99 protein-coding genes and 3 pseudogenes (2 of these 102 running past the window's edge) are annotated in these 113,304 nt (G+C 70.9%); 46 read left to right on the forward strand and 56 right to left on the reverse strand.

Annotation, left to right across the window (positions count from 1 at the left end; translation table 11 throughout):
* From ACZ7LU_RS02530 to ACZ7LU_RS02545, 4 genes are all read right to left on the reverse strand, one after another.
* Positions 1–19 carry the start of a hemerythrin domain-containing protein gene (locus tag ACZ7LU_RS02530; RefSeq protein ID WP_468561187.1) on the reverse strand. It extends 476 nt beyond the left edge of the window, so the window shows 19 of its 495 coding nt (coding positions 1–19); the start codon lies at positions 17–19; the stop codon falls past the left edge of the window.
* On the reverse strand, positions 19–978 hold the full coding sequence (locus ACZ7LU_RS02535) for a YihY/virulence factor BrkB family protein (RefSeq protein ID WP_471915437.1): 960 nt from the start codon (positions 976–978) through the stop codon (positions 19–21). Before ACZ7LU_RS02535 ends, ACZ7LU_RS02530 begins: the two co-directional genes overlap by 1 nt.
* Positions 979–1,254: 276 nt before the next feature.
* The gene (locus tag ACZ7LU_RS02540) at positions 1,255–2,142 is read right to left on the reverse strand and encodes a DUF72 domain-containing protein (RefSeq protein ID WP_468085423.1); all 888 of its coding nucleotides are present in this window, start codon (positions 2,140–2,142) and stop codon (positions 1,255–1,257) included.
* Between the two features lie 61 nt (positions 2,143–2,203).
* Positions 2,204–3,550, reverse strand: coding sequence for a phosphatase PAP2 family protein (locus tag ACZ7LU_RS02545; RefSeq protein ID WP_468561381.1), 1,347 nt, complete (start codon positions 3,548–3,550; stop codon positions 2,204–2,206).
* Between the two features lie 173 nt (positions 3,551–3,723).
* Here ACZ7LU_RS02545 and ACZ7LU_RS02550 point away from each other — a divergent pair, with 173 nt between their 5' ends.
* The 3 genes from ACZ7LU_RS02550 to ACZ7LU_RS02560 all read left to right on the forward strand — a co-directional run bounded on the left by ACZ7LU_RS02550 (position 3,724) and on the right by ACZ7LU_RS02560 (position 6,116).
* Positions 3,724–4,176, forward strand: a complete 453-nt coding sequence (locus tag ACZ7LU_RS02550; RefSeq protein ID WP_398309455.1) for an SRPBCC family protein — start codon at positions 3,724–3,726, stop codon at positions 4,174–4,176.
* A gap of 144 nt (positions 4,177–4,320) precedes the next feature.
* Entirely contained in the window at positions 4,321–5,139 is an 819-nt protein-coding gene (locus ACZ7LU_RS02555; RefSeq protein WP_468561189.1) for a MerR family transcriptional regulator, read from the forward strand.
* 44 nt (positions 5,140–5,183) lie between these two features.
* Entirely contained in the window at positions 5,184–6,116 is a 933-nt protein-coding gene (locus tag ACZ7LU_RS02560; RefSeq protein WP_471915438.1) for a cysteine peptidase family C39 domain-containing protein, read from the forward strand.
* Here ACZ7LU_RS02560 and ACZ7LU_RS02565 read toward each other — a convergent pair.
* The 3 genes from ACZ7LU_RS02565 to ACZ7LU_RS02575 all read right to left on the reverse strand — a co-directional run bounded on the left by ACZ7LU_RS02565 (position 6,110) and on the right by ACZ7LU_RS02575 (position 11,657).
* Complete coding sequence (locus ACZ7LU_RS02565) at positions 6,110–8,332, reverse strand: ATP-binding protein (protein WP_471915439.1); 2,223 nt, start codon at positions 8,330–8,332, stop codon at positions 6,110–6,112. The two genes, ACZ7LU_RS02560 and ACZ7LU_RS02565, sit on opposite strands and share 7 nt — an antisense overlap.
* A 471-nt stretch (positions 8,333–8,803) precedes the next feature.
* Positions 8,804–9,448, reverse strand: coding sequence for a fasciclin domain-containing protein (locus tag ACZ7LU_RS02570; RefSeq protein ID WP_471915440.1), 645 nt, complete (start codon positions 9,446–9,448; stop codon positions 8,804–8,806).
* A gap of 76 nt (positions 9,449–9,524) precedes the next feature.
* Positions 9,525–11,657, reverse strand: coding sequence for a molybdopterin-dependent oxidoreductase (locus tag ACZ7LU_RS02575; protein WP_471915441.1), 2,133 nt, complete (start codon positions 11,655–11,657; stop codon positions 9,525–9,527).
* Positions 11,658–11,817: 160 nt separating this feature from the next.
* Here ACZ7LU_RS02575 and ACZ7LU_RS02580 point away from each other — a divergent pair, with 160 nt between their 5' ends.
* Positions 11,818–13,251 (forward strand): NAD(P)/FAD-dependent oxidoreductase, encoded by a 1,434-nt coding sequence (locus ACZ7LU_RS02580; protein WP_471915442.1) that lies wholly within the window; start codon positions 11,818–11,820, stop codon positions 13,249–13,251.
* An 18-nt stretch (positions 13,252–13,269) separates the two neighbouring features.
* On the opposite strand, the gene ACZ7LU_RS02585 is transcribed toward ACZ7LU_RS02580, so the two are convergent.
* The gene (locus tag ACZ7LU_RS02585; protein WP_471915443.1) at positions 13,270–14,070 is read right to left on the reverse strand and encodes an anti-sigma factor; all 801 of its coding nucleotides are present in this window, start codon (positions 14,068–14,070) and stop codon (positions 13,270–13,272) included.
* The gene (locus ACZ7LU_RS02590; protein WP_471915444.1) at positions 14,067–14,651 is read right to left on the reverse strand and encodes a sigma-70 family RNA polymerase sigma factor; all 585 of its coding nucleotides are present in this window, start codon (positions 14,649–14,651) and stop codon (positions 14,067–14,069) included. The genes ACZ7LU_RS02585 and ACZ7LU_RS02590 overlap by 4 nt, the downstream gene beginning before the upstream one ends.
* Positions 14,652–15,011: 360 nt before the next feature.
* Between ACZ7LU_RS02590 and ACZ7LU_RS02595 the strand changes: the two genes are divergently transcribed.
* A complete protein-coding gene (locus ACZ7LU_RS02595; protein ID WP_471915445.1) occupies positions 15,012–15,794 on the forward strand; it encodes a hypothetical protein in 783 nt (260 codons plus the stop codon).
* A 144-nt stretch (positions 15,795–15,938) separates the two neighbouring features.
* Positions 15,939–16,229 (forward strand): putative quinol monooxygenase, encoded by a 291-nt coding sequence (locus ACZ7LU_RS02600; RefSeq protein ID WP_398309424.1) that lies wholly within the window; start codon positions 15,939–15,941, stop codon positions 16,227–16,229.
* Positions 16,230–16,274: 45 nt separating this feature from the next.
* On the opposite strand, the pseudogene ACZ7LU_RS02605 reads toward ACZ7LU_RS02600, so the two are convergent.
* Positions 16,275–16,355 (reverse strand): annotated as a pseudogene (locus ACZ7LU_RS02605) (CorA family divalent cation transporter); the annotation flags it as partial.
* Between the two features lie 166 nt (positions 16,356–16,521).
* Here ACZ7LU_RS02605 and ACZ7LU_RS02610 point away from each other — a divergent pair.
* From ACZ7LU_RS02610 to ACZ7LU_RS02625, 4 genes and pseudogenes are all read left to right on the forward strand, one after another.
* A complete protein-coding gene (locus ACZ7LU_RS02610) occupies positions 16,522–19,212 on the forward strand; it encodes an ATP/GTP-binding protein (protein ID WP_471915446.1) in 2,691 nt (896 codons plus the stop codon).
* Positions 19,213–19,604: 392 nt separating this feature from the next.
* On the forward strand, positions 19,605–19,832 hold the full coding sequence (locus tag ACZ7LU_RS02615) for a hypothetical protein (protein ID WP_471915447.1): 228 nt from the start codon (positions 19,605–19,607) through the stop codon (positions 19,830–19,832).
* A gap of 576 nt (positions 19,833–20,408) precedes the next feature.
* Positions 20,409–21,350: a hypothetical protein gene (locus ACZ7LU_RS02620; RefSeq protein WP_471915448.1), complete on the forward strand. Its 942-nt coding sequence runs from the start codon at positions 20,409–20,411 to the stop codon at positions 21,348–21,350.
* 50 nt (positions 21,351–21,400) lie between these two features.
* A pseudogene (locus ACZ7LU_RS02625) lies at positions 21,401–21,571 on the forward strand (ISKra4 family transposase); the annotation flags it as partial.
* 66 nt (positions 21,572–21,637) lie between these two features.
* On the opposite strand, the gene ACZ7LU_RS02630 reads toward ACZ7LU_RS02625, so the two are convergent.
* The gene (locus tag ACZ7LU_RS02630; protein ID WP_471915449.1) at positions 21,638–22,807 is read right to left on the reverse strand and encodes a magnesium and cobalt transport protein CorA; all 1,170 of its coding nucleotides are present in this window, start codon (positions 22,805–22,807) and stop codon (positions 21,638–21,640) included.
* 168 nt (positions 22,808–22,975) lie between these two features.
* Here ACZ7LU_RS02630 and ACZ7LU_RS02635 point away from each other — a divergent pair, with 168 nt between their 5' ends.
* Entirely contained in the window at positions 22,976–24,148 is a 1,173-nt protein-coding gene (locus tag ACZ7LU_RS02635; RefSeq protein ID WP_471915450.1) for a winged helix DNA-binding domain-containing protein, read from the forward strand.
* Positions 24,149–24,216: 68 nt separating this feature from the next.
* Here the strand turns inward: ACZ7LU_RS02635 and ACZ7LU_RS02640 are convergent, their stop codons facing one another.
* Complete coding sequence (locus ACZ7LU_RS02640) at positions 24,217–25,077, reverse strand: helix-turn-helix transcriptional regulator (RefSeq protein WP_468085699.1); 861 nt, start codon at positions 25,075–25,077, stop codon at positions 24,217–24,219.
* A 150-nt stretch (positions 25,078–25,227) separates the two neighbouring features.
* Here ACZ7LU_RS02640 and ACZ7LU_RS02645 point away from each other — a divergent pair, with 150 nt between their 5' ends.
* Positions 25,228–26,910, forward strand: a complete 1,683-nt coding sequence (locus ACZ7LU_RS02645; protein ID WP_471915451.1) for an AMP-binding protein — start codon at positions 25,228–25,230, stop codon at positions 26,908–26,910.
* Positions 26,907–28,562 (forward strand): AMP-binding protein, encoded by a 1,656-nt coding sequence (locus ACZ7LU_RS02650; RefSeq protein WP_471915452.1) that lies wholly within the window; start codon positions 26,907–26,909, stop codon positions 28,560–28,562. Before ACZ7LU_RS02645 ends, ACZ7LU_RS02650 begins: the two co-directional genes overlap by 4 nt.
* Here ACZ7LU_RS02650 and ACZ7LU_RS02655 read toward each other — a convergent pair.
* A complete protein-coding gene (locus ACZ7LU_RS02655) occupies positions 28,516–29,106 on the reverse strand; it encodes a GNAT family N-acetyltransferase (protein WP_471915453.1) in 591 nt (196 codons plus the stop codon). The genes ACZ7LU_RS02650 and ACZ7LU_RS02655 overlap by 47 nt on opposite strands.
* 261 nt (positions 29,107–29,367) lie before the next feature.
* Here ACZ7LU_RS02655 and ACZ7LU_RS02660 point away from each other — a divergent pair, with 261 nt between their 5' ends.
* The gene (locus tag ACZ7LU_RS02660; protein ID WP_471916459.1) at positions 29,368–30,570 is read left to right on the forward strand and encodes an MFS transporter; all 1,203 of its coding nucleotides are present in this window, start codon (positions 29,368–29,370) and stop codon (positions 30,568–30,570) included.
* On the opposite strand, the gene ACZ7LU_RS02665 is transcribed toward ACZ7LU_RS02660, so the two are convergent.
* Positions 30,530–31,279 carry a hypothetical protein gene (locus ACZ7LU_RS02665; protein WP_471915454.1) on the reverse strand — a complete coding sequence of 250 codons (750 nt, stop codon included), beginning with the start codon at positions 31,277–31,279 and terminating at the stop codon, positions 30,530–30,532. The two genes, ACZ7LU_RS02660 and ACZ7LU_RS02665, sit on opposite strands and share 41 nt — an antisense overlap.
* Before the next feature lie 257 nt (positions 31,280–31,536).
* Here ACZ7LU_RS02665 and gcl point away from each other — a divergent pair, with 257 nt between their 5' ends.
* On the forward strand, positions 31,537–33,324 hold the full coding sequence (gene gcl, locus ACZ7LU_RS02670) for a glyoxylate carboligase (RefSeq protein WP_398309706.1): 1,788 nt from the start codon (positions 31,537–31,539) through the stop codon (positions 33,322–33,324).
* Positions 33,325–33,403: 79 nt separating this feature from the next.
* Here the strand turns inward: gcl and ACZ7LU_RS02675 are convergent, their stop codons facing one another.
* From ACZ7LU_RS02675 to ACZ7LU_RS02690, 4 genes are all read right to left on the reverse strand, one after another.
* A complete protein-coding gene (locus tag ACZ7LU_RS02675; protein WP_471915455.1) occupies positions 33,404–34,552 on the reverse strand; it encodes an FAD-dependent oxidoreductase in 1,149 nt (382 codons plus the stop codon).
* 503 nt (positions 34,553–35,055) lie between these two features.
* On the reverse strand, positions 35,056–36,513 hold the full coding sequence (locus tag ACZ7LU_RS02680; RefSeq protein WP_471915456.1) for a catalase: 1,458 nt from the start codon (positions 36,511–36,513) through the stop codon (positions 35,056–35,058).
* A gap of 175 nt (positions 36,514–36,688) precedes the next feature.
* Positions 36,689–37,579 carry a 2-hydroxy-3-oxopropionate reductase gene (locus ACZ7LU_RS02685; RefSeq protein ID WP_468561223.1) on the reverse strand — a complete coding sequence of 297 codons (891 nt, stop codon included), beginning with the start codon at positions 37,577–37,579 and terminating at the stop codon, positions 36,689–36,691.
* Between the two features lie 54 nt (positions 37,580–37,633).
* Positions 37,634–38,473 carry a TIM barrel protein gene (locus ACZ7LU_RS02690; protein ID WP_471915457.1) on the reverse strand — a complete coding sequence of 280 codons (840 nt, stop codon included), beginning with the start codon at positions 38,471–38,473 and terminating at the stop codon, positions 37,634–37,636.
* A gap of 126 nt (positions 38,474–38,599) precedes the next feature.
* On the opposite strand from ACZ7LU_RS02690, the gene ACZ7LU_RS02695 reads away from it, so the two are divergent.
* The 8 genes from ACZ7LU_RS02695 to ACZ7LU_RS02730 all read left to right on the forward strand — a co-directional run bounded on the left by ACZ7LU_RS02695 (position 38,600) and on the right by ACZ7LU_RS02730 (position 45,883).
* Positions 38,600–38,878 carry a YkoF family thiamine-binding protein gene (locus ACZ7LU_RS02695; RefSeq protein ID WP_362989050.1) on the forward strand — a complete coding sequence of 93 codons (279 nt, stop codon included), beginning with the start codon at positions 38,600–38,602 and terminating at the stop codon, positions 38,876–38,878.
* Positions 38,875–39,252: a helix-turn-helix domain-containing protein gene (locus ACZ7LU_RS02700; protein WP_398309385.1), complete on the forward strand. Its 378-nt coding sequence runs from the start codon at positions 38,875–38,877 to the stop codon at positions 39,250–39,252. Before ACZ7LU_RS02695 ends, ACZ7LU_RS02700 begins: the two co-directional genes overlap by 4 nt.
* A gap of 156 nt (positions 39,253–39,408) precedes the next feature.
* Positions 39,409–39,921 carry a 2-oxo-4-hydroxy-4-carboxy-5-ureidoimidazoline decarboxylase gene (gene uraD, locus ACZ7LU_RS02705; RefSeq protein ID WP_398309382.1) on the forward strand — a complete coding sequence of 171 codons (513 nt, stop codon included), beginning with the start codon at positions 39,409–39,411 and terminating at the stop codon, positions 39,919–39,921.
* Positions 39,918–40,325, forward strand: coding sequence for a hydroxyisourate hydrolase (uraH, locus tag ACZ7LU_RS02710; protein WP_468312226.1), 408 nt, complete (start codon positions 39,918–39,920; stop codon positions 40,323–40,325). The genes uraD and uraH overlap by 4 nt, the downstream gene beginning before the upstream one ends.
* A 5-nt stretch (positions 40,326–40,330) precedes the next feature.
* Positions 40,331–41,263 (forward strand): factor-independent urate hydroxylase, encoded by a 933-nt coding sequence (pucL, locus tag ACZ7LU_RS02715; protein WP_398309376.1) that lies wholly within the window; start codon positions 40,331–40,333, stop codon positions 41,261–41,263.
* Positions 41,264–41,330: 67 nt separating this feature from the next.
* Positions 41,331–42,758, forward strand: a complete 1,428-nt coding sequence (locus tag ACZ7LU_RS02720; RefSeq protein WP_471915458.1) for a nucleobase:cation symporter-2 family protein — start codon at positions 41,331–41,333, stop codon at positions 42,756–42,758.
* Positions 42,759–42,802: 44 nt separating this feature from the next.
* On the forward strand, positions 42,803–44,188 hold the full coding sequence (locus ACZ7LU_RS02725) for an 8-oxoguanine deaminase (protein ID WP_468085453.1): 1,386 nt from the start codon (positions 42,803–42,805) through the stop codon (positions 44,186–44,188).
* 345 nt (positions 44,189–44,533) lie between these two features.
* Positions 44,534–45,883 carry a nucleobase:cation symporter-2 family protein gene (locus ACZ7LU_RS02730; RefSeq protein ID WP_398309703.1) on the forward strand — a complete coding sequence of 450 codons (1,350 nt, stop codon included), beginning with the start codon at positions 44,534–44,536 and terminating at the stop codon, positions 45,881–45,883.
* A gap of 85 nt (positions 45,884–45,968) precedes the next feature.
* On the opposite strand, the gene ACZ7LU_RS02735 is transcribed toward ACZ7LU_RS02730, so the two are convergent.
* Entirely contained in the window at positions 45,969–46,907 is a 939-nt protein-coding gene (locus ACZ7LU_RS02735; RefSeq protein WP_471915459.1) for a scabin-related ADP-ribosyltransferase, read from the reverse strand.
* Between the two features lie 191 nt (positions 46,908–47,098).
* Between ACZ7LU_RS02735 and ACZ7LU_RS02740 the strand changes: the two genes are divergently transcribed.
* Entirely contained in the window at positions 47,099–48,313 is a 1,215-nt protein-coding gene (locus ACZ7LU_RS02740) for an MFS transporter (RefSeq protein ID WP_471915460.1), read from the forward strand.
* On the opposite strand, the gene ACZ7LU_RS02745 is transcribed toward ACZ7LU_RS02740, so the two are convergent.
* Both ACZ7LU_RS02745 and ACZ7LU_RS02750 read right to left on the reverse strand, forming a co-directional pair.
* Positions 48,285–49,232, reverse strand: coding sequence for a hypothetical protein (locus tag ACZ7LU_RS02745; RefSeq protein WP_471915461.1), 948 nt, complete (start codon positions 49,230–49,232; stop codon positions 48,285–48,287). The two genes, ACZ7LU_RS02740 and ACZ7LU_RS02745, sit on opposite strands and share 29 nt — an antisense overlap.
* A 162-nt stretch (positions 49,233–49,394) precedes the next feature.
* A complete protein-coding gene (locus ACZ7LU_RS02750) occupies positions 49,395–50,240 on the reverse strand; it encodes a chitosanase (RefSeq protein ID WP_468712976.1) in 846 nt (281 codons plus the stop codon).
* Positions 50,241–50,489: 249 nt separating this feature from the next.
* Here ACZ7LU_RS02750 and ACZ7LU_RS02755 point away from each other — a divergent pair, with 249 nt between their 5' ends.
* Positions 50,490–51,137 (forward strand): DUF4360 domain-containing protein, encoded by a 648-nt coding sequence (locus ACZ7LU_RS02755; RefSeq protein ID WP_398309359.1) that lies wholly within the window; start codon positions 50,490–50,492, stop codon positions 51,135–51,137.
* Positions 51,138–51,296: 159 nt separating this feature from the next.
* Here ACZ7LU_RS02755 and ACZ7LU_RS02760 read toward each other — a convergent pair whose 3' ends face one another.
* Positions 51,297–53,516, reverse strand: a complete 2,220-nt coding sequence (locus ACZ7LU_RS02760) for an alpha-N-acetylglucosaminidase (RefSeq protein ID WP_471916460.1) — start codon at positions 53,514–53,516, stop codon at positions 51,297–51,299.
* 430 nt (positions 53,517–53,946) lie between these two features.
* Between ACZ7LU_RS02760 and proP the strand changes: the two genes are divergently transcribed.
* Together proP and ACZ7LU_RS02770 are read left to right on the forward strand one after the other, a co-directional pair.
* Positions 53,947–55,416: a glycine betaine/L-proline transporter ProP gene (gene proP / locus ACZ7LU_RS02765; RefSeq protein ID WP_471915462.1), complete on the forward strand. Its 1,470-nt coding sequence runs from the start codon at positions 53,947–53,949 to the stop codon at positions 55,414–55,416.
* 217 nt (positions 55,417–55,633) lie between these two features.
* Positions 55,634–56,941, forward strand: coding sequence for a phytase (locus tag ACZ7LU_RS02770; protein ID WP_471916461.1), 1,308 nt, complete (start codon positions 55,634–55,636; stop codon positions 56,939–56,941).
* A 97-nt stretch (positions 56,942–57,038) separates the two neighbouring features.
* Here the strand turns inward: ACZ7LU_RS02770 and ACZ7LU_RS02775 are convergent, their stop codons facing one another.
* From ACZ7LU_RS02775 to ACZ7LU_RS02785, 3 genes are all read right to left on the reverse strand, one after another.
* Entirely contained in the window at positions 57,039–57,638 is a 600-nt protein-coding gene (locus ACZ7LU_RS02775) for a hypothetical protein (protein ID WP_468312242.1), read from the reverse strand.
* A 130-nt stretch (positions 57,639–57,768) separates the two neighbouring features.
* Positions 57,769–58,059: a DUF397 domain-containing protein gene (locus tag ACZ7LU_RS02780; RefSeq protein ID WP_468561235.1), complete on the reverse strand. Its 291-nt coding sequence runs from the start codon at positions 58,057–58,059 to the stop codon at positions 57,769–57,771.
* The gene (locus tag ACZ7LU_RS02785) at positions 58,056–58,898 is read right to left on the reverse strand and encodes a helix-turn-helix domain-containing protein (protein WP_471915463.1); all 843 of its coding nucleotides are present in this window, start codon (positions 58,896–58,898) and stop codon (positions 58,056–58,058) included. The genes ACZ7LU_RS02780 and ACZ7LU_RS02785 overlap by 4 nt, the downstream gene beginning before the upstream one ends.
* Positions 58,899–59,046: 148 nt before the next feature.
* Between ACZ7LU_RS02785 and ACZ7LU_RS02790 the strand changes: the two genes are divergently transcribed.
* Positions 59,047–59,574 (forward strand): ATP-binding protein, encoded by a 528-nt coding sequence (locus ACZ7LU_RS02790; protein ID WP_471915464.1) that lies wholly within the window; start codon positions 59,047–59,049, stop codon positions 59,572–59,574.
* Here ACZ7LU_RS02790 and ACZ7LU_RS02795 read toward each other — a convergent pair.
* Positions 59,469–60,836, reverse strand: a complete 1,368-nt coding sequence (locus tag ACZ7LU_RS02795) for an MFS transporter (protein ID WP_471916462.1) — start codon at positions 60,834–60,836, stop codon at positions 59,469–59,471. The genes ACZ7LU_RS02790 and ACZ7LU_RS02795 overlap by 106 nt on opposite strands.
* Positions 60,837–61,062: 226 nt before the next feature.
* Here ACZ7LU_RS02795 and ACZ7LU_RS02800 point away from each other — a divergent pair, with 226 nt between their 5' ends.
* A complete protein-coding gene (locus tag ACZ7LU_RS02800) occupies positions 61,063–61,452 on the forward strand; it encodes a winged helix-turn-helix transcriptional regulator (protein ID WP_468085473.1) in 390 nt (129 codons plus the stop codon).
* A gap of 6 nt (positions 61,453–61,458) precedes the next feature.
* Here the strand turns inward: ACZ7LU_RS02800 and ACZ7LU_RS02805 are convergent, their stop codons facing one another.
* Complete coding sequence (locus ACZ7LU_RS02805) at positions 61,459–62,454, reverse strand: GbsR/MarR family transcriptional regulator (RefSeq protein ID WP_471915465.1); 996 nt, start codon at positions 62,452–62,454, stop codon at positions 61,459–61,461.
* 200 nt (positions 62,455–62,654) lie between these two features.
* Between ACZ7LU_RS02805 and ACZ7LU_RS02810 the strand changes: the two genes are divergently transcribed.
* From ACZ7LU_RS02810 to ACZ7LU_RS02825, 4 genes are all read left to right on the forward strand, one after another.
* Positions 62,655–63,776 carry a serine hydrolase domain-containing protein gene (locus tag ACZ7LU_RS02810; RefSeq protein WP_471915466.1) on the forward strand — a complete coding sequence of 374 codons (1,122 nt, stop codon included), beginning with the start codon at positions 62,655–62,657 and terminating at the stop codon, positions 63,774–63,776.
* 101 nt (positions 63,777–63,877) lie between these two features.
* Complete coding sequence (locus tag ACZ7LU_RS02815; RefSeq protein WP_468712963.1) at positions 63,878–64,192, forward strand: hypothetical protein; 315 nt, start codon at positions 63,878–63,880, stop codon at positions 64,190–64,192.
* Positions 64,193–64,198: 6 nt separating this feature from the next.
* Complete coding sequence (locus tag ACZ7LU_RS02820) at positions 64,199–68,614, forward strand: DUF6531 domain-containing protein (RefSeq protein ID WP_471915467.1); 4,416 nt, start codon at positions 64,199–64,201, stop codon at positions 68,612–68,614.
* A gap of 176 nt (positions 68,615–68,790) precedes the next feature.
* Complete coding sequence (locus tag ACZ7LU_RS02825; RefSeq protein WP_471915468.1) at positions 68,791–69,237, forward strand: hypothetical protein; 447 nt, start codon at positions 68,791–68,793, stop codon at positions 69,235–69,237.
* Between the two features lie 338 nt (positions 69,238–69,575).
* On the opposite strand, the gene ACZ7LU_RS02830 is transcribed toward ACZ7LU_RS02825, so the two are convergent.
* Both ACZ7LU_RS02830 and ACZ7LU_RS02835 read right to left on the reverse strand, forming a co-directional pair.
* The gene (locus tag ACZ7LU_RS02830) at positions 69,576–70,388 is read right to left on the reverse strand and encodes an SAM-dependent methyltransferase (protein ID WP_471915469.1); all 813 of its coding nucleotides are present in this window, start codon (positions 70,386–70,388) and stop codon (positions 69,576–69,578) included.
* Between the two features lie 68 nt (positions 70,389–70,456).
* Positions 70,457–71,218 carry a DNA-binding response regulator gene (locus ACZ7LU_RS02835; protein ID WP_471915470.1) on the reverse strand — a complete coding sequence of 254 codons (762 nt, stop codon included), beginning with the start codon at positions 71,216–71,218 and terminating at the stop codon, positions 70,457–70,459.
* 97 nt (positions 71,219–71,315) lie between these two features.
* On the opposite strand from ACZ7LU_RS02835, the gene ACZ7LU_RS02840 reads away from it, so the two are divergent.
* Complete coding sequence (locus ACZ7LU_RS02840) at positions 71,316–72,203, forward strand: aldo/keto reductase (RefSeq protein ID WP_471915471.1); 888 nt, start codon at positions 71,316–71,318, stop codon at positions 72,201–72,203.
* Between the two features lie 11 nt (positions 72,204–72,214).
* On the opposite strand, the gene ACZ7LU_RS02845 is transcribed toward ACZ7LU_RS02840, so the two are convergent.
* From ACZ7LU_RS02845 to ACZ7LU_RS02890, 10 genes are all read right to left on the reverse strand, one after another.
* On the reverse strand, positions 72,215–73,036 hold the full coding sequence (locus ACZ7LU_RS02845; protein ID WP_468312268.1) for an endonuclease I family protein: 822 nt from the start codon (positions 73,034–73,036) through the stop codon (positions 72,215–72,217).
* 265 nt (positions 73,037–73,301) lie between these two features.
* A complete protein-coding gene (locus tag ACZ7LU_RS02850) occupies positions 73,302–73,724 on the reverse strand; it encodes an acyl-CoA thioesterase (RefSeq protein WP_468085489.1) in 423 nt (140 codons plus the stop codon).
* Between the two features lie 81 nt (positions 73,725–73,805).
* On the reverse strand, positions 73,806–74,465 hold the full coding sequence (locus ACZ7LU_RS02855; RefSeq protein ID WP_471915472.1) for a hypothetical protein: 660 nt from the start codon (positions 74,463–74,465) through the stop codon (positions 73,806–73,808).
* 75 nt (positions 74,466–74,540) lie between these two features.
* Entirely contained in the window at positions 74,541–75,464 is a 924-nt protein-coding gene (locus ACZ7LU_RS02860) for a TIGR03619 family F420-dependent LLM class oxidoreductase (RefSeq protein WP_471915473.1), read from the reverse strand.
* Positions 75,465–75,512: 48 nt separating this feature from the next.
* The gene (locus ACZ7LU_RS02865) at positions 75,513–76,118 is read right to left on the reverse strand and encodes a histidine phosphatase family protein (protein ID WP_468085495.1); all 606 of its coding nucleotides are present in this window, start codon (positions 76,116–76,118) and stop codon (positions 75,513–75,515) included.
* A gap of 144 nt (positions 76,119–76,262) precedes the next feature.
* On the reverse strand, positions 76,263–77,054 hold the full coding sequence (locus tag ACZ7LU_RS02870; RefSeq protein ID WP_471915474.1) for a hypothetical protein: 792 nt from the start codon (positions 77,052–77,054) through the stop codon (positions 76,263–76,265).
* Positions 77,054–78,349: a VWA domain-containing protein gene (locus tag ACZ7LU_RS02875; protein ID WP_470982403.1), complete on the reverse strand. Its 1,296-nt coding sequence runs from the start codon at positions 78,347–78,349 to the stop codon at positions 77,054–77,056. The genes ACZ7LU_RS02870 and ACZ7LU_RS02875 overlap by 1 nt, the downstream gene beginning before the upstream one ends.
* Positions 78,350–78,414: 65 nt before the next feature.
* Positions 78,415–79,647: an FAD-dependent monooxygenase gene (locus tag ACZ7LU_RS02880; protein ID WP_471916463.1), complete on the reverse strand. Its 1,233-nt coding sequence runs from the start codon at positions 79,645–79,647 to the stop codon at positions 78,415–78,417.
* 35 nt (positions 79,648–79,682) lie between these two features.
* Positions 79,683–80,288 (reverse strand): peptidase, encoded by a 606-nt coding sequence (locus tag ACZ7LU_RS02885; RefSeq protein WP_471915475.1) that lies wholly within the window; start codon positions 80,286–80,288, stop codon positions 79,683–79,685.
* A gap of 17 nt (positions 80,289–80,305) precedes the next feature.
* A complete protein-coding gene (locus ACZ7LU_RS02890; RefSeq protein WP_398309288.1) occupies positions 80,306–81,517 on the reverse strand; it encodes a pyridoxal phosphate-dependent aminotransferase in 1,212 nt (403 codons plus the stop codon).
* A gap of 84 nt (positions 81,518–81,601) precedes the next feature.
* Between ACZ7LU_RS02890 and ACZ7LU_RS02895 the strand changes: the two genes are divergently transcribed.
* Positions 81,602–82,276: a winged helix-turn-helix transcriptional regulator gene (locus tag ACZ7LU_RS02895; RefSeq protein ID WP_471915476.1), complete on the forward strand. Its 675-nt coding sequence runs from the start codon at positions 81,602–81,604 to the stop codon at positions 82,274–82,276.
* 66 nt (positions 82,277–82,342) lie between these two features.
* On the opposite strand, the gene ACZ7LU_RS02900 is transcribed toward ACZ7LU_RS02895, so the two are convergent.
* The 5 genes from ACZ7LU_RS02900 to ACZ7LU_RS02920 all read right to left on the reverse strand — a co-directional run bounded on the left by ACZ7LU_RS02900 (position 82,343) and on the right by ACZ7LU_RS02920 (position 88,671).
* Positions 82,343–83,863, reverse strand: coding sequence for a UDP-N-acetylmuramoyl-L-alanyl-D-glutamate--2,6-diaminopimelate ligase (locus ACZ7LU_RS02900; protein WP_471915477.1), 1,521 nt, complete (start codon positions 83,861–83,863; stop codon positions 82,343–82,345).
* A 286-nt stretch (positions 83,864–84,149) separates the two neighbouring features.
* Positions 84,150–85,040 (reverse strand): NAD-dependent protein deacetylase, encoded by an 891-nt coding sequence (locus tag ACZ7LU_RS02905; RefSeq protein ID WP_471915478.1) that lies wholly within the window; start codon positions 85,038–85,040, stop codon positions 84,150–84,152.
* 297 nt (positions 85,041–85,337) lie between these two features.
* Positions 85,338–86,564, reverse strand: a complete 1,227-nt coding sequence (locus tag ACZ7LU_RS02910) for a hypothetical protein (RefSeq protein WP_471915479.1) — start codon at positions 86,562–86,564, stop codon at positions 85,338–85,340.
* A gap of 153 nt (positions 86,565–86,717) precedes the next feature.
* On the reverse strand, positions 86,718–86,960 hold the full coding sequence (locus ACZ7LU_RS02915) for a hypothetical protein (protein WP_471915480.1): 243 nt from the start codon (positions 86,958–86,960) through the stop codon (positions 86,718–86,720).
* 340 nt (positions 86,961–87,300) lie between these two features.
* On the reverse strand, positions 87,301–88,671 hold the full coding sequence (locus ACZ7LU_RS02920) for an RCC1 domain-containing protein (protein ID WP_471915481.1): 1,371 nt from the start codon (positions 88,669–88,671) through the stop codon (positions 87,301–87,303).
* A gap of 340 nt (positions 88,672–89,011) precedes the next feature.
* Here ACZ7LU_RS02920 and ACZ7LU_RS02925 point away from each other — a divergent pair, with 340 nt between their 5' ends.
* The 7 genes from ACZ7LU_RS02925 to thpD all read left to right on the forward strand — a co-directional run bounded on the left by ACZ7LU_RS02925 (position 89,012) and on the right by thpD (position 95,958).
* Positions 89,012–89,608, forward strand: a complete 597-nt coding sequence (locus tag ACZ7LU_RS02925; protein ID WP_471915482.1) for a hypothetical protein — start codon at positions 89,012–89,014, stop codon at positions 89,606–89,608.
* Positions 89,609–89,660: 52 nt separating this feature from the next.
* Positions 89,661–91,097 carry a hypothetical protein gene (locus ACZ7LU_RS02930; RefSeq protein ID WP_471915483.1) on the forward strand — a complete coding sequence of 479 codons (1,437 nt, stop codon included), beginning with the start codon at positions 89,661–89,663 and terminating at the stop codon, positions 91,095–91,097.
* A 59-nt stretch (positions 91,098–91,156) separates the two neighbouring features.
* Positions 91,157–92,278, forward strand: a complete 1,122-nt coding sequence (locus ACZ7LU_RS02935; RefSeq protein ID WP_468085519.1) for a hypothetical protein — start codon at positions 91,157–91,159, stop codon at positions 92,276–92,278.
* 353 nt (positions 92,279–92,631) lie between these two features.
* A complete protein-coding gene (locus ACZ7LU_RS02940) occupies positions 92,632–93,333 on the forward strand; it encodes a glutamate ABC transporter substrate-binding protein (RefSeq protein ID WP_468561273.1) in 702 nt (233 codons plus the stop codon).
* A gap of 74 nt (positions 93,334–93,407) precedes the next feature.
* On the forward strand, positions 93,408–94,055 hold the full coding sequence (locus ACZ7LU_RS02945) for an amino acid ABC transporter permease (protein WP_398309259.1): 648 nt from the start codon (positions 93,408–93,410) through the stop codon (positions 94,053–94,055).
* Positions 94,052–94,999: an amino acid ABC transporter permease gene (locus ACZ7LU_RS02950; RefSeq protein ID WP_471915484.1), complete on the forward strand. Its 948-nt coding sequence runs from the start codon at positions 94,052–94,054 to the stop codon at positions 94,997–94,999. Before ACZ7LU_RS02945 ends, ACZ7LU_RS02950 begins: the two co-directional genes overlap by 4 nt.
* A 29-nt stretch (positions 95,000–95,028) precedes the next feature.
* A complete protein-coding gene (gene thpD, locus ACZ7LU_RS02955; protein WP_471915485.1) occupies positions 95,029–95,958 on the forward strand; it encodes an ectoine hydroxylase in 930 nt (309 codons plus the stop codon).
* Here thpD and ACZ7LU_RS02960 read toward each other — a convergent pair.
* The 7 genes and pseudogenes from ACZ7LU_RS02960 to ACZ7LU_RS02990 form a co-directional block, all read right to left on the reverse strand.
* Positions 95,918–97,039 (reverse strand): hypothetical protein, encoded by a 1,122-nt coding sequence (locus tag ACZ7LU_RS02960; protein WP_471915486.1) that lies wholly within the window; start codon positions 97,037–97,039, stop codon positions 95,918–95,920. The genes thpD and ACZ7LU_RS02960 overlap by 41 nt on opposite strands.
* Positions 97,040–97,095: 56 nt before the next feature.
* Positions 97,096–98,013 (reverse strand): methyltransferase domain-containing protein, encoded by a 918-nt coding sequence (locus ACZ7LU_RS02965; protein ID WP_471915487.1) that lies wholly within the window; start codon positions 98,011–98,013, stop codon positions 97,096–97,098.
* Positions 98,014–98,083: 70 nt separating this feature from the next.
* Entirely contained in the window at positions 98,084–99,052 is a 969-nt protein-coding gene (locus tag ACZ7LU_RS02970; RefSeq protein WP_471915488.1) for an ornithine carbamoyltransferase, read from the reverse strand.
* A gap of 9 nt (positions 99,053–99,061) precedes the next feature.
* The gene (locus tag ACZ7LU_RS02975; protein ID WP_468085534.1) at positions 99,062–100,099 is read right to left on the reverse strand and encodes an ornithine cyclodeaminase family protein; all 1,038 of its coding nucleotides are present in this window, start codon (positions 100,097–100,099) and stop codon (positions 99,062–99,064) included.
* Positions 100,100–100,139: 40 nt separating this feature from the next.
* A complete protein-coding gene (locus tag ACZ7LU_RS02980; protein WP_468085536.1) occupies positions 100,140–101,060 on the reverse strand; it encodes a diiron oxygenase in 921 nt (306 codons plus the stop codon).
* Complete coding sequence (locus ACZ7LU_RS02985) at positions 101,057–102,163, reverse strand: pyridoxal-phosphate dependent enzyme (protein ID WP_471915489.1); 1,107 nt, start codon at positions 102,161–102,163, stop codon at positions 101,057–101,059. The genes ACZ7LU_RS02980 and ACZ7LU_RS02985 overlap by 4 nt, the downstream gene beginning before the upstream one ends.
* 397 nt (positions 102,164–102,560) lie before the next feature.
* A pseudogene (locus tag ACZ7LU_RS02990) lies at positions 102,561–103,814 on the reverse strand (MFS transporter); the annotation flags it as partial.
* Between the two features lie 413 nt (positions 103,815–104,227).
* On the opposite strand from ACZ7LU_RS02990, the gene ACZ7LU_RS02995 reads away from it, so the two are divergent.
* Complete coding sequence (locus ACZ7LU_RS02995; RefSeq protein WP_468085542.1) at positions 104,228–105,286, forward strand: NHL domain-containing protein; 1,059 nt, start codon at positions 104,228–104,230, stop codon at positions 105,284–105,286.
* Between the two features lie 185 nt (positions 105,287–105,471).
* Here the strand turns inward: ACZ7LU_RS02995 and ACZ7LU_RS03000 are convergent, their stop codons facing one another.
* Together ACZ7LU_RS03000 and ACZ7LU_RS03005 are read right to left on the reverse strand one after the other, a co-directional pair.
* Entirely contained in the window at positions 105,472–105,996 is a 525-nt protein-coding gene (locus tag ACZ7LU_RS03000) for a GNAT family N-acetyltransferase (protein ID WP_468085544.1), read from the reverse strand.
* Positions 105,993–107,189: a M20 metallopeptidase family protein gene (locus ACZ7LU_RS03005; RefSeq protein WP_471915490.1), complete on the reverse strand. Its 1,197-nt coding sequence runs from the start codon at positions 107,187–107,189 to the stop codon at positions 105,993–105,995. Before ACZ7LU_RS03005 ends, ACZ7LU_RS03000 begins: the two co-directional genes overlap by 4 nt.
* A 290-nt stretch (positions 107,190–107,479) precedes the next feature.
* On the opposite strand from ACZ7LU_RS03005, the gene ACZ7LU_RS03010 reads away from it, so the two are divergent.
* Positions 107,480–108,436, forward strand: a complete 957-nt coding sequence (locus ACZ7LU_RS03010; protein ID WP_468312336.1) for a polysaccharide deacetylase family protein — start codon at positions 107,480–107,482, stop codon at positions 108,434–108,436.
* Here ACZ7LU_RS03010 and ACZ7LU_RS03015 read toward each other — a convergent pair.
* Positions 108,429–109,445: an HAD-IIA family hydrolase gene (locus tag ACZ7LU_RS03015; RefSeq protein ID WP_471915491.1), complete on the reverse strand. Its 1,017-nt coding sequence runs from the start codon at positions 109,443–109,445 to the stop codon at positions 108,429–108,431. The genes ACZ7LU_RS03010 and ACZ7LU_RS03015 overlap by 8 nt on opposite strands.
* A gap of 127 nt (positions 109,446–109,572) precedes the next feature.
* On the opposite strand from ACZ7LU_RS03015, the gene ACZ7LU_RS03020 reads away from it, so the two are divergent.
* Positions 109,573–110,478, forward strand: coding sequence for a HipA family kinase (locus tag ACZ7LU_RS03020; protein ID WP_470982553.1), 906 nt, complete (start codon positions 109,573–109,575; stop codon positions 110,476–110,478).
* A 101-nt stretch (positions 110,479–110,579) separates the two neighbouring features.
* Here ACZ7LU_RS03020 and aceB read toward each other — a convergent pair whose 3' ends face one another.
* Positions 110,580–112,199, reverse strand: a complete 1,620-nt coding sequence (aceB, locus tag ACZ7LU_RS03025; RefSeq protein ID WP_468085552.1) for a malate synthase A — start codon at positions 112,197–112,199, stop codon at positions 110,580–110,582.
* Positions 112,200–112,425: 226 nt separating this feature from the next.
* Positions 112,426–113,067, reverse strand: a complete 642-nt coding sequence (locus tag ACZ7LU_RS03030) for a nucleotidyltransferase family protein (RefSeq protein ID WP_471915492.1) — start codon at positions 113,065–113,067, stop codon at positions 112,426–112,428.
* 183 nt (positions 113,068–113,250) lie between these two features.
* Here ACZ7LU_RS03030 and ACZ7LU_RS03035 point away from each other — a divergent pair, with 183 nt between their 5' ends.
* On the forward strand, positions 113,251–113,304 hold the beginning of the coding sequence (locus ACZ7LU_RS03035; RefSeq protein ID WP_398309691.1) for a DUF5955 family protein. The gene runs 240 nt beyond the window's last position; only the first 54 of its 294 coding nucleotides appear in the window; it begins with the start codon at positions 113,251–113,253; its stop codon lies off the right edge, out of view.

The following is a 113,304-nucleotide window of genomic DNA, read 5'->3' on the forward strand; positions in this document are numbered from 1 at the left end:
CGTCCTGAGATGGGGACATCAGTGCCTGCCTCTCTGGTCCGTTCTGGCTCCGATACCCGGAGCGGGCAACCTGATGCGTGGTGTGCGCGAGGGGAGTGACATGTCTCCCCGGGGGGACCGTGCGCGTTCCACCTCCACCGTGAACTGTGCGCCGGCGAGCAGGGCGAGGTTGGAGACCCACAGCCACACGAGGAAGACGACGACGCCCGCGAGGGATCCGTACAGCTTGCCGTAGGTCCCGAAGACGGTCGCGTACAGCGTGAACAGGCCCGAAGAGAGCAGCCAGAGCAGGGCGGACAGCATTCCGCCGGGCAGGATGTGGCGCCAGCCGCGGGCGGCGGGCGGCGCGTTGCGGAACAGGACGAGGACGAGTGCCAGCACCAGACAGACCAGCGCGGGCCACTTCAGGACGGCCCACGCCGTCTGCCCCGCGTTCCCGAGGCCGATGCGCCGCCCCACACCCTCCGCGATCCCGCCCGTGAGGACGAGCAGCAGCGCGCTGGCGACCAGCAGGGCGAGCAGCGTCAGCGCGGTCATGAGGACCCGGTGCGCCTTCCGCAAGGTGGGCCGGCAGTCCTCGACCCCGTGCATCGCGTGCAGCGCCCGGCGGAACACGGCCGCGTAACTGGAGGCTGACCACAGCGCGCTGACCGCACCGGCGATCACCACCGTGAGCGCCGCGGAGCGCGCCTCCGCCATCTCGCTGAGCGCCGAGTTCAGGGAACGGCCCGACTCCGCGGGCGCCCAGTCGGTGACCTCGGCGATGAGCTCCTGGGTGGTGGCGGGGCTGACGAGACTGATGAGGCTGACGGTGACGAGCAGCGCGGGAAGCACCGCGAGTATCGCGTAGTACGTCAACGCCGCCGCCCAGTCCGACACGTCGTCGTTCCACATCGACACGGGCGTGCGGCGGAGCGCGGTGCGTCGCAGGGGCCACGTCGAGGGGGCGGCGGGGCGGGCGGGCGGTGAACTGTCCATGAGGGCCGCTCTTTCTCGCGTCTCGGCGGCGCGGGTGCCGCCTTCCTTCCCTTGCCCTTGTTCGGACACGCGGCGCGGGGCGGTGTGACGCGGGGACGCGTCGCCCCGGGGCGGAAAACAGAAGCCCCGGACCCATGTGTGCGGAGTCCGGGGCTTGTCCTGAGCGCTGGGCAGGCCTTGCACCTGCATTTCCCCGCAGGAAGCGGGGCGTCTTTCCTTGGACGACCAACGCCTGTCCCTCGACCGGAAGTCCGGCCCGAGGAGGCGATATTGATCTTATCGCATGGCAGCGGGTGCTGCGTACGCGTCGGCCCCGAGCAGGCGCGTCATCGCCTCGGCGGCCCGCACGGCCGCGTCGGCACAGCAGTTGTTGAACAGGACGTGGACCTCTTCGGCCCGCTCGGCGAGGGCGTGCAACCGGGGCAGCCACTCGGCGAGTTCGTCGTCGGAGTACGCGTACCGGAAGCGGTCCTCCTTGCTGCCGCGCCCCCACGCGGCACTGCGGCCGTGGAAGCGCACGACGGCCAGCCGGGAGCGCGTGACCGGCGCGTACGGCGGCAGGGCGGACGGCAGCGACTGGTTCATGTCGACGGCGACCGCCGCCATGCCGTGGTCCGCCAGGAGCGCCCGGGTGGCCTCGGCGTTCTCCCCGCGCCACCAGTCGGGATGCCGGAACTCCACCGCCACCGGCCAGCCCCGCGTCCGGCGCGCCGTCGCCGCGATGAACTCCTCGGCGCGCTCGCCGGGCCGCAGCCACGGAGGGAACTGGAACAGCACACTGCCCAGCCGCCCGGCGCTCCGCAACGGCTCGATCCCGGCGGTGAACCGCGCCCAGGCCTCCGCGAGGGCCTCCTCGCTCCGGTTGTCGGCGGGCAGTTCGGCCGGCCAGTCGGCGGGCAGCGTCACCCGGGACGTCGGGTGCCCGGTGAGCAGCGAGAACGCCTTCACGTCGAACGTGAAGCCGTCCGGCGTCCGCTCCACCCACAGCCGGCTGTTGCGTTCGCGGGGCAGCGCGTAGTAGGTCGAGTCGACCTCGACGACGGGGAACCGCTCGGCGTAGTACCGCAACCGCCCCGCGGCGTCCCGCTGCCCGCGCGGGTACCAGCCGCTGCGCACCAGCGCCGGATCGGTCCAGGAACAAGTGCCCACAAGGATGTTGCTCATAGAGGCCCGGTACCCACGTGCGAGGTGCTGACGCGGAGTGACCCGCTGCCGACCGTCCGGCTCACACCGGTTCGGGCGCGGCTTCGGATGCCGGTTCGGATGTCGGTTCGGTAGCCTGCCGGGGTTCCGCCTGCCGCGGCAGTGGCACCGGCGCAGGCTGGGCGTCCCACCGGCGGGTGGTCCGTACGTAGGCGTAGATCACCGAGGCCATCGCCAGCATGACCAGTGGCCCGGCCAGCCATGGGTGTTCGGCCATCTCCATCGGCAGGTACCGGTACGACACGAGGAGCGCGGTGAAGACCGCGGTGCCGTGGGCGACCAGCCGGATTCCGGACCGGTCCCAGCCGCGGTCGTACGCGCGGAGGGCTCCCTCGACGGTGAGGGCGAACACCACGCCGGCCACGAGGTCGACGCCGTAGTGGTAGCCGAAGCCGAGCGTCGCGCTGAGCGTGGCGACCAGCCAGAAGGTCCCGGCGTACCGCAGCAGGCGCGGGCCCTTGCGGGAGTGGATGAAGATCGCGGTCGCCCACGCCGTGTGCAGGCTCGGCATGCAGTTGCGCGGCGTGATCCCGTCGTACGGCACCGGGTGCGGGGCGGTGAGGGTCGGTGGCGTGTGCGGCCACAGGTTGGCCACCGCCCACTCCACGCCGCCGGTGCCGGAGGTGCCGGGACCGTAGGCGAAGATCGGCCCGACCACCGGGAAGATCATGTAGATGCCCGGGCCGAGGAGGCCGATCACCAGGAAGGTGCGCACCAGGTGGTGGCGCGGGAAGCGGCGCTCGGCCACGACGTTGCGCAGCTGGTAGAGGGCGGCGACGACCGCGGCCACCGCGAGCTGGGCGTAGACGAGGTCGAGTACGTGGGCGACCGGGCCCGAGGCCTCCAGGATCCGGCCGGCCAGCCACGACGGGTTGCCCAGGGCGTGGTCGGCGGTCGCCACATAGGGGTCGAGCACGGTCGGGTGGGTCTTCGCCGTGATGAGCAGCCAGGTGTCACCGGTCTTGCGGCCGGCCACCAGGAGCAGGCCGAGGCCGACGCCCTTGAGCAGCAGGACGCGTTCCTCGCCGGTACGGCGGGTGATCGCGAAGGCGGCGCAGCCCAGCATCGCCCACAGCGCGCCGTTGCCGAAGAACTGGCCCTCGGGCACCTCGGCGTCGACCGCCCAGCGCACCAGCACGAAGATGACGTCGATGCCGATCGCGGCACCGGCCGCGATGAACCGCTGCCGCCAGGTGAGCACCACCATCATCAGCGCGAGACCGCCGTACAGCGGTCCCGGCTTCGGCGGGAACAGCACCTCCCGCGCCTGGTTGGTGATTGGTCCAGGGACACCGCCGTAGCGTCGGGCGGCGATCTCCAGCGCGATGAGGAACGCGACGGCCACCGCCCCCGCCGCGGCCCACAGGATCGTGCGCGGCCGGCGCGATGCGGCGAACACGGTCCCGCGGTCTATTCGTGAAAACACTCACGAACTATAGCCATGGCCGTTCTCCGCGAACGGGCCGGGAGTGAAGGCGCGGGACCTGGGCACTCGGCCGGTGCACGAGGAACGAGGAACGACGTCGAAGAAAGGTGACATCCGTGTCGCAGGTCGAAGAGTCCGTGGAAGTCAACGTGCCGGTCCGTGCGGCGTACAACCAGTGGACCCAGTTCGAGACGTTCCCCGAGTTCATGCAGGGTGTGCAGCGGATCGAACAGCGCACCGACAAGCTCACCCACTGGGTGACGAAGATCGACGGCGTGGAGCGCGAGTTCGACGCGAAGATCACCGAGCAGATCCCGGACGAGCGGGTGGCGTGGACCACGGTGGACGGCCAGGCCCGGCAGGCCGGCGTCGTCACCTTCCACCGCCTGGACGACTCACGCACCAAGGTCATGCTGCAGATGCACTACGACCCCGAGGGCCTGGCCGAGACGGTCGGCGACAAGCTCGGCTTCGTCAAGCGGCAGGTCAGCGGTGACCTGGGGCGGTTCAAGGAGTTCATCGAGCGGCGTGACGGCGCGGAGACCGGCGCCTGGCGCGGCCAGGTCTGACCGCCCGCCCTCGGCAACGCAAGACGAAGGCCCGGACCGGCTGGTCCGGGCCTTCGCCGTGCCGGGCCCCGATGACCACCCGGCCGGGCGCGTGACCTCGTGCTTGACTCTCCCACCGTGTCAGGGCCTGCACTGGGAGACGTGATGTTCACCATCGGAGACTTCGCCAGACACGGCCGCGTGTCGGTACGCATGCTGCGCCACTACGACGCCGTCGGGCTGCTGCGCCCGGCCCACGTCGACCCGTCAAGCGGCTACCGCTACTACCGGGCCGCCCAGTTCGCGCGGCTCAACCGCGTCATCGCCCTCAAGGACCTCGGCTTCACCCTGGACCAGGTCCGCTCGATCCTCGACGAGGACGTCAGCACCGAGGAGCTCCGCGGCATGCTGCGGCTGCGCAGGGCCGAGCTGGAATCCGCCGCCGCCGAGGCCGCGGCGCGGATGACCCGGGTCGAGGCGAGGCTCCGGACGATCGAAAGCGAGGGCACCATGCCTACCGACGACATCGTCGTCACCTCCCTCCCCGCGGTCCGGGTGGCCGAGCTGACCGCCACCGCGGCGAGCTACGCGCCCCAGGACATCGGGCCGGTCGTCGGCCCGCTCTTCGCCGAGCTGTGCCGTCGGCTCGACGCCGCCGGAGCCACCCCGGCCGGGCCCGGCATCGCCCGCTACGAGGAAGCGTCCGGCGAGGACCAGATCACGGTGCGGGCCGCGATACCGGTCGCCGAAGGAACGGACGCGGGCGATCTGCCGGTGGTCGAGGTGCCGGGCATCCCGCTGGCCGCCACGGTCATCCACCACGGGCCGATGGACGGCGTCCTGTCCACCGCGCACGCGCTGGACCAGTGGATCGCCGCGCACGGCTACCGTCCCGTCGGGCTCACCCGCGAGGTCTCCCTGGACTGCCCCGACGACACCGACGCCTGGGTCACGGAGCTCCAGCAGCCCATCACCGCCCTCTGACGGCCGACGAGACGACACGAGGACACGACGACACGACGACACCCATGACGTACTACGTGGGCTCCGGCCCGTACTGCTACGCCCACTCCCTGGCCATGGTGCTCGGGGAGACGGCCCCTGCGCCCGCCGTCATCGAGGTGCTGACCGGTTCGCCGTTCGGCTTCCAGCTGAGCGCCGACAGGCTGCCGCTGTTCGACCCCTACGGCTGGGACCCCGACCTGGGTCTGGACGCGGCCGTCTCCCTGCTCGGCCTCCGCTGCGAGCGGACCGCCGGGGGCACGGCCGAGGAGGCCGGGGAGCGGCTGCGCGCGGCGGCGGCCCGGGGACCCGTCCTGGTCGGCCCCGTCGACATGGGGCTGCTGCTCCACCAGCCGGGCACACCCACCAGCGAGGTCGGCGCCGACCACTACGTCGTCGTGCTGGAGGCCGACGACGGCACAGTCCTCTTCCACGACCCGCACGGCCACCCCTACGCGACGCTGCCGGTGGCGGACTTCCTCGCCGCGTGGGAGGCGAAGACGATCGACTACATCGACGCCCCCTACGTCATGCGGACGAGCTTCGTCCGGGAGCGGCAGGTCACGCCGGAAGAGGCGCTGCGGCGTTCCCTGCCGGACGCTCGGCGCTGGCTGGCGGGCCGCGACGACCTGCCCGTGCCGCCGGGAACGCTCGGCGGGGCCGCCGGCCTGGCGGCCCTGGCCGCCCGCGCGGACGGCGGACTCGACGCGGCGACGCGCGGCTTCATGGCCCACTTCGCCGTCCGCCTCGGCGCCCGCCGCGTCGCCGACGCCGCCCACTGCCTGGAGTCCCTGGGACTCGCCGCCGCGGCGGCGGTCGCGACCGAGCAGTCCCGGCTGATCGGCAGCCTCCAGCACCCCCTGGTCACCGGCGACGACCCCACCCTGGCCGACCGCCTGCGCCGCCTCGCCCCGACGTACGAACGACTGCGTACGGCACTCCCGGCCGGCGCTCACTGACCCTGCCGAGGGTCGGGCGCCGCCTCCGCGTCGGGGGTCAGCGGGTCGGGGGCGTCCTGAGGCGTGCGGTAGCCGTTCTGGAAGACGGCGGTGTAGACGTCGTCGCCCAGGGCCCGGCGGGCCTGCTCCTCGCAGGTCCGCCGGGTGGCGATCCATTCGGAGACTCCGAGCTGCGGCACGCCGAGGGTGTCCCACGTCCGCTGGGCGAGGCCGAGCAGGTGGGCGGTCCGCCGGGCATCGCCGGACGCGGCCGCGGCGGCGGCGAGGACGTCCAGGGCGACGGCCATCCCGAGCGAGTCGTCGAGGCGGCGCTTGGTGAGCCATGAGGCCCGCCCGTGTTCGAAGGCGGCCGCCACCCGGCCGCGGACCAGTTCGGCGCGTGCGCACATGTAGTCGACGAAGGCGCGTGACCACTGCTCGCCGTGCCGGTCGCAGTCGGCCCGCAGGTGTTCCAGCACGGCGACGGCCTCGTCGACCCGGCCTTCAAGGAGGTACGCCATGCTGCGGATACAGCCGGCCGACTGGGTGGGCTGGGCCATCGGCGTGCACCGGTGCCGGTCGAGGACCGCCTGGGACAGGATGGCGGCGCGTGCGTGGTCGCCGACCAGCATCGCCGCGATCGAGGCGAGGGTGTCGGCGCGGTCGGCCGCCGCGGCGCTGCCGAACCGGGCGGCCATGTCGGCGATTTCGGGGACGCGCGCCGTGATCGCCGCCGGATCTCCCAGCGTGGCGAACACCATGCCCTCGGCCCACAGCGCCTTGCCGCGCTCCGGACTCGGCGCGCGGTCCGCGGCGAGGGCCTGCGCCAGGTAGTACTGGCCCTCCCTCGGGAACCCGCAGGCGTGCCAGAAGAACCAGAGGTTCCCGGCCAGCTCCAGTGCGGCGTGTCCGTCCGGCCGCAGGAGGCTCAGGTCCAGGGCGGCGCGCAGGTTGGTGTACTCCGCGGCCGTCCGCGTGTACCAGGTGAGCTGCTCCGGGCCGAGCCACTCTGCGTCCGCCCGCCGGGCGAACGCGCGGTAGTGGGCCAGGTGCCGCCGGCGCAGGGGCTCCTCCTCGCCCAGTTCGCGCAGCCAGTACGCGCCGTACTCCCGTACGGTGTCCAGCATCCGGAACCGCTCCGAACCCTCCGGCCCCGGCAGCCAGTTGACGACGGAGTCGTCCACGAGCACGTCGAGCAGCCCCGGGATGTCGTCCTCGGGCAGGTGCTCGTCGGCGCAGACCGCCACGGCCGCGTCGGCGTCGAAGGACCCGGCGAAGACCGAGAGCCGTGCCCACAGCAGCCGTTCGGCCGGTGTGCACAGCTCATGGCTCCAGCCGATGGTGGTGCGCAGCGCGCGGTGCCAGGGCGGTACTTCCGCGCCGGGGCGCGGCCGGGGGGCCGGGGCAGGACCGTCTTCCGGTACCCCGTCTTCCGGTACCCCGTCTTCCGGAACCCTGCCTTCCGGAATCTCGCCTTCCGGAACCCCGTCGTACTCCTGGTCGTACTCCTGCAGGAGGTCGAAGCGGTCCGGCAGCCGCTTCACCAGCTCGTCGACGGGCAGCCTGTCCAGTCGGGCCGCGGCGAGTTCGATGGCCAGGGGCAGCCCTTCGAGGAGCTGCGACAGGCGTACGACATCCGACGCGTCGGCGGCGGACACGGTGAAGCCGGGCACCGTCTCGGCGGCCCGCTCGACCAGCAGCGTCACGGCTTCCGAGGCCTCCATGTCCTCCTGGTCCCGAGGCACCCGCAGCGGCTCCAGGGTCAGCACCTCCTCCGCCATGAGGCCGAGGCGGCGGCGGCTGGTGGCCAGGACCTGCAGCCCCGGAGCGGCGCGCAGCAGGGCCTCGGCGGCCATCGCGCACGCGTCGGTCAGGTGCTCGCAGGTGTCGAGCACCAGCAGCAGTTCCCGGTCGGCCAGATAGTCGGCCACCACGTCGAGCAGGGGCCGGGTGGACTGGTCGGCCAAGGGCAGCGCCTCCGCGATCGAGTGGGCCAGCAGGGCGCCCTCCCGCAGACCGGTCAGCTCCACCCACCAGACGCCGTCCACGAACCGGGGCAGCAGCCCGGCGGCCGCCCGCCGGGCGAGTCTGCTCTTGCCCACGCCGCCGACCCCGGTCACCGTGACCAGCCGGGACCGGCCGCACAGCCGCTCCAGCTGCCGCAGTTCGGGGCCGCGGCCGACCATGCTGGTGGTCTCCGGCGGCAGGTTTCCCGGCCGCCGCTCAGTCGGCTCCATCGATGTGCCTTCCTGGCCCGGACAGAGCGGTACGCCCCCCTTGCCCCCTCACGTTCCGTGAGCGGGAGAGTAGTCCGGATCTCCGTTGGCGTCCGTGGCGTGGCCACAGATGCCGCGAAATGACAGATCAAGACAGGAAGGCGTCGCAATCTGATGCGGGCCTGAAACCGATGCCGATGTCTATGCCTATGCCTACGCCTACGCCTATGCCGCTCCGCCGACGGCCGCGGCAGATCACCCGACGGTGAACGCGAGGATCTCGCGGGGCACGGCGTCAGGGTCGGCCGGGTGGCGGCGAGTGAACCGGTGGCCGTGAGAAGGGGGGTGGGCGTGTGCCCGGGCGCCGTCCACCCGGCGGTGCCGCCCACGGCGTGTCATGCTGCGATCCTCGAACGGGCCCTTGCGGAACCGCACATGTTCTTGCGGTTCCGCAAAAGCCCGTCCGTGGGTGCGACCGTCGATCGGGGTGCGTCAGCTCTTGGGCATGAGGACCGTGTCGATGATGTAGACGTTCGCGTTGGCGGTCCTGACGTTGCCGCAGACCACGTCGGCCGAGTCGTTCACCTTGTACGACTCTCCCGAACCGGACGTCGTCAGCTTCGACTTCTCCAGGGTCTCGTAGGAGCCGTTCTTCAGGTCGTCGGGCGCGATCTTCTCGCCGACCACGTGGTAGGTGAGGATCTTGGTGAGCTGCGCCTTGTCGTTGAGGACCTTGTCCAGGTCGGCCTTGGGGATTTTCGCGAAGGCGTCGTTGGTCGGCGCGAACACGGTGATGTTCTCGGCGTTGTTGAGCGTGTCGACGAGGCCGGCCTTCTTGACGGCCGTGACCAGCGTGGACAGGGCCGGGTTGTTGGAGGCCGCGGTGGCCACGGGGTCCTCTGCCATCCCGTCGAAGCTGCCCTTGCCGTCCTTGGGCACGGAGGAACAGGCGGGTCCGAACGGCTCCGTCATGCTGCCCGTGGCCGGGTCGGCGGCCGACGACTTGGCGGTGTCGGACGAGGCGCTGTCCTTGTCCTTGTCCTTGCTGTCGTCGGAGCAGGCCGTGAGGGCCAGCGGGAGGAGGGCGACCGAGGCGACGGCGACGGCGGCACGGCGGAAACGGGGTGCGGTGTTCATGACTTCTCCTGTGGATAAAGCGGGAGTTGGGGGTCGGGGAGTGGGGTGGGGAAGATGAGGGGGAGCCCGGCGGGAATCAGGTGACGGTGACCACCACCGAATGACGGCCGCTGGCCCCGTCCGGGATCGTGCGGGTCCGTTCGTCGGTCTGGACCGCGCCCGTACGGTCGGTCGCCCGCACGGCGAGGGTGTGGCCGCCGGGGGTGGCCTGCCAGCGGTAGGACCACTGGCGCCAGGTGTCCCGGCTGTCCTCGGCGGCCAGGTCGGCCGGCCGCCAGGGGCCGTCGTCGACGCGCACCTCGACCTTGTCGATGCCCCGGTGCTGCGCCCAGGCCACCCCCGCGACCATCACCGTGCCCGCCTTCGGCCGGGCCAACGGCTTGGGCGTGTCGATACGGGACTGCGTCTTGACGGGCGCCTTGCGGGCCCAGTCCCGCTTCACCCAGTAGGGGTCGTACGAGTCGAACGTCGTCAGTTCGATGTCCTCGATCCACTTGCACGCGGAGACGTAGCCGTACAGCCCCGGGACCAGCATGCGGACGGGGAAACCGTGCTCGAACGGCAGCGGTTCGCCGTTCATGCCGAGCGCGAGCATCGCGTCGCGGCCGTCCAGCACGTCCTCCACCGGAGTGCCGATGGTCATGCCGTCCACGGACCGGGCCACCAGCTGGTCCGCGCGGCCGCCGCGGGAAGGGGGTACGACCCCGGACTCGTCGAGCAGTTCCGCCAACGGCACTCCGATCCAGCGGGCGTTGCCCACATAGGGCCCGCCGACCTCGTTGGACACGCACGTCAACGTGATGTCTCGCTCGATCAGTTCGCGGCCCAGCAGCTCCGCGTAGGACAGGGTCCTCGAGCGCGCCACGCCCGTGCCGTGGATCCGCAGGCGCCAGGTGTCCGCGTTCACCTTCGGCACGACGAGCGCGGTGTCCACCCGGTAGAAGTCCTCGTTGGACGTGACGAAGGAGCTGATGCCCGCCACCCGCAGCTGTGCGCCCTTCGGCACGGCGGGGGCGGCCGATCCTGGCGCGGGCAGCACGACGCTGTCCCGCGAGGCGACGGCATCCTTGCCGCTCGCGGCATTCAGCGACTTCCCGAGAACCCAGGCACCGGCCGACGCGGCAGCGGCGGCGGTAGCGGCGATGACGAATCCACGCCGGTCCCACGAGCGAGCGGTGATGGCCTGCGGCGTGCCCCCGGAAGCAGCCGGTGCCCGCGCAGCCCGCGGCGCGTCCTCGGTGGCCGCCGGTGGGGCCGCGGCCTGCGGCGCGTCTCCGGTGGCCGCCGGTGCGGGTGCGGTCTGCGGCGCGTCCGCGGAATTCTCCGGCCCCCGGCGGCGGTTGTCGTACGCGGACGACGCCTGCGGCGCGTCGCCGGAAGTGGCCGGTGCCGGTGCGGTCTGCGGTGCGTCCTCGGTGGTCGCCGGTGCCCGCGCAGCCCGCGGCGCGTCCGCGGAACTCTCCGGCTCCCGGCGGCGGTTGTCATACGCGGATGACGCCTGCGGCGCGTCCTTGGTGGCCGCCGGTGCGGGCGTGGCCTGCGACGTGTCGCCGGCAGTGGCCGGTGCCCGTGCGGTCCCCGGCGCGTCCGCGGAACTAGTCGGCTGCCGGCGGCGGTTGTCGTACGCGTACGACGCCTGCGGTGTGTCCTCGGTGGTCGACCGTGCCCGCGCAGCCTGCGGCGCGTCCTCAGGACTCCCCGGCTCCCGGCGGCGGACATCGTCTGCCGACGGATCCGTGACCAACAAGCGGCCACTGAGCCCGTACAGGAGCCCGGCTGCGGCGACGGCGCCTGCCAACGATGGCAAGGCGTCGCCCGCGCTGGTCGAGTCGGGCCGCCCGGTCGCGGCGAGCGCGCCGACCACACCGAACAGCGCCACCCCGACCGCCGCGACGAGACGGTGCCGCAGAGCGACCACCCCCAGCGCCACGGCCGCCAGAGCGAGCACGGCGAGGATGCCCAGTTGCAGGACGAGTTTGTCGTTGGTCCCGAACTGCTGGATGGCCCAGTCCTTGACGGGCGCGGGCGTACGGTCGATCGCCGCCCCGCCGACCGCGACCACGGGCCCTGCCTCCGGGCGCACCGCGGTGGACACCAGCTCGGCCGACGCGAGGGCGGCGAAGGCGGCCAGCAGCCCGCTGAGGGCACCTGCCGAGGTCCGCCACCACCGGTCCGCGGGGCCTTGCCGTGTTCTTCGGTCTGTTCTCACATGGGGTATCCGGTGCGGAGAGCCGCACGGATTGGTCTCCCCTTGCCCTTTTGCCTTCTGGCTGGCCTTGCCCCGTTTGCTCCCTTGCCCCCTTGCCGCTGAACCCGGCGTGCCGCTACCGTCCGGCGCTGGGGAGCGGTCCACGCCGAGTGGGGGTCCGATGAACCAGGAACGGCAGGTCGTGGTCGTCGGTGGCGGGCCCGCCGGCTCCACCGCGGCGGCACTGCTCGCCAGGCAGGGCTTCGACGTACAACTGCTGGAGCGGACGCGTTTCCCCCGCTACCACATCGGGGAATCGCTGTTGCCTTCCCTGCTGCCCGTGCTCGACGTGCTGGGCGCGCGGGACGCGGTCGAGAACCACGGGTTCGTCCGCAAGACGGGGGCCTTCTACGGCTGGGGCGGCCAGGAGTGGCCGTTGGGCTTCGACGAGCCCGGCAGACCGGCCGCGTACAGCTTCCAGGTCGTCCGTGCGGAATTCGACCAGCTCCTGCTCGACCACGCCCGACGGTCAGGGGCGGAGATACGGGAGGAGACCCCGGTGAGCCGGGTCGCCCTTGAGGGCGGATCCGACGGCCGGGCCGGGGAGGTCCACTGGTCGACGCGCGGTGGCGGCAGCGGCAGGACCGGCTTCGGATTCCTCGTCGACGCCTCCGGGCGTGCCGGGCTCCTGTCGGCCAGGCAGCTGCGCACACGACGCTTCCACGAGGCGTTCCGCAACGTCGCCACCTGGGCGTACTGGCGCGGAGCGCGCCCCCTCGCGGCGGCGCCCAGCGGGGCCATCGGAGTCTTCTCGCTCCCCGAGCACGGCTGGTTCTGGGCCATCCCGCTCCACGACGGTACCCTCAGCGTCGGTCTGGTCACCGACAAGCGGTCGTTCAACGACGCCAGGAACGAGCACGGCGGCTCGCTCGACGCCGTCTACCACCAGGCACTCACCCGGTGCCCCCTGCTCGCGGGCATGCTTTCCGGCGGGCGCCAGGTGTCCCCGCTCAAGGTCGAGAGCGACTACTCCTACGTCAGCGACGAGTTCTGCGGCCCGGGCTGGTTCCTCGCCGGAGACGCCGCCTGCTTCCTCGATCCGCTGCTGTCCACGGGCGTACACCTGGCGATGTACAGCGGCCTCCTCGCTGCCGCCGCCATCGGCAGCGTGCTGCGCGCGGAGATCGACGAGGCGCAGGCCCGTCGCTACTACCAGATCGCCTACCGCAACGCCTACGAACGGCTCCTCGTCCTCGTCAGCGCCTTCTACCGCATCCACGACGGCCGCGACGCCTACTTCCGACAGGCCCAGACCCTCAGCAGCCGCGACCAGAGCGGGCTGCGCCTGCACGAATCCTTCCTGAACATCGTCACCGGCGCGGAAGACCTCCACGACGCCCGGCGCGACCCGGTCGAGGTGTTCCTGAGCAAGCTCCGCCCCGCCGACGGCGACGCCCCACGACGGCCCGGCCTTGGCGGTCACGGGACGAGTCAGCTGGTGCCGCTGCCGACGACCGAGGAGCACGCCGCCGCGGGCCTGCTGCTCACGCTCGACCCGTACCCGCGACTGCGTCCCGCCCGGACCCGCCACCCGCACCGGGACCCGGCAGAGTGACGAAGCAGCGGGGCCAGGTCAGGAGGGAAAGTCCATGAGGGCCACCGGCGCGGTGGTCGGGCGGGCCGACCCGCCGGCCGGCTCCAGGGTGATGCCCATGCCGGTGGCCCGGTCGACCGGACCGTCCATCAGCATCGCCTCGGTGCCCCGGCCGGAGTCCATGAGTCCGGCCGGGCGCATCGCACCGCCGTCGTCGAACCACAGCTGGTAGACCTTCCCTCGCGGGGGTTCGGGCAACCCGGCGGCGATGAACACGGCCTTGTTGCGGCTGTCCGACACCACGACGGTGCCGCTGGCGCCGTCGCCGAGCCGACCGGTGCGGGACTTGACATCGGGGGCGGCCAGCACCGCCGCGAGCTCCTGCGACTGCTGCTGGACCTGCTCCCGGGCCTGCTCCTGGGTCTGCCGGGCTTCCTCGCGGGCGTCCCGGGCCTGCTGGTACTGCCAGAGGGCGGTCCCGCCGAGGACCGCGACCGCGGCGACGCAGGCGGCGAGCGCCCATTGGGGAACCCGACGGTTCCGCCGCACCGCGGAATCCGGGACCCGCCCCTCGTCGGCGGCGGGGCGGCCCGGCTCGACGCGCGGAACGTCCTGACGGACCGTGGCGATACGGCGCAGGACGTCATCCCGCATGCCTCCGCGGGGCGAGACGGCAACCGCCAGCCCCAGGCGGGACGCGGTCTCGGTCAGCTCCCGCACCTCCTGTGCGCAAGTGTCGCAGTGGTCCAAGTGCCCCTCGACCGCCGCGCGTTCGTCGTCGTCCAGCGCGTGGACGGCGTAGGCGCCGGTCAGCGTGTGCGGATCGTCGGCGATGCTCATGCGTTCACCCCCAGGCAGTCGCGCAACCGGATGAGGCCGTCCCGCAGCCGGGTCTTGACGGTGCCCAGAGGGACGGCGAGGAGTTCGGCCACCTGCCGATAGGTCAGACCGCGGTAGTACGCCAGGGTGACGGACTGGCGCTGCAACGCGGTCAGCGTACGCAGACACCGGCGCACCTGCTCGCGTTCCAGACGGGTCTCGACCTGCTCGCTGACCTCGTCGAACTCCGGGGTCCGCGCCAGCAGGGCGGCCTTCTCCTCCCGTGCCGCGGAGGCCACGACGGAACGCACGCGGTCCACCGCGCGGCGGTGCGCGAGGGTGAGGATCCAGTTCATCGCCGTGCCCCGGTCGGGGCGGTAGCGGGGCGCGGTGCGCCAGACCTCCACCAGGACGTCCTGGGCGACCTCCTCGGACTGGGCGTGGTCGCGCAGCACACCGCGCACCACGCCCAGAACAGGACCGGCCACGGCGTCATAGACACCGCCGAACGCCTCCTGCTCACCCCGGGCCACTCGCCCGAGCAACTCCTGCAAGTCGGGCCCTGGCGCCGCCCGAGCCCCGATGTGCACAACTTCTTTCACGCGGTGAGCCTCCAGCACACAAGTCGCCTGTCCCCGATGATTCGTGGCCGACAGCGCCGCGGATTGGTCCGGAAAACTCGAAAGAAGAAACCGTCCCGTCGACCCGGGCCAGTCCCGCTGCCCAAAGATGAGATGGTCCTGACCGCCGACACCCTCATCCGCACACAGAACACGGCAACGACCAAGTGAAGGGACACGGGCATGCGCGCACGAGGCATCAACTACGACACTGGGTTTCTCCCGGGGGAAGAGCTCTCCCGCACGAGCTTCACCCCGGAGACGGTCCGGCACGACATGGCGGTGATCTCCGGAGATCTCCACTGTGACGCCGTTCGCATCTCGGGACGAGAGCCTGAACGGTTGAGCATCGCTGCAAGACACGCTGCGGCCGCCGGCCTTGAGGTCTGGTTCGCCCCCTTCCCCGTGGACCTGCCCCGCGACCAGTTACTGCCGTTCTTCGCCGACTGCGCAGCCCGGGCCGAAGCCGTACGGGAGACCGGCGCCGATGTGGTGTTCGTCGCGGGCTGCGAGATCAGCGCGTTCTGCGGTGGTTTCCTCCCGGGCGACACCTACGGCGACCGTATGCGGGCCATGGCAGCCGCGGACATGGAGTGGTGGTCCTCCCTCGGACCGGTGCAAGAACGCCTCAACGCCTTCCTCTCCCAGGTCGCCGCGACCGTCCGTACGCACTTCGGCGGGCAGGTCACCTACGCCTCGGCCCCCTGGGAATCCGTCGACTGGGGTGCGTTCGACCTCGTCGGCATCGACGCATACCGGGGCGCCTACAACGCCGACAGCTTCCATGAAGAACTGCGTGGACACCTCTCCCACGCCAAGCCCGTCGCGGTGACCGAGTACGGAACCTGTGCCTACCAGGGCGCGGGAGAACGCGGCGGCATGGCCTGGCAGGTGCCCGAAGGCGCGGTCCCGGATGAGGACGAGCAGGCGCGCCACCTCACGGAATTGCTGGACATCTTCGAGGAGGTGGGCGTGGACACCGCGCTCTGGTTCACCTTCGCCGGTTACAGCAGGCCCGGGGAGAAAGACCTCGGCTCCTACGGCGTCGTCAGGATGCTCGACGAGATGCGCTGGGAACCGAAGAAGGTGTTCCACACGATGGCAGCCCGGTACCAACGCGGCTGATGTACCACCCAAGGGCCGGGCAGGCCCGGCGAGAAGCCCGACAGTCAGGCCGCCCGCCTGCGGAAAGGCTCACGCGGCGTGGCGGACCTCGGCTGTAGCCTGGCTGCCGCTAGCTGGCACACATGTATGCATTAAGGAGTAGTGATGTTCGACCTCATCGTCATCGCGCACGTTCCCAAGGCCGAAGACATCACTCCGGTTGCTGACGCCCTGGCCCGCATGCGCCCGCTGTGCCTTGCCGAGGACGGCTGTGTCAGTTGGGAGGCGTACCACTCGCACGAGGATCCGGCCCGGTTCGTCCTGGTCGAGCGCTGGGCGACTCGGGGCCACTGGGAGACCCACGATGCCGGCGAAGCCATCCAGAAAATCTATCTGCCCGAGATCATGCCGCGCATCGAGCGCGAGGTGCACCCGAGCGCTCCGGTACGGCTCTGAAGCCAGGTTCTCCTTGCGCCGCGATGCAGATGTTGGCCGATCCTAGCCGAAGGCCCAGTTCAGCTCGGGCATCGTGTCGAAGTTCATGCCGTAGATCGTGCCGACCAGGGTGGGGGCGAACAGGATCGGGTGTCGGGCTGGCCTGACGCCGGGGTAGGCAGTACGGCGCTGCCTGTTCTCGTCTGGTGGCGGTGTGCACGGGTGCGGGCGTGGGCGTTTTCGGGGATGACTCCCCAACAGGGCCGGCGGCTGACATAAGTTGGTGGCCAGGTGATCTTTGGCGGGGGTTGGTGTGGCAGGTCGGGATCTACGGGCGCTGTTCAGTACGAACGACCGCACGCTCAGGGCTGCGGAGGCGTTCACGAATCGCCAGGCGCAGTGGGAGTTCGCGGTGGCCGCGCTCACCGAGCACCTGCGGAATGTCAACGACCCTGCCTTTGATCCTGAAGACCTGGAGGCGGCCCGGGACAACGTGGTGGTCTTCCACGGGATTGGTGGCATCGGGAAGTCCACGCTGTCGCGCAAGTTCGAGGCAGCCCTCGCCGACCCGGATCAGCGCCCTGCCCAGTGGGGTGCCCCCGTATGGGGTGGAGCGCGGATCCTGCCCGTACGTATCGATCTCGCGCGCTCCGCGAGTCCCGATTTCGAGAAGGTCGTGCTCTCCGTCCGCCTTGCGCTGGCCGCTGTCGGCCGGCCCCTGCCTGCCTTCGACCTGGCGTTGCGCCGCTACTGGGAGCATCAGCACCCGGGTGATCCGCTGGAGGAGTTCCTCAACCGCGGCGGCTTGGCCGCCCGGTTCGGGAAGGCGCTGCCGCAGCAGATGCAGTCCGCGCTCGCCGACGTCGCCCAGAGCTTGCTGCTGCCTGGCACGGTGGGCTCCGCCATCGGGCAGGTCACCGGGGCGCTCGTAGGGGCACTGCGCGAGCGCCGGCAGACCGTACGCGCGCTCGCCGGCTGCGCACGCCTTGCCGACCTTCTGGAGAGCGAACCGGATCTGGATTCCCTCTCCTACTACCCGCACCTGCTTGCCTGGGAGCTTGCCCGGTTACCCGCCGTGAAGAGGGTCACGCCGGTGATTTTGCTGGACGCCTTCGAGGAGATCGGGGACCGTACCCACCGGGACTTCGAGCGGCTTCTGCAGCGCCTGGTGTGGTTGATGCCGAACGCCTTCTTCGTCATCACCGGCCGCTCCCGCCTGCAGTGGGCCGACGAAGCTCTCCAGGGGCAGCTCGACTTCACCGGTCCCACCGCCTGGCCCGGCCTGGCCGCCCACGACATCCCCCAGGCCCGTACGGAGTTTTCCGCGCCAGGTCGCGAACGGCAGATGCTGGTCGGCGACTTCTCGTTCGAGGACTGCGACGACTACCTCGCCCGCCGCCTCTCGGCCGACGGCCGCCCCCTCATCAACAGCTCCATCCGTACGGTGATCGGGCAGCGCTCGCACGGCCTGCCGCTGTACCTGGACCTCTCCGTGATGAGGTTCCTGGAGCTCCGCCGCAGCGGGCGCGCCCCACAGCCGACCGACTTCGATCACGACTTTCCCGCGCTGATCGCCCGCACCCTTTCCGACCTCACCGCTCCGGAGCGTCACGTGTTGCGCTCCGTCACCTTCTTCTCCTCCTTTGACGTCGACCTGGCGACCCGGGCCGCGGGTCTGCCCCAGCAAGCGCCGGCACTGAGGCTCCTCGAGCGTCCCTTCGTACGGGAGACTCCGTTCGGGCTGTGGCCCTTCCACCTCCATGCCCTCATCCGGGCGACGATCCGGGGCGCCGACGACCAGACCGACGACCGGTGGTCTCCCGCCGACTGGCAGCAGGCTGCCATCCGGGCCTTCGCCGCCCTCGAAGAGCAGTGGAGGGGTGGCTCCGACCGTGACCGGCTGCTTCTCGTGGGCTGCCTGCGTCAGGGACTGGCCATCGCCCGCGACTACCGTCTTGACCTCGGCTGGCTCACCGAAGCCGCCTGGACTTACGTCGGCGACTCCGTGTGGGAGCCGCTCGACCTGGCCGCTGGCCCTGAGGCGGAAGGCACTGCGGCCACGGCCGCCGACGCACTGGTGGAACTGCTCAGCGCGCTCGCCCGCCGGCAGCACGAGAACCGGGCCCGCACCGGGGAGCGCCTGGCGGCGGTCGCCGATACCGGGTTGCTGCCCGCGGAGCTGTCCGAGATGGCCGTCTACTACCGGGCCAAGACGCAGCGCGACCTCGGGCACACAGACGGGTCCCGGCAGGGAATGCAGCTGGTCGCCGCCGGTGGGGGACGTCTTGCACCGAACGCCCGTCGCGGGCTCGCTCAACTCTCCCGGCTCGCCGGTGACTTCCCGACCGCTCTCGAGGCCGCCGAACGCCTGGGCTGGGAGGGGCGGCATCATCGCGTCGTCGGCGACGTGCGCTGGGTCCAGGGCGACATGCGCCTGGCCGCGCAGGCATTCGGAGCGGCGCGCGCGGAGGCCGAAGAGCACGGCAAGAGCGGGGAGGCGGCGATGTCACAGGCCATGCGTGCCTTCACTCTCGCTTTCACGGCCGACCCCACCACCGATGACGAGATCGACCTCGGTGAACACCTCCTGGCCCAGGTCGATCTGCGTGCCGCGACCCTGGACGTACGGATCGCAGCGCTCCTGCGCGACGCCGGCACCGACGCGGGAGTCGAAGACCGGGCACAGGTACTGGCGGCGGAGATCAGCACGTCGGGACTGCTCTTCGTCCAGGCCAAGCTTGAGTTGGCACGCGCCTTCCACCACGCCATCCGCGACGACCGGACGGGCGTCGCCTCCAGAATCAGTCGACTCCGCGAGCTGACCCGTGAGGGCTATTACGCCTACTACGTCGACATCGCCCACTTCATGGCCGACCTCGCGCTCGACACCCCCTCCCGTGCGCAGTGGCTCGACGGGCAGCAGACGGTGCGCCGACGGTGGCGCAGCATGGTCATCGACCGACGCGCTCTGCTCATTTCAGGGCCAGCCTCCGGAACGCCGTAGCCTCGGCAGGGGCCGACGAGCTTCCGGATGGGCGCCCGTGGGCGTGTGACGTACCGGCTCGATGCGCTCGATGCCTGGATACGCGAGCAGGAGCAGGCCGACTCGCGCTCGATGCCTGGATACGCGAGCAGGAGCAGGCCGACTCGCGCTCGAACCCGGCCCTGGATCCCGTGAGCGCGGCCCCGCAGCGCCGCGCCGGCTACTCGGCCACAGCCTGACGCTTCAGCGTCAACGGCGCTCTCACCCCCGATCCTGAGGAAATACTTGGCCGGCTACATCGAAGACCGCTGGATCAACAAGAAGAAGAACCCCACCAGCGGCAAGCGGGAGCGCACCGCTCGGTATGGAAGGGCTCGCGGTACCGCGTCGCCGGCATCCCCGGCGTCCGGAACATGTCGTTCGGCACGCGGGAGGACGCCAAGGCGTGGCTGCGCAGGGCCGGAACCGACAGCGAGCGCGGCGAGTTCGTCGACCCGCGTGACGGTTCCAACGCGCTGGCGGACTACGTCACCCGCTTTTGGAAGGAGGGCGTACGGGGCGCGCCCGGCACGATCAAGCGCGTCGACGAGCGCGTACGCCTCCACATCCTTCCGTACCGTCCCAAGCCCGTGTCGTGTTGACGAACCTGATCGCTGTCGGGCGCGCATGGCACGAGTTGCGGGCGGTGCTGCGCGAGCGAGCATCGGGGATGAGCCAGGAAGCCGATCCGCTGAGCGGACCAGGTCCTTGATCTGGGCTGCTGCAACACGTGGTGCATGATCTTGCGCACAGTGGCGCGGCCCTTCCTGTCCACATCCTGGTCGGTCAATACCGTCGGTGACGGTTCGGCACAGCCGGGGAGGGCCGGGGTGAGCCACGCAGGAAACGGCGAAGGGTGTAGCTCTTTTCCGGGGACGGCCCCGATGGTTTCAGCTGGGAGATCGTGGTTGTGGATGATGGCGGCGTGGTCGGGTCTCTGCCGTGTGGGTGGAGGAGGCGACGCTGATGGGGTCGTTGTTCGGGGAGTTGGAGGCGCGGGAGGCGGCGGCCCGGGCCCGGGTGCGGTCGCCGCCGTCCTTGAGGAGTGACGGAACCGCCGGGGCCGCACCGTGCCGGGGGGCCGAGCGGGGCGGGCCGCCCACCGGCTAGCATCGCCGAGTTCGTGCCACCCACCGGCCCGGGCATCGCGGCACGGCGTACAGGGGAGCTGACACGGCATGAGAACGAAGAGCACAGCGGCGTGGGCGGTAGCGGTGGTGATGCTCGGCGCAGCCGTCGGCGGTTGCGCCGAGCAAGCCGAGCAATCGGACAGGGGGCCGTCCGTCAGCAGCGCGGCGCACACGACGTCCCACCGCGAATCCGAGAACAAGCCTGATTCACGGGTCGTCGAGAACGACGAGAACCACACCGTCCTCGAACTGTCCGACGGCCGGCAGGTGTCCCTCCGCTTCACTCGCCGCGGCCTGGAGGCACAGCATCGCCGCGCCTCTGACGACGCCTGGTCCGCCCGGAAGACGCTCTATGAGACCGGCACCAAACCGTGCGAGGGCATCAGGGCGAAGGCGTACCGGGACACCGTGTGGCTCGCGGCCGGCTTCGGCAAGTACTGCAGCGACGGCGAAGAACCACAAGAGGTGATCGCGGCCGTCGCCACCGGGGACCTCTCCTCCTGGACCACCGACCCGACCAAAAACAACCTCGTCTGGCCGAAGGTCCGCATCCGCGACGGTGGCGCCCGAGTGGACTTCGTCGATCCCAGCATGCTGGAAACCACCACGCTGACCTGGCGCAAAGGCTCCGGATTCGCCAAGGTGGCCACTAAGTGGAAGCCCGTCCACCCCTGGTTCGTGGGCCGGTGGCGAGCCACGGACGGCAGCCAGCAGCTGACCGTCCACCAGGTCAAGTCGGGCAGACCCGCACGCGTGGTCATCGAGACCCGCACCGGCCCGCGATGCAAGGGCAGCGCCACTGTCACCGGCACCGACCAGCACGACCTGTCCATGAGCAACTTCAAGCTCGAACAGGGCACCAGGACCGTCAACTGCCCGCCGGACGAGCTCAAGTACGACTTCGACGTGAAGTCCTCGGACGGCCCGCTGCGCCTACGCAAGATCGGCAACCACCCGAAGACCGTCCTTACCTATAAGCGGGCGGGCTGACGTACGACTGCGCATGAGGGGCGGCGGCGTGGTCGGGTCTCTCCGTGTCTGACACCGCCTTGGCCGAGGGCCGGCCGATCGCCACCGGCCCGATCGAGGGCGCATGCAGGCATCTCATCGGCGACCGTCTGGAGATCACCGGGGCAAGGCGGGGGCTGAGCGGGGCCGAGGCCGTCCTCAGACTCCGGGCGGTGAGAGACAACGGTGACCTCGACGCCTACGGGGGGCCGGAGAGCCCCTCTGGACCCTTCGCGTACGCGAAGTCGATCAGGCCTACTGGCTCCCCGCTACAGCCAATCCCGCCGCTTGAAGATGAAGTACAGGCTCACGCAGACCACCGCCATCAGCAGGATCGCGAAGGGATAGCCGAAGGCCCAGTTCAGCTCGGGCATCGTGTCGAAGTTCATGCCGTAGATCGTGCCGACCAGGGTGGGGGCGAAGAGGATCGCCGCCCAGGATGAGATCTTCTTGATTTCCTCGTTCTGTTCGAAGCCTGCTTCGGCCAGAGCCCGCATCTCCGCGTTCTGCTGTTGCGTGACCAGGGTCGCGTTGACCGTGAGGATGTCGGTCAGGGCCTGGCGGAAGCCGTCGACTCGTTCGCTGGTGTGGGTGACGTGGTCGGCGACGTCGCGGAGGTAGCGCTGGAGTTCCTCGTCCGTGCCGTACTTCGCGAAGCCTGCCATCAGGGCGTGCAGCATGCTGACCAGGGGGCGGGTGGCCCGTTGGAACTCGACCATTTCGCGGGAGAGTTCGTAGATGCGGCGGGAGACCTCCGGGTCGCCGCGGAAGACCTCCGTCTCGATCTCGTCGATGTCGTTCTGGACGCCCGCGACGACCGGGGCGTAGCCGTCGACCACCGCGTCGAGGATCGCGTACAGCACCGCCTCGGGGCCGAGCCTGAGGAGGTCGGGGGAGTCCTCCATGCGGCGGCGGACCGCCGAGAGGTCGGGGGCCGCGCCGTGCCGGACCGTGATGACGAAGTCGGGGCCCACGAAGACGTGGAGTTCGCCGAACTCGACCTCCTCGGGCGCGTCGAGATAGCGGGCCGCGCGCAGGACGACGAAGAGTGTCTCTCCGTAGCGTTCCAGCTTCGGGCGCTGGTGGGCCTCCATCGCGTCTTCCAGGGCCAGCTCGTGGAGGTCGAACTCCTCCGCGAGAGACTGGAGTTCGGCCTCCGTTGGGCGCGCCAGGCCGATCCACGCCATGCCGTCCGGCGCGTCGCGCAGCTCGCGGAAGGTGTCCGCCAGGGAGCCGGGCGTCGCCACGCGGACGCCGTCGCGGTACAGCGCCGCCTCGATGACGCTGCTGTCCGCGGCCGGCCGGGGGGTGCGCTCCGCAGGTTCCGGGTGCGGCTGGGTGCTCTGGGGAGGTGGGGCCGCCGGTGGCCGCGTCGCACGCCGCCATGTGTGCTTCTTGGTGTTCGCGGTCGGTGTGGGACGGGTGCGGCGCTCCGCCATGCTGGCCGCCTCCTTCGTCGATCGCTCGCCTATATGGTCACGGAGCAGGATATGCGGGCCAAAAGGTGCGGACGGGTGTGGCGGGCCGGGGCTTCCGATGTTCGGGGGCCGCAGAGCCTCGGGTGGATGCGGACCGTATCTGTCCTCGGTGCGCGTTAGCGTGCCGCCATGAAGACGACGAAAACGGTCCCCGCAGGTTCCGTACCCGTCCTGGGGGCGCGTGATCTCAATCGGGCCACTCTTGAGCGGCAGCTCCTGCTGCGCCGGGCGGACGACCTGTCCGTCAAGGACGCGGTGGCCCACCTCGTCGGACTCCAGGCGCAGAACGTCAAACCGCCCTACTACGCTCTCGCCGCCCGCCTCGAACACTTCGATCCCGCCGAACTCTCCGCCCTCCTCGAAGCGCGCGAGCTGGTCCGCATCGTCACTCTGCGCTCCACCATCCACCTGCACACCGCCGACGACGCCCGCACCCTGCGCCCGCTCGTGCAGGACGCGCGCACCCGCGAGCTGTCGGGCTTCCGCGCGGGGCTGGCCGGCGTCGACCTCGCCGAACTCGCCGCGCTCGCCCGCGCGGCCGTCGAGACGGAGCCCCGCACGATGAAGCAGCTCCGTGAGCTGCTGCTCGTCCGGTGGCCCGACGCCGATCCGCAGTCCCTCGCCGTCGCCGCCCGCTGTACATTGCCGCTCGTCCAGGTCACCCCGCGCGGGCTGTGGCGGCGCAGCGGGCAGGTGGCGCTCACCACCCTGGATACGTGGCTCGGCGATGGCGATGGCGATGGCGGTAACGGTAGCGCTGGTGATGCCGGTGCCGGCTCCCTCGACACCGCCGTCCTGCGGTACCTCGCCGCCCTCGGGCCCGCCTCCGTCCAGGACATGCAGACCTGGGCCCGGCTCACCCGGCTCCGGGAGGTCTTCGAGCGGCTCCGGCCCCGGCTGTGCACCTTCCGCGACGAGAACGGCGTCGAACTCTTCGACCTGCCCGACGCGCCACGTCCCGACGCCGACACCCCGGCCCCGGCCCGCTTCCTGCCCGAGTACGACAACCTCCTCCTCTCGCACGCCGACCGGTCCCGCGTCGTCCCCGCCGAGCACAAGGGCCGTACGTGGAAGGGGAATTACTCCTACTCCGTCTTTCTTCTCGACGGGTTCCTCGCCGGCGTGTGGCGGCTGACCGAGGACCCAAAGAGCGGGAGCGCCGTGCTCACCATCGAGCCGTTCGGGCGGCCCGGCCGCGCCCAGCGCGACGAGTTGGTGCGGGAGGCGGAACGCATGCTGACGCGGATCGCGGAGACGTCCTCCTCGTACGACATCCGCTTCGGGGCCGTCGTCGACGCCTGACCTGGGCGGGGCAGGCACACTCGTGCGTGGCGGTCGGGTTTCGCCGGCCGGGTGCCAACCGGGGGGGTCTACGGCAGCAACCCCGCCCGCCGCGCCGCCACCACCGCCTCCAGGCGCGTGTGCGCGCCCAGCTTCCGCATCGCGGAGCGCAGGTAGCCCTTCACCGTCTCCGGGCGCAGTCCGAGCCGCTCGGCCGCGGCCGCGTTCGTCACGCCCGCGGCCACGCAGGACAGGACGTCGACCTCGCGGGGCGCGAGGGTGACGGGGCGGGTTCCGGTGCGGTCCGGTACCGTCACCGCCGACTCCAGCCGGCCGCACACCGACAGGATTTCGGCCCGGAGCGCCCCGTCCGCGATGCGCGGTGCCAGGGCCCGCAGCGCCGCGTGCGCCTCCCGCACCCGCTCCCACGCCCCCGGGTCCGCCCCTGCGCCGGGCGCCCCCGGGTCCGCCACCGCCCCGGATGTCCCCGGGCCCGCCACCTGCTCCCGGGCCGCCGTGAGCAGGGACCGCACCTCGTCCCGTACGAGAAGGGCCTGCTCCACGTCGCGGGCCGCGGCCACCGCCGCCGACAGCGTCCGATCGCCGAGCGGCTGGGCCGCGCGCAGCGCGCCGTACAGCACTCCGCGCACCCGGCGGCGTACCACCACGGGGACCGCGAGCACCGACCGCAGGCCCTCCGCCGCCACCGCGGCGTCGTACTCGTGGCTGATGTGCCGCGACACGTGGTAGTCGGTGACCGCGCACGGTCGGGAGAGCGCGACGGCCTTGCCGCCGAGGCCGTTCCCGGAGGAGATGGCGAGGCCCCGCAGGGCGTGCGTCCCCGTGCCGCTCAGTTCGCCGATCCGCACCTGGCCAGGGCCGTCGAGGAGACCGCCGAAGGCCACCGGGAGACCCGTGCCCCGGCGCAGCCGCAGCAGGGCGGTCCGCATCTCCGCCGTCTCGTCGCCGTCAGCCGACACGCATCCGCCCTCTCGTCCCGCGATACCCCCGTCCGGGGGTGGTGCAACCCGCCTCACGAATTACACGATGTCGCGTAGCGTCCGGCAATGAGTACGGCGGCACGAGCAGCAGAGGTGCATATGACGACTGACGGGACGAGTGCCACGGAGCAGTTCCGTACCGCACGGGACTTCCTCCTGCGGCATCGAGAGGACTACGCCACCGCGTACGAGGGCTTCGCGTGGCCGCGGCCCGAGCGGTTCAACTGGGCGCTCGACTGGTTCGACGTCATCGCCGAGGGCAACGACAGGACCGCTCTGCACATCGTCGAGGAGGACGGGGCGGAGGTCCGGTTCTCCTTCGCACACCTGTCCGCCCGCTCGAACCGCGTCGCCAACTGGCTGCGCGGGCGGGGTGTCCGGGCCGGTGACCGCATCGTCGTGATGCTCGGCAATCAGACCGAGCTCTGGGAGATCGCCCTCGCCGCGATGAAGCTGCGCGCAGTCGTCATCCCTGCGACGCCGCTGCTCGGCCCCGTCGACCTGCGCGACCGCATCGACCGGGGCCGCGCCCGGCACGTCGTCGTTCGCGCCGAGGACACCGCGAAGTTCGACGACGTGCCCGGTGACTACACCCGGATCGTCGTCGGCGGCGAGCGCCCCGGCTGGACGCCGTACGCCGGATCGGAGAGAGCCCCGGAGGGGTTCGAGCCCGACGGGACCACCCGTGCCGACGACCCGCTGATGCTCTACTTCACCTCGGGCACCACCGCCCGCCCCAAGCTCGTCGAGCACACCCACGTGTCGTATCCCGTCGGTCACTTGGCGACGATGTACTGGATCGGCCTCAAGCCCGGCGACGTCCATCTGAACATCTCCTCGCCCGGCTGGGCCAAGCACGCCTGGTCGAACCTCTTCGCCCCCTGGAACGCCGAGGCGACGGTCTTCATCCACAACTACGCGCGCTTCGACGCGGGGCGGCTCATGGCGGAGATGGACCGGGCCGGTGTGACGTCGTTCTGCGCGCCGCCCACTGTGTGGCGCATGCTCATCCAGGCCGATCTGACCCAGCTGCGCACCCCGCCGCGCGAGGTCGTCGCGGCCGGGGAGCCGCTCAACCCCGAGGTCATCGAGCAGGTGCGGCGCGACTGGGGCGTCACCATCCGCGACGGTTTCGGGCAGACCGAGACCGCCGTCCAGGTCGCCAACTCGCCCGGTCAGGAGCTGAAGCCCGGCTCCATGGGCCGGCCCACGCCCGGCTTCGCCGTCGAGCTCCTCGACCCGGTGACCGGCGCGCCGGGCGCGGCGGAAGGGGAGATCGCCCTCGACCTCGGGGCGGACCCCGTCGGCCTGATGGCCGGCTACCACGGCGACCCCGAGCGCACGGCGGAGGCCATGGCGGGCGGCTACTACCGCACCGGCGACATCGGTTCGCGGGACGCCGACGGCTACATCACCTACGTCGGCCGGGCCGACGACGTCTTCAAGGCCTCCGACTACAAGATCTCGCCGTTCGAGCTGGAGAGCGCGCTCCTGGAGCACGAGGCGGTGGCCGAGGCGGCCGTCGTGCCGGCGCCCGACCCGGTGCGGCTCGCCGTCCCCAAGGCGTACGTCGTACTCGCCGAGGGCTACGAACCCGGCCCGGGCACCGCGAAGTTGCTCTTCGAGCACTCCCGCGCGGTGCTCGCCCCCTACAAGAGGCTGCGCCGCATCGAGTTCGGCGCGCTTCCCAAGACCGTGTCGGGCAAGATCCGCCGCATCGAGCTGCGCGAGGCGACCGCCGCGGGCTCGGACGCGGAGTACCGCGAGGAGGACTTCCGGTGAGCCGACTCTCCAGCGAGCCGTCCCTCGAGCTGTCCTACGCCCATGGGGTGAGCGACACGCCGCTGCTCGGTGACACCATCGGGCAGAACCTCGACCGGGCCGTGGCGGCCTGGCCGGAGCGCGACGCACTCGTGGACGTCGCCACGGGCAGGCGGTGGACGTACGCCGAATTCGGCGCCGCCGTCGTCGAGTTGGCGCGCGGATTCATCGGGGCGGGCGTCGCCAAGGGGGACCGCGTCGGGATCTGGGCGGTGAACTGTGCCGAGTGGGTGCTCGTGCAGTACGCCACCGCGCGCATCGGCGCCATCATGGTGAACATCAACCCCGCCTACCGCGCGCACGAGTTGGAGTTCGTGCTCAATCAGGCGGGCGTCTCCGTCCTCGTCGCCTCGCAGGCCCACAAGAGCAGCGACTATCGCGCGCTCGTCGACGAGGTGCGGCCCCGCTGCCCCGGCCTCCGCGCCGTCCACTACATCGCGGACGGCTCCTGGGACGCGCTGCTGGAGCGCGCCGCCTCCGTGAGCCCGGCGGAACTCGCCGCACGCGAGGCCGAGTTGAGCTGTGACGACCCGGTGAACATCCAGTACACCTCGGGCACCACCGGCTTCCCCAAGGGGGCCACGCTCTCCCACCACAACATCCTCAACAACGGCTACTGGGTGGGTCGTACGGTCGGCTACACCGAACAGGACCGGGTCTGCCTCCCCGTCCCCTTCTACCACTGCTTCGGCATGGTGATGGGCAACCTCGGCGCCACCTCGCACGGCGCGTGCATCGTCATCCCCGCACCGTCCTTCGACCCCGCCGCCACCCTGCACGCCGTCGAGCGCGAGCGCTGCACCTCGCTGTACGGCGTGCCGACGATGTTCATCGCGGAGCTGAACCTCGCCGACTTCGCGACGTACGACCTGAGTTCGCTGCGCACCGGCATCATGGCGGGCTCGCCCTGCCCGGTCGAGGTGATGAAGCGGGTCGTCGCCGAGATGCACATGGCGGAGGTCTCCATCTGCTACGGCATGACCGAGACGTCGCCCGTCTCCACGCAGACGCGCCGCGACGACGACCTGGAGCGCCGCACCGGCACGGTCGGCCGGGTCCTGCCGCACGTCGAGGTGAAGGTCGTCGACCCGGCGACCGGCGTGACCGTGCCGCGCGGCACCTCCGGCGAGCTCCGCACCCGCGGCTACAGCGTGATGCTCGGCTACTGGAACGAGCCCGAGCGGACCTCCGAGGTCATCGACGCCGGGCGCTGGATGCACACCGGTGACCTCGCGGTGATGCGCGAGGACGGCTACGTCCAGATCGTCGGCCGCATCAAGGACATGATCATCAGGGGCGGCGAGAACATCTACCCCCGGGAGATCGAGGAGTTCCTGTACCGCCACCCGAAGGTCGCCGACGTGCAGGTGGTCGGCGTACCGGACGAGAGGTACGGAGAGGTGCCGCTGGCCTGCGTGATCGTGCGAGACCCCGACGACGTACTGACGCTGGAGGAGCTCCAGGCGTACTGCCGGGGCCAGTTGGCCCACTACAAGATCCCGGCGGCGCTGCGCATCCTGGACTCCTTCCCGATGACGGTCTCCGGAAAGGTACGGAAGATCGAGCTCAGGGAGCGGTTCGGGGAGCGGGGCCGGGAGCGGGACGGGGAGTGACGTCGCCCCGGGCCGCGCTGAGGTCGCGGGAGCCGAGGGCTCGCGACATGCAGAGGCGGGGCCAGCGGTCCAGGCCGAGCTCCGCCTCGTGCGCGCGGATCCTCCGCAGCGCCGGAGTGAGGTCGCTCTCCGCGAGCGGGCGGAAGCCGATGCGGGCGTAGTACGGGGCGTTCCACGGGACGTCGGCGAACGTGGTCAGGGTCAGCGCCGTCGCACCCTCCGCGCGCGCCCGCTCCGCGGCGTGGTCGATGAGGGCGCGGCCGACGCCGCGGCGGGCGGCGCGCGGGTGCACGGAGACCTGCTCGACGTGGAGCGCGTCGGCGTCGGGGAGGGGCTCGGCGATCAGGTACGCGACCGGGGCGCCGCCCTCGTCGACGGCGGCCCAGGCGCGGCCGGCCCGGCGGAACCGGTCCAGTTCCTCGGCGGTGGGCGGGTCGTCGTCCGCGATCGCGGCCATGCCGAGCGCGCGGAAGGGCTCGCCCGCGGCGCGCTCGATGTCCTGGAGCGCCGGCAGCTCGGCGGCGGTGACGGGGCGGATGAGCATGCGGCGAGTATGCCCCGGCCAAAATCTCTTGTGCGGACGGGGGCGGACCGGCGATCGTAGGCCGGTCCGTGTGCCGATCCGGGTGCTTGTGCTCCAGGTCAGCCCGTCTGCCGATTGCGTGAGGTGAGCGTGCGCCTGTCCAAGGCCGGTGGCCCCGAGAGAGCCGGGAGCGGGAGCGGGGAGGCGGGTGGGGCCGGAGCCACCTCCGGAACGGTCGCCGGATCGGCTGGCGCGCCGGGTCCGGCGGGGCTGAGCCGCGGCATGGTCCTGCTGCTCGCCGTCACCTGCGGCGTCGCCGTCGGAAACGTCTACTTCCCGCAGGCCGTCAGCCCGTTGGTCGCCGACGGACTGCACGTGTCGGCCGACACGGCGGCGCTCGTCGTGACGGCCACCCAGTTCGGTTACGCGGGCGGCATCTTCCTGCTCGTACCGCTCGGCGACCGCGTCCCGTACCGGACCCTCATCGTCACGCTCCTCGCGCTCACCGGACTCGGCCTGCTCGGCGCGGGCGCCGCGCCGGGGATCTCGCCGCTCGTCGGCGCGAGCGTCCTCGTGGGCGTCACCACCGTGGTGGCCCAGGTCATCGCGCCGACGGCGGCCGGCCTCGTCCCCGCCGAACGCCGCGGCGCCGTCGCGGGCACGCTGTTGAGCGGGTCCATCGGCGGCATGCTGCTGTCGCGCGTCTTCGGCGGCACGGTGGGGGAGTGGCTCGGGTGGCGCGCCCCGTATCTGATGACGTCCGCCGTCGCGCTGCTCATCGCGTGCGTGCTGGCCCGCGCGCTGCCGAGGTCGACCGCGCCGTCCCGGCAGCGCTACCCCACGCTGCTCCTCGAAACGCTCCGGCTGCTGCGCACCGAGCCCGACCTGCGGCGCTCCGGCTTCTACCAGGCGATGATCTTCGGCGGGTTCTCCGCCCTGTGGACCGGCGTCGCGCTGCTCCTTACCGGCCCCGAGTACGGGCTCGGCGCGTCGGCGGTCGGTGTGCTCGCCCTGGTCAACGCGGCGACCATGATCTGCACGCCGGTGGCGGGGCGGCAGGTGGACCGCCGCGGGTCCGACGCCGTGAACCTCGTCTGCATCGTCGCCGTCCTGGTGGCGTCCGCCGTCCTCTTCGCCGGCGGCCTCGGCGGGGCGCCGGGACTCGCGGCCCTCGCGGTGGGGTCGCTGCTGCTCGACGTGGCGATGCAGTCGGGCACGGTCGCCAACCAGGTACGGATCTTCGGGCTCAGCGACCAGGCGCGCGCCCGGCTCAACACCGCGTACATGACGTGCGCCTACCTGGGCGGCAGCGTCGGCTCCTGGCTTGCGGTGCACGCCTACGGGGCCTTCGGCTGGTCGGGGGTGTGCGGGCTCGTGGCGCTCCTCGCGGCCCTGGCGCTCGGCCGCCACCTGGTGCACCTGCGCGGAGCGGGCCGCGCTCCCCTCACGCCCCGGTGGCGACCAGCTCGTCCGCCGCGCCGTTGACCGGCTGCGGCGTGCCCGTGAGGTCCAGGGTGAACAGCGGTACGCCGAGGGTGTCCGCGCCGGTCCTGGCGCCGGCCGTGTACCCGGAGAGGGAGAAGAAGGCGCAGGCCACGGGGGTGTCACCGGCCTCGGTCATGGCGGTCAGCCACAGACACTCGATGTCCCGCAGGATGATGGGCCGCGGCGCGGGCTCGACCTGCGCCAGCATGCCGCGCGCGGAGATCCGGGCCCCGGAGGGCGGGCGCCGCGCGGCACTGCGCGTGTTCGGGTAGCCGAGCCACCGCAGATACAGGGCGACCACGGTCACGACGTCACGCGCGTCCCGGATGGTCACCGGCCGGAAGGCGGGCCGGGCCCGCGGGCCACCACGCACCCCCGCCCCCGCCGCCTCTCCTGCCCCCGCCGCCTCTCCTGCCCCCGCTGCCTCTCCTGCTCCCGCCCCGCCCACCACCGGAACGCGCAGCACCGCCCCGCAGGCGCAGCCCAGCTCCGGCTGTGGCCACTGGCTCCGCTCTCCGCAGGACCCGCACCGCACCGTGACCCACTCGTCCGCCCAGGACCGGTCGGTCACCGGGGCCGCCGCCGCGCCGCGTGCCAGCGGCGGGACCACCGGGGCGCCGCACGCGCAGGGATAGGCCGGGGGAGCGTACAGCTGCTCGCGCCGGCAGTCCGGGCACCGTACCGGCACGTCACCGTCCGTCATCGTCATCACCGCCTGCCGCGTACGCCCTGCCCTGCTTCCCCATCCTCGACCCAAGGAATGCCGGGCGACTGCCAGTTGAGGAGACGTTCCGCGGATGTCTCTTGACGGTCTCCGGCCCGCCCGCTTACATTGCTTCCATATAGCAGAACAAACTTTCCATAATGCGGAAACAGAAGCTCACCGCGGGGCGCGACGGGAGCCGGATCCGCCAGCCGAATCCGGCAGCCGAAGAGCTGTCGAAGCTGTCGAAGCAGGAGAACCCCATGGCTCGTATGACCGCTGCCCGCGCGGCAGTTGAGATCCTCAAGCGCGAAGGCGTCGTCAACGCGTTCGGTGTGCCGGGCGCCGCGATCAACCCCTTCTACAAGGCGCTCAAGGAGGGCGGTGGCATCGACCACACCCTCGCCCGCCACGTCGAGGGCGCCTCGCACATGGCCGAGGGCTACACCCGGTCCAACCCGGGCAACATCGGTGTCTGCATCGGTACGTCGGGTCCGGCCGGCACCGACATGATCACCGGCCTGTACTCCGCGATCGGCGACTCCATCCCGATCCTCTGCATCACCGGCCAGGCCCCGACGCACCTCCTGCACAAGGAGGACTTCCAGGCCGTCGACATCGCCACGATCGCCAAGCCGGTCACCAAGATGGCCGTCACGGTCCTGGAGGCCGCGCAGGTCCCCGGCGTCTTCCAGCAGGCCTTCCACCTGATGCGCTCGGGCCGCCCGGGCCCGGTCCTCATCGACCTGCCCATCGACGTCCAGCAGACCGAGATCGAGTTCGACCCGGAGACGTACGAGCCGCTGCCGGTCTACAAGCCCGCCGCGACCCGCGCCCAGATCGAGAAGGCGATCCGCTTCCTGGTCGAGTCGGAGCGCCCGCTGATCGTCGCGGGCGGCGGCATCATCAACGCCGACGCCTCCGACCTCCTCGTCGAGTTCGCCGAGCTCACCAACACCCCGGTCGTGCCGACCCTGATGGGCTGGGGCACCATCCCCGACGACCACGACCTGAACGCCGGCATGGTCGGCCAGCAGACCGGCCACCGCTACGGAAACGCGACGTTCCTGGAGTCGGACTTCGTCCTCGGCATCGGCAACCGCTGGGCCAACCGCCACACCGGTTACAAGCTGGACGTCTACACCCAGGGCCGCAAGTTCGTGCACGTCGACATCGAGCCGACCCAGATCGGCAAGATCTTCGCGCCCGACTACGGCATCGCGTCGGACGCCAAGGTCGCCCTGGAGCTGTTCGTCGAGGTCGCGAAGGAGCTCAAGGCCGCCGGTGAGCTGCCCGACCGCTCGGAGTGGGTCGCCTCCCACCTGAAGCGCAAGGAGACGCTGCAGCGCCGCACGCACTTCGACAACGTGCCGATGAAGCCGCAGCGCGTCTACGAGGAGATGAACAAGGCCTTCGGGCCCGAGACGCGCTACGTCACCACCATCGGCCTCTCCCAGATCGCGGGCGCGCAGATGCTGCACGTCTACAAGCCGCGGCACTGGATCAACTGCGGCCAGGCGGGCCCGCTCGGCTGGACCATCCCGGCCGCGCTCGGCGCCGCCAAGGCCGACCCGGAGACCCCGGTCGTCGCCCTCTCCGGCGACTACGACTTCCAGTTCATGATCGAGGAGCTGGCGGTCGGCGCGCAGCACCGCATCCCGTACGTCCACGTCCTGGTCAACAACGCCTACCTCGGCCTGATCCGCCAGGCGCAGATCGGCCTGGACATCAACTTCCAGGTCAATCTGGAGTTTGAGAACCAGAACTCCCCGGAACTCGGTGTCTACGGCGTCGACCACGTCAAGGTCGCCGAGGGCCTCGGCTGCAAGGCGATCCGCGTCACCGAGCCCGACGAGCTGCTGCCCGCCTTCGAGCAGGCCAAGAAGCTCGCGGCGGAGCACCGGGTGCCGGTCGTCGTCGAGGCGATCCTGGAGCGCATCACCAACATCTCGATGAGCCCCACCGCCGACATCAGCGCGGTCAAGGAGTTCGAGGAGATCGCGACGGAGCCGGGCCACGCGCCCACGGCGATCCGGCCGCTGAAGGTCTGAGAAGGCCTGATGCAGGTCTGACGCCACGCCGGCAGGGGCGGTCCATCCGAGGGGGGTGGACCGCCCCTTCGGCGTGCGCTCACGCCGACCGCGTCGCCTGGCCCTGGAGGAGGTCCAGCAGTTCGTCGGGGCCTCCGGAGGCGGCGGCCTCGGCGCTGCGCGGGAACATGGCCCGCTCGTACGCGGTGAGCGCGGCCTCGGTGTCGCCGGGGTGGGCGGCGAGGGCCCGGCCGAGTTCGGCGCCGTCGAGCATGGCCAGGTTGGCGCCTTCGCCGTTCGGCGCCGCGAGGTGGGCGGCGTCGCCGAGCAGGGTCACTCCGGGCACCCGGTCCCACCGGTGCCCGGTCGGCAGGGCGTAGAGGGGGCGCAGGACCGGCGGGAGGTCGCTGTCGGTGATCAGCGCGGTGAGCTCCGGCGCCCAGTCGTCGAACTCCCGCGCGATACGGGCGGTGGCCCCGGCGGCGTCGGTGAAGTCGACGGCGTCGAACCAGTCCCGCGGCTCGGCCAGGCCCACGTAGGCGTGCAGGGTGTCGCCCCGTTCCCGGTGGGCGAAGATCTCCCGGTCCGGCGTGAGCGCCATCATCGCCCCGCCGCCGACCGTCTTGGCGGCGGCCGGGTGCCGGGTGTCGGAGTCGAACAGATAGGTCTCGACGACCGACTTGCCGGTGTACTCGGGTGTGGCGGCGGAGAGCAGCGGCCGGACCCGGGACCACGCGCCGTCCGCGCCGACCAGCAGGCCGGTGACGACGGTGCCGCCGTCGGCGAACGTCACCTCGTGGCGCCCCTCGCCGAGCGTACGGGCGCCGCTGACCTTGTGCCCCCACCGGACGGTGTCCGCCGGGAGCGAGTCGAGCAGCAGCTGCCGCAGCTCGCCGCGCTGCACCTCGGGGCGGCCTCCCGTGCCGTCGTCCGCAATCTCGTGCAGGACGGTCCCGTCCGGGTCGAGGACGCGCATGGCCTGGCGGCCATCGAGGATGAGCTCGCGGAACCCGTCCATCAAGTCGGCTGCTTCGAGGGCCAGTTGGCCGTTGTAGTCGTGGATGTCGAGCATTCCGCCCTGCGAGCGCGCGGCCGGGGAGGACTCCGCCTCGTACACCGTGGCCGGTATGCCGTGGAGGTGCAGGACCCGGGCGAGCGTGAGGCCGCCGAGCCCGGCGCCGATGATCGTGACGTGCGGGGTCGTGGCGTGCGGGGTCGTGTGGTGAGTGGGCGTGTTGTCCGTGGCCATGGGGCTTCCTTCCTGGTCCCGGCCGGTGCCGGCCTGAACCAATGTCCCCGCGCCCCTCGACAGATCACCGACAGATCACCGACGGCCGCCGACAACTCATCGACACGCACACGAAAGAGCGGCGAGCACGGGGACCGTCCCGTGCTCGCCGCTCCGGCTCGCCGCCCCTCGAAGACAAGCTCTCAGGGCTGTGGAGTTGTGCCCGTCCGACGGCGCGCGACTGGCGGAACATGCATACGCGCTGCCGGACGGAGTTCATGGCCCCCGAAGGGGTCGGACGGGACCGCGGCGGTTGTGATGGACCGTGGATTCCCCTCCCTCAGGTCGAGAGGGAATCCGCCGGACCTTGACCACCGCACTGGCTCACAGAGCCGCCGCGGACCGTGCCTGCCCGGCCGCGTCACGTACCACCCCTCATCCGGGTCCGTGACGTCGGCCGAGCTCAGCACCGGCAGGTCGACCTCCCGTCAACCCGCCGGTGCAGCCTGGGAGTTACCGCTCGCTCAGTCCTCGCGCAGGGCGCGGACTGCCTCCTCGACGCGCTTGCCGTAGTCGGCGTCGGCGGCGTGGAAGTGGGCGAGGTTCTTCTCGATGACGTCGTCGCGTGAGACCTGCGAGAGGCCGCCGGCGATGTTCGCCACCAGACGGGACTTCTCGTCCTCCGACATGAGGCGGTAGAGCTCGCCCGCCTGGAAGAAGTCGTCGTCCTTGGTGTGGGTCGGGGCGGCGTGCGTGCCGGTGTAGCCGGCGATCGCGAGCGGCGCCGACAGCGGCTGGCCGGTCTCGACCGGGCCGTCGTACGAGTTGGGCTCGTAGTTCTTGCGGTCGCGGCCGTACGCGTTGGATGCCATCAGGCCGTCGCGGCCGTAGTTGTCGGCCTTGGCCGCCTTGGGGGCGTTCACCGCGAGCTGGGTGTGGTTGACGCCCAGGCGGTAGCGGTGCGCGTCCGCGTACGCGAAGAGGCGGCCCTGGAGCATCTTGTCGGGGGAGGGGCCGATGCCAGGAACGAAGTTGTTCGGGGAGAACGCGGCCTGCTCGACCTCGGCGAAGACGTTGTCCGGGTTGCGGTCGAGGACCAGGCGGCCCACGCGCTGCAGCGGGTAGTCCTTGTGCGGCCACACCTTGGTGAGGTCGAACGGGTTGAAGCGGTAGTCCGCCGCCTCGGACGCGGGCATGATCTGCACGTGCAGCGTCCAGGACGGGTTCACGCCCCGCTCGATGGCCTGGAGCAGGTCGGTCTGGTGCGAGTTCGGGTCCTTGCCCGCGATCTCGGCGGCCTGCTCGGAGGAGAGGCAGCGGATGCCCTGGTTCGTCTTGAAGTGGTACTTGACGAAGAAGGCCTCGCCCTTCGAGTTCGTCCACTGGTAGGTGTGCGAACCGTAGCCGTTCATGTGGCGGTACGAGGCGGGGATGCCGCGGTCGCCCATCAGCCAGGTGATCTGGTGCGTGGCCTCGGGGGCGTGCGCCCAGAAGTCCCAGACGTTGTCCGGCTCCTGCTTGCCCGTGAAGGGGTCGCGCTTCTGGGAGTGGATGAAGTCGGGGAACTTGATGGGGTCCTTGATGAAGAAGACAGGCGTGTTGTTGCCTACGAGGTCGTAGTTGCCCTCTTCGGTGTAGAACTTCAGCGCGAAGCCACGGGGGTCACGGACCGCGTCCGCGCCACCGAGGTTGTCGGCCACGGTCGAGAAGCGCAGGAAGACCTCGGTGCGCTTGCCGATCTCGCTCAGGAAGTCGGCGTGGGTGAAGCCGGTGACGTCGTCGGTCACCTCGAAGTAGCCGTACGCACCGGAGCCACGGGCATGCACGACACGCTCCGGGATGCGCTCACGGTTGAAGCGGGCGAGCTTCTCCAGCAGGTGCTGGTCCTGGAGGAGGATCGGGCCACCGACGCCGGCGGTGGCGGAGTTCTGATTGTCGGCGACGGGGGCGCCGGACTCGGTCGTAAGCACGCGCTTCGACATCGTGACCTTCCGTGCTGTGACTGCTGAGGTGTTCGGAGCGTAAGGACCCCTGAACTGCTACGTCAACAGTTTGTTGAAGTTGATGACGGGGTTCCGGGCCGCGGCGACGCCTGGGCGCGACAGGACAGGTGTCAGCGCCACCGCGGCCCGGAAGTTCGAGGGAGCTCGGGAAGGGCTAGAGCTCGGCGCCCGAGAGGCGCTCGACGGAGCGCAGCAGGGCGGAGTGGTCGAGGCCGCCGTCGCCCTGGGCGCGCAGCGAGGCGACGAGCTGGGCGACGACCGCGCCGACCGGCAGGGCGGCACCGACGTTGCGGGCGGCGTCGGTGACGATGCCCATGTCCTTGTGGTGCAGGTCGATGCGGAAGCCGGGCTTGAAGTCCCGGTTCAGGAAGTTGTCCTTCTTGCGGGTCAGCACGGTGGAGCCGGCGAGCCCGCCGTTGAGGACGTCGAGCGCGGCCTTCAGGTCCACGCCGGACTTCTCCAGGAAGACCACGGCCTCGGCGCACGCCTGGATGTTGACGGCGACGATGAGCTGGTTGGCGGCCTTCACGGTCTGGCCCGAGCCGTGCGGACCGCACAGCACGATGGTCTTGCCGAGGGCCTCGAGAAGCGGCTTGGCCTCGTCGAAGTCGGCCTGCTCGCCGCCGACCATGATGGAGAGCACGGCCTCGATGGCGCCGGCCTCGCCGCCGGACACCGGGGCGTCCAGGACGCGCAGGCCCTTCTCCTTGGCGGCCTTGGCGAGGTCCACGGAGGTCTGCGGGGTGATCGACGACATGTCGACGATCAGCGCACCGGCCTTCGCGTTCTCCAGGATGCCGTCCGGGCCGTACGCGATGGCCTCGACCTGCGGCGACGCGGGCACCATCGTCACGACGACGTCGGCGTCCCTGACGGCCTCGGCGATGGACTTCGCGGCGGTGCCGCCGGCCGCGGCCAGGCGGTCCAGCTTGTCCTGCTCCAGGGTGTAGCCGGTGACGGAGTAACCCGCCTTGATCAGGTTCTCGGACATGGGGGAGCCCATGATGCCGAGTCCGATCCATGCGATCTTGGGAAGGTTGCTCATGAGGGTGCCTCTCCTGCTGCTCTCAAGCTGTGTCGTACGTCGGTGAGTTGGCGCTCAGCGCGCGGCGCGGGCCTCGGTGGGCAGCCAGTCGAAGGCCTCGGCGCTCGGGGTGTCGCCCGGCTTGTACTCCAGGCCGACCCACCCCTCGTAGCCGGTCTTCTTGAGCTGGTCGAGCAGGGCCTCCAGGGGGAGCGACCCCGTCCCGGGGGCGCCGCGGCCCGGGTTGTCCGCGATCTGCACGTGGCCGGTCTTCGCGGCGTACTGCTCGATGACCGACGGCAGGTCCTCGCCGTTCATGGACAGGTGGTAGAGGTCCATGAGGAACTTCGCGTTGCCGAGGCCCGTGGCCGCGTTCACCTTGTCGACGATCTCGATCGCCTTGGGGGCGCTCACGATCGGGCAGAGCGGCGACTCCGGCTTGTTCAGCGCCTCGATCAGCAGGATCGCGCCGACGCGGTCGGCCTCGCGGGCGGCGAGCACCAGGTTCTCCAGGGCGAGTTCGTCCTGGACGGCCGGGTCCACGCCGTCGACGCGGTTGCCGTACAGCGCGTTCAGCGCCTTGCAGCCGAGCGACTGCGCGAAGTCCGCCGCGACCGAGAGGTTCGCGCGGAACTTCTCGCTCTCCTCGCCGGGGACCGACAGGGAGCCCCGGTCGGGGCCCGGCAGCTGCCCCGCGTAGAAGTTCAGGCCCACCAGCTGAACGCCCGCGTCCTCGATCGCCTTCTTCAGGGCGTCGAGCTCGGACTGCTCGGGGGTGGGGGCGTCGACCCAGGGCCACCACAGCTCGACCGCGCTGAAGCCGGCCTTCGCGGCGGCCGCGGGGCGCTCCAGGAGCGGGAGCTCGGTGAAGAGGATCGACAGGTTCACATTGAAGCGCTGGTCGGAGTATCCCATGGGGCTTCCGCGCTCCTTCCGTATTGCGGAAGTTCATTTCTGCTTGATGGAAGACTGCCTGCGATCTGCGGAAGCTGTCAAGAGGGGGCTGCCGAAAAATCGAAGAGCGGCATTAGGTTGTTGGGCGTGCGATTGAGAGTGGAGTTCACGACCGAACCCTTCGATCTCGACGAGGCCCCGGCGCATGCGCTCGTGGCTCGCGAGGTCATTCAGGGGGCCCCGCTGGACGCCGTGGACGTAGGTCCGTTCGGCAATACGGCCGAGGGTGATGTCGACGCGGTGCTGACCGCGGTCGACGCGATGCTGCGCCGGTCCCTGGGGGCCGGTGCCACCCGGGTGTCGCTCCAGGTCAACGTGATCGGCGAGCCGGGCGCGCCGGCGGACCCGGGGGAGGCGGATAAGTGACCGGTATCGGGGACGACCCCTTCGTCACCGCGGTGAAGCCGCTGGTGGACGCCATGGGCGGCGAGATGGTGCCGCCCGACCAGGCGGGCGTCGACGACGTGGTCCTCGCCTGGGAGGGCGAGGACGTGGTGGCCGTGCGGCTGCCCCAGCTCGCCGACTCCCTGGACCACATCCTGCTCGCCCTTGAGCGCAAACAGGGCAGGCCCCTCGCCGAGCTCGACCGCAAGGCGAAGCAGGAGGTCGTGCGGATACTGGAGGCGCGCGGGGCCTTCTCCGTCCGGCACGGCGTCGAGACGGTGGCCGGCGCGCTGGGCGTCAGCCGCTTTACCGTCTACAACTACCTGAACCGGGAGAACGCCGCGAAGGGGGATTGATCAGGGGCCTGCCTTCACGCTGCGCAGTCGAGCCGTCACCCGTTCTGTCGGGTGGCGGCTTCTTTGTTCAAGTTATTTCAACAAAGTGTTGACGCTGCGTTGTTCAAGGTCTTAGCTGTTCCGCAGCCCGTCCAGCACAAGGCCACGGAGGCTCCCGTGACTTCGAGTACGACACCGGGTCTGACCCGGTTCAACGCCTTGGAGGAGGCCGCGGCCACCGCCGCGCTCCACGAGGCCTGCGCCTCTTCGGCCTGGGGAAGCAAGCTGCTCTCCCAGCGCCCCTACGCCACCGCCGAAGACCTCTTCGCCGCCAGCGACGCCGCCATGGCCGAGCTCACCGCGGACGACCTGGCCGAGGCGATGGCGGGGCACCCGCCGATCGGGCGCCCGAAGCCCGGGGACCCGACCTCGTCCCGCGAGCAGCGGGGCATGGCGGGCGCCTCCGAGGAACTCAAGACCGAAATGCTCGAACTGAACCTGGCCTACCAGGAGAAGTTCGGTCACGTCTTCCTGATCTGCGCCACCGGACGCACCGGTGAGCAGATGCGGGACGCCGTCAAGGAACGGATCGGCAACTCGCCCGAACAGGAGCGGGAGATCGTCCGCACCGAACTGGGCAAGATCAACCGCATCCGCCTGACCCGCCTCCTGGAGGAGCAGACCGCATGAGCACGGAAACGACCGCCTCGGTGTCCACCCACATCCTGGACACCAGCGTCGGACGCCCCGCCGAGGGCGTCGCCATCTCCCTGTCCGCCCGCAGCGGCACGGACGCGGCGTGGCAGGCGCTCGGCGGCAGTGCGACCGACGCGGACGGGCGCTGCAAGGACCTGCCGGCCCTGCCGGAGGGAACCACGCACGTACGTCTCGATTTCGAGACCGAGGCGTACTTCCTGAGCAAGAACAACCAGCAAGCCGAGGCGCAGCAGGACGCCCCCGCGAATCGGGACAGCGGTGCGAGCGGCGTGTTCTTCCCGGAGGTGGCGATCACGTTCGCCGTCGTGCCGGGCGAGCACTACCACGTACCGCTGCTGCTCAACCCGTTCGGCTACTCCGTTTACCGAGGGAGCTAGCAGACATGCCCACCATTCTGGGACAGAACCAGTACGGCAAGGCTGAGAACCGGGTCGTAAAGATCACGCGGGACGGCGACACCCATCACATCAAGGACCTGAACGTCTCCGTCGCCCTCTCCGGCGACCTGGACGACGTCCACTACAACGGCTCGAACGCCAACTGCCTGCCGACGGACACGACGAAGAACACCTGCTTCGCGTTCGCCAAGGAGTACGGCATCGAGTCCGCCGAGCAGTACGGCATCCACCTCGCCCGGCACTTCGTGGACAGCCAGCCCTCGATCCACCGCGCGCGGATCCGGATCGAGGAGTACGCCTGGGAGCGCATCGGCGGCTCCGACAGCAACGCCAAGTTCATCGGCGCCGACGAGGTCAACCACTCCTTCGTCCGCAAGGGGCAGGAGACGCGGCTCGCCCAGATCACCTACGACGGCGAGAAGTTCGAGGTCCTCTCGGGTCTGAAGGACCTGACCGTGATGAACTCCACCAACTCCGAGTTCTGGGGCTTCATCAAGGACAAGTACACGACCCTCCAGGAGGATTACGACCGTATCCTCGCCACCTCCCTGTCCACCTGGTGGCGGCACAACTGGACCAGCGACGAGCAGCGCATGCCGAGCTGGGAGCGGAGTTACGAGCAGGCGAAGAAGCACATCCTGCACGCCTTCGTGGAGACCTACTCGCTGTCGCTGCAGCAGACGCTCTACCAGATGGGTTCGCGGGTCATCAACAACCGCAGCGAGATCGACGAGATCCGCTTCTCCGCGCCCAACAAGCACCACTTCCGCCAGGACCTCTCGCCCTTCGGCCTCGACAACGAAGCCAAGGACGGAGCCGTCTACTACGCCGCCGACCGCCCCTACGGCCTGATCGAGGCCACGATTCTGCGGGACGGCGTCGAGCCGAAGATCCCGGTCGACATGACCAACCTCTGACGCGGGATGCGCGCCCCCGCCCCTCCGCAGTGGGCGGGGGCGCGCCACACCGGAGGGAACATCCGCAATGGCACAGCCTGCAAAGGGGCCGGCAGCAGCCGAAGGCCCATGTTCCACCCCATCGGAGAAAGCCGTCGGTGAGTCAACTCCCGACTGTCACCCGGTGGATGAGAAGCTCCACCCCTCGCGGCTCGTCCCCGCCGCACTCCAGCACATCGCCGCCATGTATGCGGGTGTGGTCACCCCTCCGCTCATCATCGGCCAGGCCTGCGGCCTGGACACCGTCGCCCAGACGCGGCTGATCGCCGCCGGGCTGCTCATCGCCGGTCTCGCCACCATCCTGCAGACCCTCGGCGTCAAGGGCTTCGTCGGCAACCGCCTGCCGTTCGTCAACGCCGCCTCCTCGGCGGGCATCGCACCCATCCTCGCCATCGCCGAGACCAACTCCAAGGGCGACCAACTCCCCGCGATCTACGGCGCGGTGATGGTCGCGGGCGTCTTCTGCCTCGCCGTCGGGCCCTTCTTCGGCCGGCTGCTCCGCTTCTTCCCGCCGCTGGTCACCGGCGTCGTCATCACCCTCATCGGCGTCACACTGATGCCCGTGCCCGTGAAGTGGGCACAGGGCGGCGACGACACCGACCCGACGTTCGGCGACATGAAGTACCTGGCACTCGCCGCCTTCACGCTCGTCGTCATCCTGATGTTCCAGCGCTTCGGCCGCGGCTTCCTCAGGCAAGTCGCCCTGCTGGCAGGCATGTTCATCGGCACGCTCGCCGCGATCCCGTTCGGCCTCGCCGACTTCACCTCGGTGCAGACCGCCCCGCTGGCCGCGCTGCCCACGCCGTTCGCCGCGGGCGCCCCCATCTTCCAGCCCGCCGCGATCCTCTCGCTCTGCATCGTGATGCTGGTCCTGATGACCGAGTCCGCCGCCGGAATGCTCGCCCTCGGCGAGATCTGCGAGCGCAGGACCGACGGGAAGACCATCACCCGCGGCCTGCGCACCGACGGCATCGCCACCCTGGTCGGCCCCGTCTTCGGCGGCTTCCCGACCTCCGCCTTCGCACAGAACGTCGGCGTGGTCTCACTGACCCGGGTCCGCAGCCGCTACGTCGTCGCCGTCGCGGGCGCCACACTCATCGTGCTCGGCGCCTTCCCCGTGCTCGGCGCGGTCGTCAACGTGGTCCCCATGCCGGTCCTCGGCGGCGCGGGCATCGTCCTCTTCGGCTCCATCGCGGTCAGCGGCATCCGTACGCTCTCCGAGGCGGGCCTCGACGACAGCTCCAACATCATCCTGGTGGCCGTCGCGCTCGGAGCGGGCATCATCCCGCTCGCCGCGCCCACCTTCTACGCGGACTTCCCCGCGTGGGCCCAGACCGTGCTCGGCTCCGGCATCAGCGCCGGCGCGCTCGTCGCGGTCACGCTCAACCTGTTCTTCCACCATCTCGGCACCCGTGGCGGCGCGCAGAGCGCGGCCGCGGCACTCAAATCTCCCTAGGGTCATGCCGTGCCCATCGCCACTCACGAATTGAAGGAAGCACCATGGCAGCTTCTTCGGCAGACCGCATTGTCATCGAGAACGCCGCGATCGCGACCGTCGACGCCCAGGACACCGAGTACGCCTCGGGGTACATCGTCGTCGCCGGGAACAGGATCGAGTCCATCGGCGCGGGCAAGGCCCCGGAAGGCCTGGAGAACGTCGTACGCCGCGTCGACGCCACCGGCCACCTCGTCACCCCCGGCCTGATCAACACCCACCACCACTTCTACCAGTGGATCACCCGGGGCCTGGCCACCGACCACAACCTGTTCAACTGGCTGGTCGCGCTCTACCCGACGTGGGCCCGCATCGACGAGCAGATGACGTACGCGGCCGCCCAGGGCTCCCTCGGCATGATGGCCCGCGGCGGCGTCACCACCGCCATGGACCACCACTACGTCTTCCCCAAGGGCTCCGGCGACCTCTCCGGGTCGATCATCCGCGCCGCCTCCGAGATGGGCGTCCGCTTCACCCTGGCCCGCGGCTCCATGGACCGCAGCGAGAAGGACGGCGGCCTGCCCCCGGACTTCGCCGTCGAGACCCTGGAGGGCGCGCTCGCCGCCACCGAGGAGACCGTCAGGAAGCACCACGACGCCTCCTTCGACGCGATGACGCAGGTCGCCGTCGCGCCCTGCTCGCCGTTCTCCGTGTCGACCGAACTCATGAAGCAGGGCGCCGAGTTGGCGCGCGGCCTCGGCGTACGACTGCACACCCACGGCAGCGAGACGGTCGAGGAGGAGAAGTTCTGTCACGAGCTCTTCGGCATGGGCCCCACCGACTACTTCGAGTCGACCGGCTGGCTCGGTGACGACGTGTGGATGGCGCACTGCGTCCACATGAACGACTCCGACATCGCCGCGTTCGCCCGCACCGGCACGGGCGTCGCCCACTGCCCCTCCTCCAACGCCCGCCTCGCCGCCGGCATCGCCCGCGTCCCCGACATGCTGAAGGCGGGCGTCCCCGTCGGCCTCGGCGTCGACGGCACCGCGTCCAACGAGTCCGGCGAGCTCCACACCGAGCTGCGCAACGCCCTCCTCATCAACCGCCTCGGCGCCCACCGCGAGGCCGCCCTGAACGCCCGTCAGGCGCTGCGCCTCGGCACCTACGGCGGCGCGCAGGTCCTCGGCCGCGCCACGCAGATCGGCTCCCTGGAGGCCGGCAAGCTCGCCGACCTGGTGCTCTGGAAGATCGACGGCATCGGGCACGCGTCGATCGCCGACCCGGTGACCGCCATCGTCTTCGGCGCGGCCGCACCGGTCACCCTCTCCCTCGTCAACGGCAAGCCGGTCGTCGAGAACGGCCGTCTGCTCCACGCCGACGAGGACGCCATCGCCCGCTCCACGCGGGAGGAGGCACAGCGTCTCGCGCGTATCGCCGCCGGGAGCTGACCCCGAGAACTCCGGTCAGGGGGGACGGCCCCTGACCGGACTTGAGCAGCCGAGCGGGCTGCTCAAGTGCCGCCCCGGAACGCGGCCCAAAGCTTCGCGTTCCCGGGGCGGTCAGTACTACCTGGGCGCATCACCCACAACCGCATACCGAGCAAGTCCTTGCACCACGCACCACCCCCCACCTCCCAGAAGCGAAAAGTGCCGGCGCTCAGCCGGGACCGGAAAACAACCGGAGGAGCCACAGTGGCCACTCAGCCCAGGTTCACCAAGCAAGGCACCACCCCGGACCCCGACACCGACGAGGGATCCATACACCCCGTCGACGAGAAGCTCCCCGCGCTCAAGATGGCCACGACCGGTCTCCAGCACGTGGCGGCCATGTACGCGGGAGTCGTCGCCCCGCCGCTCATCGTGGGCGCCGCCATCGGCCTCTCCGCCAAGGAACTCACCTTCCTCACCGGCGCCTGTCTCTTCACCGCGGGCCTCGCGACCTTCCTGCAGACCCTCGGCGTCTGGAAGATCGGCGCCCGGCTGCCCTTCGTCAACGGCGTCACCTTCGCCGGTGTCGCGCCCATGCTCGCGGTCGTCGACTCGACCAAGGACAAGGACGACGCCCTGCCGATCATCTTCGGCGCGGTGATCGTCGCGGGTGTGCTCGGCTTCATCGCCGCCCCGTTCTTCTCGAAGATGATCCGCTTCTTCCCGCCGGTCGTGACCGGCACGGTCATCACCCTCATCGGCATCTCGCTGATGCCGGTCGCCTTCGGCTGGGCGCAGGGGCCCGTCCCCGGCGCCGACGACTACGGCTCGATGAAGAACCTGGGCCTCGCCGGCATCACGCTCGTCATCGTCCTGCTCCTGCGCCGCTTCACCACCGGCTTCGTCAAGCAGATCGCGGTCCTGCTCGGTCTGGTCATCGGCACGCTCGTCGCGATCCCCTTCGGCGTCACGGACTTCGGGCCGGTCGGCGACGCGGACATCGTGGGCTTCCCGACGCCGTTCCACTTCGGCGCGCCGCAGTTCGCGGCCGCCGCCATCGTCTCGCTCTGTGTCGTCATGGTGGTCTCCATGACGGAGTCGACGGCCGACATGCTCGCCCTCGGTGAGATCGTGGACCGCCCCGCCGACGAGAAGACCATCGCGGCGGGCCTGCGCGCGGACTGTCTCGGCTCGGCGGTCAGCCCGCTCTTCAACGGCTTCATGTGCAGCGCCTTCGCGCAGAACATCGGCCTGGTCGCGATGACGAAGATCCGCAGCCGGTTCGTGGTCGCCGCGGGCGGCGGCTTCCTCGTCCTGATGGGTCTCTGCCCCATCGCCGCCTCGCTGATCGCGGTCGTGCCGCGCCCGGTGCTCGGCGGCGCGGGCGTCGTCCTCTTCGGCTCGGTCGCGGCGAGCGGCATCCAGACGCTGGTCAAGGCCAACCTGGAGAAGGACAACAACGTCCTGATCGTGGCGGTCTCGCTGGCCGTCGGTCTCATCCCGATCGCGGCGCCGGAGTTCTACCACGCGTTCCCGGAGACCGCGAAGATCATCCTCGACTCGGGCATCTCGACGGGCTGTGTGGCGGCCGTGCTCCTGAACCTGGTCTTCAACCACATCGGCAAGGGCCGCGACGAGGACGACGTGACGGCGCCGATGGAGCCGGGCGGGGAGATCGCCCAGTCTCGCGTGCCGGGCCAGGCGGTGGCGCACTGAGCCACCGGTTACGCACTCCGTCCACCGGCCGCCGCGGCGGCTCGCTCGCCCCTCGCGCGGTCAGACGCGCGCGAGGGGCAGCCGCTCAGCTGAGGTCCATCGCGTTCGGGTCGCCGGCAGGACCCGCCGCGGCGCCCGCGGCGTCGGTGACGACCTTGATGACGTTGCCGTTCTTGTCGCACAGCTCCGCGCGGACGACGAACCCGGCCTGGATGCCCTTCCAGAAGATGACTTCCTGCTGCTGGGCGAAGGCCGTGGTCCCCAGCGTGTCCACCAGGTCGATGCCGCCGGGCGCGTTGATGACGTAGCGCCAGCCGCTCCCGTCGGGCTGCCGCGCCCAGTCCGGCACATATCCGCCCGGGGAACGGGTGGCGCTGACGAAACCGGTCCGCTGCAGCAGCTTCTGATAGTGCCGGAGGCTGGCGGGCAGCTTCTCGTTCCAGGGCTTGAACCCCTTGCCGAGGATCTGGTCGGGCGTCCTGCCGTCCCACCGGTACAGGGGCTCGTTGTCCTTGCGGTAGCGCAGCGGGGGCACGGGCCGCCCCTGCTTCCTGTCCTCGCGCATCGACTTCACCTTGCCGGGGTCGACGCCGTACGTGCTCTCACCGAAGCCCGCCGCCGGCTGGGGAGTCGGCGTGGTGGCACGCGGATACTTGTCCCGCTCCGCCATGAACGACGGGAAGTCGTACTCGCCCGCCTCCGAGTCGGCGCCCCCGTCCGACAGCTCCTCGGCGTCGGAGAAGTCCAGCCGGTCGATGTCCATGGCGTCCTGGTCGACCGCGCGCTGCACCACGGGCTGCTCAGCCTGCTGGTGACCGCATCCTGCGCCGTGCTGGTGCCGCTCCTGTTCCGCGGCTTGCCCGGCCCCGCGCAGCATCTGTACGACGGCGGCGTTGCCCGCCCTTCCCTGGAGGGCGAGGAGCCGCTGGAGCGGGGCGTCGGCGGCGTCCGCCGTCGCGGGTCTGCGGGCCGCGGTCCGCGCCTTCGCGGCGTCGTGCTTTCCGGCGTGGTCGTGTTCGTGCAAGGGAGGCTCCTCGGTCACAGAGCCACCAAGCATCGCCGGGTGACGGCCCGCCGGGCCAGGAACCGGAGGGCAGGACCGGGGGCACTTCTCGTGGTCCACGAGGTCTTCCCGTCTGCCACCGAGCGCCCGCGTGACGTCGACGTCGAATTCGTGCCAGACCTGGGCGGGGTGCCGCTGGTGGACTCGGTGCCATGCCCGTATCGACGTCTCCATCGGCCCGGCTCCCCGCAGCCGCCCCCGCACCCGTCCGTTCGCCCCTCATGGAGTGGCTCGGCGTGATCTCCCTCGCCCTGGGGATCTTCGCCATCGTCACCACCGAGATCCTGCCCATCGGCCTCCTCGGGCCCATCGGTGCCACCTTCGGTGCCTCGGACGGCACGGCAGGACTGACGATGACGATGCCGGGGTTCCTCGCAGCCGTCGCGGCCCCGGCCGTGACGGTCACCACCCGGCGGGTCGACCGGCGCCGGATGCTCTGCCTGCTGATGCTCGTGCTCGCCCTGGCGAACTTCCTGGCCGCGTGCGCCCCCGGGTACTGGCTGATGATGGTCTCCCGCGCCCTCGTCGGCCTCGTCATCGGCGGGTTCTGGTCCATCGGAACGGGGCTCGCCGCCCGCTTGGTGCCCGACGCACAGAAGGGGCGGGCGACCGCCGTCCTCTTCTCCGCCGTCCCTCTCGGCTCCGTCCTCGGCGTACCCGCCGGGACGCTGCTCGGCCAACTCCTCGGATGGCGGGCCGCGTTCGCCGCGATGGGTGTCCTGACGCTGGCAGTCCTGGCCGCGTTGCTCGTGTCCCTGCCGCCGCTGCCACCGCAGGACGTCACCCGGCTCGCCGTGCTGCGCGGCCTGCTCGGCGCGCCCCGGGTCAGGGCCGGTGTCGCCGTGACCTTCCTGATCGTGACGGCCCACTTCGGCACGTACACGTACGTCACGCCGTTCCTGACGGAGGTGACACACGCGGGCCCGCGACACATCAGCGCGCTGCTGCTCGCGTACGGTGCCGCAGGCGTCGTCGGCAACTTCCTCGGGGGAGCGTGGGTGCGGCGCGGGCTCGGACCCGCCTTCGCGGTGGCGGCGGGACTGCTCGCCACCGCGACGCTGCTGCTGGCCCCGCTGGGGGCGGGCGGGACCGGCGCACTCGTCCTGCTGCTGGTCTGGGGCCTTGCCTACGGCGCGGTGCCGGTCTGCTCGCAGACGTGGTTCGCGAACGCCGCGCCGAACGCGCCCGAGGCGGCGTCTGTCCTGTTCACCTCCTCGTTCCAGGCGACGCTGTCGCTGGGCGCGCTGGCGGGCGGAGTGGTCGTGGACGCGGCGTCCGTCTCGGCGGTGATGGTCCTCGGCGGCTGCACCGCCGTGCTCGCGGTCGTGGTGATCGCGGCTACTTCCCGCACAGAGCGGCGGAGTTGATGTACCCGCCCGCGTTCTCGTCGTCCGTGCCGAGCACCGCGTCCCGGGAACCCGGCACGCATTCGATCGCCTCGATCTTGTGGCCCTTGAACTTCCCCAGCACGTCGGGGTTCTTGGCGACGGTGAGGCGCACCTTGCCGGACCGGTCCACCGCGAGGGTGCCCGCGTCCATGACGGCCGAGTCGAAGGGGCCGTCGTCGCCCGCGTCGGAGGCCGAGCTGATCCGGAGGCGGCCCGCCGCGGTCACGGAGATGTCCGAGGCGTGGCGGACGTTGCCGGTCGGGTAGGGCGCGCGGAGGCGGGCCGTCGTGACCGGGCCGAAGTCGGACTCGCCGTACTGGTTGAAGGAGAAGGGCGCCGCGTGCAGCGTCGCGGGGCGGTCCTTGCCGGCGCCCCGGTCGGCCCAGACCGCCGCCAGCTTCCCGTGCCGCGAGGTCAGCGCGAAGCTCTCGTAGTCGTCGCCGTCGGCTATGGCGGGGAGGGGAGAGGTGTCCAGGACCGCGGCTTCGCCTCCCGTCACCTTCAGGTGGTAGACGAGGCCGCGGCTCGCCAGGGCCACATACTCGTCGGAGGTGCCGGGCACCGCCTCGATCGCCTCCAGGTCTATGGGCTCGGCGGTGCCGGTCCAGGTGAGGGGCTCGACGGCGGCGGAGCGGCCGGGGCGGTAGGTGAGGGCGGCTACGCGGTTCTGGCCGGGCTTCTTGTTGTCGCGTACGACGAGCGAGTGCGTCGGGCCGTCCGCCCGGCCGCTGAGGGCGAGGCCGCTGATGCCCGAGGTGATGCTGTCACCGGCTCGCTGCCAGCCGCCGGGGGCCGCGGGCGCCGAGGGCACCGGGGTCGCGGCCGCGGGGGCGAGTGCGGTGAGCGTGGCGACGGCGGATGCGGCCGCGGTGGCGAGCACGGTCGTACGGAGGAACATGGGGATCTTTCACCTCGGTGCAGGATGACGCGCGTAGACGGGGAGTTGGCCGGGACCGTACCCACGTCGGCCTGGTGGAGGCAAGAGGTGCGCGTGAGGAGGTGGCAGCCGGGGAGGGCCGACTGCCACCGATCAGGCACGGGACTGCTGACCTGGTACGGGTCAGCCGATGTGGTACGGGTCCCCGTAGACCTTCCAGTCCAGCGGCGGGTCCAGGTTGAGGTTCCGCTTCTTCAGGAAGACCCGCTGCGCGGTGTCGACCCGGCTGGTGTCCTCGTGGGCCTCCTCCTGCTTCATCGCCCAGACCCGCGCGTCGAGGAACGCGTTCAGGTACGTCACCTCGTCGCCGCCCTGGGCCGGCGGCTTGGCCGAACGCAGCGCGCGCTTGCGGATGTTGCGGAAGCTGGTGGAGTCGCTGCCGTCGCCGTGCATGACGATCGCGTCGTAGTAACAGAACTGGCCGAGGACGCCGACGCCGTCCGCCTTGCCCTGCTTGACCGCCGGGTTGAAGTAGACGCGGTCGCGCTCGTCGTCCTGTGCCTTGCGGAAGGCCGCGTCGGTGTCGGCGGCCCGCTCCCAGTCGCGGGTGAAGTTGGGGTCGAGCCCCTCGTGCGAGTCGGTGCCGTCGACCCTGCGCAGCGCGGGGAGGTACTTGGCGAGGACGTTGCCCGGCTTGCGCTGGGTGTAGAGCTCGACGAGGTCGAGCATGTCGCCGGTGCCGGAGCAGAAGCCGATGATGCCCGCCGTGTAGCCGCGGCCGTCGTCGATGTCCTCGATGTAGCGGTACTGCTTCTTCCACTCCAGCGAGGAGTTCTCCGCGCTGCAGACGATCTGCATCGCGATCTCCTTCTTCGCCGGGTCGTCGAGCCCGCCGGCCGCGACCAGGAGCGAGCCCGGGGCCGCGCCCGCCGACTGGGTGGCGAGGAGCGGACCCGCCACGGCCGCGGCGCCGACGAAGGCGAGCAGCGTGCGGCGGGAGGTGAGGGGACGTATGTGGGGGGTCTCCATGAGGGCCTCCAGATAAGGGAGTTCACCGTACGGATCGGGGGACTGCTTCGTTCCGCGTACTGTTAGGAAGGTTTCCTACCAGAGATTCGCCATGACGTATACCCGTCAAACGCGGGGGAGTGGGCGACCGCCGAATGGCCGGACATCGCTCTGTCCGCGGAACCCACCCGTCCGTACGCTCCCCTCGCTCACGCAATCCGCTCCAGGCACTTTCTCCAACCCCCCTCCTCGGCAATGGAACGGAGAATCATGGCCGGTGCACTGCTGCTGGGCGGCGCCCTCGTGGCGTTGTTCGGTTCGACGCTCCCCGCGCAGGACACGACCGCGATCCAGGACCCGCCGCCCGACAAGATCGTGATCGAGGTCGCCACGGTGAACGGCTCGGGCTGTCCCCTCGGCACCGCGGCCGTCGCGGTCTCCGAGGACAACACGGCCTTCACCGTGACCTACAGCGACTACCTCGCCCGGGTGGGCGGCGGCGCGGACCCCACCGCGTTCCGCAAGAACTGCCAGCTCAACCTCGTCGTGCACGTCCCGCAGGGCTTCACGTACGCGATCGCCAGCGCGGACTACCGCGGCTACGCCTCCCTCCAGCCCGGCGCCAAGGGCACGGAGAAGGCCTCGTACTACTTCCAGGGCTCGCCCCAGACGGCGTCCATCAGCCACGAGTTCAAGGGCGCCTACCACGACAACTGGCAGGCCACGGACACGACGGACTGGGCGCAGCTCGTCTGGGCGCCGTGCGGTCAGCGGCGGAACTTCAACATCAACACGGAGTTGCGTGTGGACGCGGGGACGTCCGATCCCGCGAAGTCCAGCTTCATGACGATGGACTCCACGGACGGGGACATCAGCACGGTGTACCACATGGCGTGGAAGGAGTGTCCCCGCGCTTGAGTCTTGGGCTGCGGGTGTGCCGTGGCTGAGCGCGCAGTTCCCCGCGCCCCTGGGGAAGCCTGCGTGAGCGCCCCGTCAGGGGCGCGGGGAACTGCGCGACCAGCCACATCGCACCCGCAGTGCCGCACACTGCACAAGCCCTGCCCCCCCGGGGGGGCCCTAGGGCGCCCCCAGCCGGGCCCGCACCTGTGCGGCGATCTCATACACGTCCCCCGTGGGACGAACCCGCAGCGGCCCGGGTTCGCGAATCCACGCCTCCTCGACGGCGAACCAGTCGATCTTCTCGGGGACACGGTTCTCGGAGACCGCGGAGCGCAGCTCCGTGAAGTACCGCTCCCAGCGCAGCCGGTACAGCCCCCCGACGAGCCCCGCCCACTCGCGGTTGGCGTAGTCGCGCAGCCCGGCGTCGGCGCCGGAGCGGGTGCCCCACACCGTCAGCAGGGAGAGCTGGTCGTACGCGAGCCGGTCCCGTTCCGCCGTGTCGGCGCCCCACGCGCGGGCGTCCGCGACCCAACGGCCCAGCAGATGCCGGAAGTCGGTGGCGAGGAGCCGGTCGAGCAGGTCCATGTGCCCGAGCCACTCGCGGGTCAGCCGGTCGAAGAGGCCGGTGTCCCCGGCGTCGTACGCCTTCTTGATGCGCGGCAGCAGGACGCGGCTGCGGTTGGAGAGGGCCTGCCGGGCGACGTCGAGGAGGTCGTACCGGTACGCGGACGACCGCCGCAACCCGGCCCGCACCCGCAGGAGTTCGCCGAGGGCGGGCTCGAAGTCCTCCGGCGCGTAACGCATCGCCTTGGGCGACCAGGCCGCCGCCGACCTCGCCGCGAGGTCGGGCCGCGCCCCGAAGAGGCCGTCGGCGCCCTCGGCCCACCGGTCGGCGCGGGTCGTGCCGTAGGCGGTGCGGCGCAGCACGTCCCAGGCCGCTTCGGCGTGCCGGTCGGCGCCTCCGTACCGGACGGTGGACCACTCGGCGAACCACGACTTCAGGTCCAGATCGCCCTCGCGCCACGCCAGTTCGGAGAAGAGCTCGAAAGCGGCGGGGTTGTTGTCGGCGGCCTCCGGCATGAGCGAGATGCCGCGCAGGGTGCTGCCCTCCCGGGTGCGCCACTCCTCGTACAGCTCGGCCCAGTCGGGGGTGTTGGCGCCGAGCGTCGTGTGGCCGCCGAAGTTCCAGATGGAGCCGAAGGTGTAGGGCGTGGCGCCCCAGTCGGCCTCGCGGTCGGTGATGTTCGGGAAGCGGTCGGAGAGGCCGTCGACGACGAGCATCCGCTGTTTGTCGACGGCGTCGGTGATGGCCTTCGGCGGGTTGTGCTGCCAACCGAGGATCACCCAGGTGGCGCCGGGGTGCGCGGTCCGCAGGGCCTTCTCGACACCCCTGGCGGCCTCGCCGACGGGTACGTCGCCGGGCTTTCCGCCCTCGTGGAGGAGGTCCATCTTGTACATCGTGGTCGGGCCGAACAGCTCGTCCTGCGCGCGGTAGAACGCGGCGGCGACGCGCGCGAAGTGGCCGGTGCGCGGATCCAGCCAGTCCGGTCGCGAGAAGCCCACCCAGTCGCCCTGCGGGACGGTTCTCGCACCCGGGTTCTTCTTCTCGAAGCCGGGCGGCACGGTCCCGAAGTAGCCCGGCAGGACGGGCGTCATGCCCAGGTCCCTGAGGCGGTCGCAGATGCGGCGGCCCAGGCGGGCGCGGGCGTCGAGCAGCTGCCGGGAGACCGGGTGCGGGAACGACGACATGTTCTGCAGGAGCCACCACGGCTGGTGGGCGGGGGCCGGCACCCAGGCACGCAGCTCGACGTCCGAGTACCCGAACTCCTGGAAGGCTCGGTGGTAGACGGCGTCCGCACCCGCGTACACGAGGACTTCGTTGTAGCCGTGCAGCGCGAGCACGTCGATCTCACGCTCCCAGTACGCCCAGTCGTGGTACGCGCCCGTGTAGCCGTCGTTGGTGTCGTTCAGGACGAAGCGGTGCGGGATGTTGGCCGCGCGCGTGAGGGGCGCGGCGGGCGCGGGAAGCTGCTTCGGCAGGTGATCGGTGCGGCTGCCCGCCCAGGTGATGTTGGCGTGCGTGACGTGCTTCAAGTAATGCCGCAGCCCGGCGAGTTGGGTGGCGGGGCTGGTCCCGGTGACCGTGATGCGGCCGTGGCGCCCGGTCACCTGGAAGGAGTCCTCGGCGCCCGACTTCCTCGGCACGGTCCTGAAGGTGAGCTGGCCCGAGTGGCGGGGGAGCAGACGCCGGGCGGCCTCGGCGGCGGCGGTCCGACGCGCGCCACGCGCGTCGTCGGTGGGGGTGGCGCCGCCCGCGGGCGAGCCGGAACAGGCGACGGCGGCGACACCGGCCGTGCCGGCGAGACCGGCGAGGAAGGTGCGGCGGTGGAGGGGCAGCGGCATTCGGACTCCGTCGGTCGGTCGGGCAGTCGGTCGGTCGGGCGGTCGGGCAGGGGAGGGTGCGCGGTGCGGGACGGTGCGATGGGGCGCGGTGCCGAGGGGTCTCTTTCCCCGGCAGCCCTGGGCTCAACGGGAGCGGCGGCACCTGAATGCCCCCGCCGTGTGTCCCTGTCCCCGAAGGTCCCCGCCATGATCTCCGGCGTCGTGGTTCCGTTCGTCGACCGGCGGCTCGAAGCGCACGGGCTCACCCGGAAGGACGTGGGTTCGGCGTCCGTCTCGCTCAAACGGGACCGAAGTCCCTTCTCGGCGGGACGTGGGGCCCCCGGCGCGAGGACCATCGGCGGGCACTCGCACCCTCACGGCTTGGCAATGTTGATCGACGACCGATCCCCGTGCCGAGAGTGCAGACAGAGAGAGTGACAACCCCGTGAGCGCGCCCGAAGCCCCCGAAACACCGGCACCGCCCGCCCCCGAGGCGGTGGCGCGGCACCGCGCGCTCTTCCGGGCGATCCACCGCCGCAAGCACCCCCGCCTGCGCCGGTCGGACATCACCGTCACCGAGGAGGCCCAGGTCAAGCGCGCGGTGAAGGCGACCGCGCTGGGCAACGCCATGGAGTGGTACGACTTCGGCGTCTACGCCTATCTCGCCGTCATCATCGGCAAGGAGTTCTTCCCCTCCGGGAACGACACCGCGCAGACCCTCTCCTCCCTGGCGACCTTCGCCGCCGCCTTCCTTGTGCGCCCCATCGGCGGCATGTTCTTCGGCCCGCTCGGCGACAGGGTCGGCCGCAAGAAGATCCTCGCGCTCACCATGATCATGATGTCGACGGCGACGCTGGCGATCGGCCTGATCCCGAGCTACGCCTCGATCGGCGTCTGGGCGCCGGTCCTCCTCGTCCTCTGCCGCATGGTGCAGGGCTTCTCCACGGGCGGCGAGTACGGGGGTGCCGCGACCTTCATCGCCGAGTACGCGCCCGACAAGCGCCGCGGCTTCTGGGGCTCCTTCCTGGAGTTCGGCACCCTCATCGGCTACACGGTCGCGGCGGTCCTCGTCACCACGCTGACCGTGGTGCTCAGCGACGACGCGATGCAGTCGTGGGGCTGGCGCGTCCCGTTCATGGTGGCGGCGCCGCTCGGCCTGATCGGTCTCTACCTGCGGATGAAGCTCGACGAGTCGCCCGCCTTCCAGAAGATGGAGGAGGGCGAAGGGCCCGCGGCCGAACGCCAGAAGAAGTCCTTCAGGGAGTCCTTCTTCGGCCAGTGGCGTGCGATGCTGCTCTGCATCGCGCTGGTCGCGGCGTTCAACGTCACGGACTACATGCTGCTGTCGTACATGCCGACCTATCTCACCCAGCTCGGCTTCGGCGAGACCGGCGGCCTGATGTCCATTGTCGTCGTGATGCTGATCCTGATGGCCCTCATCAACTCCGTGGGCCGGCTCTCCGACCGCATCGGCCGCAAGCCGGTCCTGATGACAGGCTCGGTCGGCTTCTTCGTCCTCGCCCTCCCCGCGTTCCTGCTCATCAAGCAGGGCGGCACGGTGGCGGTCTTCACGGGTCTGCTGATCCTCGGCCTCGCCCTGGTCTGCTACCTCGGCGTCATGTCGTCGTCGCTCCCGGCCCTCTTCCCGACGGACGTCCGCTACGGCTCCCTGTCCATCGGCTTCAACATCTCGGTCTCGCTCTTCGGCGGTACGACCCCGCTGGTCGTCGCGGCCCTGATCGACGCCACCGGCAACGACCTGATGCCCGCGTTCTACACGATGCTCGCCGGACTCGTCGGCATCGTCGCGGTGGCCGCGATGAAGGAGACGGCCCGCAAGCCGCTGGAGGGTTCGCCGCCGTCGGTGGCGACGGACGAGGAGGCGCAGGAGCTGGTGGAGTCCCAACGCGGCTGAGCCGCCCCAGGGTTGATGATGGGGCCCCAGAGTTGGCGGGTCCCCATCACGGTTCACGCTGTGTACATTCTGGCGGGGTGTTACCGGACGCCCGGCGTATGCCGGAGCGACACGGAGAAGCCCCAGTCTCACGCAAGATCCATCCGTTCCCGGAACGAGGAGACACCGCGTGACCAGACACTGTCCGACCCGTCGAACGCGCCGAACACGCCGGACGATCGGCTCGGCCGCTCTCGCCCTGGCGACCGTCCTGGCGGCCACGGCGGCCACGGCGGCCACGGCGGCCACGGCGGCGACCACCGCCACCGCCACTGCCGCCGACCCGCTGCCCGCCGTCACGCCCCGCGCCGAGACCCCCGTCCTCCACGACGACGACGCGGGCGGCAACGCCGACGCCGACGACCCGGCGATCTGGCGCGACGCCGCGAACCCGGCACGCAGCCTCGTGATAGCCACCGCCAAGGAGGGCGGGCTGCGCGCCTACGACCTCGACGCACGCCCCCTCCAGTCCGTCGCCGCCCCACCGCCCGCGGGCCCCGACGACGCCCCCGGCCGCTTCAACAACGTCGACCTCGTGCACGGCCTGAAGCTCTCCACCGGCCCCACTGACCTCGCCGTCACCAGCGACCGTGGCCACGACCGGCTGCGTTTCTACCGCATCGACCGCGACCGCCCCGGCGGCCCGCTCACCGACGTCACGGACCCCGCCGCCCCGCCCGTGTTCTCCGCCGACCAGGACGAGATCAACGAGCAGCGCACCGCGTACGGCCTCGCGACCTGGCAGGACAAGGCCACCGGCCGCTCCTACGCCCTGGTCAGCCGGCGGGAGCGCACCAGCGTCGCCCTCCTCGAACTCACCCCCGGCCAGGGCGGCAAGGTCTCGTACCGCAAGGTCCGCACGCTGGACCTGCCGACCTCGTTCCGGCTGCCGAACGGCACCTCGTGGGCGCCGTGCGGCGAGCCCGGTGAACTCCCGCAGGTCGAGGGCATGGTCGTCGACCCGGCCAACGGCACGCTGTACGCCGGCCAGGAGGACGTCGGCATCTGGCGCATGCGCGCCGACCTGACGGGCACGCCCAAGCTGGTCGACAAGGTCCGCGAGTACGGCGTCCCCGGCGTCTACGACGAGGAGACCGAGGAGTGCACGCCGGGCACCGACCCCGGCTACGGCGGCAAGCGCATCTCGGCCGACGTCGAGGGCCTCACCCTCGTCAAGGAGACCGACGGCGACGGCTACCTCCTCGCCTCCAGCCAGGGCGACAACACCTTCGCCGCGTACGACCGCGAGCTGAGCGACAACAACGAGTACGAGGGCGGCTTCCGGGTCACCCCGGCGGGCGGCACGCTCGACGGCTCCGAAGAGTGCGACGGCGCGGCCGCGCTGAACGAGCCGCTCGGCCCCAAGTACCCGAACGGCCTCCTGGTCGTCCAGGACGGCCACGACGCCCCCGGCGACGGTGACCGCCCCGCCACGAACTTCAAGTTCGTCGACCTCGGCAAGGTCATGACGAGCCTGGACAGCTGAGTCCCGCGCGACCCGCGGACGACGGAAAGCGCCCGGCCGGGGTTTCCCGGCCGGGCGCTCGTGGGTCCTGCTGCGGTGCTTCGCTCACCGGAGGTGGTCAGCAGGGGAGAGTGGTCTTGCCTGCGGCACCTGTTGCGCCGGTGGTGCCGTCCGCGGTCGCCGTGGCGGCGGTTCCGTTGCCGCCGGGCTTGCCCGGACACACCGGACTGGCCGCGCCTCCGGCGCCACCCTTGCCGCCCGTGTGGCCGCCCGAGACGATGGCCGCGCCGCCGTTGCCGCCCTTGCCGCCGTTGATTCCGGCCCCGGCGTTGCCGACGCCGCCCACGCCGCCCCCGCCGCCGGTTCCGCCGAGCTTGGCTTCGCCGCCGTAACCGCCGTTGCCGCCGTTGCCGTTGGCGCCGCCGGCTCCGCCCGTGCCGCCGAGGCCGCCGACGCTCGCGACGCCGGTGGCGTTGCCGCCCGCGCCTCCGTTGCCGCCGTTGCCGTTGGCACCCGCGGCGCCACCGGTGCCGCCGAGGCCACCGATACCGCCGAGCGTGCCGACGCCGTTCGCCCCGTTGCTGCCGGGGGACCCGGCGATGCTCTGCGTAGGGGCGCTCCCCGTACCGGGCTGGGCGGAGGCGAGAGCGGGAGTGAAGGCGAGACCGGCCACGGCGATCGTGGCGATGAGGAATGTCCTGGCAGTGGTCGTGCGCATGGTGCGCATGGTGTTACTTCCTTCGATTGTTCAGGCGGAGAGATACTCCGCCTGACAGTTCCCAACCTAGGGAAGTACGGCGCGCTGTGCTTGCTGAAGGCTGATCAAATGTCTTTTATGGCCTGAATCATCAAAGTTTGGCTCCAAAGTCCAAATTTTGGCGAGTCTCAGGGCGGGTGTCGGTGACGGCGTACGACACGAACTCCGCCCAGGCGCGGGGCTCCAGGGCGAGTCGCGGGCCCTCGGGACGCTTGGAGTCGCGGATGTGGATGGTGGTGGGGCAGGGGGCGAACTCGACGCAGTCGCCGTCGCCCCCGCTGCTGTAGCTGGACTTGCGCCAGTCGAGCGCGACTTCTATGCAGTCGTCGCCTGAGCCGCCGCTGTAGCTGCTCTTGAACCAGGCCAGTTCGGGGGTGCTCATTCCGCTCCTCGCATCCGCTCCAGCAGGCTCACCGAATCCTCGAAGGAGAGAGCCTGTGCGCGCATCCTGGCATACCGCATCTGGAGCATGCTGACGACTTTCGCGTCGGAGAGGAGCTGACCGCTTTCCTGACCCTCGGAGTAGGCGAACCACCTGTTCTCCGGTGTCTCAAGCAGGCGGATGGGGCCGTCCAGCCCGGCATGGCTGCTGCGCACCACAGGCATGATCTGAAGCTCGATGTTCCGGCGCTCCGCGAGCCCCAGAACATGGTCGATGAGTTCCATGGTGACGTCATGCCCGCCCATGCCGCGCAGGAACAAGTGTTCCTCAAGGATGAAGCTGTACGCGGTGCTCGGGCGCTCCGTGAGGAGAAGCTGGCGCTCGGCCCGTGCCGTCATCAGGGCCTCGATCTGCTCATCGCCCTGCGGGGGCAACTGGTTGAGGAACAGCGTCCGCGCGTACGCCTCCGTCTGCAACAAGCCCGGGATCAACCGGCACTCGTACGTCGAGAGGGCCACCGCCTCCTGTTCCAGCTGTGCCCACTTACGGAACCAAGACGCCAGCCCCCGTTGCCGCGACAGCTGATTCGCGGCCAACCGTAGCGTCCCGAACGCGTCCAGCGTCGCCTCGCACTGGTCGATGAACCGGGACGGCGGAAAGCGTCTGCCCTGCTCGATGGAGGCCAGGAAGTGGACCGAGTAGCCGATCTCCCGGGCCAGGGACTCCTGGGTGTACCCGGCGCGTTTGCGGAAGCTCTTCAGGACCGCGCCGAAGGCCCTGAGCCCGTCGGTCGGTTCGGGCTCATTACTGCCCTGCGTACTTGACGACATCACGGGCATCCCCTGACGCTCGTTTACCGGTCCCCGCTGAACGCACCCATGGTCACGTTGGGTTACCCGTACTGTCCACTGTTCGTACTCGTACAGTTACGCACCGTACGAGATTCGTGGCTGGTGGCGTGCCTTCGCGCCGGGCCACGGTGGGCGCATGCCGAGCCGAACCCAGCCCGCCGTCAGCGTCACCGCCGTCCTCCACACCTTCGTGCAGCGCCTCAGTGCCACGCCCCGGGGTGCCCGCCTGGCAAGGAGGCTGGCCAGGTACCACCTGGACGGCTGGGGCATCGCGTACGACTCCGAACTGTCGGACGCCGCAGAGGCGATCGTCGCCGAGCTCGCGGCGAACGCCGTGACCCACGGGCGGGTGGAGGGCCGGGACTTCGAGGTCGCCGTGACGCTGCACACGGACACGTTGCGTATCGAGGTGTCCGACACGCGCACCGAGCGTGTGCCGCCGGAGAGGGCGGAACCCCCGGCGGTCGACGAGGAGTCGGGCCGGGGGCTCGTGATCGTGGCGGCGCTGGCCGCGGAGTGGGGCGTGACGGGCCGGGCGGTCGGCAAGACGGTGTGGGCTCAGCTGGCCCTGCCCGACTTCCCGGGGGCGGGCCGCAGCACGGTCGCGGCCAGGACGAGGCCCGCCGCCGCGATGCCCGAGGCGACCCAGAAGGCGAGCCGGTAGCCGTCGGCCGCGGCGGCGAGGGCGGACGTGCCGCCTTCGGTGAGGGACTCCGCGCGGCCCGCCGCCAGCGTCGTCAGGACCGCGAGGCCGAGCGAACCGCCCACCACCTGTGTGGTGTTGAAGAGCCCGGAGGCCAGGCCCGCGTCCTCCTCGGCCACGCCGCCCATCGCGAGGCCCGTCACCGCGGGCATCGCGGCGGCGAAACCGGCGCCGAGCAGCAGCATGCCGGGCAGGACGTCGAGGGCGTACGAACCGTCCGAGGGCAGCCGGCCGAGGAGCGCGAGGCCCGCCGTGATCAGGGCGAGGCCCGCGAGGAGCGTGCGGTGGGCGCCGAAGCGGCCGATGACCTTCGCGGAGAGGCCCAGCATCAGGACGCCGATGGTGACGGGCGCGGGAAGGAAGGCGACGCCGGTCAGCAACTCGCCGTAGCCGAGGACGTTTTGGAGGTAGAGCGCGCCGATGTACTGGAAGCCGTACATGCCGGCGATCATCAGCATCTGCACGGCGTTGGCGCCGGTCAGGAGGCGCGAGCGGAAGAGGCGCAGCCGCAGCAGGGGGCGGGCGGCACGAGCCTGGCGGAGGGCGAAAGCGACGTACAGGAGGAGGGATCCTGCGGCGAGCGAGAGCGTTGCGGAGGTGCTGTGCTCGGCGGTGGTGACGATGGCGTAGACGGTGAGCATGAGGGCGCCGGTGATGAGGGCGGCGCCGGGGTAGTCGGCGCCGCCGCCGAGCCCCGTGCCGCGGTCGCTCTGCTGGTCCGGGGCGAGCACGCGGACCGCCGCGACGAGGGCGACGACGCCGATCGGCAGGTTGATCAGGAAGATCCAGTGCCAGTTCAGGGCTTCGGTGAGGGCCCCGCCGAGGAACGTGCCGAGCGCCCCGCCCGCCGCGCCGACCGCGCTGAACACCGCGATGGCCTTGGCCTGTTCGCGCGGCTCGGGGAAGAGGGCGACGAGCATGCCGAGGACGACGGCCGAGGTCATCGCGCCGCCGACACCCTGGAGGGCGCGGGCCGCGACGAGCACGCCCTGGTCGGTGGCGACGCCGCACAGGACGGAGGCGGCGGTGAAGAGCGCGAGCCCGGACACGAACATCCGCTTGCGCCCGACGAGATCGCCGAGCCGCCCGACGAGGAGCAGGAGCCCGCCGAAGGCGATGAGATAGGCGTTGACCACCCAGGCGAGCCCGGCGGCGGAGAAGCCGAGATCGCTCTGGATGGCCGGCATCGCGACGGTCACGATGTTGCCGTCGATGATGGTCATCAGGAGCCCGGAGGAGAGCACGGCGAGCGACGCCCACCGGGACGCCGACGGGGACGTCGACGGGGGCGTCGACGGGGGCGCGGACGATGCGGGGACGTTGACCTCGGACACGGCTTGGGACATGGTGACAACCTCCGTACTGGGCGCCTCTGAGCTGCAAAGGTGCACGACTTGTAACGGGGCTCATCGTGGACGGCCACGAGGGTGGGGAGAAGGAGGCACTTTGATGTCCCAGGGGAACACCGGTGTTACCTCGCAGGTGGTGAACGCGGAAGCGTGCCCGGTCCGCGAGGTTATTGACAGGGTCGTCGGCAAATGGAGCGTCCCGATCATCATCGCGGCGGCGCGCGGCCCGATCCGCTTCACCGAACTGGAGCGCGCCATCGAGGGCATCAGCCGCCGCATGCTGACGCTGACCCTGCGCAACCTGGAGCGCGACGGGCTCCTGAAGCGGACGGTGCATCCGACGGTTCCGCCGAAGGTGGAGTACGAACTCACTCCGGTGGCACGCGAATTGCACGACACCCTCCTGTCGCTGACCGGCTGGGCGGAACGCCACCGCGTCACGATCGCGGAGTCGAGGGCGGCGTACGACGAGGAGCGGGGGATCGGGTGACGTGCGCTATCGGCGCAGTGCCGCGCGCTGGGCGGGGGTGAGCCGGTCCGGGTGGGACACGACCCGGTACGCGCCGGAGGGGGCGCGCCGGAGTATCAACGGGCATGAAGTGCCCCGCTGTTGCTCGGCGCTGTCCACGGCGTTCACGGCCGTCGCCGTACGCTCCTGCGGCCAGCCGAGTGCGGCGGCAAGCTCGTCGGTGGTGAGGGGCCGGGCCGCGTGGAGCAGGGCGGCGAGCACGGTGAGCGCGTCGTCGAGGAACGCGGTGGCCGACGGCCCGGTCATGTCCTGGTGGGCCTGCGCGAAGAACCTGTGCATGACTTCGAGCCGCGCACCCGTCGGGGTCCAGGGCCCGAACAGCTCGGCGCCCTCCTGGGCGGTCTCGGCCCACACCGCGTTCTGCTCCGCGCTGGTCAGCCAGGCACGGAGCCAGACGCCGTCGTCGATGACGTAACGCTCGCGGCGCCGGCCGGGCTCGTGCTCGCGCGTGAGGATGTCGAGCCCGGCGAGGTAGCCCACGGCTTTGGACACGGAGGCCGGGCTGATCCCCAGGCGCTCGGCGAGTTCGGCGGCGGTCTGGGTACCGGAGGGCGTGGTGACCAGGCAGGCGAGCACTTTGGCGGCGGTGCGGGGGAGGCCGGTGCTGATCAGCATGGCCGTGAACCGGTCCAGGTAGGCGAGGACGGCGTCGGGCTCGCCCCCGTGCGGGAGGGTGCCTGCCGCGTCCGTATCGGCGTCCGTTTCGGCGTCGGTGCGGGGGCTGGTGGCCGGTGGCGGTGTGGGGCGGCGCGGCCGGGGCGGGCGGTTGCGGCGCCGCCAGGCCTCGGCGCGGTCGGCGTGCTCCGCGCGGTAGCCGCCGGCGCCGTTGTTGCGGGCGACTTCCCTGCTGACGGTCGAGGTCGGCCGCCCGAGGCGCCGGGCGATCGCGGCGTACGTCAGGCCCTCGGCGAGCCCCGCCTCGATGTCCTTCCGTTCCTCAGCGGTCAGTCTGCCGCCGCCCATGTCGCCCCCACCGGATGCGCACGCCCGTGCGCGTGCGTTGCGTTAGCCGTCACCGATGACGCTACAAGACGCGAAAAACCAGCGCTTTTCCGGGAGTTCCCTTGCCTGAACTGCTCACTTGGGCATATGCGCAACGTAGCTTTCAGGTACCGCGAAAGAGATACCAGGGGTAACCCGAGGGAAGCAGGAGGGAACAACACATGAAAGACGCCGCTCCAACGGCGCGCGTCACGCACGGGCGCCGGGACCACGGCGCCGCCCAGTGTGTGCTCGACGAAGCCGTGCGGGAAGGGGGCGTGCCGGGCATCCTCGCCCAGGCCCGCGACGGTGGCGGCCACTGGACGGGCACGGCGGGCGTCGCCGACACGCGGACGGGCCGGGTGCGCGGGCCCGAGGACCGGTTCCGGATCGGCAGCATCACGAAGACCTTCACCGCCACGGTGGTCCTGCAACTGGCCGCGGAGGGCCGCCTGACCCTGACGGACACGGTGGACCGCTGGCTGCCGGGCGTGGTCACGGGCAACGGCCACGACGGCACGACGATCACTGTCAGGCACCTCCTCGACCACACCAGCGGAGTCTTCAACTACACGCAAGACCAGGAGGCCCTGAGCAGCCAGGAGAGCTACACGCCTGCGGAGTTGGTCGCGATCGCCATGTCACACCCGGCAAACTTCCCGGCGGCGGGGACAGGCTGGTCCTACTCCAACACCAACTACATCCTCGCCGGAATGATCGTCGAGCGGGCGACAGGCCGCACGCTCACCGCCGAGATAGCCGACCGCATCGCACGCCCGCTCCGCCTGACGGCCACATCCCTGCCGCTCTCCACGGACCGGACACTCCCCGACCCCCACGCCCGCCACTACACGAAGCTCTTCTCCCCCGACCCGGAGGCCCCGGTCCACGACGCCACGGAACTGGACACGACCCCCTACTGGGCGGCGGGCGGCATGATCTCCACGGTGAGCGACCTCACCCGCTTCTTCGGGGCCCTACTGGGCGGCCAACTCCTCCGCCCGGACCAACAACGCGAACTCCTCACCATGACCCAGACCCAGAACTGGTTACCCCGCTCCACCTACGGCTGCGGCGTCTCCCGCATCCTCCTCCCCTCCGGCACAGCGGTCTGGGGCATGGGCGGCGCCCTCTTCGGCTCTTGGACGTACGTCTACGGCACCCGTGACGGCACACACATGCTCGCGGTGAACATCAACGCGGACTGGGCGGAGGGTCGCTGGCAGGACCCCATAGGCATTTTCACCGACCTCCTGGAGGCCGAGTTCAGCTACGGCTGCGCGCTCGGCTTTGCGACGCCATGACCAAGTGAATAGATTCCGCTTACCCGCGACGACTACTGTCTGTCGTTGGCTTGTGCACATTGCAACGCGCAGTATCGGGAAGTATCGGGGGACACGCGGCCGTGGGAGACCTGGGTAAGGACTCGGAGTCGATAGCGAAGGCGGCGCCGCTGCTGCGCAAGGCGCCGCATCACATCGCAAAGCCGCTGCATGATTTCAAGGCGGCCTCGCACGACCTGTCGGCGCTGGGCGCGCTCGGCGCACTCATGAGCGCGACCGACGACGTGCGCGAGGGCATGGAGACACTCGCCGAGGTCGCGGCCGACCTCGTCGACGAGTGGCACGGCGAGGCAAAGCTGATGACCGATCTCTCCGAGGCGTTCGACGTCCTCGACGTGCTGCTCGAAGCCGCCGCGCGCGGCAAGAAGCAGGGCTGAGCCCCCGTGGTCGACCTCAACCCCCTGCACTACATCAACAAGTTCAACCACATGGCCGGCGACAGCATGGCCAGCATGATGGAGTTCCTGGGGATCTCCGACCCGGCGGTAGACCCGGACGGGGTTCGGGAGATCGCCAAGAAGTGGCGCTCCCTGGCCAAGGCCGTGGACGCCTCCGTCAAGGACGCGGAAGCCGCGCTGCGGGACGTGACCTGGGAAGGCAAGACCGCCACCGCGTTCAACAAACGGGCCAAGAAGACCCGTTCCCAAGCGACGAAGATGGCGGACTCGCTGCGCGACGGCGCCGACGCCCTCGACAAGTACGCCGATGAATCGCACGAACTGCTCACCGAACTCAACGTCATCATCGTCGAGATCATCGAAGTGGAGATGGCGGGCCTGGCGCTCTCCGTCCTCACCGGCGGCGCCTCCGCGGTCGTCGGCAGCCTCGCGGCAGGTGCGCGCTTTGCGAAGGCCATGGCCCTGATCGGCCGGATCGAACACGCCGGCTCGGCGATGGCCCGCACCATCCGCGCGGTCCTCGAAGTCATTCGCGGCCTGCGCCGGGCACTGAAGGCCCTCAAGGACATCAAGACGATCGCGCGGATCGGCAAGATGGCGGGCGAGGGCGCGAAGTTCGCCGCACTCGACACGCTGCTGCAGGATCCGTCCACCTTCAAGGACCCCGGGAAGCTGGCGGAGACCCTCGCGCTGGGCGCGGCACTCGGCGTCGGCGTCGGCAGCCTCGGCACGCTCCTCGGCAAGGGCCTCGGCAAACTCAAGCCCAAGGACCTGGCGAAGCTGCGCAGTGCCATGAAGCTCAACTGCGCCTCCTTCGAACGCCTCTCCCTCCGCCCCGGCTTCGACAAGCTGCCCGCATCGGTGCGCAACGCGCTCAAGAAGTTCGTCCGCGACCCGATCGACGTGGCGACCGGCGACATGGCGCTGACCCGCACCGACGTCCGACTGCCCGGTGTCCTGCCCCTCCTCCTGGAGCGCACGCACATATCCTCCTACCGCTTCGGCGGCTGGTTCGGCCCGTCCTGGGCCTCCACCCTGGACCAGCGAGTCCAGGCCGACGAGAACGGTTTCGTCTACGCCGCCGCCGACGGCGCCCGGCTCTGTTTCCCCGTGCCCGACGCGGAGACCGGCGAAGCGGTCCGCCCCGAGACACCCGGCTCACGCCTGACGCTGTCCTGGGCCGACGGGTTCGACGGCGCGATATGCGTCACCGACCCCGACAGCAGCCTCGTCCAGGTCTTCCACAGCCCGGTCCCCGCCGCCGCGGGCGAAGCGGTCGACCTCCCGCTCCAGTACGTCCAGGACCGCAACGGCAACCGGATCACCATCGAGTACGACGAGGGCGACATCCCCGCGACGGTGACCCACTCCGGCGGCTACCGCATCGCCCTGGACCGCGACGAGACCGACTCCCGCATCACGGCCCTGCGCCTCCTCGACCCGGCGGAGCCGTCCGCCCCCGGCACGACCCTGCTCACCTTCGGCTACGACGAGTCCGGCCACCTCACCGAGGAAACCAACTCCTCGGGCCTCCCGATGCGTTACACCTACGACCCCGAAGGCCGCATCACCTCCTGGACCGACCGCAACGACACGACGTACTGGTACGAGTACGACACCCACGGCCGAGTAACCGCCACCGGCGGCACGGGCAACGCCCTCGCCTCGACACTCACCTACGAGACCGCGACACGCACCACACGCGTGACGGACTCGCTGGGCCACGTCCGCGTCTACGAACACAACGACGCGTTCCGCCTCATCCGGGAGACGGATCCGCTGGGGCACGTGACGGAGCAGGAGTGGGACACGGAGCTGCGGCTGACCGCGGTGACCGATGCGCTGGGCCGGGTGACTCGTTACGCCTACGACCGGGACGGGCGCCTGACCCGTGTCACTCGACCGGACGGCACGGACACCGTCGTCGAGTTCGACGAGTCGGGCCATCCCGTACTCACCCTCGAGCCGGACGGCTCCCGTTGGATTCGCGAGTACGACAGCATCGGCAACCCCGTGTCCGTCACCGACCCCGAGGGCCGCACCACGCGATTCGCCTACGACTCGGCGGGCGGCCTCGTCGAGGTGACGGACACCCTTGGGCACACCGTCAGGGTCCGCTGCAACAGCGCGGGACTGCCGCTCTCCGTGACGAACGTGCTGGGGGCTGTGAACACCTATGAGCGGGACGAGTTCGGGCGCCTCGTCGTCCTGACGGACCCGCTCGGCGCGCAGACCCGCCTGGAGTGGACCGTCGAGGGGAAGCCTGCCCGGCGCATCGCGGCCGACGGCTCCCAGGAGACGTGGCTCTACGACGGTGAGGGCAACTGCACGCACCATACGGATGCGAACGGCGGCACAGCTCGCTTCGAGTACACCTGTTTCGACCTCTTGGCGGCGCGCACCAGTGCCGACGGGGTGCGCCACGCCTTCACCTACGACAGCGAACTGCGGCTCACCACGGTCACCAATCCGCAGGGACTGACCTGGGACTACGAGTATGACGCCGCCGGCCGCCTGGTCGCGGAGTCGGACTTCGACGGACGCTCGCACCGGTACGCGAACGATGCGGCAGGCCACCTGATCCATCGGACGACCCCGCTGGGCGAAGTGATCCGCTACCAGCGCGATGTGTTCGGGCAGGTGACGCGGAAGGACGCCGCCGGCGAGATCACCGACTTCACATACGACGCGGCGGGCCGCATGCTGCGCGCTGCCTCGCCCGGCGCGGTCGTCGAATGGTGCTGGGACGAGAGGGGCCGACTGCGCGCGGAAACGGTCGCAGGCAGGGAACTGAGCTACGCCTACGACGAACTAGGTCGCCGCACCCACCGCACGACGCCGTCCGGAGCGGTGAGTACGTGGGCGTACGACACGGTCGGCAACCGCACCGAACTGACCACGGGCGGGCGCCGTCTGCGCTTCCAGCACGACGCGGCAGGCCGCGAGGTCGGCCGGCACGTCGGCGACAGCCTCACGTTCACCCACACCTTCGACGAACTGGGTCGCCTGCGGGCCCGGTCCGTCGAGGGGCCGGGCGGGCGTAGCGTCCAGTCGCGCACCTACCGATACCGCCTGGACGGCCACCTGGCAGGTGTCGAGGATCCGGCGAGCGGCGCCCGCGATTTCGAGCTCGACGCGGTCGGCCGGATCACGGGTGTCAGTGCCCGGGGTTGGCGCGAGACTTACGCGTACGACGCGGCGGGCAACCAGACACAAGCCTCTTGGCCCGCCACGCAGCCGGACCAAGAGGCTCAGGGGCGGCGTGAGTACGCCGGGATGACGCTTCTGAGGGCGGGCGGCGTCCGGTACGAGTACGACGCCGCAGGCCGCGTCGTACTCAGCCAGAAGACTCGCCTGTCGCGCAAGCCGGACACGTGGCGGTACACATGGGATGCGGAGGACCGGCTCACGTCGGTCGTCACTCCGGACGGGACGCGCTGGCGGTACACCTACGACCCCCTCGGGCGGCGCATCGCCAAGGAGCGGCTCGCCGACGACGGGAAGGAGGTCGTCGAGCGCGTCGACTTCACCTGGGACGGCACGACGCTCTGCGAGCAGACCACGCGGGGTGACAGCTTCCCTTCTCCCGTCACGCTGACGTGGGACCACGACGGCGTACGCCCGCTGGCCCAGACGGAACGCATCGCAGCGGAAGACATCGACGACCGCTTCTACGCCATCGTCACCGACCTCGTCGGCACTCCGACGGAACTGGTCGACGAGCACGGGGACATCGCGTGGCGCACGCGCTCCACACTCTGGGGCGCCACTACGTGGGCAGCTGACAGCACCGCGTACACGCCGCTCAGATTCCCGGGCCAGTATTTCGACCCGGAAACGGGCCTGCACTACAACTACTTCCGGCACTACGACCCGAGTACGGGCCGCTATCACTCTCCGGACCCGCTGGGCCTGCGTCCTGCGGACAACCCCTTCACGTACCCGCACAATCCATGCACCTGGTCGGACCCGCTCGGTCTCGCACCGGAGTGTGGCGACACCGATGTCCCGCCGAGCAACTGGGTGCCGGACGAGGACTATTCGCCGGAGGAGATCGCGCGTCGCATCGCGGGCAACGAGGACCGCAAGAAATGGCTCGCGACCCCGGACGACATCCACAAACTGGTGGACGACATCGTCAAGAACCCCAACAAAGAACAGCGTTACACCGGACCGGCCGGCAAGCGCGTGGCCGACAATTACCGCGGCGGGAATTCTCGTGCCGGACAGCGGTGGAAAGACCAGCCCATTTATGACAACGGAGACCCGTTGAGTCAGGCACGAGTCGTGGTGGACCGAGACGGCAACATCGCCTACTTCGGCAGGCGCAAGGACGGCTCGCACAACTATGACCAGGTCTTGCCGTACCCTTGGGCGAAGGCGCAGCCGCGTTCCGGCTAGGCAGGGTCCTGATCACATATTTGCAAGGAAATGACGTGAGGGAAGCAGAGCTGAAGAATTCGCTGGCCCAAGCTGGTCTGCGTTATCTGGGGTTGGTGGACGTGTCCGCCCCGCTGATGCCTCCGTGCCTCGCATTCCTTGCGGATTCCGTCGAGACCGGCGGCGAGGAATGGGCCGTGAGCGTGGCATCCGACGAACCCGACCTGCCGGAAAAGGTGGACCACGGGTGGTACTTGCTCAGTGCGGACCAAGGCCTCTTCCCGATGGGCGACCCAGAGTTCCTCATCGCCGTCGGCGACAGGGAGGCGGTGCCCCCTGAGCCCTTGAGGTGGGCCCGGGTGGCCCTGACCGGGCACTCCGACATCGCGGGCGCCGGCGCCGAGGCGCGGGTGACGGGGCGCGGGGCGGGTCACATCGATTTCGCGATGCTCTCCCTCGACGGCACCGTGGTCGTGCGAGGGGTGGAGGGAGAGGAGTGGACGGACTGCGTCCTCCTGAAGGACCCACACCGCCTCCCGTCGATGCGGGAACTCGGCGCCCGCATGGCCGCGTCGCCCGAGGTGCCGCAGGAGACGCGGGAGGCCCTGGAACGCTGGCTGCGGCACACGGAGGGTTCCGTGTGACCCGGGACCCTGAGGGGGCACCAGTGTCGTCACGACCTCCGGTGATTGAGTTCGAGAAGGCTGGACGGATCAGTTCAGGAGACGACGCGGGAAAGTACGTGAAGATCCAGGAACTGCCCGACTCCCCGCCCAGCTACCTGATCCTGCTCGCCCACGACGGGGACTTCGTGCACGGCTGCGGCGACTACTGGGTCGAGGACCGCGCATCACTGGAGGACTTTTTCCACGAGGGCCAATGGGTCGTCGACTGGTCCGGGAGGGAGCCACGCGGACGCGCACGCGAGGGGCGTCGCGCTCCGCCTCTGGCGGAGGGTGGAGCGCGACGGCCTGGGGCCCTGTTACGGCTTGCGGGCCACTGCTCCGTATGCGTCTACCGCCGTCGTGTCCTCCGTGTCCGGGCGCCACCGCGTGACCTGGGCTACTCCCGGCTCCAGCAGGTCGAGGCCGGTGAAGAAGCCGGCGATCTCCTCGACATCGCGTACGTAGTACGGGATCGCGCCGCTCTTGTTGTACTCGTTCGATGCCGCGATCATGCCCTCGCTGGTCGCCGTGGAGTCGCTGATGACCAGGTAACTGCCGGACGGCAGGCCGGACATGAGGCGGGAGACCAGGTCGCGTGCCTGGTCGTGGTCGGCGACGTGGCCCAGCGTGTTGAGGATTATCAGGGCGACCGGCTGCGAGAGGTCGAGGGTCTTCGCGGCCTCCGCCAGGATCGCCTCGGGCTCGTAGAGGTTCGCGTCGATGTACGCTGTCTCGCCCTCGGGCGTGCTGGTCAGCAGGGCCCGCGCGTGGGCGAGGACCAGCGGGTCGTTGTCGACGTAGACGATGCGCGCGTCGGGGGCGGCCCGCTGCGCGACCTCGTGCGTGTTGTCCGCCGTCGGCAGCCCCGTGCCGATGTCCAGGAACTGCCGCACGCCCCGCTCCGCGGCCAGGTGGCGCACCGCGCGGCCCAGGAAGAGGCGGCTGGTGCGCGCCACGTCGACCAGGCCAGGGAAGATCTCCTTGATGTGGTCCCCGAGCTCCCGGTCCTTCTCGTAGTTGTCCTTGCCACCCACGAAGTAGTTCCAGAAACGCGCCGAATGCGGCGTGCTGGTGTCGATGCGCGCGCGTATGTCGGCTGCTGAGCCGAGCTGGGGGTCGTGATCTGACACGGGAGCCTCCTGGCCACGTCAACGTACCTTCACCCGTCGTCGTACCGCACGGTCCGACGATCAAGCGTTCAACGATCAAGCGACAATCTAGACCGCCCCGAGCGCGGCCGGTCGCCCACCCCGCCCCAGATGCCGAAATCCAACTCCCGCGCCCGCAGCCCGGCTTGGAAACGGGACGTCGCACCGAGCGTCGCCATGACCTCGGCCACGCGCCTGCGGTACGTACGCAACGACATGCCGAGCTCGCGCGCCGTCACCTCATCGGTGTGCCCCGCGCCCAGCGCCCGCAGGACCCGGCGCGCCTCCTCACCCAGCACCGGAGGCCGCGTCCGGCGATACTCGTCGAGGTCGGTGGCCGTCTCCCAGGCCGCGTACACCAGCGCCCTGACCCCCTCGACCGCGACGGGCGTGCGGATCACCGTGAACGTCCGCACCCCCCGCACCGGCGCCCCGGCGAGGATCGCCACCCGCCGGTCGATGACGATGGCCTCATGGGCGAGCGGCGCCGACGAGATGCGCACCTCCGCCCCGGACTCGGCGATCCGGACGAGCCGCGCCTCCGACGCGGCGTCCTCGAGCGCGCGCGGCGTGTACAGCTTCCGCATCGTCAGGCCGCCCGGCACGAGCGGCGGGCGCCTGCCCCCGGCGAACGCCGCGTTCACCCCCGGCGAGAAGGTCACCAGGTCCGCCGCCGCGCACAGGAACTCCTCGCGGGCCCCGGTGAACAGGTCCCCGGCCCGGCGCACCAGCTCCCGCTCGCCCCGCAGGGACACGATCTGGTCGGTGTCCGGTGGGGTCCAACTGCTCGATGTGCCGGGTGTGCTCGCCATGGTGGCGACAGTCTGCGACGCGGCGCGCAGACGGTCAACGTGGCAGCAAGTGGCCACAGGTTCGCGTACGGCACGCGTGCGGCAGAGGATCTGGCGCATGACGACGACGGACCACTCCACGGAAGCCTCTGCCGCCGCAGCCGGGCAGTACCTCATCGGCGGCGAACTCCCCGTCCACCGCATGGGCTTCGGCGCGATGCGGCTGCCCTCCGCGCACTGGGACGGCCCCGCGCACGACCCCGACCGGAGCATCGCCGTGCTGCGCCGCGCGGTCGAGCTCGGCGTGAACCACATCGACACGGCGGCCTTCTACTTCTACGAGGACATCGCGGCCAACGACCTCATCCGCAAGGCCCTGCACCCCTACCCCGACGACCTGGTCATCGCCACCAAGGTCGGCCCCGGCCGCTTCCCGGACGGCAGCTGGATGAACCCCGCCGACCCGGCGGAGCTGCGCGCGGCCGTGCACCGCAACCTCCGCGAGCTGGGCCGGGACCACCTCGACCTGGTCTACCTCCGCTTCCTGCGGACCGACGGCCCCGGCGAGGACCGCTTCGCCACCCTGGCCGCCCTGCGCGAGGAGGGCCTCATCCGCCACCTCGGCGTCAGCAGCGCCACCCCCGCACAGTTCGCCGAGGCCCAGGAGATCGCGCCCGTCGCCGCCGTCCAGAACAGGTACAGCCCGCTGACACGCGAGCACGCCGAGCTGGTCGACCTGTGTGCGGCGCGGGACATCGCGTACGTCCCCTACTTCCCGTTCGGCGGCGCCGGAGCGCCCGACCTCTCGGCACTCCGGCGCGTCGCGGACCGGCACGGGGCCACGCCCGCCCAGGTCACCCTGGCGTGGCTGCTCGCCGTCTCCCCGACGATGCTGGCGATCCCGGGCACGTCGTCACCGGCACACCTGGAGGAGAACGTGGCGGCGGCGGGCCTGCGGCTCGACGCCGGCGACCTCACCGAGCTCGGCGCGCTCGCCGCCCACTGAGCGTTCCTGCGTCACCAGACCTCTTCCACCCACTCCGGGTGGTCGATGAACGGGTTCCGGTTGTGCTGGAACTTGTCGAATATGACCTGGTTCCGGTTCTTCTCGAACGCGTCCGGCGGGTCCTCGGCGCTCCACTGCTTGAGGACCGAAAGGCGGCCGATGGCGGGCGCGCTGCCGTTGTCCACCCGGTCGTTGGGCTCCAGGTCGGGGAAGCCGTCCTCGCCGTCGTAGCGGACCGCCATGTAGAGGATCATGCGGGCCACATCGCCCTTGACCGCGTCGCGGGGCTCGAAGGAGTCGCCGTCGGTGAGGTTGCCGGGCGCTCCGGCCACAGCGCCACCGCCGTTGTCGAAGTCCTTGTTGCCGCGGATGCTGTTGACCGTGACGTCCTCGGGGCGCAGGTGGTGGATGTCGGTGCCCGGGCCGGTCGCCGTGCCGAAGTCGCCGTGGGACTTGGCCCACACGTGCTCGCGGTTCCAGTCGCCCTGGTCGCCGCCGCTGCTGCTCTTGCTCCGGGAGGTGCCGGTGTAGAGCAGGATCACGTTCGAACTGTTCGCCGGGTCCTGGTCCGTGGTCTTGAGGGCGTCCCAGACCTTGTCGTACGAGAGCTTCGTCTGGTCGCTGATGATCGTGTGCAGCGCGGACTTGAGCTCGGGGCCCGTCTTGCCGAGCGCGTCCTTGTAGTACGTGTCGTCGTAGGCGCCGACGGCGGCGGACGCCGAACCCGACGCCGCACCGGACGCCGTGGCCGTGGTCGGCACGGTGAGGCCGGCCAGCAGCGCCGCGGCGGTCAGGGCCAGGGGTTTCCAGCGGTGTACACGCGGCACGGGCATGTGGGGGGTGTCCTTTCCCGAAGGCCTCGCGCGCCCCGCGCCCGTCCAAGGAGCGCACGGTCTACGCGAGTTGACCGATCAACCATCGGGAGAGTGGCACGGATGTGCGTACGACTGTGTGAACGACGTGGGTCGGTCGGGTAACGATGTCATGCACACGGTGAGAGTCGCGGGGCGAAAGTCACGCGGCGAAAGTCACGCACGCGGCGAAGGTCACGCGGCGAAGGTCGGCGCAAGGGTCCGGCCGTGGCCGCCGCGCGCATGATCAGAGCCCGAGCACCGCCGGATCGGTCGCCAGCGCCCTGAAGTACTCGCGCGGATCCGCCACCAGTCGCCGCTCCTTGAGGTCGAGCAGCCCGCCGACGGAGGTGACCGTCGCGGCGACCGTGCCGTCCGCCTTCGTGATCGTCTGCTCGACGCCGAAGGTCTTCCGCTCGCCCCACACGAACACGCAGGTCACCGTCGTCTCGTCGCCTGCGCGCAGCTCGCTGCGGTAGCGGACGGTGCTCTCCAGGACCACTGGGCCCACCCCCTTGTCCAGGAGGTCGGTCTGCGCGATGCCGGCCTCGCGCAGCAGCGACCAGCGGGCGTGCTCGGCGTACTGTAGATAGACGGCCTGATTGAGGTGGCCCTGCGTGTCCGTCTCGTACCCACGGACGCCGACACTCACGAAAAACGGCTCTGACACGGCGTTCCCTTCGATGGTCTTCGGTCTTGGTGCGCTCAACGCACCAGCTTCGTAAGGGATTCCGACCCGGCCGCCGGCGCCTCACTTCCTGCGGGGCGACGCGAGGACATAGCGGGATCGGCTGCCCGCGCGTGGCTCCGCGTGCTCGCTGACCTGCCACCCGGCCCGCTCCAGGGCCGCCCCGCACGCCCGCAGCCCCTCCTGTGTCGGCTCCCGCACGGCGACGGCCTCCGGCTGCGGTGTCGCCTCGACCCGGTAGCCCTCGCGGCCGGGGCTCGCGGGGCGGCAGCCCGCCGCCTCCAGGGCCAGCGCCGCCGCCCGCACGAGGTGCGTGCGCTCCCACGCGCAGGGGCGGTCCCTGGCACCGTCGGCGTTCGTCATGCGGCGCAGCTCGACCAGGCCCTCCCAGGCGGTGCGCACCTCCCGCGCGCGGGCGGGACCCTCGACGGCGTGCGGTGCCGTCTCCGCGCCGGTGCGCGCGGCGAACCCCTGTGATGCCTCGGGTGCCTCGGGTGCCTCAGGGGCCGGCGACGGCTCCGGAGCGGCGGCGGCCGCGGTGCCCTCCTCCCGTACGCGATGACCGGCGGGGGTCAGGAAGAACGCGTGCGGCGGCCGGGGATGGCGGAAGGCGAGGCGCGCCCGCACCAGGGCCGTCAACTGGGCCTCGCTGCCGGAGAGACGCCCGGTCTCGGGGTCCGCCGCCTCGACGATCCGTCGCTGAGCGGCTGTCAAAGGCTTCACTCCGCGCACCCCTTCCCGGCCGGCTCCGTGACCTGATCCGTCACCTGATACCGATGGTGCCCTGTGCCACTGACATCACGTACTGATGGTGCCCTGCGCCACCGACATCAGGAGTTCGAGGACGCGCCGGTCGTCGTCCGCGCCCGCCCGCTCCGCCGGGCTGCCGGGATACGTGTCCAGGAGTACGTCCGTCGCGCCAAGCTCCGCCAGCGTCTCCAGGTCGCCCCGGATCTGGTCGGCGCTGCCGTGGCCCAGCGGCCGCTCCGGAGTGTCCTGCCGCTCTCCGAGCCGGATCTGCAGGCGGGGCACCAGGTCCGGCGCGGGGCGGCCCGCGGCCTCCGCCTCCGCCGCGATGCGGGGCAGCGCCTCGGCCAGCAGCGGCAGGGTCGGCATGAACGGATGCCAGCCCTCGCCCAGGCGGGCCGCGCGGCGCTGCGCCGCGGGGGAGTTGCCGCCGACCCAGACGGGGAGGCAGGGGCTGGTCGCGGGGGAGGGCGCGGTGCGGACACCGTCGTACGACACGTACGTGCCGTGGAAGGACGTCGGGTCCTCGCGCCACGCGGCGCGGATCGCGGTCAGGTACTCGTCGGTGATCGCGCCGCGCTCGCGGAAGGGCACGCCGAGCGTCTCGTACTCGGCGGCGGACCAGCCGACACCGGCGCCGAGGATGAATCCTGCGGCGTTCAGCCGGTCGATGTTCGCGGCGAGGCGCGCCGTCTGGAGCGGGTGCCGGTAGGGGATCACGGTGATCGTCGTGCCGAGCCGTAGCCCCGGCACGCGCCCCGCGAGATGTGCGGCGAGCACGAACTGGTCGTAGAACGGCGCCGGATAGACCTCGTGGACATCGGGGGTCACCGCGATGTGGTCGGAGATCATCGCGAACTCGAAGCCGAGTTCACGGGCGTCGGTCGCCTGCCGCACGAGCGAGTCGGGGGTGGTGCCGGAGCCGAAGTTGAGGAGATTCACGCCGTATCGCATGACCGCAGTCTTGATGATCATCAACGCGTCTGTCGAATGCCGCGACGGCGGATCACGCGGTGGGGCAGGTCACTTCAGCAGTTGGGGGCGGAGGTTCCAGCTCGCCACCACGTGCCGCCGGTGCTCCGTGCTCAGTCGGCTCACGGTGCCGGTGGCGAGCAGGAACATCGAGCCGCCGGACGCCGGCAGGCCCAGGCGGCGGGCCGTGAGGACGCGCAGGAAGTGGCTGTGGGCGAAGAGGACGACGCTGCCCTCGTTGTCGGCGAGGGCCGCGTCCACCTTGGCCAGCATGCGGTCGGCCCGCTCGCCCACCTGCTCCGGGCTCTCGCCGGGATGCTCCGGCGGGCCGGGCGCGACCCCGTCCGTGAAGAGGTACCAGTCCGGCCGGGTGCGGTGGATCTCGACGGTCGTGACGCCTTCGTACGCGCCGTACTCCCACTCGCTCAGGTCCGGGTCCACCCGGGCGGAGCCGAAACCGGCCAGTTCCGCCGTCTCCCGCGAGCGCTGCCGCGGGCTGGTGAACGCCGCCCCGATCCGGAACCTGCTGATGAGGGGGGCCAGCGAGCGGGCCTGCTCCCTGCCGTTGTCCGTCAGGGGGATGTCCGTCCAGCTGGTGTGCTGTCCCGAGAGGGACCACTCCGTCTCGCCGTGCCGGACGAGGAGCAGATCACCCATGATCGCGCCGTTCCTGTTCTCCCGGTGGTGGCGGGCCGTCCGGCACCGCCACCACCGAGCCTGCCACGCCGCCCGGACCCCGCGCCCGGCGGGACCCGGCAAGCGGGGCACTACATGCCCTGCGGCACTACAAGCCCCAGGGCACTACACGCCCTGCGGCACCCGGGCGGGCCGCCCCGAGCCGCGCGTCAGCGCGTAACCGCCGACGCCCGCGAGCGCCGCGAGGACGCCGCCGGCCGCCGTCCACAGCCAGCGCGAGGACCACCAGCCGCCCGACCAGCCGTCCTCCGGCTCCACGGCGGCGGTCTGCCGCTCGTCCGAGCCGTCCGCACCCGCGCCCGGAACCAGCGGCTCCGCGAGCGCGCCGTCCACCGCCTGCGCGCCGCCCGCGTCGGTCGTGGTGACCTTCGCCTCGGCCCGCACCGGCAGCCCCAGGTCGTCCGCCTTGAGGTCGGTGACCGTGAGCCGCAGGTAGTAGGTGCCCGGCAGCGGATCGTTCGCCCACTCCTCCGACCAGGACCTGACGGTACGCAGCGTGCAGGACAGCGACACCGACGCGACGTCCTGAGCGGCCGTCTTCGTGGGCGTGCCGAGCCGGCAGGCCTGGCGGCGCCGCAGCCCGTCGTACACGTCGACCTGCCAGGTGGACGCGGCGTGCCGGGCCGCGGCCTCGGGCAGCTTCACCGTCGCGTGCACGGTGGCGCGCTGCCCGGTGTCCACGGGGAACGCCCAGTACAGGTAGTCACCCGTGGACGCCTCCGCAGTGGCCCGCTGGTCGGGCCGGATCGCGGTCGCGGTACGGAAGGACGTGCCCGCCTCCGTCACCTCGGCGGACTTCTCGTCGTCCGCGGCCGCCATGCCCGCGGCGCCGGTGAGGGCGAGCAGGGCGGCACCGGCCACGGCGGCGAAGCGCCGCGCCACACGTGTCGTACGCATCAGTTGGTCCTCCAGACCGCGAAGCGCCAGCGCGAGAGCCAGCCCCAGACCAGACCGGCCAGGAAGCCGACGAGGACGAGCACACCGAGCAGCCACCAGCCGTGGCCGAGCCCGAAGGAGGCGACGTCCGACGCCTCGTCGGGGGAGTCCACCAGGTCCACGGCGAGCTCGACGGGGAGCCCGGGGGTCGTCTTCACGGACGCGGGCGCGGAGAACGAGTTGCTGACGCGCAGACAGACGGTCTCGGGGGAGCCCTCGTCGTCCTCGTCGTCCGCCTCGGGCCTCGGGTGGCGCAGGCCCGTCGAGATCACGTCGGTGCGGCCGTCGCCGGACTCCTGGCCGCGCACGATCTCGCGGCCCCGCGGCGTCTCGGCGCGCAGCAGCACGCCGTAGTCCTTGTTGACGGCCCGGTCGGCGGCCACGCTCACGGAGGCGCGCAGTTCCTTGCCCGCCGGGACCTCCACGCGGTACCAGCGGTGCTCGCCGAACTTCTCACGGTCGGTGTAGAGGCCCGACTTCAGCTCGGGCGCCTCGGTGCACTGCTCGGCACCCTTCACCGCCACGGGCGTGACGACCGGATCGGCCGCCCGGTCCACCAACTGCTTGACCCGGCCCGCGAGTTCGTCGGTGTGCCGGATCGACGTGTACGTGCCGCCGGTGGCCTCCGCGATGCAGCTCAGCTGGTCGCGGGTCTTGGCGTCGGGCACCAGGCCGAGCGTGTCGATGGTGAGGTGGATGCCCTTGGCGGAGATCTCGCGGGCGACCACGCACGGGTCGAGCGGCTGGCAGGTGTCCTCGCCGTCGGAGATCAGCACGATGCGGCGGCTGCGCTCGGCGTCGTCGTCCTTCGTCAGGTCGTCGGCGGCCTTGAGCAGCGTCGGTCCTATCGGGGTCCAGCCGGTCGGCGCGAGCGTGGCCACGGCGGTCTTCGCGTCGGTGCGGCCCGCCTTGTCGAGCTGCTCCACGGGGTAGAGCAGCTCGGTGTCCTTGCAGCCCGTCTTCCGGTCGTCGCCGCGGTAGTTGGCGCCGAGGGTGCGGATGCCGAGCGCCACCTCGTCCGGGGTCGCGTCCAGGACCTCGTTGAACGCCTGCTTCGCGGCGGCCATCCGGGACTTGCCGTCGATGTCGCGGGCCCGCATCGAGCCGCTGACGTCGAGGACCAGCTCGACCTTGGGGGCGGGCTGTGCCGGTTCGTCGTCGTCATCGGCGGCGGCGGGGCCTGCCGTGACGAGCCCGGCGGTCAGGGCGGCGAGCAGGGCCATGACCCAGGCCGCCGGCCGTTGTCTTGTGATCATCGCCGGATACTATTGATCTTCGGCTCGCATCCCCAAAACGGCGTCGGAACGGGACGCTGTGCAGGTCAGCGCCTGAGCTCCCGGCCCCCGAACGCCCCGGTCCCGTCCGCCTGCTTCCACCAGGCCTCCATCGCCGTCTGGTCCATGGCCCGCCAGTTTGGTGTCCCCTGGACGAGCGCCCCGCCGAGCCGCCGCCCGAGGTCGACCATCGATCGGCCAGAGACGGTGCGGTCCGCGTCGTACGCGGCGAGGGCGTCCGCCCAGGTGTCCGCCGACGTGAGGGCGGCCTCCAGGACCGTCGCGTCCTGCAGCGCCTTGACCGCGCCCGCGCCGGTGTGCGGCCGGGCCACCGCCGCCGCGTCGCCGACCAGCAGGACGCGGTCCGCCGTGCAGCGCGGCGCGGTGAAGTCGTACATGGGCTGGAGGAAGAGCTCGTCGGGCGCCGTCTCCCGCAGCAGCGCGCCCCAGTAGGGCGGCAGGAGCTCGTCCGCCACGTATCCGAGGTGGGCGGCGAGTGCCTCCGTGAGGCCGCCGGGTGGCAGGCTCGTGGGGCCGGTGAGGCGCAGGTCGAGGCCGAGCCCGAGGTCGAGTCCGGGCGGTGGGGCGGTGTACAGGACCCAGTTGACGCGGTGGCCGCCCGCGCCTTCAGGAATGCGGTAGATGATCACGTGGCCGCCGGGGAAGACGGCGTACACGCAGTCGTCGTCGGCCCACAGCTGCGGATCGCTCAGCCGTTCCTCGGGGAAGGCGCCGCGCCAGGCGAGATACCCCGCGTACGCGGGACGTACGTCACCGAAGCGGGCGGCGCGGACCGTGGAGCGGTAACCGTCGGCGCCGATGACGAGGTCGTGCCGCTCCGCGCCGCCCACGTCGGTGGTCACTTCCACGCGCCCGTCGTCGCCGGGACGCACCGCACGGACCGTCGCACCCACGCGGAAGTCCACACTCCGGGGGATACGCCCCCGCAACTCACGCCAGAGAGGCCCCCAGTTGTACGTCCGGAAGGGGAACGGCATCACGGCGATCTCCCGCCCCAGCGGGGACGCGGCCGCGTCGTCCCGCACGTACCAGCGCCGCCGCACGAGCTGCACCCACGGCATGCGCGCGTCCAGGTACCCCGCGGACTCCAGCTCCGCATAACGGGAGTCGTGCACGGCGAGCCCCACGCCGCGGTCCGCCAGATCTCCCGCGGCGCGCTCGTACACGGTGATCTCGTCGGCACCACCGCGGTGCGCGGCCAGCGCCGCGGCGCACCCACCGATGCTGCCGCCCACGACGGCGACGCTGCCTCCACGCATCATCCCGCCATCCTGGCAGCCCCGGTGACCCGCTGTCAGCGCAGCGACACCCCACGCCCGGCGAAGAACGGCTCGAACTCGCCGACGGCCATGTCGGCGGCACGGGTCCGCGCGTCGACGCCCGACGGATTGTGGAAGTGCAACAGCCCGTCGGCCGTACGCCGGGTGAGCAACACCAGGTGACCGCCCCTGCCGGGCGAGGGGCGATGCGGGCGCCGGATCTCATAGTGCACGGAGGCGACGACCTGCCGCCCTTCGTCAAGGAGGACGCCGATCTCCTCGACGGAGAGGTGCCGGTGCACCTGGGCGTCGAGGCTGAACTCGGCGCGGGCGTACTCGGCGAACGGGGCGTAGATCATGCCCTTGATGACCCCGTCCGCCTCGGTGTACGCGCCGTACTTCAGCGCGCCGTCGCGCAACGCGAAGAGGGGCGGGGCGTCGGCGCCGAGCGCCATGCGGAAGCACGTCAGGCCGCACAGATGGCCGCACCAGCGCGCGTAGTCCTCGACGGTCGCCGCGCCCGAGGTGCGCCAGGCCGGGTCGGCGGCGCGGTCGAAGTCCTCGTACACGATGGGCGCGACGAGTTCGGGCGAGGCGAACTGCGTGTGGACGGGCTGTCCGCAGGCGGTGCAGGACGACACGGTGCTCCCGGGGCGAGTCACTGGCGGTAACCGCTCAAGAAGCGGCCGATGCGGCTGATTGCCGCGTCGAGGTCGTCAGCGTAGGGGAGGGTGAGGATGCGGAAGTGGTCGGGGCGGGGCCAGTTGAAGCCTGTGCCCTGGACGACCTGGATCTTCTCCTGGAGGAGGAGGTCGAGGACGAACTTCTCGTCGTCGTGGATCGGGTGGACCTTCGGGTCCAGGCGCGGAAACGCGTACAGGGCGCCCTTCGGCTTCACGCAGGAGACGCCCGGGATCTCGTTCAGCTTCTCCCACGCCTTGTCCCGCTGCTCGTGCAACCGCCCGCCGGGCAGCGTGAGTTCGCGGATGGACTGGCGGCCGCCGAGCGCCGCCTGGATGGCGTACTGGGCGGGGGCGTTCGGGCACAGCCGCATGGAGGCGAGCATCGTCAGGCCCTCCAGGTAGTTCTTCGCGTGCTGCTGCGGCCCCGTGACGACCAGCCAGCCGGAGCGGAACCCCGCCACCCGGTACGTCTTGGACAGGCCGCAGAAGGTGAGGACCACGAGGTCGGGCGCGAGGGCCGCCACGCTGTGGTGCACCGCGTCGTCGTACAGGATCTGGTCATAGATCTCGTCGGCGAAGACCATCAGGCCGTGCCGGCGCGCCAGGTCGAGGATGCCCTCCAGGATCTCCTTCGGATAGACCGCGCCCGTGGGGTTGTTGGGGTTGATGATCACGACGGCCTTGGTCCGGTCCGTGATCTTCGAGGCCATGTCGTCGAGATCGGGGTACCAGTCGGCGGACTCGTCGCACACATAGTGGACGGCCTTTCCTCCGGAGAGGGTCGTCACGGCGGTCCACAGAGGGAAGTCGGGCGCCGGGATGAGGACTTCGTCGCCGTCCTCAAGGAGGGCCTGTACGGCCATGGTGACCAGCTCGGACACGCCGTTGCCGAGAAAGACGTCGTCTACGGAGACCTCGTCCAGGCCGAGCGCCTGGTAGCGCTGGGCGACCGCGCGCCGGGCGGAGAGGATGCCCCGCGAGTCCGTGTAGCCATGCGCCTTGGGGAGCATCCGGATCATGTCCTGGACGATCTCCTCGGGCGCCTCGAAGCCGAAGAGCGCGGGGTTGCCGGTGTTGAGGCGCAGCACGCTGTGGCCCGCCTCCTCCAGCGCGTTGGCGTGCTCGATGACGGGTCCCCGGATCTCGTAACAGACCTCGCTGAGCTTGCTCGACTGCCGGAACTCCATGCGGTGCGCCTCCCGTGACGTGTGTTACTTGGTTTTACCAAGTCCCCGCTTGGAAAGTCCAACAACTTGCATAGACTGCGTCGCATGCCACCTCGCCGAAGCTACGACCAGTACTGCGCGGCAGCCCGGGCGCTGGACGCCGTGGGCGACCGCTGGACCCTGCTGATCGTCAGGGAACTGCTGGTCGGTCCCCGCCGCTACACCGACCTCCACGCCGACCTGCCGGGCGTCAGCACGGACGTACTGGCCTCGCGTCTGAAGGACATGGAGCAGCGGGGTCTCGCGACACGCCGCAGGCTGCCCGCGCCCTCGGCGGCGTACGTCTATGAACTGACGGGCAGCGGGCGCGCGTTGCTGCCGGTCCTGGAGGCGCTCGCCGCGTGGGGCGCCCCCGCCCTGGAGGAGCGCAGGCCCACGGACGCGGTGCGCGCGCACTGGTTCGCGCTGCCGCTGCTGAGGCATCTCGCGGCGGCCGGTGCGGGGGCGGGCGCCGAGGGCACGGTGGAGGTGCGGCTCGACGAGGGCTGCTTCCACGTCCGTCTGGCCGCCGGCGAGCAGAGCCACGGCGGGCAGACCTATGGCGGGCAGACCTACGGCGACGGGCCCGCGCCGGACGGGGCCGACGCCATCCTCACCCTGGACGCCGGCGCCTGCGTGGCCGTGAGCCGCGGCGAACTCACCCTCGGGCAGGGCGTCCGGGACGGGCGGATCGAGGTCACCGGCGACTCGGTCCTCGCGAAGGCGCTGCGCGAGGCGTGACGGTGCTGCGCGAGGCGTGACGGCGCGCGCAGCCGCCGCCCGCCCAACCTGCCGCCGCTCAGCCGCTCAACGTACCGACTGAACTCCCGGCCGACCCGCGGCAGTCTGCGCGGCGGCGAGTTCCCGCGCGGTCGCCATGTCGCTGAACGGAAGCAGCTCCCCGCGGACCGTCTGATGCGGCTCGCTTCCCTTGCCGGCGATGAGGACCGTGTCCAGGGGGCCCGCCGACGAGAGGGCGAAGGCGATGGCCTCGCGCCGGTCGGCGAGCCGCTCGAACGGGGTCCCGGTCGCCGTGAGGGCGGGGACGATCTGGTCCAGGATCGCCTCCGGGTCCTCGTCGCGCGGGTTGTCGGAGGTCACGACGCAGAGGTCGGAGTGGGCCCCGGCGATGCTCCCCATGTCCGCACGCTTCGTGGTGTCCCGGTCGCCGCCGCAGCCGAAGACGGTGATCACGCGGCCGCGCGCGTAGCCGCGGATGGTGGTCAGGACCTTGTCCAGGGAGTCGGGGGAGTGGGCGTAGTCCACGATCACGGAGGTCCCCTCCGGCGTCTCGAAGCGTTCGAACCTGCCGGGCACGGGCGGCAGTTGGGCCAGCGCGGCGACGAGGGCGTCCAGATCGTGCCCCAGCACGTGGCAGGAGGCGAGCGTCGCGAGGGCGTTGGCCACGGAGTACCGGCCGGGGAAGGGGATCGATGCGGGACGGGCACGGCCCCCGTGCCACAGGGTGAACCGCGTGCCCGACGCGCTCACGACCAGGTCCGTCGCCCGGTAGTCCGCAGGACCGTCGAGCGCGTACGTGGTCACCGCGCCCGGCATCATCGCACCGATCCCGGCGCCCACGGGGTCGTCGGCGTTGACCACCGCGTGCCGGCACAGGCCTTGGAAGAGCCGGAGTTTAGCGTCCCGGTAGTCGGCCATCGTGCCGTGGTCGTCCAGGTGGTCCTGCGTCAGGTTGGTGAAGACGCCGACGTCGATGAAGGTGCGGTCCACCCGGTGTGTCAGCAGCGCCATGGAGGTGGCCTCCAGGACCACACTGCCGGTCGCCCGGTCGCGCATGTGGCCGAGCAGGTACTGCAGGTCGGGCGATTCCGGGGTGGTGAGCACGGACCGCGGCATCGGTATCTGCTCGTCGCCCATCCGGCTGCCGGCCGTCCCGATGACGCCCACCTTCGCCCCGGAGGAGAGCCGCAGGGCGGACTCGACCATGTACGAGACGGACGTCTTGCCGTTGGTGCCGGTGATCGCCACCACGTCCATGTGCCGCCCCGGCTCCCCGAAGTACCGCGAGGCCACGACCGCGGCCGCCCGCCGGGTGTCCGCCACCCGCACGACACACCCGCCCCCGGACGCGGGCACCACCGGCAGCGTCGGATCCGCCCCTTCCACGATGACGGCCACGGCTCCACGGGCGAACGCGGCGCCCACCGCGCTCGGCCCGCCCTCCTGGTGCCCGGGCACGGCGACGAACACGGCACCGGGCCCGACCCGGTCGACGTCCAAGGTCACCCCCGCGGTGACCGCGACGGTACCCGGCTCGCCCCGGAGTACGTGGTGGTCGTGTCCGGCCAGCAACTCGTTCAGCTTCACGATGATCCATTCGAAGTGGCGCGGACCCGGTCGTGCGGTCGCGGCCGGGCGGCAGCGCCGGCGGGAGCCGGGAAGCTGTGGTGGTGACGTGGAGCGGGGCGGACACCGCCCGGAGAGAGCCGGGCGCGGTGGCGGCGGCGGCAACGATGGCTGCGGCGGCCGCGGCGAGTCGGCGCGAGAGTCGCTAGCCGTGCTCGCGGGTTCGAGGTGCCCTCGTGCACCTCGTGCACCTCGTGGAACCCATGTGACCCATGCGGCCGAGTGTACGCCCGGGCGTGTCGTTCGGTTACCGGGCCGGGACGGAGACGCCAAGCCGGCCGGCGACGGTGGTGAGGGCCGCGCCGAGGGGCAGCGCGACCCGGGTGACGGCGTGCTGGTCGCCGCGGGTCGGGTCCTGGTTGACGATCAGCACCGGCTTGCCGCTCTGGGCGGCCTGGCGGACGAACCGGAGCCCCGACATCACCGTCAGGGAGGAGCCGAGGACCAGCAGCGAGGTCGCGCCGCGGACCAGCTCGCGGCAGTGCTCGACCCGCTCCGGCGGCACGGCCTCGCCGAAGAACACGACGTCCGGCTTGAGGACGCCACCGCAGACTCCGCACGGTACGACGCGGAAGTCCCCGACCTGCTCGTCGCTGAGGTCGGCGTCACCGTCCGGATTGATGCCTGCGGCCACCGGCTCGAACCCGGGATTGGCCTCCTCCAGCCGCCGGGCCAGCTCACGCCGCGGAGTGAAGGCGCCGCAGGAGAGGCAGACGACCCGGTCCAGGCTGCCGTGGAGCTCCACGACGCCTTCGCTGCCGGCGCCCTGGTGCAGCCCGTCGACGTTCTGGGTGATCACACCGGACAGCAGGCCGTGCCGCCCGAACGCGGCGACGGCCCGGTGCCCCGCGTTGGGCCGTGCGCGCCCGAAGAGCCGCCAGCCGAGGTGACTGCGCGCCCAGTACCGGCGCCGGGCCCGGGCGTCGGCGGTGAACTCCTGGTAGGTCATCGGGGTGTGCCTGCTGAGGCTGCCGCCCTCGCCCCGGTAGTCCGGAATCCCCGACTCCGTCGAGATCCCCGCCCCACTGAGCACCAACACGCCACCGGCCTCCAGCGCACCGGCGACCGGCCCCAGACCCGTGGTGGCCGGCGGCAGATCCTCGGGAGGACTCCAGCTCAGAGTGGGACGCATCCGCATGCGGCCAGGGTACGCAAGGGACTCCCGAGCCACAGCGCCCACTCGGCCCGAAGCGGCGTCCCCGAGGGCCGCGGTCGTACCGGCGTCCCCGAGGGCCGTGACCGTACCGGCGTCCCCGAGGACCGCGGCCGAAGCGGTGGCACCGAGGACCTGGCTGGACCGGCGTCCCCGAGGACCGTGGCTGAAGCGGCGGCGCCGAGGGCCGTGGCCGTACCGGGGTCCCCGAGGACCGTGGCCGTACCGGCGGCGCCGAGGACCGTGGCCGAGATGTCACCGAGGATCACGGCCGTACCGGCGTCACCGAGCACCGGGGACGAACCACCGTTGCCCCGGGTCCGCCGCCGTGCAGGCGGCCAACCGCAGCCGGGGCCGCGGCCGCAGCAGATCGTCCTGGGTCAGACAGCCCCCGCCGGTGCGCAACTGCCCCCACCGCGTGACCGCCCACCGGGCCGATCCGCCGGTGCAGGGCGCAAGCACGACCGTCCCGCCCCGGACGCCCGCACAGCGACGGCCGCCCCCGCCCCCGCCCCCGCCCCCGGTCCGCAGGTCCCCCTCCACCAGCCGCCACACCTGATGGACCGTGCCGGCGCAGGGCGCGGTGCGGACGTCGCCCCGGTCCGCGGTCAGGCAGAGCTCGGACGCGGTGAAGCCGGCGGCCGTGGAGCCGATCCAGGAGACGACGGTGCCGGGCCGTGGATCGGGCGCCCGGCGCGCGTAACGGCGTTCGAGCCATCGCACGTACCGCCCCGCCGCTCTTCTGGTGGGTGCGCAGTAGGACCCGGGGCAGTCGCTCACCCGCCTCTCGTCATGGATGTAGTAGTGCTCGAATACGGCGGTCTTCCGGGCGGTCAGGACAGCACCGAGATTGGGCGGACGCAACGCGCTTCCGTACCCCTCGTACGCCGTCAGGCGAGGCGTGCTCCCCGCCGGGCGCGCCCGCAGGGTCGCCAGGCGGAGATACCGGCCGGTGACCGCGTGATCGCTGTGGTCGGCCCACTCCTTGCCGGACGACTTCAGCGCGGTGTTGGCGAAGTCCAGCGTGCGCACCTCGCAGGGCCGGAACCGCTCGATGAGGGCGGCCAAGGTGCTGATCAGAGCCGGTTCCGTGTAGCGGGCGGACCCGTCCACCGCGGCGAGCGAGCGGATTCGCGACTGGAAGAGTGCGAGCAGGCTCCGGTGCCGCGCCGCCTCTCTGCTCCAGCCGCCGTCGGGCAGCCGCAGAAAGACGAGCCGGATGTCAGGCCGCAGCGGTCCGTTGTCCAGACGGACGCTGTGCAGCGTCCGCCCGCCGGCCCGCACGGGTGAGACTTTCCAGGGGCTGGGCGCCCCGGGCTTCATCGGCCGGCCGGCGAGAGCGCTGTACGCCTGCTGTACGCCCATCTCGCGGCGTTGGACATACCCGCCCGCCCACTCAAGATGGGCGTCACCCGCGGTCACGTACACGACGCGGAGGCAATTCCCTCGGTCGAAGTCCTCGGCGATCGCCGGATTGATGAACAACAGGTCGTCGTCCTGATGCGCCACCCCGACCAGCGTCGTGTCACGGCACTTCGCCCCGCCGGGCCACTGGGGCGGCGCGGGCCCGGTGGACGCCAGGGTGGCGAGGCAGAGGAGCAGGAGCGGAATCAGCTGGTGTGCGCGAATGATGGGGAACCGTTCCGGGGGGCCGGTCCGTGGCTACGAGACCCTCTCGTGCTGTCCCGAGCCGCGGCGGCTCGCCGGCAGCCGTGCTGCCACGACCGTGGCCGTGCGGGCGAGCGGAGTGGTCATGATGCCGGCCACGCTCGTGCGGCCGGCGGTGTGCGCGTCGAGACGGTGCCATGCCGTGGGGAGGCGGGTCAGGACCCTGTGGACGAGGGCCGGGTCGCGGGCGACAGCGGCCGCTGTACATCGCGTAGGTGTTGACGTCTGGGCGTACACGCATGAGGGGGTTCTCCTTCACCAACGATGAAGAGGGGGACCTGCGCGACAAGACCGGAACTGAAACTTGCGGGCAAGGGCTATTTCGGCATGGGCCGGGAGGTGTGCCAAGGGCGTGCGGACTGCGAGTGGTGGCACGTCGGGGGAGCGCCGACTCATATACGCACCGGGATCAGCCGGTTGGGCGGGCGCTCAACGGATCTTCGACGGGGCGGGAGTCCTTTCGGGTTTTATGTGTGGTGGCCGGTGGCCGGTGGCCGGTGCCCGCCCTCCGCACGAGGTGCGGAGGGCGGGTTCACGCGGAGACCGTCAGTCGCCGGTCACTGTCGGCCGGTCCGGCTCAATAGGCGTAGCTGGACTGGCTGTTGCCCGCCGTCACACGGGTGAACGGGTTCGCCTGCTCCGCCTCCTGCGGGAAGACGGTGACGAACTGGTCGTTGTCCTTGAGGTCGTGGGTGAGGGCGTCACCGCTGCCGAGCTGGCCGTGGTTGTTCAGCCCCCAGCCGATGATGTCGTTGCTGGTGCCGCCACCGGCAGAGCGCACGGCGAGACCGTAGCCGCGTCCCGCCGAGATCGCCCGCACCGAAGGCAGCTCGATGGCCTCGTGCGCGCTCGTCCGGTTCGTCTTCGTCCCGTCGGCGAGCTGCCCGTTCTCGTTGTTGCCCCAGCCGTACACCTTGTCGTCGGAGTAGAGGGCGTAGGCGTGGTCGTAGCCGGCGGCGATGTCCCGGACCATCGGGCCCGTGCCCTGGGTCGCGTCCGTTCCCGTGCCGGTCCCGGTGTCCGTTCCGCCCGGCTGCTCGGCCGAGCCCGACTGTCCGCCCTGGCTCGCAGGCAGGCCCTGGACCTGAACCGGCTTGTTGCTGAACTCCACGGCGCCGGCGTCCTTGTTGATGCCGATCTGGCCCTTGGAGTTGTCGCCCCAGGCCCAGACGGTGCCGTCGGACTTCACGGCGAGGCTGTACTCGCACCCGGCTGCGATCTTGACCACGTCGGTGAGTCCCGGTACTTCGACCGGGGTGTTGTGGTTCTCGTTCGTCTCGTCGGACTCGCCGGTACCGGTGCCGAGTTGGCCCTTGTCGTTGAGTCCCCAGGTCTGCACGGTGTTCTTGTCGGTGAGGAGCATGCTGTGATTGCACCCGGCCGCGACCTGCTTGCCGCCGTGCATGCTCTGGACCAGCTGGGGAACCGATCGGTCCTCGTTGGTGTGGTCGCCGACCTGGCCCTTGTCGTTGAGGCCCCATGCGTAAACCCCGTCGGCCTTACCGGAGTTCACGCGGAGAGCGAGCGCGTGCTGGCCGCCCGCCGCCACATCGACGATGCCGTTGAGCTTCGGCACCTTGCCCGGCGCGGCGTTGTGGTCGGGGTCCGTCGGCCCGGTGCCGAGCTGGCCCTTGTCGTTCTGGCCCCACGTCCAGACGGACCCGTCGTTGCGCAGGGCGACGCCGAATCCCCAGCCGTCGCTCGCTCCGCCGCCGGCCGCGACCTCGAACACGTCCTGCTTGGGCAGGGAGGGAACCGGGGCCGGGGCGTAGCGGTCGGGTGACGTCGAATTGCCCAGCTGCCCACCGGAGTTGGCGCCCCACGCGTACACCAGCGGGTCGTGTCCCTCGGCGGGGAGAGCCGGGGCCGCTGCCGCTCCCAGAGCGGTCGCGGTGGCTATGACGGTCAGGGCAGCGCGCAGGCGCAGCCCACGGGTCTTTGCGTTCATGGGAGTTCCATTCGTTCGGGCACCACGGCATAGGCGTGGCACCGCAGTTGGAGGACAAACCACTCGAGTCGTGGCGTCCAGCAACATGCTTGCCGCGTTCGAACCGCTTTTCGGCCTGCGAAAGCCAGAGTTCACGCCTTTGGGGGGTCGCCCCGAAACCCTGGCTTCGCCAAGGCCCCGCCACTTACGGCCAGTCGGCCTCATGCTGCGCCCAACTGGCGCACCTCATCGCCCAGGTCGAATGGCGGGGACGGCCGAGCTGTCGGAGTGTGAGAGCGGCGGCCCCCACCGTGGTGTGGCTCAGAGGCCGCCGACTCCCCCCGAACTCCGAAGGAGAACCATGCGTGTTGCCGTTGTGTGCCGTGCCCTGTTCGCGGCTGGAATGGTCACAGTGGCGGGTGCCTCCGCCCTGTCCCTGGGGCTGACGCCGGCCGCCGCCGTGCCCACGGCCGTGGCCGCCGAGGCCGTGGTGGCCAAGGCGGACGAACCGCCGCCCGCGAAGTTCAGCCCCGCCCCCGCGCCCGACACCCAGACCGCGCCCCCGCCCGCCGAGGCGCCGAAGCCCAAGCCGCCGGAGGTCGACAAGAAGTCACCCGTCCCCTCACCGCCGGACACCGACCCCTGCTCACCCGGTGGCATCAACGGCATTCCGTCGAGCAGCGCCTGCTCGGACGTCGGGAAGAACAAGCAGGCGAAGGACAAGTGCCAGGTGGAGAACTTCCACACGTGCAACCGGCCCATCACGGGCGAGGCCCAGGACGCGCAGAAGAAGGACCAGGACGCCTACGTCCAGGAGCAGGCGGACTTCGGGAACGTCTCGCGGTCCGCGGCGCCCGCCGACGGAGTGACGCAGCAGTGCCACGCCACCTCCGGCATGCGCGACCGGCTCTCCGACGACCAGGTCATCGTGCCGCAGTCGTCCTGGTGGGCCTGTTGAACACCCGGACAACCCAGCCCCCGCTCCCCCCACTTCGTCCAAGGAGACCTTCATGCCACGACGCACCACGACCTACTGCCTGTCCGCGCTGCTCGGCAGCTCCCTCGTGCTGAGCACCCTGCCCGGGGCCGCGTTCGCCGCGGAGGAGGTGGGCGCGCGGATCGAGAACCCGGACCTCGCCAGCCCCACCGTGTCCGCAGGAACCGCCCAGAAGGGGGCGCCGAACAAATGGGACGGCAAGAACACCCAGCTGTTCTCGGCGAGCCGGGCGGGCCACGGCGGCGGACTGCAGGCGGCCGCGCTCAGCGACGGCTCGGCCGGCACGCTCAGCACCCGCCTGTGGCGCGTCCAGAAGGGCTCCACGGTCACCGTGACGTGGGACGACAGCCCCAGTCCACTCACGAACTGCGGCACGGACGACCCGACGAAGGGCCAGGGGTACCGGGTGTCCGCCGCCGGTGCGGGCAACTCCGAGCAGACCGTCACCACGGAGACCACCGAGTCGGGCAAGGCCCACTGGCACGAGGGACGCTCGTACTCCTTCACGGCCGGGGAGAACAATCCGCGGATCAGCTGGACCTACCAGAAGGCGTCCGCCTGCGGCCCGCTCGTCACGCGCTTCCGGGCCACGCAGGATCCGGCACCGGTGCCGTACGACCTCAAGAAGGCGCGGCTGCCCATGCCTGAGGCGTACCAGGGCCGCGAGCCGGTCGAACCCCGCATCGTGATCCAGGACTGCCTCGGGGGCCCGAGGACCTGTCACTTCGAGAAGGACGACCGCTACTCCTACCGGTACTACGACCGGCCGCGCATGGTCGGCCAGGCGTACATCAACTGCACCCGCAACGCCATCACCGACCAGCGTCCGGTCAACTGGGAGGAGCTGCCGTACGACAACGTCACGCAGTACTTCTCGCAGCGCAAGAACGACGAGCAGAAGCCGCAACAGCAGCCGCCTGGACCGCAGGGCCTGCAGCAGCAACAGCAGTCGGCTCCGCAGCAACCCCAGACGGATGTCCGCAAGGGGTACGAGAACATCGCCACCCAGATCGCGGCCGGCTTCACCCGCGCCGACGGCAATCCGCTGGAGATGGGTACGAACAACCCGCTGCTCTACGGACGCAAGGAACAGCGGACGGCGTCCGTCACGGTCCAGCCGGGCGAGGTGAGCTGGATCGAGGTGCAGGCGGCCCGGGAGCGGATCGCCGGCACGCTGATCCACGACAGCAAGAACGAGCGGATGGACGTCTTCGCCGACCTGCCGTCCGGCTCCTTCGGCGACCGCTTCTACCAGCGCACCGGCCCGATGAGCAAGGTCGAGCTGGCCCGCTGCGGCGACGCCCGTGACAACGCCCGCACCCCGGACAACAGCGTCGGCGCTCCCACCCTGCGCAAGGTCCCCCACCTGGTGCCGGCCGGTGAGGCGCCCAGGGGCATCACGGCCCGCACCGTCCCCCTGGCCGTCGACGAATCGCCCGCCCGGGACTGACGACACCGCGCGCGTCATCTCCTGATCACTCGGGAAATCAGCAACGAAAGGACACAGTCATGGTTCACACCGCGCGTCCCTCCCAGCATCGCCGAGCGGCGACCCGCCGCATGCTCGTTCTGGTCCCCGTCCTGTCCGCCCTCTCCCTGACCGCCGCCTTTCCCTCCGCGGCGGCCCCCCAGGGCGACAAGACCGGTGACTACGGCATCGAGAAGATGCCGAAGGCCCGGGCGTTCGACGGGAAGAAGCCCTTGAAGTCGGTGCACGAGGTGACCTCCTTGTGCGGCCACACCAAGCGGTACACCTGCTCGTTCAAGCTGGACCCCCAGCGCAAGCGCGAGTTCACCAGCGCCGTCTACTCGGTGTCCAACGGCGCCATCAACTGCACCAACGCGGACATGTCCATCAAGCGCACGGTCAAGCTGGAGACCTCCAGCTCCGACAACATCGGCGGCGAGGTCTCCGGCAGCGCCACCATCGAGGGCACAGCCTGGACCGACAACGAGGTCAGCGGCTCGACCACCGGCGAAGTCCAGGCACAGCAGACCCTCCAGGACGCCACCACGGGCAGCGCCACCACGACGAACACGAGCAAGAGCAGTGAGACCAACCACTCGGCGCCCAAGGACAAGGGCCCCAACCAGGACTCCACGTCGGAAAGTACGGCGTCCACGAGCGCCACGGTGTCGAACACGCTGACCGGTACGGCCCAGATGACCGAGAAGGTCAGCACGACCGCGGCGTTCAAGAGCCTCATCCACCTCGCCCTGCGCGGCGCGTTCACCGCCGCGTTCAAGGGGACCTGGAGCCACACCTGGAGCATGACCAACTCCGAGGAGACCGAGGTCACGTTCACCTTGAAGCCCAACGACGAGATCCAGTTCGGCGCGCTCAACTCCATGTCCCGGGTCGTCGGCGACCTGCACGTCGACGGCAGCGGCAAGCTGGTCAAGGACATCGCGGTGGACGGCCCGTCGACCACGAACTCCTCCACCGTGGTGGCGCAGACCTACACCAACCCCGACAAGTGCCAGAGCGTGCGCCCGTCCGGTGCCACCGCGAAGCAGCCGGACGACAACGGCGGGGGCCAGAAAGCGACGCCGCGGGCCGGCGCCGACCAGCGGCGGCTCACCGGGACCTACCGGCTGGAGAAGGGAGGCACCTGGCGGAAGGTCGGCTGACGCGGGACCCGCACGGGCGGCCCGAGCCGTCGGCTCGCCGGCCGCCCGTGCACGGAATTCCCCGGTAGCGCGGCGCATCGGCATCGTTAAACTGGTCCGGACGCCGCTTCCATTCCGACGCACGCCCTTTGTGCTCTCGTGCCGCGGGGGCCGCATATTCCCGAGGAGGGAAGGTGCAGGCATGGGTTCGTCCGCTGAGTCCCCTGGTGCTGCTGTTCTGTCTTGTGCTGGGTGGATGCGGCAGAGAGGGAAGTGTTCCAGGAAGCGTCGGAGCGCTTACGGGTAGCGATCCGGGCCTCGAGTACCCGGTCGGTACGTCCCGCGTCCTCGCGAAGAAGACCATAACCATTGGTGTGAAGTCCGACCACCCTTTCATGGGATTCGAGGATCCGGTGACGGGGCAACGTTCGGGTTTCGACGTGGAGATCGCGAAAATGGTGGCGGCTTATCTGGGATTCGGGCCGAGCGAGATCGAGTGGAAAACGGTGGCTCCGCAGGTGCGGGAGATCTCGATATCCAAGGGAGACGTCGACCTGTACGTGGGCGCCTACACGATAAACAGCGAAAGGAAGAAGCAGGTCTCCTTCGCGGGCCCCTACTATCTCGGCGGGCAGGATCTCCTGGTCGACAAGGAAAACCGGAGTATCCGGGGACCAGAGGAGCTGCGCGGAAAGAAGGTCTGCACGGTGACCGGATCCACTCCGTACCAGCGGATCAGGCAGCCGGAGTACGGGGCGACCGTCGTGTCCCACGACAGCTACGCGCACTGCGTACAGGACCTCGTCATGGACGTGGTCGACGCCGTCACCGCGGACGACACGATCCTGAAGGGTTATGCGGCGCAGAACGAGGGCCGTCTGCGGGTCATCGGCCGGCCCTTCTCCGAGGAGTTCTACGGCGTGGGCCTGGCGCGGCAGGACGCGGCCCTGCGCGACGCCGTCAACGACGCACTGGAACACCACGTCCGCAGCGGCGACTGGCTCCGGGCGTACCGCGCCACCCTCGGCCGCTCCGGCGTTCCTGCGCCGACACCGCCGCCGGTGCAGCGGTACTGACCGCGAGGGCCGTCAGCCGACGGCATCCCGCCGGGCCGCTCACCGTCACGGCCCCCGTCCGCCTGGAGGCGTCCTTGGACGTGCTGACCGACAACGCCGACCTGTTCTGGCAGGGCTTCATGGGCACGGTCCGACTGATGTGCCTGAGCACGCTGCTCGCGCTGGCCCTCGGAATCCTGCTCGTCTCCCTCCGCATCAGCCCGGTGCCGCTGTGCCGCGGACTCGGCGCGACGGTGGTGACGGTGCTCTGCAACACCCCGCTCACCGTCCTCTTCTTCGGAGTGACGCTCGGACTGCCCATGCTGGGGCTGACCGGGGCGAGCTACTTCACACTGGCCGTGCTGGTCATGGGCAGTTACGCCTCGGCGTTCGTGTGCGAGGCGCTGCGCTCGGGCGTCAACACCGTGGAGACCGGGCAGGCCGAAGCGGCACGGAGCCTCGGCATGTCCACGATGCAGGCGGCGGTGCTCGTCGTCTTCCCCCAGGCCGGGCGGGCGGCGGTGCCTCCGTTGGGCAACGTCGTGATCACTCTGGTAAAGAACTCCGCGCTCGCCGGCGGCTTCAGTGTCTACGAGCTGTTCAGCACCGAGAAGACCCTGGTGGAGCGGGGGTATGCGGTGGCGGCCGTCTTCTTGTGGGTGACCGTCGCCTACCTGCTGCTGATCTCGGTGATCAGTACCGGCTTCCGCCTGCTGGAGCGCCGCCTGGCGGTGCCGCGATGACATCCGCGCTGTTCGAGACCCCGGGCCCGCGCGCCCGCCGCCGCCACTTCTGGTACGCGGTCCTCGTGGCGTCGGTGACCGGCGGCGGGATCTGCTGGGTGCTCCTCCGGTTCGCGGACGCCGGGCAGTTCGACGCGCGGATGTGGGAAGCGTTCGGGTATCGCGGGGTGCAGCTGCGCATCCTCACCGGCGTGGTGGACACCTTCAAGGCGTTCGTCCTGGCGGTGGTGCTCTCCCTGCTGCTTGGGCTCCTGTTCGCGGCAGGGCGGCTCTCGGCGCACCGGTTCCTGCGCCGGCCGGCCGGGGCACTGGTGGAGTTCTTCCGCGCGGTGCCGGTGATCATCACGGTTTTCGCCCTGTACGCCACCGACCTGCTGCGCACCTGCGTCACGGCCGTCGCGGACCTGCTGCGCAACGGCCTGGGGGCCCCGGGCGAATGGCTCGCAGTGAATTTCGCGAGCCCCACGCTGTGGGCCCTGGTCATCGGTATCGCCCTGTACAACGGGGCGGCACAGGCGGAGATCCTGAGGGCTGGGGTCGGCGCCGTGCCCAAGGGGCAGTTCGAGGCCGCATACGCGCTGGGGATGCGCAAGACACAGGTGATGACGGTGGTGGCCCTGCCGCAGGCGGTCCGGACCATGCTGCCGAGCGTAATCAGCCAAATGGTGGTGACACTGAAGGACACTTCCCTCGGCTTCTTCATCATGTACGAGGAACTTCTCTATGCCGGAAAACTCCTGGCGCAGAACACGGCGACTCCTTCCGGCTACCCCTATCTGCCCGTTCTGTGTGTAGTCGGTTCGCTGTACATCATCACGTGTCTCCTTCTTTCTTATGTGGCCCGCCGTATTGCGGCAGGCCATATGTTGACCATGACCGGAATGGTACGGAATCGACGGGCGCGGTCGCGCGGTAGTTTCCCCGAAGAAGGTGACGGGAAGTGAAAACTTAGCCGCAGACGGAGGGGATCGGCATGACCGAATCTGTCGAATTGGTGGAAGATCTCTACCCCACGCGTGTCGAGACCGAATCGGTGCCTTTTCGGCGTCACCATCCGGTGGTGTGGGGCGACGGGTCACCGGGCCCGCTGGCCGCCGATGAAGTGGCGGGCTACGACCGGGACGGATTCCTCGCGTTCGGCGCGCTGCTCGACTCCGCCGAAGTGCGGGAGTGCCGGGAGGAAATACAGCGCATGGCCTCGGACCCCGCACTGCGGTCCTCGGGGCGAGTGGCTCCCGAACCGGACTCCGACGAGATCCGTTCCCTCTTCGAGGTGCACCGGCTCAGCGAGGTCTTCAGGCGCGTGGTGCAGTCGGGCCGCCTGGCCGACCGGGCCCGGCAGATCCTCGGTTCGGACGTCTACGTCCACCAGAGCAGGGTCAACTACAAAGCGGCCTTCGACGGCTCGAAGTTCGGCTGGCACTCGGACTTCGAGACCTGGCACTCCGAGGACGGCATGCCCGCACCCCGTGCGCTGAGCTTCTCCGTCTCCCTGACGGACAACCTGCCGTTCAACGGCCCGCTCATGATCATTCCTGGTTCCCAGTGGACCTTCGTGCCCTCGGTGGGCCGCACTCCTCCCGGCTATCACAAGCTTTCGCTGCTGGGGAAGAACCTCCCGGCCGGGCCGGCCGACCGCACCGCCGTGACGGCCCTGGCCGAGCGGCACGGTATCCGCCAGTTCACCGGACCGGCCGGTTCTGCCGTCATGTTCGACTGCAACTGTCTGCACGCCTCCGGAGGAAACGTTTCCCCCTTTCCCCGGACGAACCTCTTCGTCGTCTACAACAGCGTCGACAACGCACTGACCAAGCCGTACGCGGCGTCGGAAGTACGCCCGGGATACCTCGCCGAACGAGACATCACACCGGTGCCCCGGTCCGCAGACCGGCCGCGTCGATGAGCCGGGCCACTTCGAGCGTGGTGTAGCCGCGCTCGAAGTGCCGCGGCTCGGACAGCATCAGGGAGACGAGGTCCAGCAGCAACCGCGCGTACTCCTCACCCGTCCCCGGCCAGGCGCCCGCGTCGAGCATCCAGGGCGCGCTGTCCGCCGTCGCCTCCGCCCTGCCCGCACGGATCAGCGATTTGGAGAGCTTGGCGCCGGACGTCGAGAGCACCACCGGTGTGAACAGGCGCACCGGCAGCACCGCCCCTGGACAACACAGGAACGCCTCGTCGAGCAGGCGGCACCCAGCCGCCCAGTCGGCTCCCTTGACCACCACGGCAAGTGCGTCCTCCCGCGCCGCGACCCGCTCTTTGAGGAGGTTGCGGTGGAGCGTGCCCGAGCTGATGTACGCCCCGTCCGTCCCCTCGTCGTCGGCCCGCACCCGCACCGTGTACCCGCCGTGGTCCAGACAGACCGCCGCGAGCTCCGCGCGGTCCGTCCCCACGGTGAGCAGTTCGGTGGCCTCGCCCTGCTTCTGCGCCCAGCCGCACCGCGGGCACGGAGGGCTCATCGGCACCTTGCCGTGCGACGGCGCGAGCACCCACCGCAGGACGTCCATCCGCAGCAGCGAGTCGAGGAACTCCTGCCGGAAGTCCCGCCGGCCCTGCTGCCGGGTGTAGGTCTCGATCTCGTAGGGGACGCCCGTGGCCGCGGACAGGGCGTCGAAGAAGCCGCCGTAATAGGTCCGGGTCAGTTCGTCGACCCGCTCGCTGCCCAGGGCGTGGTGATAGGAGCGCTCGTAGAGAGTTCCGGTCCGCGGGCACCGGCGTGTCTCGCAGGCGGAGTTGTCCAGGGCGCCGAACCGCAAGGCCACCTCGACACCGAACCTGTCCCGGGCCACCTGCGCGAGCAGGAAGGCGGAGGCCTGCATGACGCTGGTGCCCAGGTGCGGGGCGCCGTTTATCTGGACACCGGCATACAAGGACACCCGCTCGTGCCCGGTCGCGAGCAGCCGTGGACGGATGAAGTCGACGCTGTGTTCGACGGCGCCGGTGGTGACGCTGACGGGTGAGACGGGCACGACCCGAGTGGTGTCCATGAACGGCCTTTCTGCTTGATGGGACGTGCTGCCCTCCGGACAGGGCCGGGCGGAGGTCACCAGTGACGACGGACGGCCGGCTGCGGCAGGTCGACGACGCGCAGAGGCCCCGCCCACCCCGGCGAAGTCCACTCGTCCAGGGCTTCCAGGCGGGTGGTGCGGGAGCGGGCGGCCGTACGCAGAAGATCCATCAGTCCCTCACCGGTCAGCCGGCCCGGCCGGGCGCCGTCCCCGGTGGCCCTGCGGCAGGCCAGGCCGACGATGAAATAGGCCAGGGGATACGGCCCCGAGCGCCAGACCACCGCCTCGCCCCGCTCCTCCAGGCGAAACACCTGATCGGGATGGTCCCGGGTGAAGTCCCCGAAAGGCAGTGGGCACAACGTGACGGCATGCATCGAGAAACCCGCCGCTTCCAGCATCCCGACCGCCTTACGGGGACTGGAGTAGCTGCCGATGGTGATCCCCAGGCCGTCTGCCAGCGCACGGCCGTGCGTGATGACCGCGGGGATCAGCTTGAGACCGTCCGTTCCCCCGCCGACGGACCGGCGCAGGGCGTCGGCTTCCGGGGTGAGCGGGACGTAGGGCGGATTGCTGGTGACGACGACGGGGGAACGGGACGGGACGGGGACGGTGGCCAGCAGCTCGGCGGGGGACAGTGCGGTGAAGTCACCGTGCGAGAACGTGACGGGACGGTCGTCGTCGATCGAGGCGTAGTGCTTGCGCGCCCAGGCCACGGTGTCCTCTCCCGAGTCGATGCCGTGGACGCGGGCCGCTCCCGCGCGGGCCATGGCCGCAGCGGCGGCACCGCTGCCGGACCCGAGGTCGAGGACGAGGCAGCCCTCACGTATGAGGTCCTGCACCACCCAGACACCCATCTCGGTGTCGGCAGGTTCGAAGAAGACCTGTGACGACGAGGGCGGGTCCAGGTCACGTGGGGTCAGATGCCGGTAGGCGGTGACACGGGTCGGCTGCACGGGAGGACCTCGATCCGTGTGAAGGGGGACGGGGTGAGAGGGAGGGGCGAACGGGGCGGTGCACGGCAGGTCACTCCGCCTTGGCGGCAGGTCCGCTCACCCACTCCAGGACCGCCATGGCCCCGGCGAGTTTCATGGCCGCCTGGGTCCAGGCGAGGGACCGGGGACCGTCGAGGACTTCACCGGCCACCTCGTCGCCGCGGTGGGCGGGCAGATCGTGCATGAACAGGGCCTGCGGCCAGCGGGCCAGCAGGGCGGCGTCCACATGGAAGGGCCGGAACGCCTCACGCCAGTCGGGGTCGGGCTTCGCGGTGCCCGTCGTCTGCCAACGGGTGGTGTACACGACGTCCACGTGATCGGGCAGCAGCGCCGGATCGTGCACCTCCTCAAGGGTGGCGCCCGTGGCCGCGGCTCTGCGCGACGCCCTCGCCAGCTCCTCTTCCGGCAGCCCGTATCCGGGCGGGGTGCTGAAGGTGACCCGGGCCCCCGGCACACTCGCCAGGGCATGCGCCAGGGCCACCGCCGTGTTGTTGCCCTCGCCCACGTACAGCACGCTCACTCCGGCCGGATCGCCCACCGCCAGGTGCAGGGTGGCGAGATCGGTCACGCCCTGACTGGGGTGCTCCTCGGCCGCCATCGCGTTGACCACCGGAAGGCCGCCGTGGCGGGACAGCTCTCGCAGTTCCTCCAGGGGCCCGGCGGTGCGGGCGACCAGCAGGTCGAGCATGCTGCCCAGGACGCGCCCCGTGTCGGCGACCGACTCACCGGTGTTCAACTGCAGATCCCGGGGGCCGTACGTGACAGGAACGGCGCCCAGCCGGACGGCGCCGACGGTGAAGGCCGTACGGGTACGGGTCGAGGTCCTGGTGAACAGCACGCCCGTGACGGTGTCCGCCAACGGCCGGTCGTGTGCGTGCTGGTCCCGGAAGAGCTCCACCGATCGCGCCGCGAGTTTGCCGATCACATCGGGCTCCACCTCGGCGAGGGAGAACAGTCCGTGTTCCGGAACAAGGCCGGGCCGTGCCAAGTGGTGGTCCATGCGTCCCTTTCAGTAGAGGGCCAGGGTTCTGCCCAGGCCCAGACGGGCGGCGGCATCCTGTACTGCGCCCAGCAGCCCGACGTCGAGGACGGCCATGCCGAAGGGGTTGCTGACGACGTGGGACACGGTGGGCCGGACGGGGGGCCGCTCACCGGTGAGAACCTGACCGAGGGTGCCGCTCAGGGGCCGGGCCGGGGAACCGGGGCCCGCGGACCGGCCATCCGTGATGCGGCCCTCCTGCATCAAGCGGCCCAGGACCCTGCGGGGGTTCTCGGCGACCAGAGCGACATCGTCCACGAACACGCCCTGGGCCTCCAGGAAGGCGTCGGGCAGCAGGTCGGCCAGCGACACGTGGGCGACGAAGGTGCCGGGCGCGAGCCACGCGGCCGGCAGGTATCCGCGGTCGGCGGTGGTCGTCGTCACCACCACCGGCGCGGCGGCCACCGCTTCTCGCGCGCCCGGTTCCACGCGGACGGTGAGCTGCGGATGCTGTTCGCGTATCCAGTCGGCCAGTTCCCCGGCCCGCCGTGCGTCGGTGTCGTAGAGGTGTACGCGTACCGCTTCGGGAAACGCCGTGGCGAGCAGCCCGACATGGACGCGGGCGAGCGTGCCGCAGCCGAGGAACGTCGTCGCGTCCCACCGCTCGGGACCGAGGTGCCGCAGGCTCACCATCGTGTACGCGGCCGTGCGGGTCGCGCTCAGCCAGCCCGCTTCGGCCAGCACGCGCGGTCGGGCGGTCTCCGGGTCGAAGAGCATCGCCAGGCCCGCGGCCCGCTCCCGTCCGTGGGACGGGTTGCTCGTCGCGGCATTGATCAGCTTCATCCCCCGCAGTGGCGGGCCGCCGTCGACCTCCACCGCGCCGAGCATGGCCAGCGAACGGCAGTAGGCACCCTCGCCGTTGGTCCAGGGCAGATAGCCCTCGGCGGGCAGTTCCACCCGGCCCTCTGCGTGCCGGCACAGCACCTGCGTGATCTCCGCGCACACGTCCACGTGCGCGAGGCAGGCGAGCACCGCTTCCCTGTCGAGAAAGAGGAGTTGCTCCGACATCGTCACCCTTCGGTTCGTGCGGTCCTCGGCACCGGGTGGTTCACGGCAGCAGACCGGCGGCCTCGAACGCCTCGGCGCCGCCCGGCACGTCCATGGCCCCGACTTCCTGGAAGAGCCGCACGGCATGCCGGGACGCCCTGCGGATGCCCCGGTCGACCGAAGCCGGCGGATAGGAATCGCGCACGACGTCCTCGACAGCCGATGGCGCGAGGCCCGCGGCGGCCAACGAAGCGCGGACCGGCCGCAGATCGGGAAGCAGGCTGCACCGGATCAGACCGGGCAGGCACCGCGCGATACGGCCCCGGGACCCGGTCGATTCCCGCGTCCACAGCTCGCGGAAGAACTGGGCGAAGAACGCGTGGTGCCAGCCCTCGTCCTTGGCGTGGTCCCTGACGATGTCCCGGACGACGGTCAGCACATCGGGATCCTTGGGTATCTCGTTGAGCACCGCGGTGATCAGCGTCTCGAAGACCACGACCTGCAGCAGTTGGGCCAGGGCCGGCTCGTAGGGCAGGGCCTCGGTACCGATCGCGTCGAGCCGTTGCAGGAACGGACCGAAGTCGTACTCCAGCGGTGTCACCCCCGAGGCGAGGGAGACCTGCTGGATGACGTCCAGGCTGTACAGCGAGTGGTACCCCTCGTCGCAGTAGATGCGGTACGCGTCGAGCCGAACGGCGACATCCGTGGCGACCCCGCACCGGTTGCCGGCGATGCGTTCCGTGGCACGGTTCACCACGCGCGTCTCGAACTGGGCCGTGAAGTCCAGGTATTGGAAGAGGTGACGGGCGAGGAGCTCCCTGCGCTTCGCCTCGCCGAGTCCGGCCACGCGCGGATGGTCCAGGTAGGGCACCAGGGCCGGAGGGAAGAAGGCGCGCCCGGTGGCCACCTCGTCCGCCAGGCGGCGCCGGGGGCCGGTGCGGACTCCGGCACGCTGGTACCAGTCACGTTCCTGCGTGCTCACCGGAGCGTCACCTCTCCTTGGACGGGGTCCTCCACAAGGCCCCTGACAACGACTCCGTCGGCTACGTCGACGGGGGCCAGGGCCTGCCTGGAGCGCCACAGCGGTGAGTAGACGGTGTCGAGGTAGCGGTCCCCGCCGTCCGGGCACAGGCAGGCGATGTCGGTGCGTCCCGGGTCCTCACGGAAAAGCCGCAGAGCCGCCGCGACGAGCGCACCGGAACTGGAGCCCACGGTGATGCCGGTCGTCTCCTCCAGCCACAGGCACGCGCTGACCGCTTCCGGTGGGCCGATGTGCACGGCGGGCCGGTATCCGTGCGGCAGGAAGGACGATCTGCGGCTCGCCCCGATCCCCGAGAGCAGCCGTTCGCCGGGTATGTCGCCCAGGGCGAGCGAACCGACGACGTCCACCCCGACCAGCTCCCAGTCCGGCTCATGGGCGAGGACGTAGTCGCGGAAGCCCGCCAGCGTGCCACCGGTGGACACCGCCACCAGGACGCTCATCGGTCTGGCCGGCAACTGCGCGCACAGCTCGGGCGCCGTCCACTGGGCATGCACGGCCGGGTTGGCCGGATTGGTGTACTGGTTCGGCCACACGAGTCCCGGCTCGCAGCGCACCCGCTCCGCGACATGGGCGAGGCGGCTGAGCAGGAATCCGCCGGCTCCGTCGGGCCGCTCGACCACGACGACTCTCGCGCCCATGGCGCTCATGGTGTTCTGCACCGAAGGGCTGACCCGGGGATCCACGACGGCGGTGAAAGGCACCTGTAAAGCGGCGGCAAGGGCGGCGAGCGCCAGACCGAGATTCCCCGACGTCGACTCGATCAACCCGACCCGGTGATCAATGCGGTCCTTGACATCCTGCCAGAGTGCGAAAGCGGTACGCCCTTTGATGGAACCGTACGGATTGTGTGCCTCAAGTTTCAACCAGAGCGTTCTGGGTACGCCGCTGAATACGAGGCGAAACGGGACCACCGGACTGGGAGACCAAGAACTGCTCACGGGGCCAGAGCTGTCACGGAATCGATTCGGAAAATTCTCCAAGACGCCTCCGTTGGCATTGTCCGCCGGGGCCGGAGTTTCACGGAAGCGCGGTGACGCCCCCACTCAACAAGTTATGTGGCCGTTCCCGGCGGCACAAGGAAGGGAATGCGCCACATCTCGATGCTGCGGACATCCATTGTCGGCATATGCCAATGGGCCGCGTTGTGGCATCTGTTATTTCTGAGTCTTTTTACGCCCTGCCCGCCCGGGCCGCTTTCTCGCAGCACCCACACGTGATGCGTCGGCCGAGCCGCCACGGCAGCGACCTCCACCAGGACGCGCCCCGGTGCCGGGGACGGCATCCCCCGCAGCAGCACCCACCGCAGCGACTGGTCCGACGGGCCGCCACGCAGTGGCGCGGCACGTACGGCAGGGTCCGGGGCCGCTCGTGCACGGCCGACCGGCATCGGCGCACTGCCGGTCCCCGCCGGGACCGGGCCGCCGCGGCGCCCGCGCGCCCGGCCGGCCGCGACGTCACCGGCGCCGGACCGGGCAGCCCGCGCGTGCGGTGCAGCCAGGTGATGGCCGCTGCCGAGACCAGGCCGAGGCCCAGGCAGCACAGCCAGGGCAGAGCGGGCAGACCGCTGCGCCTGCCGAGGTCCAGGGTCCAGCCCACGAGCGCGTTGCCGCCCGCGGCGGCGAGCCCGGAGAAGACGTAGAAGATGCCGAAGTGAGTACCGGTCAACCGGACCGGGCCGAACAGGGGGACCAGTTCCATCGCCAGGGGATGCACGATCATGATGCCGAAGTAGATCAACAGCGCTCCGGCGATCACCGGGCAGGCGTTTCTGACCGCCGTGGCCCAGCCGTCGGGAGCGCCGGATCCGCACACCAGCAGAGGCGGCACGAAACCCGCGGCCGTCAGGGCGATGCCGCGGGCGATCCACGCCGGGCCGCCACCGCGCCGCGCCAGCGTCCGGGTGACGCGCAGCTGCCAGACCAAGTTTGCCAGCGCCCCGATGACCAGCACCGCGCCGGCGGCCTCCGGGCGTCCGGTCGCCTGGCGCGCTCCCTCGGGCAGCAGCAGATACACCTGGTTCTCCAGGGTGCTCATGCCTGCCATGGCCACGGCGAACGCGACGAAGGTCCGGTTGCTCAGGACCTCCCGCCAGTCCTTCACGACCGGGGTGGCGCAGCGGGGGGCCTCGCGGGCGGGCAGGGCGTACATCTGAGCCAGGCACAGGACGCCGAACACGCCGGCGGCGACGAGGGCGCAGATGCGGAAGTCGACCAGGAGCAGCACTCCGCCCAGGGCCAGGCCCAGCAGTGAGCCGCCGGTCGCGAAGACGTTGAGCAGTGCGAAGGCCTCCGCCCTGCGGTGCCCCGCCTCCTGGGCCAGGTAGGTCCGCACCGCCGGATAGAACAGGGCTCCGGCCAGTCCGCTCAGCGCCGAGGCGGCGAGCAGGAGCGGCAGTGTGGAACCGACGGCGAACAGCGCGAACCCCACGGTCCGCAGCATGCAGCCGAAGATGATCACACGGCGGGGGCCGAGCCTGTCGGCCGCGGAGCCGCCGAGCACGAACAGTCCTTGCTGACTCAGGTTCCGCACACCGAGGACCAGTCCTACCAGGGCGGCCGAAAGACCCAGATCGTGGCCGAGGTAGGTCACCAGAAAAGGGATGAGGAGGTAGAAACCGACGTCCACCCCGAATTGATTGACGAGCAGCAGCCGCACCGCGAGCGGAAAGCTGCGGTATGCGCGAAGAGTTTTCATGCCAGTTCCCGTGAGTGGCCCGAAAATGAATGCAACTCCGGACCGAGTGGGTGTGGGCGATCCGGCATGAGCAGCGGGAGATCACATTCGCTTCGATGCCATACCACTGACCACCACCGTCGATGGGGGGAAGCGGTCGTTCATATCTTCTGGGGCGTCATCAACGGTCCCTGAGCTGAACTCTGCACGATTTCACCGATTCCAACGATCCTCTCGGCTGTACCAGGGCCCACCTGTTTACCCTCCAGGTGGTCGAAATTCGGTCGGCGGGAGCGCAGCGGCCGGTGGCCGGAAAGCGCCCGGCCGCGCTCTACCGATGTCTTCGAATGCTCTCTACGGTGAGTCGACGATCCGTAAGTGTCACTCGAAGCGCACCGCGGAATTGTGTTCCCACCCTTGCTCAGGAGGCGGGTATGTCGGGCAGTACACGTACGGGCGCCGGGTCCGCGCACATCGCGAACCGGGTCATCCGCACCCTCGCCGGCACCGGCGAGGCCGCCTCAGGAGGCGACGGCGGGCCGGCCGCCCGGGCGGCACTGAACCAGCCGCGGGCGTTGGCGGCCGACGCGTCGGGCGCCCTGTACGTCGCCGAGTGGAAGGGGCACCGGGTGCGGCGGATCGCGCCGGACGGCACCATCACCACGGTGGCGGGGACCGGTGAGCCCGGTTTCGGCGGCGACGGGGGCCCGGCCGTTCACGCCGCGCTCAACGAACCGGGCGGCCTGGTCTGCGACGCCGCGGGGCATCTGTACGTCGCCGACTACTGGAACCACCGGGTGCGGCGGATCGCGCCGGACGGCACCATCACCACGGTGGCGGGGACCGGTGAGCCTGGTTTCGGCGGCGACGGGGGCCCGGCCGCCGAAGCGGTGCTCAACGAACCCAGGGGGCTGGCCCTGGACGGCGCGGGCACGCTCTATGTCGCCGAGTGGAAGGGGCACCGGGTGCGGCGGATCGCGCCGGACGGCACCATCACCACCGTCGCGGGCACCGGTGAACCCGGCTCAGGGCCGGACGGGGTGCCGGCCGTCACCAGCGACCTGCACCACCCCATAGACATCGTGACGGCCGCCGACGGCCGCCTGTACATCGCCGACTGCTGGTCCCACCGGGTGCGGATGGTGTCGGCCGACGGACTGGTCACGACCGTGGCGGGGACCGGGGAGCCCGGGTACGAGGACGGTGCCGTCCTGGCCGCCGCCGGCCCGCTCCACCAGCCCCGAGGGGTCGACATCGACGGTGAGGGCAATCTCTTCGTGGCCGATTCCCTCAACGAGTGCGTCCGCGTCGTCCGGCCGGACGGCAGTATCGCGACGGTGGCCGGCGGGCCTCCCGGTGAGGACCGGGAAGACGGCCCGGCCGCCGGGGTGCTGCTGCGTTATCCGCGGGCGGTGCGGGTGACGCGGGGCGGCGATCTCGTCATCGCCGAGACCGATCGCCATCGGGTCCGCGAAGTCACCGCGTCCCGCTGACACCACGGCCGTCGACCGCGCGGTCGACGAGGGCCGCGGAGATTCGTATGCCTCATGAGACGGCTCCTTCAGCACATCACGACCGCGCACAAGCCTTGCTTCAACCAGTCTGTCCCCCTTTGCTCGGTCAACTCGCGGTTGAATCAGTACGGGTTAACAAGTGGGACAGTACGAAGAGCGTGCCGTCAGCCGTCGCGTTCCGGAGCGACGGCGAGCCCGGTGGGCCGCTGGAACAGGGCGCCGGAATGACGGTGCGGCAGGTCGACGATCCGCAGCAGCTCGAACCCCCGGTCGAGGTAGTACCGGTGCAGCAGCTCGTTGGTCTTCCATGCCTCCAGGCGGAGCCAGGGTTTGTCCCGCTGTGCCGCCAGCCGGCCCGCCCAGTCCAGCAGCCGCGCCCCCACCGACTGCCCGGCGGCCTCTCTGCTCACGACCAGGTCGTGGACGTACAGGGCCGCATCGGGGTCGTCGTCCGCCCACCACTCGAGATCGGCCTGCCGCTCCACGGTCACCGTCCCCACCAACCGGCCCTCGCGGAAGGCGAGATGACAGTCACCCGCGCGGACCGCCCCTTCCATGCGCCAACGCCGGGGCGGGTACTGCCACTGGTCGATCCCCCTGGAGGCGAGCCAGCGGCTCGCCTCCAGCCAGAGCCCTTCCACCCGGTCCAGTTCGTCGACGCGCGCAGGGCGGATCCGCAGCTCGCTCATGCCGCGCCGCCGGGGCCCGGACGGTGCAGGGCCACGGCCGCGTAGCAGGCGATCCCGGCCGCGAGGGCGTCCTCGTCGATGTCCGCCCGGCAGGAGTGCAGGGCGGGAGCGCGCTCGGGCTCCTGCCCCGGCGGGCATGCGCCCAGGAAGGCGAGGGCACCCGGCACCGCGTCCAGGACGTAGGAGAAGTCCTCGGCGGTCATCGCCGGAGCGGGCAGCACGCCGACACGCCCGGAGCCGAGCACCTCCGCCGCCGTGCGCAGCACGAACTCGGTGAACGCCGGATCGTTACGGGTCACCGGATACCCCGTCTCGATCGACACCTCCGCCGACGCCCCGTGGGCCGCGGCCACGCCCGCGGCGACCCGGGAGACCGTCTCGTGCACGTGCAGGCGCGTTTCCCGCGACAGGGTCCGCACGGTCCCGGCGAGCTCGACCGTCTCCGGGATGATCCCGGGCGCCGAGCCCGCGGCGAGGGAGCCGACCGTGACGACGGCCGGGTCGGCGACGTCGACCGTCCTGGTCACCGCCGTCTGCAGGGCAAGGACGAGCTCGCAGGCCACCGGCACGGGATCGCACGCCGTGTGCGGCGACGACGCATGCCCCCCACGGCCGCGGACGAGGATGCGCAGCTTGTCGGAGGCGGCCATCTGCGGGCCGGGGCGCAGCCAGAGGCTGCCGCTCGGCAGTCCCGGCATGACGTGCAGGGCGAACGCGGCGCCCACCTCGCCGCCGTGCCCGGTGAGCAGCCCCTCGTCGAGCATGTGGCGGGCCCCGTGGTGGCCCTCCTCGCCGGGCTGGAACATGAACACCACGCGCCCTGCGAGTTCGTCGCGGCGCGCGGCGAGCAACCGGGCCGCGCCGACCAGCATGGCCATGTGGGCGTCGTGCCCACAGGCGTGCATGGCGCCGGGGACCCGCGAGGCGAATTCGAGGCCGGTGTCCTCGGACACGGGCAGGGCGTCCATGTCCGCGCGCAGCAGGACCACCGGGCCGGCCCGCCCGCCGTCGAGCGTCGCGGTCACCGAGGACAGCCGCCGACCGGTGCGGAGGTCGAGACCCAGGCCGTCCAGCGCTTCCAGGACGCGCCGCTGGGTCTCCGGCAGGTGCAGACCGGTCTCCGGCCAGGCGTGCAGGGAACGTCGCAGCGCCACGGCGTCGGGCAGGAACCGCCGGGCCTCGGCCAGGATCACGTCACCGCTCCGCGCCGCTCGAAGGCGTCATGATGGGCCCTCCTCCCCGGGGGCCACCGCCCGCCGAAGCTTCCGAGGCCGACACGACAACAGTGCCGCCACGACAACAGTAGGAAAGCGACCGGGAGACGGGCAGACGGCCTCCGCGCCGAAGCACGCGTTTCGGTCAGGGTCACGGCAGAGTCCGTTGTCCTGTTCATGCTCCTGTCTGCCGTACAAGCCGATGGCATGCTCGTATGGCTCACCCGCACACCCCACCCAGCGAGCCGCGGAAGGAGCGGGGAACCGCCATGACCGTGCCGGGCGCAGACACCGGGAAGGCACCACGGGCGGAGGCTCCACAGGCCCCTTGGCAGTGGGGGGAGGAGGAATGGCGCCGGCACGTCGAGCGGGTGCGCGCCGGACGCAGCCTCAAACCGGCCCGCTGGCCGGGGGGTGCCAGAGCCGCCGTGGCGTTCTCCTTCGACCCCGACCACGAGACGATTCCGCTGCGGGACGGCGAGGTGATGCCAGGAAAGCTGTCGCAGGGCGAGTACGGGGCCCGGGTGGGCGTGCCGCGTATCCTCCGGCTGCTCGAACGGCACGCCCTGCCCGCGACGTTCTTCATGCCGGCCGTGTGCGCGCTCCTTCGCCCGCAGGAGGCGCGGGGGTATGCGGAGCGCGGGCACGAGGTCGCCATCCACGGCTGGATCCACGAGCGCAACATGGAGCTCGGCCGGCAGGACGAGCGGGAGCTCGCCCTGCGGTGCGCGGAGACCCTCGAACGGATCACCGGTCAGCGGCCGGTGGGCATCCGCACGCCCTCCTGGGACTTCAGTGAGCACACGCTCGACATCACCCTCGAACTCGGCCTGTCGTACGACTCCTCCCTGATGGCCGACGACGACCCGTACGAGATCCTCTCCTACGGGAAACCGACGGGGCTGGTGGAGATACCCCCCGAGTGGATCCGGGACGACGCCGTCTACCTGAACATGGACCGCTACAGCGCCGTGCGCCCGTACACGATGCCGCGGCACGTACTGGAGCTGTGGCGGGACGAATTCGACGGCGCCTACGCGGAGGGCGGACTGTTCGAGATCACCCTGCATCCGCACGTCATCGGCCACCGGTCACGGGCCGTCGCCCTGGAGCAGCTCCTGGAACACGTCTGCGGGCGCGACGACGTCTGGTACGCGACGCACGCCCAGATCGCCGACCACGTCCGGCAGGAGGCGGGGCTCGGCGACGGGCGTCCCGTCACCTGACAGGGTCCCGCGCGCACCGGGCCAGTGTCTCCAGGACCGTCGTCGTCGACGGGGGCTCGGGCGCCGACCACGAGGCCCGGCACGCGGCCCACAGGGCGTCCTCGGGGTCCCCCCGTCCCGTCAGCACCAGTTCGCGGTCGCGCACCCTGCCCAGCCAGCCACCGCACCGATGGCCTCCGGCGTGTTCCTCGACGCGGCGCGCGGGTGCGAGGAGGCCGCGCAGGTCCGCCGCCAGATGTGTGGGGCGGCGGTGCTCCGGGGCGGTCAGGAGGTCGTGGGGCGTGGTGGCGCCGGTGAGGACCACCAGGCTGTCGAAGCCCGCTCCGCGCGCACCCTCCACGTCGGTGTCGAGCCGGTCCCCGACCATGAGGGGGCGCCGGGCACCGGTCCGGGCCGCGCCCTCCCGCAGCAAGGCGGCGGACGGTTTACCGGCCACCGTCGGGACGGCGCCGGTGGCGGCGCGCACCACGTCTGCGAGAGCACCGTTGCCCGGTGCCGTTCCCCGGTGGGTGGGCGCGTTCAGGTCGGAGTTGGTGACGATCCAGGGCACCCCACGTCCCACGGCGTAGGCCGCTTCGGCCAGTTCGCGCCAGCTGACCGTGGGCGCGAAGCCCTGGACGACACAGTCGGGGTCGTCATCGGCCGACCGGACGGGCTCCAGACCGTATGCCCGTAACGCTGCCAGCAGACCCTCGCCCCCGATGGCCAGCACCCGGGCAACCGGTGGGCGCAGCTCCGCGGCCAGCCGGGCGGCGGCCTGGGCCGACGTCACGACATCGTCCGCCACCGTCGGCAGGCCGAGCCGTCGGAGGTGTTCGCAGACCTCCATGGGAGTTCGATAGCTGTTGTTGGTCACGTAGGCCAGGCGCATGCCCAGCGCCCCGGCGCGGGCGAGTGAAGGCGCTGCGTGTTCCACCGCGTACGGCCCCACGTAGACGACGCCGTCGAGATCGAGGAGCGCGGCGTCGTACACCTGCGCCAGCGGAACGGGAAGTGAGTCGTCGTCCATGCCAGGCCATCATGACGAGAGCGGACATGGCGCACAATGCCCCGCGGCACGCGGGCCGGGCCGGGAAGGAGATGTCCGCGATTACTATGATCACCCAGTGAGCAGAGACGCCCGGGAGCCGTGGGAGATGCTGAGAGAAGTCACCGCGACCCGTTACATCGAGCCCCTGCGGGCCGGCGGCTCCGTGCCCGGCGTCGTCGAGGCCGACGACCTGGGCACGTACGTCGTGAAGTTCACCGGATCCGCCCAGGGCCGCAAGGCGCTCGTCGCCGAGATCGTCGTCGGTGAACTCGCCCGCCACCTCGGGCTGCGCTTTCCCGAACTGGTCCTCGTGCACTTCGACCCGGCGGTCGCCGCCGACGAGCCGCACCAGGAGGTCCAGGACCTGCTGCACGCCAGCGCGGGCCTCAATCTCGGCATGGACCTGCTGCCCGGCGCCGCGGACTTCACCCCGGAGGCGATCGACGTCGACCCGCTGGAGGCCGGCAAGGTCGTCTGGCTCGACGCACTCACCGCGAACGTCGACCGCACGGTGCACAGTTCGAACCTGATGGTCTGGCCCACCTTCGGCGTCCACGAGCCGAAGCTGTGGCTCATCGACCACGGTGCCGCCCTGGTCTTCCACCACCGCTGGGGCGCGACGCCGCCCGACAAGGCGTACGACTTCCGCCACCACGCCCTCGGCGGGTACGGGCCCGACACGGCCGCCGCCGATGCCGAACTGGCCCCGCTCGTCACGGAAGCCGTGCTCCGCGAGATCGTCGGCCTCGTCCCCGACGCGTGGCTCGCCGACGAGCCCGGGTTCACGTCCCCGGACGAGGTGCGGGAGGCGTACGTGGCCTTCCTGCTGGCCCGCGCCCGGGCCTCCGCGGCGTGGCTGCCGACGGACTTTCCCGGCCGGGACGAGCTGGCCGCCGCGGACGCGAGGCGTGCGGCCGCCACCGAGAAGGGCCGCCCCGCCTGGCTGAAGCGGGTCCCCGACCTGCACGGGAAGCCCGCGGCGGAGCAGGACTGGTCGACGCACCTCGGCTGAGAGGCGCACGAGAAGGCCCCCCGGCGCTGTGCGGTGCCGGGGGGCCTTCTCGTGTTGCCCGTGTTGCTCGTGTTGCTCGCGTTGCTCGTGTTGACGGAACGTCAGCGGAGCTGCTCGTACGCCGGGAGGGTCAGGAAGTCCGCGTAGTCCGCGTCCAGGGAGACCTGGAGGAGGAGGTCGTGGGCCTGCTGCCACTTGCCGGCCGCGAAGGCCTCGTCGCCGATCTCGGCGCGGATCGCGGCGAGTTCACGCGCCGCCACCTCGCGGGCGAGGTCTGCCGTGGCGGTCTGGCCCGTCTCGAAGACGACGCCCGCGTTGATCCACTGCCAGATCTGCGAGCGCGAGATCTCCGCGGTGGCCGCGTCCTCCATGAGGTTGAAGATGGCGACGGCGCCGAGACCGCGCAGCCACGCCTCGATGTAGCGGATGCCGACCTGGACGGCGTTGACCAGGCCGTCGTACGTGGGCTTCGCGTCGAGGGAGTCGATGGCGATCAGGTCCTCGGGCGCGACCTTCACGTCCTCACGCAGGCGGTCCTTCTGGTTCGGCTTGTCGCCGAGCACCGCGTCGAAGGACTTCATGGCGATCGGGACCAGGTCCGGGTGCGCCACCCACGAGCCGTCGAAGCCGTCGCCGGCCTCGCGGTCCTTGTCGTTCTTGACCTTCTCGAACGCGACCTTGTTGACCTCCGCGTCCTTGCGGGACGGGATGAACGCCGCCATGCCGCCGATGGCGTGCGCGCCGCGCTTGTGGCAGGTGCGGACGAGGAGTTCGGTGTACGCCCGCATGAACGGGGCGGTCATCGTCACCAGGTTGCGGTCCGGCAGGACGAACTTCGAGCCGCCGTCACGGAAGTTCTTGACGATGGAGAAGAGGTAGTCCCAGCGGCCCGCGTTGAGACCGGACGCGTGGTCGCGCAGCTCGTAGAGGATCTCCTCCATCTCGTACGCGGCCGTGATCGTCTCGATGAGGACCGTGGCGCGGACCGTGCCCTGCGGGATGCCGACGTAGTCCTGCGCGAAGACGAAGATGTCGTTCCAGAGGCGGGCCTCCAGGTACGACTCCGTCTTCGGGAGGTAGAAGTACGGGCCCTTGCCGAGCTCGATGAGGCGCTTGGCGTTGTGGAAGAAGTACAGCCCGAAGTCGACGAGCGCGCCGGGGACCGGCTTGCCGTCGACCTGGAGGTGGCGCTCGTCCAGGTGCCAGCCGCGCGGGCGCATCACGACGGTCGCGAGCTCGTCGGCGCCCTTCAACGCGTACGACTTGCCGGTGCGCTCGTCCGTGAAGTCGATGCGGCGCTCGTAGGCGTCGGTGAGGTTGAGCTGGCCGAGGATCACGTTCTCCCAGGTGGGAGCGGAGGCATCCTCGAAGTCGGCGAGCCAGACCTTCGCGCCCGAGTTGAGGGCGTTGATGGTCATCTTGCGGTCGGTCGGGCCGGTGATCTCCACGCGGCGGTCGTTCAGCGCGGCGGGGGCCGGGGCGACCTGCCAGGAGTCGTCCTCGCGGACCGCGGCGGTCTCCGGGAGGAAGTCCAGGGTGGAGGTGCGGGCGATTTCGGCACGGCGCTCGGCCCGCCGGGCGAGGAGCTCGTCACGCCGGGGCGTGAACAGCCGGTGCAGCTCGGCCACAAAGGCGAGGGCCGCGTCGGTGAGCACCTCTTCCTGCCGGGGCAGGGGCTCTGCGTCGACGATGGCCAGCGGCGACGGCGCTAGTGCGGACATGAGCTGTCACTTCCTTCAGAGAGCTGCACGGACGGTGCCGGGCGGGCCGCCGGGCAGACGCGGTGGCACTGGGTGCCACTGGAGCCGAGGTACGGCTGCGGGGCCCCGTCCGAGATAACGGGCCTTCTGGTCAGTGGATACTAGTTTCCTCATAGTGGAAGTTCAATGGTTTGTTGATGTCGAGATTCTTCTCGTCGACAGAACGTGTCGCTGAGTGCCACGTCGGTCACTCCAAGTGGATCAGGTCTTCGGCCGTATCGATGTCGTACGCCTCCGCGACGTCTCCGCACTCGATCAGCGTGAGCGCGTCGGAGTGCGCCCGCAGGTAGTCGCGTGCCCCACGGTCGCCGACCGCACTCGCGCGGATGCCCGCCCAGTGCGCGCTCCCGAACAGGACGGGATGGCTCCGCCGGCCCTCGTACGCGGCCGCCGCGAGCGTCGTCGGCGACCGGTACGCCGAGCGCACCCGGGCCGTCGCCGCCACGCCGATCCCCGGCTGGTCGACGAGCGAGACCAGCGCGGCGGACGCGCCGGTGCCGGCGAGCGAGGCGAGCCCGGCCCGCAGGGACGAGCCCATGCCCTCCTCCCACTCCGGGTTGTCCACCAGTACGCAGCCGGGGAGCGAGGCCCGCTCGCGCACGGTGTCGGCGGAGGCGCCGAGCACCACGTGCACCCGCTCGCATCCGGCGTCGCGCAGCACCCGCACCGCGTGCTCCACCAGCGGCGCGCCCCGGTGCTCCAGGAGGGCCTTCGGCCGCCCGCCGAGCCGCCGCCCGCCACCGGCGGCGAGCAGCACCCCGACGACCTCTCCCGCCCCGCCGCCCCGCACGTTAATCGGTTCTCTCGGCTCTCTCGGTTCTGTCGTCATGGCTCCTGCATACACGTCCCGGCGGCGGGCGCGAAGTGGCGCATCCCGTACCGGGAACGGTTTACTGACCCGCGGCCCCCGGTGCCTGACCAGCGCCTCAGGGGCCCGCGAAAGAGGAACGGAACAGCCGCACGGAGACGTGCGAGGGGGAGAGCCGTGTTGCGGAGCGTGGAGCAGAGCCAGGTGACCGGGAGCGACGAGGACCCACGGGTGGCGGAGTTGCGCGCCGCCGTCGCC

The organism is Streptomyces sp. NPDC039462, from assembly GCF_055639375.1.

What these genes read in the sequence shown, in the direction of transcription:
- ACZ7LU_RS02535 (WP_471915437.1), bottom strand. Translation starts at nt 978, where the DNA reads ATGGACAGTTCACCGCCCGCCCGCCCCGCCGCCCCCTCGACGTGGCCC.
- ACZ7LU_RS02540 (WP_468085423.1), bottom strand. Translation starts at nt 2,142, where the DNA reads ATGAGCAACATCCTTGTGGGCACTTGTTCCTGGACCGATCCGGCGCTG.
- ACZ7LU_RS02555 (WP_468561189.1), top strand. Translation starts at nt 4,321, where the DNA reads ATGTTCACCATCGGAGACTTCGCCAGACACGGCCGCGTGTCGGTACGC.
- ACZ7LU_RS02560 (WP_471915438.1), top strand. Translation starts at nt 5,184, where the DNA reads ATGACGTACTACGTGGGCTCCGGCCCGTACTGCTACGCCCACTCCCTG.
- ACZ7LU_RS02565 (WP_471915439.1), bottom strand. Translation starts at nt 8,332, where the DNA reads ATGGAGCCGACTGAGCGGCGGCCGGGAAACCTGCCGCCGGAGACCACC.
- ACZ7LU_RS02570 (WP_471915440.1), bottom strand. Translation starts at nt 9,448, where the DNA reads ATGAACACCGCACCCCGTTTCCGCCGTGCCGCCGTCGCCGTCGCCTCG.
- ACZ7LU_RS02580 (WP_471915442.1), top strand. Translation starts at nt 11,818, where the DNA reads ATGAACCAGGAACGGCAGGTCGTGGTCGTCGGTGGCGGGCCCGCCGGC.
- ACZ7LU_RS02585 (WP_471915443.1), bottom strand. Translation starts at nt 14,070, where the DNA reads ATGAGCATCGCCGACGATCCGCACACGCTGACCGGCGCCTACGCCGTC.
- ACZ7LU_RS02600 (WP_398309424.1), top strand. Translation starts at nt 15,939, where the DNA reads ATGTTCGACCTCATCGTCATCGCGCACGTTCCCAAGGCCGAAGACATC.
- ACZ7LU_RS02615 (WP_471915447.1), top strand. Translation starts at nt 19,605, where the DNA reads ATGTCGTTCGGCACGCGGGAGGACGCCAAGGCGTGGCTGCGCAGGGCC.
- ACZ7LU_RS02620 (WP_471915448.1), top strand. Translation starts at nt 20,409, where the DNA reads ATGAGAACGAAGAGCACAGCGGCGTGGGCGGTAGCGGTGGTGATGCTC.
- ACZ7LU_RS02630 (WP_471915449.1), bottom strand. Translation starts at nt 22,807, where the DNA reads ATGGCGGAGCGCCGCACCCGTCCCACACCGACCGCGAACACCAAGAAG.
- ACZ7LU_RS02635 (WP_471915450.1), top strand. Translation starts at nt 22,976, where the DNA reads ATGAAGACGACGAAAACGGTCCCCGCAGGTTCCGTACCCGTCCTGGGG.
- ACZ7LU_RS02640 (WP_468085699.1), bottom strand. Translation starts at nt 25,077, where the DNA reads ATGCGGACCGCCCTGCTGCGGCTGCGCCGGGGCACGGGTCTCCCGGTG.
- ACZ7LU_RS02645 (WP_471915451.1), top strand. Translation starts at nt 25,228, where the DNA reads ATGACGACTGACGGGACGAGTGCCACGGAGCAGTTCCGTACCGCACGG.
- ACZ7LU_RS02655 (WP_471915453.1), bottom strand. Translation starts at nt 29,106, where the DNA reads ATGCTCATCCGCCCCGTCACCGCCGCCGAGCTGCCGGCGCTCCAGGAC.
- ACZ7LU_RS02660 (WP_471916459.1), top strand. Translation starts at nt 29,368, where the DNA reads ATGGTCCTGCTGCTCGCCGTCACCTGCGGCGTCGCCGTCGGAAACGTC.
- ACZ7LU_RS02665 (WP_471915454.1), bottom strand. Translation starts at nt 31,279, where the DNA reads ATGACGATGACGGACGGTGACGTGCCGGTACGGTGCCCGGACTGCCGG.
- gcl (WP_398309706.1), top strand. Translation starts at nt 31,537, where the DNA reads ATGGCTCGTATGACCGCTGCCCGCGCGGCAGTTGAGATCCTCAAGCGC.
- ACZ7LU_RS02675 (WP_471915455.1), bottom strand. Translation starts at nt 34,552, where the DNA reads ATGGCCACGGACAACACGCCCACTCACCACACGACCCCGCACGCCACG.
- ACZ7LU_RS02680 (WP_471915456.1), bottom strand. Translation starts at nt 36,513, where the DNA reads ATGTCGAAGCGCGTGCTTACGACCGAGTCCGGCGCCCCCGTCGCCGAC.
- ACZ7LU_RS02685 (WP_468561223.1), bottom strand. Translation starts at nt 37,579, where the DNA reads ATGAGCAACCTTCCCAAGATCGCATGGATCGGACTCGGCATCATGGGC.
- ACZ7LU_RS02690 (WP_471915457.1), bottom strand. Translation starts at nt 38,473, where the DNA reads ATGGGATACTCCGACCAGCGCTTCAATGTGAACCTGTCGATCCTCTTC.
- uraH (WP_468312226.1), top strand. Translation starts at nt 39,918, where the DNA reads ATGAGCACGGAAACGACCGCCTCGGTGTCCACCCACATCCTGGACACC.
- pucL (WP_398309376.1), top strand. Translation starts at nt 40,331, where the DNA reads ATGCCCACCATTCTGGGACAGAACCAGTACGGCAAGGCTGAGAACCGG.
- ACZ7LU_RS02720 (WP_471915458.1), top strand. Translation starts at nt 41,331, where the DNA reads ATGGCACAGCCTGCAAAGGGGCCGGCAGCAGCCGAAGGCCCATGTTCC.
- ACZ7LU_RS02725 (WP_468085453.1), top strand. Translation starts at nt 42,803, where the DNA reads ATGGCAGCTTCTTCGGCAGACCGCATTGTCATCGAGAACGCCGCGATC.
- ACZ7LU_RS02730 (WP_398309703.1), top strand. Translation starts at nt 44,534, where the DNA reads ATGGCCACGACCGGTCTCCAGCACGTGGCGGCCATGTACGCGGGAGTC.
- ACZ7LU_RS02740 (WP_471915460.1), top strand. Translation starts at nt 47,099, where the DNA reads ATGCCCGTATCGACGTCTCCATCGGCCCGGCTCCCCGCAGCCGCCCCC.
- ACZ7LU_RS02745 (WP_471915461.1), bottom strand. Translation starts at nt 49,232, where the DNA reads ATGTTCCTCCGTACGACCGTGCTCGCCACCGCGGCCGCATCCGCCGTC.
- ACZ7LU_RS02750 (WP_468712976.1), bottom strand. Translation starts at nt 50,240, where the DNA reads ATGGAGACCCCCCACATACGTCCCCTCACCTCCCGCCGCACGCTGCTC.
- ACZ7LU_RS02755 (WP_398309359.1), top strand. Translation starts at nt 50,490, where the DNA reads ATGGCCGGTGCACTGCTGCTGGGCGGCGCCCTCGTGGCGTTGTTCGGT.
- ACZ7LU_RS02775 (WP_468312242.1), bottom strand. Translation starts at nt 57,638, where the DNA reads ATGCGCACGACCACTGCCAGGACATTCCTCATCGCCACGATCGCCGTG.
- ACZ7LU_RS02780 (WP_468561235.1), bottom strand. Translation starts at nt 58,059, where the DNA reads ATGAGCACCCCCGAACTGGCCTGGTTCAAGAGCAGCTACAGCGGCGGC.
- ACZ7LU_RS02785 (WP_471915463.1), bottom strand. Translation starts at nt 58,898, where the DNA reads ATGCCCGTGATGTCGTCAAGTACGCAGGGCAGTAATGAGCCCGAACCG.
- ACZ7LU_RS02790 (WP_471915464.1), top strand. Translation starts at nt 59,047, where the DNA reads ATGCCGAGCCGAACCCAGCCCGCCGTCAGCGTCACCGCCGTCCTCCAC.
- ACZ7LU_RS02795 (WP_471916462.1), bottom strand. Translation starts at nt 60,836, where the DNA reads ATGACCATCATCGACGGCAACATCGTGACCGTCGCGATGCCGGCCATC.
- ACZ7LU_RS02800 (WP_468085473.1), top strand. Translation starts at nt 61,063, where the DNA reads ATGTCCCAGGGGAACACCGGTGTTACCTCGCAGGTGGTGAACGCGGAA.
- ACZ7LU_RS02805 (WP_471915465.1), bottom strand. Translation starts at nt 62,454, where the DNA reads ATGGGCGGCGGCAGACTGACCGCTGAGGAACGGAAGGACATCGAGGCG.
- ACZ7LU_RS02810 (WP_471915466.1), top strand. Translation starts at nt 62,655, where the DNA reads ATGAAAGACGCCGCTCCAACGGCGCGCGTCACGCACGGGCGCCGGGAC.
- ACZ7LU_RS02835 (WP_471915470.1), bottom strand. Translation starts at nt 71,218, where the DNA reads ATGGCGAGCACACCCGGCACATCGAGCAGTTGGACCCCACCGGACACC.
- ACZ7LU_RS02840 (WP_471915471.1), top strand. Translation starts at nt 71,316, where the DNA reads ATGACGACGACGGACCACTCCACGGAAGCCTCTGCCGCCGCAGCCGGG.
- ACZ7LU_RS02845 (WP_468312268.1), bottom strand. Translation starts at nt 73,036, where the DNA reads ATGCCCGTGCCGCGTGTACACCGCTGGAAACCCCTGGCCCTGACCGCC.
- ACZ7LU_RS02860 (WP_471915473.1), bottom strand. Translation starts at nt 75,464, where the DNA reads ATGATCATCAAGACTGCGGTCATGCGATACGGCGTGAATCTCCTCAAC.
- ACZ7LU_RS02865 (WP_468085495.1), bottom strand. Translation starts at nt 76,118, where the DNA reads ATGGGTGATCTGCTCCTCGTCCGGCACGGCGAGACGGAGTGGTCCCTC.
- ACZ7LU_RS02870 (WP_471915474.1), bottom strand. Translation starts at nt 77,054, where the DNA reads ATGCGTACGACACGTGTGGCGCGGCGCTTCGCCGCCGTGGCCGGTGCC.
- ACZ7LU_RS02875 (WP_470982403.1), bottom strand. Translation starts at nt 78,349, where the DNA reads ATGATCACAAGACAACGGCCGGCGGCCTGGGTCATGGCCCTGCTCGCC.
- ACZ7LU_RS02880 (WP_471916463.1), bottom strand. Translation starts at nt 79,647, where the DNA reads ATGCGTGGAGGCAGCGTCGCCGTCGTGGGCGGCAGCATCGGTGGGTGC.
- ACZ7LU_RS02890 (WP_398309288.1), bottom strand. Translation starts at nt 81,517, where the DNA reads ATGGAGTTCCGGCAGTCGAGCAAGCTCAGCGAGGTCTGTTACGAGATC.
- ACZ7LU_RS02895 (WP_471915476.1), top strand. Translation starts at nt 81,602, where the DNA reads ATGCCACCTCGCCGAAGCTACGACCAGTACTGCGCGGCAGCCCGGGCG.
- ACZ7LU_RS02905 (WP_471915478.1), bottom strand. Translation starts at nt 85,040, where the DNA reads ATGCGGATGCGTCCCACTCTGAGCTGGAGTCCTCCCGAGGATCTGCCG.
- ACZ7LU_RS02920 (WP_471915481.1), bottom strand. Translation starts at nt 88,671, where the DNA reads ATGAACGCAAAGACCCGTGGGCTGCGCCTGCGCGCTGCCCTGACCGTC.
- ACZ7LU_RS02925 (WP_471915482.1), top strand. Translation starts at nt 89,012, where the DNA reads ATGCGTGTTGCCGTTGTGTGCCGTGCCCTGTTCGCGGCTGGAATGGTC.
- ACZ7LU_RS02930 (WP_471915483.1), top strand. Translation starts at nt 89,661, where the DNA reads ATGCCACGACGCACCACGACCTACTGCCTGTCCGCGCTGCTCGGCAGC.
- ACZ7LU_RS02935 (WP_468085519.1), top strand. Translation starts at nt 91,157, where the DNA reads ATGGTTCACACCGCGCGTCCCTCCCAGCATCGCCGAGCGGCGACCCGC.
- ACZ7LU_RS02950 (WP_471915484.1), top strand. Translation starts at nt 94,052, where the DNA reads ATGACATCCGCGCTGTTCGAGACCCCGGGCCCGCGCGCCCGCCGCCGC.
- thpD (WP_471915485.1), top strand. Translation starts at nt 95,029, where the DNA reads ATGACCGAATCTGTCGAATTGGTGGAAGATCTCTACCCCACGCGTGTC.
- ACZ7LU_RS02960 (WP_471915486.1), bottom strand. Translation starts at nt 97,039, where the DNA reads ATGGACACCACTCGGGTCGTGCCCGTCTCACCCGTCAGCGTCACCACC.
- ACZ7LU_RS02970 (WP_471915488.1), bottom strand. Translation starts at nt 99,052, where the DNA reads ATGGACCACCACTTGGCACGGCCCGGCCTTGTTCCGGAACACGGACTG.
- ACZ7LU_RS02975 (WP_468085534.1), bottom strand. Translation starts at nt 100,099, where the DNA reads ATGTCGGAGCAACTCCTCTTTCTCGACAGGGAAGCGGTGCTCGCCTGC.
- ACZ7LU_RS02995 (WP_468085542.1), top strand. Translation starts at nt 104,228, where the DNA reads ATGTCGGGCAGTACACGTACGGGCGCCGGGTCCGCGCACATCGCGAAC.
- ACZ7LU_RS03000 (WP_468085544.1), bottom strand. Translation starts at nt 105,996, where the DNA reads ATGAGCGAGCTGCGGATCCGCCCTGCGCGCGTCGACGAACTGGACCGG.
- ACZ7LU_RS03010 (WP_468312336.1), top strand. Translation starts at nt 107,480, where the DNA reads ATGACCGTGCCGGGCGCAGACACCGGGAAGGCACCACGGGCGGAGGCT.
- ACZ7LU_RS03015 (WP_471915491.1), bottom strand. Translation starts at nt 109,445, where the DNA reads ATGGACGACGACTCACTTCCCGTTCCGCTGGCGCAGGTGTACGACGCC.
- ACZ7LU_RS03020 (WP_470982553.1), top strand. Translation starts at nt 109,573, where the DNA reads ATGCTGAGAGAAGTCACCGCGACCCGTTACATCGAGCCCCTGCGGGCC.
- aceB (WP_468085552.1), bottom strand. Translation starts at nt 112,199, where the DNA reads ATGTCCGCACTAGCGCCGTCGCCGCTGGCCATCGTCGACGCAGAGCCC.
- ACZ7LU_RS03030 (WP_471915492.1), bottom strand. Translation starts at nt 113,067, where the DNA reads ATGACGACAGAACCGAGAGAGCCGAGAGAACCGATTAACGTGCGGGGC.